At 71.2% G+C, this 112398-nt stretch carries 114 protein-coding genes and 1 riboswitch (2 of these 115 cut by a window edge); of the genes, 41 read left to right on the forward strand and 73 right to left on the reverse strand.

Features of this window, described 5'->3' with window-relative positions:
- Together FB453_RS20570 and FB453_RS20575 are read left to right on the forward strand one after the other, a co-directional pair.
- On the forward strand, positions 1 to 1222 hold the 3' portion of the coding sequence (locus FB453_RS20570) for a beta-N-acetylhexosaminidase (protein WP_486480356.1). The gene continues 434 nt to the left of window position 1, outside the view; the window shows 1222 of its 1656 coding nt (coding positions 435-1656); its start codon lies off the left edge, out of view; it ends in the stop codon at positions 1220 to 1222.
- Positions 1223 to 1836: 614 nt separating this feature from the next.
- The gene (locus FB453_RS20575; protein ID WP_145792474.1) at positions 1837 to 2499 is read left to right on the forward strand and encodes a C39 family peptidase; all 663 of its coding nucleotides are present in this window, start codon (positions 1837 to 1839) and stop codon (positions 2497 to 2499) included.
- A 528-nt stretch (positions 2500 to 3027) separates the two neighbouring features.
- On the opposite strand, the gene dusB is transcribed toward FB453_RS20575, so the two are convergent.
- The 4 genes from dusB to FB453_RS20595 form a co-directional block, all read right to left on the reverse strand.
- A complete protein-coding gene (gene dusB / locus FB453_RS20580) occupies positions 3028 to 4200 on the reverse strand; it encodes a tRNA dihydrouridine synthase DusB (RefSeq protein ID WP_112601757.1) in 1173 nt (390 codons plus the stop codon).
- Between the two features lie 64 nt (positions 4201 to 4264).
- Entirely contained in the window at positions 4265 to 5644 is a 1380-nt protein-coding gene (locus tag FB453_RS20585; RefSeq protein ID WP_091409675.1) for a glycine--tRNA ligase, read from the reverse strand.
- Positions 5645 to 5758: 114 nt separating this feature from the next.
- Positions 5759 to 6238: a hypothetical protein gene (locus FB453_RS20590; RefSeq protein WP_112589144.1), complete on the reverse strand. Its 480-nt coding sequence runs from the start codon at positions 6236 to 6238 to the stop codon at positions 5759 to 5761.
- 24 nt (positions 6239 to 6262) lie between these two features.
- On the reverse strand, positions 6263 to 6604 hold the full coding sequence (locus FB453_RS20595; protein ID WP_145792476.1) for an antibiotic biosynthesis monooxygenase: 342 nt from the start codon (positions 6602 to 6604) through the stop codon (positions 6263 to 6265).
- Between the two features lie 29 nt (positions 6605 to 6633).
- Between FB453_RS20595 and FB453_RS20600 the strand changes: the two genes are divergently transcribed.
- The 9 genes from FB453_RS20600 (at position 6634) to FB453_RS34295 (ending at position 12200) form a co-directional block, all read left to right on the forward strand.
- A complete protein-coding gene (locus FB453_RS20600; protein WP_112589140.1) occupies positions 6634 to 6891 on the forward strand; it encodes a hypothetical protein in 258 nt (85 codons plus the stop codon).
- A gap of 54 nt (positions 6892 to 6945) precedes the next feature.
- Positions 6946 to 7890 (forward strand): metal ABC transporter substrate-binding protein, encoded by a 945-nt coding sequence (locus tag FB453_RS20605; protein WP_145792478.1) that lies wholly within the window; start codon positions 6946 to 6948, stop codon positions 7888 to 7890.
- Positions 7887 to 8648, forward strand: a complete 762-nt coding sequence (locus tag FB453_RS20610; RefSeq protein WP_091409689.1) for a metal ABC transporter ATP-binding protein — start codon at positions 7887 to 7889, stop codon at positions 8646 to 8648. Before FB453_RS20605 ends, FB453_RS20610 begins: the two co-directional genes overlap by 4 nt.
- 3 nt (positions 8649 to 8651) lie before the next feature.
- Positions 8652 to 9518, forward strand: a complete 867-nt coding sequence (locus FB453_RS20615; RefSeq protein ID WP_091409693.1) for a metal ABC transporter permease — start codon at positions 8652 to 8654, stop codon at positions 9516 to 9518.
- Between the two features lie 43 nt (positions 9519 to 9561).
- Entirely contained in the window at positions 9562 to 9861 is a 300-nt protein-coding gene (locus tag FB453_RS20620) for an ArsR/SmtB family transcription factor (RefSeq protein WP_030338189.1), read from the forward strand.
- Complete coding sequence (locus FB453_RS20625) at positions 9858 to 10256, forward strand: Fur family transcriptional regulator (RefSeq protein ID WP_145792480.1); 399 nt, start codon at positions 9858 to 9860, stop codon at positions 10254 to 10256. Before FB453_RS20620 ends, FB453_RS20625 begins: the two co-directional genes overlap by 4 nt.
- A gap of 92 nt (positions 10257 to 10348) precedes the next feature.
- Positions 10349 to 11152: a class I SAM-dependent methyltransferase gene (locus FB453_RS20630; protein ID WP_222431375.1), complete on the forward strand. Its 804-nt coding sequence runs from the start codon at positions 10349 to 10351 to the stop codon at positions 11150 to 11152.
- Positions 11153 to 11267: 115 nt separating this feature from the next.
- Positions 11268 to 11876, forward strand: a complete 609-nt coding sequence (locus FB453_RS20635; protein ID WP_145792482.1) for a hypothetical protein — start codon at positions 11268 to 11270, stop codon at positions 11874 to 11876.
- Between the two features lie 156 nt (positions 11877 to 12032).
- A complete protein-coding gene (locus FB453_RS34295; protein WP_167493739.1) occupies positions 12033 to 12200 on the forward strand; it encodes a hypothetical protein in 168 nt (55 codons plus the stop codon).
- Positions 12201 to 12228: 28 nt separating this feature from the next.
- Here FB453_RS34295 and FB453_RS20640 read toward each other — a convergent pair whose 3' ends face one another.
- The 5 genes from FB453_RS20640 to FB453_RS20660 all read right to left on the reverse strand — a co-directional run bounded on the left by FB453_RS20640 (position 12229) and on the right by FB453_RS20660 (position 17385).
- Positions 12229 to 14226, reverse strand: coding sequence for an acyl-CoA dehydrogenase family protein (locus FB453_RS20640; RefSeq protein WP_145792484.1), 1998 nt, complete (start codon positions 14224 to 14226; stop codon positions 12229 to 12231).
- 103 nt (positions 14227 to 14329) lie between these two features.
- The gene (locus FB453_RS20645; protein WP_091409708.1) at positions 14330 to 14833 is read right to left on the reverse strand and encodes a DUF6328 family protein; all 504 of its coding nucleotides are present in this window, start codon (positions 14831 to 14833) and stop codon (positions 14330 to 14332) included.
- A 139-nt stretch (positions 14834 to 14972) separates the two neighbouring features.
- Positions 14973 to 15722 (reverse strand): sugar isomerase domain-containing protein, encoded by a 750-nt coding sequence (locus FB453_RS20650; protein ID WP_112584644.1) that lies wholly within the window; start codon positions 15720 to 15722, stop codon positions 14973 to 14975.
- A complete protein-coding gene (locus FB453_RS20655; RefSeq protein ID WP_145792486.1) occupies positions 15719 to 16525 on the reverse strand; it encodes an AAC(3) family N-acetyltransferase in 807 nt (268 codons plus the stop codon). The genes FB453_RS20650 and FB453_RS20655 overlap by 4 nt, the downstream gene beginning before the upstream one ends.
- Before the next feature lie 29 nt (positions 16526 to 16554).
- The gene (locus FB453_RS20660) at positions 16555 to 17385 is read right to left on the reverse strand and encodes an alpha/beta fold hydrolase (protein ID WP_145792488.1); all 831 of its coding nucleotides are present in this window, start codon (positions 17383 to 17385) and stop codon (positions 16555 to 16557) included.
- 307 nt (positions 17386 to 17692) lie between these two features.
- Here FB453_RS20660 and FB453_RS20665 point away from each other — a divergent pair, with 307 nt between their 5' ends.
- The 4 genes from FB453_RS20665 (at position 17693) to FB453_RS20680 (ending at position 21408) form a co-directional block, all read left to right on the forward strand.
- On the forward strand, positions 17693 to 18157 hold the full coding sequence (locus tag FB453_RS20665) for a hypothetical protein (RefSeq protein ID WP_145792491.1): 465 nt from the start codon (positions 17693 to 17695) through the stop codon (positions 18155 to 18157).
- 134 nt (positions 18158 to 18291) lie between these two features.
- A riboswitch (TPP riboswitch) is annotated at positions 18292 to 18396 on the forward strand.
- 72 nt (positions 18397 to 18468) lie between these two features.
- Positions 18469 to 19056, forward strand: a complete 588-nt coding sequence (locus FB453_RS20670) for an ECF transporter S component (RefSeq protein WP_145792493.1) — start codon at positions 18469 to 18471, stop codon at positions 19054 to 19056.
- A 124-nt stretch (positions 19057 to 19180) separates the two neighbouring features.
- On the forward strand, positions 19181 to 20611 hold the full coding sequence (locus FB453_RS20675) for an ABC transporter ATP-binding protein (protein ID WP_145792496.1): 1431 nt from the start codon (positions 19181 to 19183) through the stop codon (positions 20609 to 20611).
- Complete coding sequence (locus FB453_RS20680; RefSeq protein ID WP_145792497.1) at positions 20608 to 21408, forward strand: CbiQ family ECF transporter T component; 801 nt, start codon at positions 20608 to 20610, stop codon at positions 21406 to 21408. Before FB453_RS20675 ends, FB453_RS20680 begins: the two co-directional genes overlap by 4 nt.
- Positions 21409 to 21736: 328 nt before the next feature.
- On the opposite strand, the gene FB453_RS20685 is transcribed toward FB453_RS20680, so the two are convergent.
- Complete coding sequence (locus tag FB453_RS20685; RefSeq protein ID WP_145792499.1) at positions 21737 to 22180, reverse strand: hypothetical protein; 444 nt, start codon at positions 22178 to 22180, stop codon at positions 21737 to 21739.
- Positions 22181 to 22470: 290 nt separating this feature from the next.
- Between FB453_RS20685 and FB453_RS20690 the strand changes: the two genes are divergently transcribed.
- Positions 22471 to 22767 carry a thiamine-binding protein gene (locus FB453_RS20690; RefSeq protein WP_030336432.1) on the forward strand — a complete coding sequence of 99 codons (297 nt, stop codon included), beginning with the start codon at positions 22471 to 22473 and terminating at the stop codon, positions 22765 to 22767.
- Between the two features lie 189 nt (positions 22768 to 22956).
- The gene (gene gndA, locus FB453_RS20695; RefSeq protein WP_112588251.1) at positions 22957 to 24399 is read left to right on the forward strand and encodes an NADP-dependent phosphogluconate dehydrogenase; all 1443 of its coding nucleotides are present in this window, start codon (positions 22957 to 22959) and stop codon (positions 24397 to 24399) included.
- A gap of 125 nt (positions 24400 to 24524) precedes the next feature.
- On the opposite strand, the gene FB453_RS20700 is transcribed toward gndA, so the two are convergent.
- The 5 genes from FB453_RS20700 to recO form a co-directional block, all read right to left on the reverse strand.
- Positions 24525 to 25286: a pirin family protein gene (locus FB453_RS20700; RefSeq protein ID WP_112588253.1), complete on the reverse strand. Its 762-nt coding sequence runs from the start codon at positions 25284 to 25286 to the stop codon at positions 24525 to 24527.
- Positions 25283 to 25483 (reverse strand): thioredoxin reductase, encoded by a 201-nt coding sequence (locus FB453_RS20705; protein ID WP_225855276.1) that lies wholly within the window; start codon positions 25481 to 25483, stop codon positions 25283 to 25285. Before FB453_RS20705 ends, FB453_RS20700 begins: the two co-directional genes overlap by 4 nt.
- A 231-nt stretch (positions 25484 to 25714) precedes the next feature.
- Positions 25715 to 25900 (reverse strand): hypothetical protein, encoded by a 186-nt coding sequence (locus FB453_RS20710; protein WP_112588255.1) that lies wholly within the window; start codon positions 25898 to 25900, stop codon positions 25715 to 25717.
- A 71-nt stretch (positions 25901 to 25971) separates the two neighbouring features.
- Positions 25972 to 26784: an isoprenyl transferase gene (locus FB453_RS20715; protein WP_091409745.1), complete on the reverse strand. Its 813-nt coding sequence runs from the start codon at positions 26782 to 26784 to the stop codon at positions 25972 to 25974.
- 4 nt (positions 26785 to 26788) lie between these two features.
- Entirely contained in the window at positions 26789 to 27655 is an 867-nt protein-coding gene (gene recO / locus FB453_RS20720; protein ID WP_145792502.1) for a DNA repair protein RecO, read from the reverse strand.
- Between the two features lie 102 nt (positions 27656 to 27757).
- Here recO and FB453_RS20725 point away from each other — a divergent pair, with 102 nt between their 5' ends.
- Positions 27758 to 28567, forward strand: coding sequence for a DUF4097 family beta strand repeat-containing protein (locus FB453_RS20725; protein WP_145792516.1), 810 nt, complete (start codon positions 27758 to 27760; stop codon positions 28565 to 28567).
- Here the strand turns inward: FB453_RS20725 and FB453_RS20730 are convergent.
- From FB453_RS20730 to FB453_RS20765, 8 genes are all read right to left on the reverse strand, one after another.
- Entirely contained in the window at positions 28554 to 29702 is a 1149-nt protein-coding gene (locus FB453_RS20730; protein WP_145792518.1) for an acyltransferase family protein, read from the reverse strand. The genes FB453_RS20725 and FB453_RS20730 overlap by 14 nt on opposite strands.
- Before the next feature lie 153 nt (positions 29703 to 29855).
- A complete protein-coding gene (gene era / locus FB453_RS20735) occupies positions 29856 to 30752 on the reverse strand; it encodes a GTPase Era (RefSeq protein ID WP_091409997.1) in 897 nt (298 codons plus the stop codon).
- A 5-nt stretch (positions 30753 to 30757) separates the two neighbouring features.
- A complete protein-coding gene (locus FB453_RS20740) occupies positions 30758 to 31144 on the reverse strand; it encodes a cytidine deaminase (protein ID WP_112588259.1) in 387 nt (128 codons plus the stop codon).
- Positions 31137 to 32561 (reverse strand): hemolysin family protein, encoded by a 1425-nt coding sequence (locus FB453_RS20745; RefSeq protein WP_112588261.1) that lies wholly within the window; start codon positions 32559 to 32561, stop codon positions 31137 to 31139. Before FB453_RS20745 ends, FB453_RS20740 begins: the two co-directional genes overlap by 8 nt.
- Positions 32537 to 33010, reverse strand: coding sequence for an rRNA maturation RNase YbeY (gene ybeY, locus FB453_RS20750; RefSeq protein ID WP_030491788.1), 474 nt, complete (start codon positions 33008 to 33010; stop codon positions 32537 to 32539). The genes FB453_RS20745 and ybeY overlap by 25 nt, the downstream gene beginning before the upstream one ends.
- A 15-nt stretch (positions 33011 to 33025) precedes the next feature.
- Positions 33026 to 34084, reverse strand: coding sequence for a PhoH family protein (locus tag FB453_RS20755; RefSeq protein WP_145792520.1), 1059 nt, complete (start codon positions 34082 to 34084; stop codon positions 33026 to 33028).
- Positions 34085 to 34214: 130 nt separating this feature from the next.
- On the reverse strand, positions 34215 to 35609 hold the full coding sequence (locus FB453_RS20760) for a serine hydrolase domain-containing protein (RefSeq protein WP_145792523.1): 1395 nt from the start codon (positions 35607 to 35609) through the stop codon (positions 34215 to 34217).
- A gap of 76 nt (positions 35610 to 35685) precedes the next feature.
- Positions 35686 to 36045, reverse strand: a complete 360-nt coding sequence (locus tag FB453_RS20765) for a histidine triad nucleotide-binding protein (protein WP_145792525.1) — start codon at positions 36043 to 36045, stop codon at positions 35686 to 35688.
- A gap of 96 nt (positions 36046 to 36141) precedes the next feature.
- Between FB453_RS20765 and FB453_RS20770 the strand changes: the two genes are divergently transcribed.
- Both FB453_RS20770 and ppk2 read left to right on the forward strand, forming a co-directional pair.
- The gene (locus tag FB453_RS20770; RefSeq protein WP_145792527.1) at positions 36142 to 36903 is read left to right on the forward strand and encodes an SDR family oxidoreductase; all 762 of its coding nucleotides are present in this window, start codon (positions 36142 to 36144) and stop codon (positions 36901 to 36903) included.
- A gap of 72 nt (positions 36904 to 36975) precedes the next feature.
- Positions 36976 to 37887, forward strand: coding sequence for a polyphosphate kinase 2 (gene ppk2, locus FB453_RS20775; protein WP_145792529.1), 912 nt, complete (start codon positions 36976 to 36978; stop codon positions 37885 to 37887).
- A 21-nt stretch (positions 37888 to 37908) separates the two neighbouring features.
- Here ppk2 and FB453_RS20780 read toward each other — a convergent pair whose 3' ends face one another.
- The 3 genes from FB453_RS20780 to hrcA all read right to left on the reverse strand — a co-directional run bounded on the left by FB453_RS20780 (position 37909) and on the right by hrcA (position 40888).
- Positions 37909 to 38643 carry a 16S rRNA (uracil(1498)-N(3))-methyltransferase gene (locus FB453_RS20780; RefSeq protein ID WP_112604292.1) on the reverse strand — a complete coding sequence of 245 codons (735 nt, stop codon included), beginning with the start codon at positions 38641 to 38643 and terminating at the stop codon, positions 37909 to 37911.
- A gap of 1 nt (position 38644) precedes the next feature.
- Entirely contained in the window at positions 38645 to 39790 is a 1146-nt protein-coding gene (gene dnaJ, locus FB453_RS20785; RefSeq protein WP_181518639.1) for a molecular chaperone DnaJ, read from the reverse strand.
- A 75-nt stretch (positions 39791 to 39865) separates the two neighbouring features.
- Positions 39866 to 40888, reverse strand: a complete 1023-nt coding sequence (hrcA, locus tag FB453_RS20790) for a heat-inducible transcriptional repressor HrcA (RefSeq protein WP_112588271.1) — start codon at positions 40886 to 40888, stop codon at positions 39866 to 39868.
- A 225-nt stretch (positions 40889 to 41113) separates the two neighbouring features.
- On the opposite strand from hrcA, the gene FB453_RS20795 reads away from it, so the two are divergent.
- Entirely contained in the window at positions 41114 to 41740 is a 627-nt protein-coding gene (locus FB453_RS20795) for a DUF4870 domain-containing protein (RefSeq protein WP_145792539.1), read from the forward strand.
- Positions 41741 to 41802: 62 nt separating this feature from the next.
- Here the strand turns inward: FB453_RS20795 and hemW are convergent, their stop codons facing one another.
- The gene (gene hemW / locus FB453_RS20800) at positions 41803 to 43026 is read right to left on the reverse strand and encodes a radical SAM family heme chaperone HemW (RefSeq protein WP_186718414.1); all 1224 of its coding nucleotides are present in this window, start codon (positions 43024 to 43026) and stop codon (positions 41803 to 41805) included.
- A 19-nt stretch (positions 43027 to 43045) separates the two neighbouring features.
- Here hemW and FB453_RS20805 point away from each other — a divergent pair, with 19 nt between their 5' ends.
- Positions 43046 to 43834 carry an enoyl-CoA hydratase-related protein gene (locus FB453_RS20805; RefSeq protein ID WP_145792543.1) on the forward strand — a complete coding sequence of 263 codons (789 nt, stop codon included), beginning with the start codon at positions 43046 to 43048 and terminating at the stop codon, positions 43832 to 43834.
- Positions 43835 to 43876: 42 nt separating this feature from the next.
- Here the strand turns inward: FB453_RS20805 and FB453_RS20810 are convergent, their stop codons facing one another.
- Positions 43877 to 44641, reverse strand: a complete 765-nt coding sequence (locus tag FB453_RS20810; protein ID WP_112604296.1) for an SDR family NAD(P)-dependent oxidoreductase — start codon at positions 44639 to 44641, stop codon at positions 43877 to 43879.
- A gap of 383 nt (positions 44642 to 45024) precedes the next feature.
- On the opposite strand from FB453_RS20810, the gene FB453_RS20815 reads away from it, so the two are divergent.
- The 3 genes from FB453_RS20815 to FB453_RS20825 all read left to right on the forward strand — a co-directional run bounded on the left by FB453_RS20815 (position 45025) and on the right by FB453_RS20825 (position 48316).
- Positions 45025 to 45825, forward strand: a complete 801-nt coding sequence (locus FB453_RS20815; RefSeq protein ID WP_486480357.1) for a hypothetical protein — start codon at positions 45025 to 45027, stop codon at positions 45823 to 45825.
- Positions 45826 to 46046: 221 nt separating this feature from the next.
- The gene (locus FB453_RS20820) at positions 46047 to 46949 is read left to right on the forward strand and encodes a phytanoyl-CoA dioxygenase family protein (protein ID WP_112604298.1); all 903 of its coding nucleotides are present in this window, start codon (positions 46047 to 46049) and stop codon (positions 46947 to 46949) included.
- Between the two features lie 185 nt (positions 46950 to 47134).
- Positions 47135 to 48316 carry a low temperature requirement protein A gene (locus FB453_RS20825; RefSeq protein WP_145792548.1) on the forward strand — a complete coding sequence of 394 codons (1182 nt, stop codon included), beginning with the start codon at positions 47135 to 47137 and terminating at the stop codon, positions 48314 to 48316.
- Between the two features lie 20 nt (positions 48317 to 48336).
- Here FB453_RS20825 and FB453_RS20830 read toward each other — a convergent pair whose 3' ends face one another.
- From FB453_RS20830 to FB453_RS20870, 9 genes are all read right to left on the reverse strand, one after another.
- A complete protein-coding gene (locus tag FB453_RS20830; RefSeq protein WP_145792550.1) occupies positions 48337 to 49530 on the reverse strand; it encodes a low temperature requirement protein A in 1194 nt (397 codons plus the stop codon).
- A gap of 149 nt (positions 49531 to 49679) precedes the next feature.
- The gene (locus FB453_RS20835) at positions 49680 to 50321 is read right to left on the reverse strand and encodes an MOSC domain-containing protein (RefSeq protein WP_112737315.1); all 642 of its coding nucleotides are present in this window, start codon (positions 50319 to 50321) and stop codon (positions 49680 to 49682) included.
- Between the two features lie 84 nt (positions 50322 to 50405).
- Positions 50406 to 51239, reverse strand: a complete 834-nt coding sequence (locus FB453_RS20840; protein WP_112588332.1) for a carbohydrate ABC transporter permease — start codon at positions 51237 to 51239, stop codon at positions 50406 to 50408.
- The gene (locus FB453_RS20845) at positions 51233 to 52219 is read right to left on the reverse strand and encodes a carbohydrate ABC transporter permease (protein ID WP_091409821.1); all 987 of its coding nucleotides are present in this window, start codon (positions 52217 to 52219) and stop codon (positions 51233 to 51235) included. Before FB453_RS20845 ends, FB453_RS20840 begins: the two co-directional genes overlap by 7 nt.
- Positions 52216 to 53499: a sugar ABC transporter substrate-binding protein gene (locus FB453_RS20850; protein WP_145792552.1), complete on the reverse strand. Its 1284-nt coding sequence runs from the start codon at positions 53497 to 53499 to the stop codon at positions 52216 to 52218. Before FB453_RS20850 ends, FB453_RS20845 begins: the two co-directional genes overlap by 4 nt.
- 251 nt (positions 53500 to 53750) lie before the next feature.
- Complete coding sequence (locus FB453_RS20855; protein ID WP_091410004.1) at positions 53751 to 54035, reverse strand: GlsB/YeaQ/YmgE family stress response membrane protein; 285 nt, start codon at positions 54033 to 54035, stop codon at positions 53751 to 53753.
- Positions 54036 to 54457: 422 nt separating this feature from the next.
- On the reverse strand, positions 54458 to 54742 hold the full coding sequence (locus FB453_RS20860; protein ID WP_091409827.1) for a GlsB/YeaQ/YmgE family stress response membrane protein: 285 nt from the start codon (positions 54740 to 54742) through the stop codon (positions 54458 to 54460).
- Positions 54743 to 55062: 320 nt separating this feature from the next.
- Positions 55063 to 56940: a translation elongation factor 4 gene (lepA, locus tag FB453_RS20865; protein WP_145792555.1), complete on the reverse strand. Its 1878-nt coding sequence runs from the start codon at positions 56938 to 56940 to the stop codon at positions 55063 to 55065.
- 116 nt (positions 56941 to 57056) lie between these two features.
- On the reverse strand, positions 57057 to 57593 hold the full coding sequence (locus tag FB453_RS20870) for a DUF4240 domain-containing protein (protein WP_145792557.1): 537 nt from the start codon (positions 57591 to 57593) through the stop codon (positions 57057 to 57059).
- Positions 57594 to 57654: 61 nt separating this feature from the next.
- Here FB453_RS20870 and FB453_RS20875 point away from each other — a divergent pair, with 61 nt between their 5' ends.
- Positions 57655 to 58641: a phosphotransferase gene (locus tag FB453_RS20875; protein WP_145792560.1), complete on the forward strand. Its 987-nt coding sequence runs from the start codon at positions 57655 to 57657 to the stop codon at positions 58639 to 58641.
- A gap of 298 nt (positions 58642 to 58939) precedes the next feature.
- Positions 58940 to 59206: a 30S ribosomal protein S20 gene (gene rpsT, locus FB453_RS20880; RefSeq protein ID WP_030491765.1), complete on the forward strand. Its 267-nt coding sequence runs from the start codon at positions 58940 to 58942 to the stop codon at positions 59204 to 59206.
- 125 nt (positions 59207 to 59331) lie between these two features.
- Here the strand turns inward: rpsT and FB453_RS20885 are convergent, their stop codons facing one another.
- The 5 genes from FB453_RS20885 to FB453_RS20905 form a co-directional block, all read right to left on the reverse strand.
- Complete coding sequence (locus FB453_RS20885; protein WP_112699465.1) at positions 59332 to 59754, reverse strand: hypothetical protein; 423 nt, start codon at positions 59752 to 59754, stop codon at positions 59332 to 59334.
- Positions 59751 to 60731 (reverse strand): DNA polymerase III subunit delta, encoded by a 981-nt coding sequence (holA, locus tag FB453_RS20890; RefSeq protein ID WP_145792563.1) that lies wholly within the window; start codon positions 60729 to 60731, stop codon positions 59751 to 59753. Before holA ends, FB453_RS20885 begins: the two co-directional genes overlap by 4 nt.
- Before the next feature lie 318 nt (positions 60732 to 61049).
- Entirely contained in the window at positions 61050 to 63506 is a 2457-nt protein-coding gene (locus FB453_RS20895) for a ComEC/Rec2 family competence protein (RefSeq protein ID WP_145792566.1), read from the reverse strand.
- Positions 63503 to 64345: a ComEA family DNA-binding protein gene (locus tag FB453_RS20900; RefSeq protein ID WP_145792569.1), complete on the reverse strand. Its 843-nt coding sequence runs from the start codon at positions 64343 to 64345 to the stop codon at positions 63503 to 63505. Before FB453_RS20900 ends, FB453_RS20895 begins: the two co-directional genes overlap by 4 nt.
- A 176-nt stretch (positions 64346 to 64521) precedes the next feature.
- Positions 64522 to 65301 (reverse strand): DUF3592 domain-containing protein, encoded by a 780-nt coding sequence (locus FB453_RS20905; RefSeq protein ID WP_145792571.1) that lies wholly within the window; start codon positions 65299 to 65301, stop codon positions 64522 to 64524.
- 75 nt (positions 65302 to 65376) lie between these two features.
- Between FB453_RS20905 and FB453_RS20910 the strand changes: the two genes are divergently transcribed.
- On the forward strand, positions 65377 to 65772 hold the full coding sequence (locus tag FB453_RS20910; protein ID WP_145792573.1) for an integrase: 396 nt from the start codon (positions 65377 to 65379) through the stop codon (positions 65770 to 65772).
- A 41-nt stretch (positions 65773 to 65813) separates the two neighbouring features.
- Here FB453_RS20910 and FB453_RS20915 read toward each other — a convergent pair whose 3' ends face one another.
- The gene (locus FB453_RS20915) at positions 65814 to 66188 is read right to left on the reverse strand and encodes a VOC family protein (RefSeq protein WP_112642113.1); all 375 of its coding nucleotides are present in this window, start codon (positions 66186 to 66188) and stop codon (positions 65814 to 65816) included.
- A 247-nt stretch (positions 66189 to 66435) separates the two neighbouring features.
- Between FB453_RS20915 and FB453_RS34300 the strand changes: the two genes are divergently transcribed.
- Complete coding sequence (locus tag FB453_RS34300) at positions 66436 to 66570, forward strand: GntR family transcriptional regulator (protein ID WP_486480358.1); 135 nt, start codon at positions 66436 to 66438, stop codon at positions 66568 to 66570.
- A 29-nt stretch (positions 66571 to 66599) separates the two neighbouring features.
- On the opposite strand, the gene FB453_RS20925 is transcribed toward FB453_RS34300, so the two are convergent.
- The 5 genes from FB453_RS20925 to nadD all read right to left on the reverse strand — a co-directional run bounded on the left by FB453_RS20925 (position 66600) and on the right by nadD (position 70020).
- Entirely contained in the window at positions 66600 to 67373 is a 774-nt protein-coding gene (locus tag FB453_RS20925) for an SDR family NAD(P)-dependent oxidoreductase (protein WP_091409864.1), read from the reverse strand.
- A gap of 3 nt (positions 67374 to 67376) precedes the next feature.
- Complete coding sequence (locus tag FB453_RS20930) at positions 67377 to 68231, reverse strand: DegV family protein (RefSeq protein WP_145792578.1); 855 nt, start codon at positions 68229 to 68231, stop codon at positions 67377 to 67379.
- A gap of 48 nt (positions 68232 to 68279) precedes the next feature.
- Complete coding sequence (locus tag FB453_RS20935) at positions 68280 to 68909, reverse strand: histidine phosphatase family protein (RefSeq protein ID WP_112588308.1); 630 nt, start codon at positions 68907 to 68909, stop codon at positions 68280 to 68282.
- Positions 68906 to 69313: a ribosome silencing factor gene (gene rsfS, locus FB453_RS20940; RefSeq protein ID WP_091409872.1), complete on the reverse strand. Its 408-nt coding sequence runs from the start codon at positions 69311 to 69313 to the stop codon at positions 68906 to 68908. Before rsfS ends, FB453_RS20935 begins: the two co-directional genes overlap by 4 nt.
- 110 nt (positions 69314 to 69423) lie before the next feature.
- Positions 69424 to 70020, reverse strand: coding sequence for a nicotinate-nucleotide adenylyltransferase (gene nadD, locus FB453_RS20945; RefSeq protein WP_112588310.1), 597 nt, complete (start codon positions 70018 to 70020; stop codon positions 69424 to 69426).
- A gap of 380 nt (positions 70021 to 70400) precedes the next feature.
- Between nadD and FB453_RS20950 the strand changes: the two genes are divergently transcribed.
- Together FB453_RS20950 and FB453_RS20955 are read left to right on the forward strand one after the other, a co-directional pair.
- Positions 70401 to 71135 carry a PadR family transcriptional regulator gene (locus FB453_RS20950; protein WP_145792580.1) on the forward strand — a complete coding sequence of 245 codons (735 nt, stop codon included), beginning with the start codon at positions 70401 to 70403 and terminating at the stop codon, positions 71133 to 71135.
- 189 nt (positions 71136 to 71324) lie between these two features.
- Positions 71325 to 72530 (forward strand): FAD-dependent oxidoreductase, encoded by a 1206-nt coding sequence (locus FB453_RS20955; RefSeq protein ID WP_145792583.1) that lies wholly within the window; start codon positions 71325 to 71327, stop codon positions 72528 to 72530.
- 103 nt (positions 72531 to 72633) lie between these two features.
- Here FB453_RS20955 and pepN read toward each other — a convergent pair whose 3' ends face one another.
- Positions 72634 to 75150 carry an aminopeptidase N gene (pepN, locus tag FB453_RS20960; RefSeq protein WP_145792585.1) on the reverse strand — a complete coding sequence of 839 codons (2517 nt, stop codon included), beginning with the start codon at positions 75148 to 75150 and terminating at the stop codon, positions 72634 to 72636.
- 69 nt (positions 75151 to 75219) lie between these two features.
- On the opposite strand from pepN, the gene FB453_RS20965 reads away from it, so the two are divergent.
- Entirely contained in the window at positions 75220 to 75438 is a 219-nt protein-coding gene (locus FB453_RS20965; protein ID WP_030336536.1) for a DUF397 domain-containing protein, read from the forward strand.
- Positions 75439 to 75558: 120 nt separating this feature from the next.
- Here the strand turns inward: FB453_RS20965 and FB453_RS20970 are convergent, their stop codons facing one another.
- Positions 75559 to 75960 carry a hypothetical protein gene (locus FB453_RS20970; RefSeq protein ID WP_145792587.1) on the reverse strand — a complete coding sequence of 134 codons (402 nt, stop codon included), beginning with the start codon at positions 75958 to 75960 and terminating at the stop codon, positions 75559 to 75561.
- 147 nt (positions 75961 to 76107) lie between these two features.
- Here FB453_RS20970 and FB453_RS20975 point away from each other — a divergent pair, with 147 nt between their 5' ends.
- The gene (locus FB453_RS20975; RefSeq protein WP_145792590.1) at positions 76108 to 77352 is read left to right on the forward strand and encodes a cytochrome P450; all 1245 of its coding nucleotides are present in this window, start codon (positions 76108 to 76110) and stop codon (positions 77350 to 77352) included.
- A 47-nt stretch (positions 77353 to 77399) separates the two neighbouring features.
- Here FB453_RS20975 and FB453_RS20980 read toward each other — a convergent pair whose 3' ends face one another.
- Together FB453_RS20980 and FB453_RS20985 are read right to left on the reverse strand one after the other, a co-directional pair.
- Positions 77400 to 78569: a zinc-dependent alcohol dehydrogenase gene (locus tag FB453_RS20980; protein WP_145792592.1), complete on the reverse strand. Its 1170-nt coding sequence runs from the start codon at positions 78567 to 78569 to the stop codon at positions 77400 to 77402.
- Positions 78566 to 79204, reverse strand: coding sequence for an SRPBCC family protein (locus FB453_RS20985; RefSeq protein ID WP_145792595.1), 639 nt, complete (start codon positions 79202 to 79204; stop codon positions 78566 to 78568). Before FB453_RS20985 ends, FB453_RS20980 begins: the two co-directional genes overlap by 4 nt.
- Positions 79205 to 79361: 157 nt before the next feature.
- On the opposite strand from FB453_RS20985, the gene FB453_RS20990 reads away from it, so the two are divergent.
- Positions 79362 to 80432, forward strand: coding sequence for a glycosyltransferase family A protein (locus FB453_RS20990; RefSeq protein WP_145792597.1), 1071 nt, complete (start codon positions 79362 to 79364; stop codon positions 80430 to 80432).
- 107 nt (positions 80433 to 80539) lie between these two features.
- On the opposite strand, the gene FB453_RS20995 is transcribed toward FB453_RS20990, so the two are convergent.
- From FB453_RS20995 to FB453_RS21005, 3 genes are read right to left on the reverse strand one after another with little or no spacing between them, the layout of a single operon-like run.
- Positions 80540 to 81157 carry a DUF3618 domain-containing protein gene (locus tag FB453_RS20995; protein ID WP_145792599.1) on the reverse strand — a complete coding sequence of 206 codons (618 nt, stop codon included), beginning with the start codon at positions 81155 to 81157 and terminating at the stop codon, positions 80540 to 80542.
- Positions 81154 to 81621, reverse strand: a complete 468-nt coding sequence (locus FB453_RS21000; protein ID WP_112604330.1) for a phage holin family protein — start codon at positions 81619 to 81621, stop codon at positions 81154 to 81156. Before FB453_RS21000 ends, FB453_RS20995 begins: the two co-directional genes overlap by 4 nt.
- 31 nt (positions 81622 to 81652) lie before the next feature.
- A complete protein-coding gene (locus FB453_RS21005; protein WP_145792602.1) occupies positions 81653 to 82498 on the reverse strand; it encodes a hypothetical protein in 846 nt (281 codons plus the stop codon).
- A 229-nt stretch (positions 82499 to 82727) separates the two neighbouring features.
- Between FB453_RS21005 and FB453_RS21010 the strand changes: the two genes are divergently transcribed.
- Together FB453_RS21010 and FB453_RS21015 are read left to right on the forward strand one after the other, a co-directional pair.
- Complete coding sequence (locus FB453_RS21010) at positions 82728 to 83219, forward strand: DUF4383 domain-containing protein (RefSeq protein ID WP_145792604.1); 492 nt, start codon at positions 82728 to 82730, stop codon at positions 83217 to 83219.
- A 66-nt stretch (positions 83220 to 83285) separates the two neighbouring features.
- Positions 83286 to 83945 (forward strand): DUF6766 family protein, encoded by a 660-nt coding sequence (locus FB453_RS21015; RefSeq protein ID WP_145792607.1) that lies wholly within the window; start codon positions 83286 to 83288, stop codon positions 83943 to 83945.
- 30 nt (positions 83946 to 83975) lie between these two features.
- Here the strand turns inward: FB453_RS21015 and FB453_RS21020 are convergent, their stop codons facing one another.
- The 11 genes from FB453_RS21020 to FB453_RS21070 form a co-directional block, all read right to left on the reverse strand.
- Positions 83976 to 84425 carry a GNAT family N-acetyltransferase gene (locus tag FB453_RS21020; RefSeq protein ID WP_145792609.1) on the reverse strand — a complete coding sequence of 150 codons (450 nt, stop codon included), beginning with the start codon at positions 84423 to 84425 and terminating at the stop codon, positions 83976 to 83978.
- Between the two features lie 70 nt (positions 84426 to 84495).
- Positions 84496 to 85962 (reverse strand): GTPase ObgE, encoded by a 1467-nt coding sequence (gene obgE / locus FB453_RS21025; protein WP_112585995.1) that lies wholly within the window; start codon positions 85960 to 85962, stop codon positions 84496 to 84498.
- Between the two features lie 95 nt (positions 85963 to 86057).
- Positions 86058 to 86312, reverse strand: coding sequence for a 50S ribosomal protein L27 (gene rpmA / locus FB453_RS21030; protein ID WP_030491740.1), 255 nt, complete (start codon positions 86310 to 86312; stop codon positions 86058 to 86060).
- A gap of 11 nt (positions 86313 to 86323) precedes the next feature.
- Positions 86324 to 86638 (reverse strand): 50S ribosomal protein L21, encoded by a 315-nt coding sequence (rplU, locus tag FB453_RS21035; protein WP_007464063.1) that lies wholly within the window; start codon positions 86636 to 86638, stop codon positions 86324 to 86326.
- Between the two features lie 166 nt (positions 86639 to 86804).
- Entirely contained in the window at positions 86805 to 87287 is a 483-nt protein-coding gene (locus FB453_RS21040) for a hypothetical protein (protein ID WP_145792611.1), read from the reverse strand.
- Between the two features lie 116 nt (positions 87288 to 87403).
- Entirely contained in the window at positions 87404 to 90517 is a 3114-nt protein-coding gene (locus tag FB453_RS21045; RefSeq protein WP_145792613.1) for an Rne/Rng family ribonuclease, read from the reverse strand.
- A 131-nt stretch (positions 90518 to 90648) separates the two neighbouring features.
- Positions 90649 to 91461 carry a TIGR03936 family radical SAM-associated protein gene (locus FB453_RS21050; RefSeq protein WP_112586001.1) on the reverse strand — a complete coding sequence of 271 codons (813 nt, stop codon included), beginning with the start codon at positions 91459 to 91461 and terminating at the stop codon, positions 90649 to 90651.
- Between the two features lie 156 nt (positions 91462 to 91617).
- A complete protein-coding gene (mycP, locus tag FB453_RS21055; RefSeq protein ID WP_145792615.1) occupies positions 91618 to 93042 on the reverse strand; it encodes a type VII secretion-associated serine protease mycosin in 1425 nt (474 codons plus the stop codon).
- Between the two features lie 10 nt (positions 93043 to 93052).
- Positions 93053 to 94537, reverse strand: coding sequence for a hypothetical protein (locus FB453_RS21060; protein ID WP_145792617.1), 1485 nt, complete (start codon positions 94535 to 94537; stop codon positions 93053 to 93055).
- Between the two features lie 10 nt (positions 94538 to 94547).
- Positions 94548 to 94988 (reverse strand): hypothetical protein, encoded by a 441-nt coding sequence (locus tag FB453_RS21065; RefSeq protein WP_112586006.1) that lies wholly within the window; start codon positions 94986 to 94988, stop codon positions 94548 to 94550.
- Between the two features lie 263 nt (positions 94989 to 95251).
- Positions 95252 to 97252, reverse strand: coding sequence for a TIGR03960 family B12-binding radical SAM protein (locus FB453_RS21070; RefSeq protein WP_112642074.1), 2001 nt, complete (start codon positions 97250 to 97252; stop codon positions 95252 to 95254).
- Between the two features lie 107 nt (positions 97253 to 97359).
- Here FB453_RS21070 and FB453_RS34970 point away from each other — a divergent pair, with 107 nt between their 5' ends.
- Positions 97360 to 98682 carry a hypothetical protein gene (locus FB453_RS34970; RefSeq protein WP_486480353.1) on the forward strand — a complete coding sequence of 441 codons (1323 nt, stop codon included), beginning with the start codon at positions 97360 to 97362 and terminating at the stop codon, positions 98680 to 98682.
- Between the two features lie 261 nt (positions 98683 to 98943).
- Here FB453_RS34970 and FB453_RS21080 read toward each other — a convergent pair whose 3' ends face one another.
- Both FB453_RS21080 and ileS read right to left on the reverse strand, forming a co-directional pair.
- Complete coding sequence (locus FB453_RS21080; protein WP_091409949.1) at positions 98944 to 99633, reverse strand: lysophospholipid acyltransferase family protein; 690 nt, start codon at positions 99631 to 99633, stop codon at positions 98944 to 98946.
- 105 nt (positions 99634 to 99738) lie between these two features.
- Positions 99739 to 102885, reverse strand: coding sequence for an isoleucine--tRNA ligase (ileS, locus tag FB453_RS21085; RefSeq protein WP_145792620.1), 3147 nt, complete (start codon positions 102883 to 102885; stop codon positions 99739 to 99741).
- Between the two features lie 310 nt (positions 102886 to 103195).
- Between ileS and FB453_RS21095 the strand changes: the two genes are divergently transcribed.
- Positions 103196 to 104215, forward strand: a complete 1020-nt coding sequence (locus FB453_RS21095; RefSeq protein ID WP_112699479.1) for an ArsR family transcriptional regulator — start codon at positions 103196 to 103198, stop codon at positions 104213 to 104215.
- A gap of 322 nt (positions 104216 to 104537) precedes the next feature.
- Here FB453_RS21095 and FB453_RS21105 read toward each other — a convergent pair whose 3' ends face one another.
- On the reverse strand, positions 104538 to 106088 hold the full coding sequence (locus tag FB453_RS21105; protein ID WP_145792622.1) for an alkaline phosphatase D family protein: 1551 nt from the start codon (positions 106086 to 106088) through the stop codon (positions 104538 to 104540).
- A gap of 230 nt (positions 106089 to 106318) precedes the next feature.
- Here FB453_RS21105 and FB453_RS21110 point away from each other — a divergent pair, with 230 nt between their 5' ends.
- Together FB453_RS21110 and sigJ are read left to right on the forward strand one after the other, a co-directional pair.
- On the forward strand, positions 106319 to 106750 hold the full coding sequence (locus tag FB453_RS21110; protein ID WP_208646735.1) for a carboxymuconolactone decarboxylase family protein: 432 nt from the start codon (positions 106319 to 106321) through the stop codon (positions 106748 to 106750).
- Complete coding sequence (gene sigJ, locus FB453_RS21115; protein ID WP_145792624.1) at positions 106747 to 107625, forward strand: RNA polymerase sigma factor SigJ; 879 nt, start codon at positions 106747 to 106749, stop codon at positions 107623 to 107625. The genes FB453_RS21110 and sigJ overlap by 4 nt, the downstream gene beginning before the upstream one ends.
- Positions 107626 to 107662: 37 nt before the next feature.
- Here the strand turns inward: sigJ and ndk are convergent, their stop codons facing one another.
- Positions 107663 to 108088 carry a nucleoside-diphosphate kinase gene (ndk, locus tag FB453_RS21120; protein WP_091409968.1) on the reverse strand — a complete coding sequence of 142 codons (426 nt, stop codon included), beginning with the start codon at positions 108086 to 108088 and terminating at the stop codon, positions 107663 to 107665.
- A gap of 141 nt (positions 108089 to 108229) precedes the next feature.
- On the opposite strand from ndk, the gene FB453_RS21125 reads away from it, so the two are divergent.
- Positions 108230 to 109717, forward strand: a complete 1488-nt coding sequence (locus FB453_RS21125; RefSeq protein ID WP_145792626.1) for a VOC family protein — start codon at positions 108230 to 108232, stop codon at positions 109715 to 109717.
- Positions 109718 to 109755: 38 nt separating this feature from the next.
- Here FB453_RS21125 and FB453_RS21130 read toward each other — a convergent pair whose 3' ends face one another.
- The 3 genes in view from FB453_RS21130 to FB453_RS21140 are tightly spaced (each overlapping or abutting the next) and all read right to left on the reverse strand, a layout consistent with a single transcriptional unit that may run on beyond the window.
- The gene (locus FB453_RS21130; protein WP_145792629.1) at positions 109756 to 110190 is read right to left on the reverse strand and encodes a DUF4233 domain-containing protein; all 435 of its coding nucleotides are present in this window, start codon (positions 110188 to 110190) and stop codon (positions 109756 to 109758) included.
- Positions 110187 to 111521 (reverse strand): bifunctional folylpolyglutamate synthase/dihydrofolate synthase, encoded by a 1335-nt coding sequence (locus FB453_RS21135; protein WP_145792631.1) that lies wholly within the window; start codon positions 111519 to 111521, stop codon positions 110187 to 110189. Before FB453_RS21135 ends, FB453_RS21130 begins: the two co-directional genes overlap by 4 nt.
- On the reverse strand, positions 111518 to 112398 hold the 3' end of the coding sequence (locus tag FB453_RS21140; RefSeq protein ID WP_145792634.1) for a valine--tRNA ligase. It continues 1738 nt past the right edge of the window; the window shows 881 of its 2619 coding nt (coding positions 1739-2619); the start codon falls outside the window, past its right edge; its stop codon occupies positions 111518 to 111520. The genes FB453_RS21135 and FB453_RS21140 overlap by 4 nt, the downstream gene beginning before the upstream one ends.

Below are 112398 nucleotides of genomic sequence, written 5' to 3' on the forward strand. Positions count from 1 at the left end.
CGGCGCACAGACGCTGCGCCAACTGTTGCCGGCGGCGATCGAGAGCCCCAGCCCGGTCACCGAACGTTGGGCGTTGCCCGGCGGGACCATCACCGACGCACCCCGGTTCCCCTACCGGGGCGCGATGCTCGACGTCGCGCGGCACTTCTTCGCCGTCGAGGACGTGCTGCGGGTGGTCGACCACCTGGCCCGCTACAAGCTCAACCACCTGCACCTGCACCTCACCGACGACCAGGGCTGGCGGATCGCCATCGACTCCTGGCCGAAGCTGACCACCGTCGGCGGGACGACCGAGGTCGGCGGCGGCCCCGGCGGGCACTACACGAAGGCTGACTACCAGCGCATCGTCTCCTACGCGGCCGCCCGCCACATCACCGTCGTCCCGGAGATCGACCTCCCGGGGCACACCAACTCGGCGCTGGTCGCGTACCCGGAGCTGGCACCGGACAAGACCGCACCGCTGCCGTACACCGGCACCGAGGTCGGCTTCAGCTACGTCGACCCGGCCGACGAGCGGACGTACGACTTCGTCGCCGACGTGCTGGGCGAGGTGGCCGCGCTCACCCCCGGCCCCTGGCTGCACATCGGCGGCGACGAGGCGTTCAAGGTGAAGGGCGAGGTCTACACCGGTTTCGTCGAGCGGGTCCAGCGCATCGTGGCCGGCCTCGGCAAGACCGTCGTCGGCTGGCACCAGCTCGCACCCGCCGCCCACCTCGACGGACGGGTCCTCCAGTGGTGGGGCACGAACGGCGAAGACCCCACCACGGTCGACGCCGTACGCCGGGGCGCCCGACTCATCGTCTCCCCCGGCAACCACGCCTATCTGGACATGAAGTACGCCCCGGACACCCCGATCGGGCACGACTGGGCCGGCCTCATCGACGTGCGAAAGGCGTACGACTGGGACCCGGGTACGCACGTCGCCGGCGTACCCGCCGAGGCGGTTCTCGGTGTGGAGGCCCCGCTCTGGACCGAATCGGTCACCTCGCTGGCCGACATCGAACTCCTGCTCCTGCCCCGCCTCCCGGCCATCGCCGAGTTGGGCTGGTCCACCCGGGCGACCCACGACTGGGCCGACTTCCGCGACCGCCTGGCCGGCCAGGGCCTGCGCTGGACGACGGCCGGGATCACCTTCCACCGCGCGCCCGAGATCTCCTGGTCCACCGCACCGACCATCCCGACACAGCGCAACATGCCCCAAAACGACACCGCCAGGTCCTGATCCCCCGGCTCAGCCCGGCCCCGCAAGGGCGCTCAGCTCTGGGGACCGGTCCGCACGGCGCCCACCCACGGCCGGCCGATCGCGTCACGTTCTGCCCGCCTCGGACCGGTCCGGGGCGCGCGACGGCGCAGATCGGCATGATCCACTCGGCTTTCATGAAGTCGGGGCATCCCCGCCGCCCGGACACCGCGACTTTCAGGAACCCGAGTCGATCACCCGCCTCGGCCGCCGTGTCCGTATCGCCGACTGGACGCCGTGGGGTGGTTGTCCGGTTCGGGCGTTGCTGTCGGGTGGTCGGGGCCACCCCGGCGGCGGAATCGGCGGCCGGGCCGGGTCGTTATACCTGGCAGACCACCGCAACAGCCCGGGTCATGGTGCGCCGGGAACACCGGCCAGGCCGCCCCGGTTACATCCCCCGCACCGCCGAGCACCACAACAGGCCGACCCCCGCGGGTAGGCGGAATGACCTGCCACCGCGAACGGTTACACCCTGTCCCGACGCCGACCCCCTCGCGGGTCACCGGGCAGAACCCCTTCGAACTTTCCCCGCACGTCGCACTGACCCCCCGTCGAGTGCGGTGCGAGTACCCCCGACGCCAGAGGAGCACGCCATCATGCGTACCGATCTGATCCGTAAGACCGCCCTGACCGCCGCCGGCCTCGCCTTCACCGGCGGAGCCATCGCCGGCCCCGTCACCACCGCCTTCGCCGCACCCACCACCGGCAAGCCCACCACCCAGACCCAGACCGACCGCAAGGGCCACAGCGAGCGGGAACTGGGTGTGCGTTACGAGGCCCAGCCGAACTTCTACTACTGCGGGCCCGCCGCGACCCGTAACGCCCTGTCCGTGCAGGGCAAGAACATCAACGTCGATGACATGGCCAAGGAAATGGGCACCACCGAGGCCGGCACCAACTCCATCAACGACATCACCCCCGTGCTGAACAAGGAAACCGGTAAGAACGACGCCTACCGCTCCGTGGAAATCAGCACCCCCGACGCCGACACCAAGCAGACCGACACCCTGCGCGCCGACATCGTCCACACCGTCGACGACGGCCGGGCCGTGGTCGCCAACATCGCCGGCACCAGCACCGACACCGACGGCAACACCCACTCCTACGAGGGCGGGCACTACATCAGCGTCGTCGGCTACCGCGACAACGGCAACACGGTGAAGATCGCCGACTCCGCCGACCCGAACACCGCCTCCTACTGGATCAGCACCGAGCACCTCGCGGACTGGATCGCCACCCGCGGCTACGCCACCAGCTGACCCACAGACCACCAGCACACACTGAAGGGCCGGACCCCACCACGGGGCCCGGCCCTTCGGCGTGACCGGGTCACTGTCCACGCGGCCCTCGGCAGGCTCGAACGAAGTCGAGGGGTCAACCGAGCTGACCAGGCCACCCATCCCTCGGCAAGCCACCCACCGGGCCAACCACCCGACCACAGCAGGCCACCCCACGGACCGCGTCACGGGTCCTTTGGAGCTGATGTCGTAGACGAATCAGAGGCATGGCTCGACCGAGCCGAACTGGTGATTCGTTCACGACATCAGCTCGATAGGGCGCCACACTTATCTGCCCAGCCTCCGCGCGGAGGTGTCGAGGAAAGACCGAGCGCCACCACCGAGGGGCTCGGGGATGACCGGCGCGCCGGCACCGACTTTGCTTCGGGCCCCCGTTCCGGAGGGACGCTGGCGGACCGCTTCCGCCCGACCGGCCAGGGGCTCAGCCAGCCGCCGCGGCCCAGGGCGCACAGCCAACCCCCAGGACCAGGGAACCCAGCCGACCAGGGCTCAGCCGCCGGAGTCGTCCATCTCGGCACCCTCGGGCACCGTGTCGTCGTCCCGGCTGGCCAGCCAGCCCTCCGGTAGGAAGACCTTGCCGGGTGAGTTGGTACGACCGCGCGGCTGCCCGAGGGCGGCCATCGGGAACGGCTCCGCCGGGTCGAGCTTGCCGAGCAGGTCGTCGAGCTGGGCCAGGCTTTCGATCATCGCCAACGAGCGCCGCAGCTCGCCGCCGACCGGGAAGCCCTTGAGGTACCAGGCGACGTGCTTGCGGAAGTCGGTGCAGCCGTCCCGTTCACCTCGGGCCGGGTTGCGGGCGCCGGCCGTGAACTGGTCGACCAGCAGCTCGGCGTGCCGGCGCATGGTGACCGCCACCTCGCCCAGGGTGGGCAGCCGCCGCTCCGGCCGACCGTTGAAGGCGGCCTCCAGGTCGGCGAAGAGCCACGGTCGGCCCAGGCAACCCCGCCCGATGACCACGCCGTCCACGCCGGTGTGGGCCACCATGCGCAGTGCGTCGTCGGCCTCCCAGATGTCGCCGTTGCCGAGCACCGGCACGTCGAGGGCCTGCTTCAGGGTGGCGATCGCGTCCCAGTCGGCGGTGCCCGAGTAGCGCTGCGACGCCGTGCGCCCGTGCAGGGCCACCGCGGCAACTCCGGCCTCCTGGGCGGCCAGCCCGGCTTCGACGTACGTCAGGTGGTCGTCGTCGATGCCCTTGCGCATCTTGACAGTGACCGGCACGCCGGCCGGTGACGCGGCAGCCACCGCGGCCCGCACGAGTCGCGCGAACAGCCGGCGCCGCCACGGTAGCGCCGCGCCGCCACCACGCCGGGTGACCTTCGGGACCGGACAGCCGAAGTTGAGGTCGATGTGATCGGCCAGGTTGCGCTCGACGACGATCCGCACGGCGGCGGCGGTGATCTCTGGATCGGTGCCGTAGAGCTGGAGACTGCGGGGCTTCTCGTCGTCGCCGAACGCGATCATGCGCAGCGTCTTCGGATTGCGCTCGACCAGCGCCCGAGTGGTGATCATCTCGCAGACGTAGATGCCGCCGCCCTGCTCGCGACAGAGCCGACGGAACCCGATGTTGGTGATCCCGGCCATCGGCGCGAGCACGACCGGCGGCCACACCTGGTGCTGGCCGAGAGTCAGCGGGCGCAGCGCCGGCAGGGTCGAGGCAGTCACCGGACAAGTGTACGGGGCCCCGACCGGCGCTTATCGCGTCGGCCGAGACCCCGTGCGCAGTGTCTCAGCAGCCGGGGAGACGCTCGATCAGGTAGCGCTCGACCTGGTCCAGGGAGACGCGCTCCTGGGCCATGGTGTCCCGGTTGCGCACCGTCACCGCGTTGTCGTCCAGTGTGTCGAAGTCGACAGTCACGCAGAACGGGGTGCCGATCTCGTCCTGCCGGCGATAGCGACGCCCGATCGCCTGCGAGTCGTCGAACTCCACCACCCAGCGCTTGCGCAGCAGGGTCGCAAGGTCCTTGGCCTTGGGCGACAGCGCCTCGTTGCGGGACAGCGGCAGCACCGCCACCTTGACCGGGGCGAGCCTCGGGTCGAACCGCATCACGGTGCGCTTGTCCACGCCGCCCTTGGTGTTCGGCGCCTCGTCCTCGTCGTACGCCTCCAGCAGGAAGGCGAGCACCGCGCGGGTCAGACCCGCGGCCGGCTCGATGACGTACGGCATCCAGCGCTCACTCTTGCTCTGGTCGAAGTACGACAGGTCGACGCCGGAGTGCTTGCTGTGCGTGGAGAGGTCGAAGTCGGTGCGGTTGGCGACACCCTCCAGCTCGGCGAACTCGGTGCCACCGAACTGGAAGCGGTACTCGATGTCCACAGTCCGCTTCGAGTAGTGCGACAGCTTCTCCTTGGGGTGCTCGAACAGGCGCAGATTGTCCGCCGAGAGACCAAGGTCGAGGTACCAGTTCCAGCGCTCCTGGAGCCAGTACTCGTGCCACTGCTCGTCGGTGCCCGGCTCGACGAAGAACTCCATCTCCATCTGCTCGAACTCGCGGGTCCGGAAGATGAAGTTGCCCGGGGTGATCTCGTTGCGGAACGACTTGCCGGTCTGCGCGATGCCGAACGGGGGCTTCTTGCGGGCGACCGTCTCGACGTTCTTGTAGTTGACGAAGATGCCCTGCGCGGTCTCCGGGCGCAGGTAGTGCAGCCCTTCGTCGCTCTCCACCGGGCCCAGGTAGGTCTTCATGAGGCCGTTGAACATCTTCGGCTCGGTGAAGGTGCCCTTGTTGCCGCAGTTGGGGCAGTTCAGCTCGGCCAGTGAGGTCAGCGGCTTGCCGTGCTTCTCGGCGTACGCCTCTTCCAGGTGGTCAGCCCGGAACCGCTTGTGACAGAACTGGCACTCGGTGAGCGGGTCGACGAACTCGGCGATGTGGCCGGACGCCTCCCACACCTTGCGGGACAGGATCACCGCGGAATCCAGGCCGACGACGTCGTCGCGCTGCTGGACCATGGTCTTCCACCACTGCCGGCGAACGTTCTCCTTGAGCTCCACGCCGAGCGGACCGTAGTCCCACGCCGATCGGGTGCCTCCGTAGATTTCACTGGAGGGGAAGACGAAGCCTCGGCGCTTGGCGAGGCTGACGACGGCATCGATACGGTCGGCTGGCATGTTTCCTCCTACGCCGGCTGGCGGTCGGCGGGGGCGAGATGTGGATGGAACGGTCGGTTCGGGACAACGGTACGACCACCGTCGCCCCGAGCCCAGCAGAATACCGGGGACGGGTCAGCTGACCTCGCAGACCTCCACGCCGCCGGTCTGCCCGTCCTGCCCGAGGCTGACCTGTTGCCGCTCCCGGTCGCCGCCGTCGAGGGTCACGTCGACCGGCACGGTCAGGTAGGTGGTGTCCACCTCACCCACCCGGAACGCGGTCACCTGCGGTTCGGCGGCAGCGCGCCGCTCGAACTCCGGCCGGGACTCACGCCGCTGCGCGTCGTCGCAGAGCTGGTCGTACGCCCGCCCGTAGTTCCGCTCGACCAGCGCCTGGTAATAGTCGCCGGTCACGGTGCGGGCCTGTTCCCGGATCGCCTGGACTCCGCTGACGGCCAGGCCGACGACGGCGGTGCCACCCCCGCCGCAGCAGAGCACCACGGCGAGCGCGCCGACGCCGAGGCCGATCCAGAGCCGAGTCCGGCGACCCTCGGTGGGCGGCGCGGCGAACGGCGGAGCCACCCCGGGACCGGGTGGCGGGGCGGGTGCGGTCATAGGAGCAGCGTAGTGTCCGGCGGCTCAGCGGTAAGGACCCGCAGCCCGATCACTCTCGGCGACGACCACGGCCCCGCCCGGGGCGGCGGTGGCCAGCGCCTCGTAGGCGGAGGGCTCGTCGACGGACTCGGCGAGCAGCGGCACGGCGCTGACCTTGACCTCGAAGGCGCCCAGCGCCCGCCGGTACGTGCCGACCGACTCCCATTCGGTGACCAGTGACCAGTGCCGGGGGTCGTCCAGCGCTCGGACCAGTTGGCCGCGCAGGTAGCCGGGCCGGGCGGCCAGCGCGGTGAGGGCGGCGTGCGCCCGTTCGGCGAAGCCGTCGGCGGCATCGACGTCGACCACGAACCGGTTGGTCACCAGCACCGGGGGTTCCTCCTCGTAGAGTCTGTGGGATGCAGCGTACGCAGCGCCCTCTGCTCGCCCGGTTGGCCGGGGCGAACCCGACGTCGGTGTTCCTGCTCACCCTGGTGGTGGTGCTGGTGGCGTTCTTCACGCCCGGGGTGATCGGCGGGCTGCTCACGCTCGCGCTCGCCGGGGTCCTGATCGCCCTGTTGGCGACGACCTGGGCGGTTCAGGCGCCGCAGACCCGGGTGATCCGGCTGGTGATGCTCACCCTGCTGGTGACGGTGGGCCTCGCGAAGCTCCTCTGACATGCAAGCATGCGTTTTTGACAATCATTATCGTTGCCACGGACAGTTGACGACATGACCAACCGCGCCACGTACCGTGTCCTGGCCGCCGCGACCGCCCTCCTCGCCCTGGGCGCCGGGGCCGGCTGCTCCACCGGCGGTGCCGCCGGCGCCGACCCCCAGCGAGTCGACGTGGTGGCCGCGTTCTACCCCCTCCAGTTCCTGGCCGAGCGGATCGGCGGCGACGCGGTCCGGGTCACCAACCTGGCCAAGCCCGGTGCCGAGCCGCACGACCTGGAACTCAACCCGAGCCAGGTCGGTGAGGTCAGCGACGCGGAGCTGATCGTCTACCTCAAGGGGTTCCAGCCGGCGGTGGACGACGCCGTGGCCCAGAACGGCGGCGACCGGGCGTTCGACGTGACCAGCGTGCAGCCGCTGTTGGACGCGTCCGCCGGTGGGCATGACCACGAGGGCGAGGAGGGGCACGCCGAGGAGAGCGGCGGCAAGGACCCGCACGTCTGGCTCGACCCGACCCGGCTGGCCGGCATCGGCGACCAGCTCGCCCAGCGCCTCGGCAAGGCCGACCCGGACCACGCCGCCGAGTACACCGCCCGGGCGGCCGCCCTGCGCGCCGACCTGACGACCCTGGACGGCGAGTTCAAGCACGGTCTGGCGACGTGCCAGCGGCGGGAGATCGTGACCAGCCACGCCGCGTTCGGCTACCTCGCCGACCGCTACCAGCTGGACCAGGTCGGCATCACCGGGCTGAGCCCGGACGTCGAGCCCTCGCCGCAGCGCCTCGCGCACGTGATCGAGGAGGCCAAGGAGCACCAGGCCACCACGATCTTCTTCGAGACCCTGGTCAGCCCGAAGGTGGCCGAGACCATCGCCGGTCAGGTCGGCGCGAAGACCGCCGTGCTCGACCCGATCGAAGGGCTCGCCGCCGGCAGCAACGGGGACTACCTTTCGGTGATGCGCACCAACCTGCGGACCCTGCAGACGGCCTTGAGCTGCTCGTGACCTCACCTGTCATCACCGTCGAGCACGGGGTGGTCGGCTACGACGGCCGCCCCGTGCTCCGGGACATCTCGCTCACCGTGACCGCCGGCGAGGTGGTCGCGATCCTCGGCGCCAACGGCTCGGGCAAGTCCACCCTGATCCGCGCCGTGCTCGGGCTGGTGCCGATCAGCGCCGGCTCGGTCACCCTCTTCGACCGGCCGTTGCGCCGGTTTCGACAGTGGGCACGCATCGGGTACGTCCCGCAACGGCTGGGCGCCGGCGGCGGGGTACCGGCGACCGTCCGCGAGGTGGTGGCCTCCGGCCGGCTGGCCCGTCGGGGGGTGCTGCGTCCGCCGGGTCGAGCCGACCGGTCCGCCGTCGACGCCGCGCTGGGCGCGGTCGGGCTCGCCGACCGGGCCGGTGACCCGGTATCCACGCTCTCCGGCGGCCAGCAGCAGCGCACCCTGATCGCCCGCGCCCTGGCCGGCCAGCCGGAGCTGCTGGTTCTCGACGAGCCCACCGCCGGGGTGGACGCGGCCAGCCAGGAGGCGTTCGCCGGCGCGCTGCGCGACTTCGTCGGCGACGGCGGAACGGTGCTTCTCGTCGCCCACGAGTTGGGCCCGCTGCGACCGGTGATCAGCCGGGCCGTCGTCGTCCACGAGGGTCGCATCGCCCACGACGGCGCGGTGCCGGACCCGGCCGGCCATCACGCGGAGCCCGACCACGACCACGTGCACCCGCACTGCTACGACGAGCCCGCCGGGCTGTGGAGCAACTGACCCATGGAACTCTTCCAGTACCCCTACATGCAGCGCGCCCTGATCGGCGCACTGGTTATCGGCTTGGCCGCGCCGGCGCTCGGCATCTATCTGGTGCAGCGCCGGCTGGCGCTGATCGGCGATGGTGTGGGGCACGTGGCGCTGACCGGCGTCGGGGCGGGGCTGCTGCTCAACCGTTCACCGGTGCTGGTCGCGGTGATCGCCGCCACCATCGGCGCGATCGCCATCGAGATCGTCCGGGCCCGTGGGCGTACCTCCGGTGACCTGGCTCTGGCCCTGCTCTTCTACGGCGGCATCGCGGGCGGCGTACTCCTGGTTGGCCTCTCCGACGCGACCAGCGCGAACCTCAACGCCTACCTGTTCGGGTCGCTGACCACCATCTCGCCCGCCGACCTGACCACCATCGCGCTGCTCGGCGCGGCGATCCTGGTCACCATGATCGCGTTGCGGCCGGCGCTCTTCGCGGTCAGTCACGACGAGGAGTACGCCCGGGTCTCCGGCCTGCCGGTCCGCACGCTGAACCTGCTGATCGCGGTCGCCACCGCGGTCACAGTGACCATCGCCATGCGGGCCGTCGGCGTGCTGCTGATCAGCGCGTTGATGGTGGTGCCGGTCGCCACCGCCCAGCAGGTCACCCGGGGCTTCCGCAGCACGATGGCCGCCGCGATGGCTCTCGGTTTTTTCGCCGCCGGCTCGGGTGTCTGGGTGGCGGCCACGGCGGACACCGCACCGGGCGCCTCGGTGGTGCTGGTGGCGATCGCGTCCTTCCTGGTGGTGGCCGTCGCCGGCGCTGTCTGGCGGGTCGTGCGCCGTCGGACGACGCCGACCGCCGCGCCGACACCGGAACCTCACGAGGTCGTGCTGAGCTGAGCCTGGTCAGCGCAACGTCGGTGGTATTGGTTACCGTTGCAGGATGACCAGCGCGACGGGCTACGACGGGTTCGACGGGGCCAGCGAGCTGCTCCGCGCCCTGTCCGCTCCCATTCGGCTGGCCATCGTCAGTGAGCTGGCCGGCGGCGAGCGGTGCGTGCACGAGTTGGTGGAGAAGCTCGGCGCGGCGCAACCACTGGTCTCCCAGCACCTGCGGGTGTTGCGCGGAGCGGGGGTGGTGCGCGGCTCCCGCCGAGGCCGGGAGATCGCCTACAGCCTCGTCGACGAGCACGTCGCGCACATCGTGGCCGACGCGGTCAGCCACGCCGGGGAGGGATCATGAGCGAGAGCAGCGCCGCGGTGCGCAACACCCGGCAGCGTTCGGCGGTGAGCGCCCTGCTGGGCGAGATGGAGGGCTTCCACAGCGCCCAGGACCTGCACGCGATGCTGCGGCAGCGCGGCGAGCGGGTCGGCCTGACCACCGTCTACCGCACCCTTCAGGGGCTCGCCGACGCCGGTGAGATCGACGTGATGCGTCCGCCCGGCGGCGAGCACCTCTACCGCCGCTGCAGCGAGGGGCACCACCACCACCTGGTCTGCCGGGTGTGCGGGCGCACGGTCGAGGTGGCCGGCCCGGCCGTGGAGAGCTGGGCCGATCGGGTCGCCGCGCAGCACGGCTACGCCGACGTCAGCCACACCCTGGAGATCTTCGGCACCTGCCCGACCTGCGTCCGGTGACGATCGGCAGGCGGGCGAGCTGCAGCGCCCCGGCGAGCCAGGCATTGAGAACTGAGTGCCTGCCGTAGGAGCGGCACTCGTACTCTCGCTGGGTGAGCGAGAGCAATGACTACGTGAGGCTGCGAGGAACTTTCAACGAGGACGCTGAACGGTATGACCGTGCGCGGCCCCGGTACCCGGCACAGATGTTCGATGATCTCGCTGCGGCCGGCGTAGCGCCCGATGCAAAGGTGTTGGAGATCGGCTGTGGCACCGGGCAGGCGACCGTGCCGCTGGCGGAACGGGGCTACCGGATCGTGGCCGTCGAGTTGGGCGCAGACATGGCTGCTGTGGCTCGGCGAAACCTTGCCGGCTCCGACTCGGTGGAGGTGGTGACGGCAGCGTTCGAGGAGTGGCCCTTGCCTGCGGAACCGTTCGACGTGGTCCTCTCCGCGACAGCGTTCCACTGGATCGATCCGGCCGTGCGGGTGTCGAAGTCTGCTGACGCCTTGCGTCTCGGTGGTCTGCTGGCCACCGTGGGAACCCACCACATCGCCGGTGGCACCTGGACCGAGGCGTTCTTCGTTGAGATTCAGGAGCTTTACGAGCGCTTCGATCCGTCGACCCCATTGGGCCTGCGTCTTGAAGGTGCTCCAGACATTCCGGAGGACGATCGGGAGCTGACCTCGTCGGAGCGATTCGGGCCTGCGAGCTTCTACCGATACGAGTGGGAGTTGCCGTACTCGACAGCGGACTACCTGGATCTGCTGTTGACCTACTCCGGCCACCGCGCCTTGCCGGACGCGCAGCAGAGCGCATTGCTGAACTCCATCGCGCGGCTCATCGACGTCAACTACGGGGGCCAGGTCGTCAAGCGCTACCTGACTGAGCTGAGGCTCGCCGAACGTGTCCGGTGAATCGCTTCTATCGGTAGCGGTCGTCGGATTCACCAGAGTGCACGTGCATTCGGCCGAGTCCTGGTTGAACGGCGACGGGTGCCCCGCCGCGTCCGTTCGTGGCACGCTGGCCGACGTGAAAATCTATGCCGATCGGTTCCCGACCGCCGCCCGTCAGTTGCTCACCGACCTGCTCGTCGTCGCCTGGGTGTACGTGGCGGTCCGCGGCGCGCTGTGGCTGCACGACCTGGTGCAGAAGCTCGCCGTGCCGGGGCAGAAGTTGGAGGGCGCCGGCAGCGGGCTCGCCGACAACCTCGCCGACGCGGGCGGCAAGGTTCGCCGGGTCCCGCTGGTCGGCGACGAACTCACCGCACCCTTCCAGCGGGCCGCCGACGCGGCCCGGGGGCTCGCCGACGCCGGGCGCGACCAGCAGCACCTTGTCGACCAACTCGCCCTGGCCCTCACCATCGCGGTGCTGATCTTCCCGCTCGGCATCGTGCTGTTCGGCTGGCTGCCGCTGCGGGTCCGCTGGATGCGCCGGGCCGGATCGGCGACGAAGCTGGCCGCCGGGCCAGCCGGCCGGGACCTGCTCGCCCTGCGCGCGCTGGCCACCCAGCCACTGGGCAAACTGACCAGGATCGGTCCGGACGTCGCCGAGGCGTGGCGGCGCGGCGACGACGCGACAGTCGACGCCCTGGCCGCCTTGGAGCTGCGCCAACTCGGCCTACGAGGCCGGGGCCGCTGAGGCCGCTCCCCGTCGCGCCGATCTTGCAGTTTCGGTTGCCGACATGCGTGGAATGCCCGTTGTGTCGGGACAGCAAGTGCAAGATCGCGGAGCAGGCAGAGGTGAGCCCGGCCGGGCGCAGGCTCAGCTCGACGAGGGTGTCGTTAAGGTCGTCGGGTGTTCTACTTCCTCGTCGTCATCGCCGTCCTGCTGCTCGGCTACGCCGCCGTCCTGGTTTCCTTCCTCCGCCGGGGCAAGAAGATCCCACCCGCGGCGTACCTGGCCCTGGCCGGGCTCAACGGTCTGATCCTGGCGGGAGTGCTGGCCTGGGCGGTCTCCCGCTGACCGACACCGCCGGCCCGCGTGACGCGGTTTACGGCTTCGGCGGGATGCGGCGACGGACGTCCTCCGCGGTGGACGGGCCGGGCGACCAGCGGGCCACCCAGGGCAGCTCCTCGGACGGGGTGAGCACGCCCTCCTCCAGGCCCGCGTAGCGGCCGGCGAGGATGCGCTTGGCGGCGGCGGTGTCGACCGAGTCGGTGTTGTCCCAGAGTGCGGCGAACAGGGCGTCCACCCGCACCCGCGCCTGCCGGCAGAACAGGTCGGCCAGCTCGACGTTCTCCGGGCTGCTGTCCCGTTCGGCGTTGGCCCGGACGCAGACCGCGGACATCGCGAACAACTCGGCGCCGATGTCCACCACCCGGCCGAGGAACGCCTGCTTACGCTCCATCTTTCCCTGCCAGCGGGACATCGCGTAGAACGTCGACCGGGCCAGCTTGCGCGACGAACGCTCCACCTGGCGCAGGTGCGCGGCGAGCGGGCCGAACTCGGCGTACGCCGAAGGGCTCTGCCCCCGGCCGACGGCGAGGGTGGGCAGCCACTTCGCGTAGAAGGCGCCCGCTCGCGCGCCGGCTCGGGCCTTGCGGCCCAGCCCCGCGTCCGGGTCGATGATGTCGCCGGCCACCGACAGGTGGGCGTCGACCGCCTCCCGCGCGATCAGCAGGTGCATGATCTCGGTGGAGCCCTCGAAGATCCGGTTGATCCGCAGGTCGCGCAGCATCTGCTCGACGGCGGCCGGGCGTTCGCCGCGGGCGGCCAGTGAGTCGGCCGTCTCGTAGCCGCGCCCGCCCCGGATCTGGATAAGCTCGTCGGCGATCTTCCAGGCCATCTCGCTGGCGTACAGCTTGACCAGTGCCGCCTCGATCCGGATGTCGTTGCGGTCGTCGTCGGCGAGCAGGCAGCAGAGGTCGAGCATCGTCTCCATGCCGTACGTGGTGGCGGCGATGAAGGAGAGCTTCTGCGCGACCGCCTCGTGCTCGCCCACCGGCCGTCCCCACTGGACCCGGTCGGCGGCCCACCCTCGGGCCACGTTCAACGCCCACTTGCCCGCGCCCACACACATGGCCGGCAGTGAGAGCCGGCCGGTGTTCAGAGTGGTCAGGGCGATCTTCAGCCCCTTGCCCTCGCCACCGATGACGTTCTCGGCGGGGACGATCACGTCGTGGAACCGGGTCAGGCTGTTCTCCAGGCCGCGCAGGCCGATGAACTCGTTGCGTCGCTCGACAGTGATGCCGGGGCTGTCGCCGTCCACCACGAACGCGGTGATCCCGCCCCGACGTCCCTCGGTGGCCGGCACCCGGGCCATCACCACCAGCAGGGTGGCCACGATGCCGTTGGTGGCCCAGAGCTTCACCCCGTTGAGCCGGTAACCGGTGCCGTCCTCGGTCGGCTCCGCGATGGTGGCCAGCCGGGCCGGGTCGGAGCCGACGTCCGGCTCGGTGAGCAGGAACGCGGACACCTCGCCGGCGGCGAGCCGGGGCAGGAAGCGTTGCTTCTGCTCGGCGGTGCCGAACATCTTCAGCGGCTGCGGCACCCCGATCGACTGGTGCGCCGAGAGCAGCGCGCCGATGGCCGGGCTGACCGAGCCGGCCAGCATGAGCGCCCGGCAGTAGTGCAGGTTGCTCAGCCCGAGCCCGCCGTACTTGCGGTCAATCTTCATGCCGAACGCGCCGAGGTCGGCCAGGCCGTGGAACACCGAGTCGGGTATCGACGCGTCCCGCTCGATGGCCTCACCATCCACCTCGGAGGTCAGGAAGGCGCGGAACCGACCAAGGAACTCCTCCGCGCGAGCCACGTCGTCCGGATCGGATCGGGGCCACGGGTCGATCAGGTCGAGCCGGAACCGGCCGAGGAACAGCTCCTTGCCGAAGCTGGGCCGGTCCCAGGTGGACTCGCGGGCGGCCTCGGCGACCTGCCGGGCCTCCTTCTCGGTGACCTGCCCGGCTTCCGCGGGCAGCGGCGCGGCGGCACCGGCGGTGATTTCGGAGTCGGGGCCGTCCGGTGCCGGTCGGCCATCCTGCGTCGTGGTCACGGCTGCCCCCTCGAAGCTCGGTGCGGCTGTTCGACGTGCGCGACTACCGCCACGCTACCCCCGGTTGTTACCCAGGGGTAGCGCTGCGTGAAGATCGGCGCGGTCAGCGACCGTTAATGGTGTCCGGGTCGTCGTCATCGTCGTCGATGTCGTCCTCACCCCAGTTGCGTCGGGCGAACGGCAGGGCCACCCAGAACGTGAGGAACCAGATTCCGGCCAGGGCACTGAGCACGAAGGCGATCGGCCGGTCCAGCACGAAGTCGGTGATCAGCAGCACCGCGCTGACCATTGCGATCAGCATGAAGGCGAGGCCGCCGGTGGCCATCCGGTGCGCGAAGCGGACCAGCTCCGGTTTGCGCCCCTGCCGGAACAGCGCCCGGTGGAACGCCACCGGCGAGATGATCAGTGCGGTGGCGGCGGCCGCCGCGAGCAGCGCCACGATGTAGACGTCGCGCTGGAACTCCGTGGTCTCGGTGAACCCGTTGCTGAACGGCAGGGTGAGCAGGAAGGCGAAGAGGATCTGCACGCCGGTCTGGGCGACCCGCAACTCCTGCAGCAGGTCGGCGAAGTTGCGCTGCCAGCGCTGCTTCTCGGTCTCCTTGGACACGCGCTACCTCCGGTGAGACGCTACTGCCGGCGGTCCCGGCCGCCGGCAGCAACGCCAATGCCCCACCCGGCCGAGCGCGAAACAGGTTCACGACACCGGCCGTTCAATTCGGCGACGCAGGTCGGCCGCCAGCACCGTGTCAGGACCCGCGTCGGATCCGGCCCGCGTACCGCGCTTCCAGCTCGTTGTTGTGCGCGTCGCCGTCCGGGATGTTCGCCGACAGGTAGACCGGGGGTCGCTCCCCCGCCGCCAGCAACCGCGCCACGACCTCCACTGTCACCTGCTGCGCCAGCAGCGCCGCTGTGATCGAGGAGACCGCGCCGACCGCGCCGCCACCGGGCAGGGGCAGCGTCGCGTCGCCGTACGGTGCGCCGTTGTCGAGCACCACGTCGGCGAGGTCGCTCAGCTTGCGTCCGGACGGGTGCCGGGAGGTCATCCGGCCGGAGTGCTGCGCCGAGGTGATCGCCACCAACCCGTGACCGTGCTCCTTCACCAGCGTGGCGAACTCCACCATCGCGCCGTTGACCCCGGAGTTCGAGGCCAGCACGAAGACGTCGGTGGGGCGCACCGGGGCCAGCTCGTAGAGGCGGTGCGCGACGGCCGGGTCCCGTTCCAGCAGCGGGCCCAGCCGGTCGGCCGGTTCGCCGCCCAGCAGCACCAGGTCGCGTAGCGCGATCCGGTTGGTCGGCACCAGACCGCCCGCCCGTCCGGCGATCTCCATGGCGAGGGCCTCCGAGTGCCCGGTGCCGAACGCGTGCACCACGCCGTCGGCTCGGACGGCCTCGGCGATCAGGTCGGCGGCCCGCCCCACCGCCTCCCGCTGACTGGCGGCCACCCGGCCGATCGTCTCGGTCACCACGGCCAGGTAGTCCTCGGCACTCACCGTCATACGTCCTCCGTCGTTCGATTACGGGCCAGCCAGCGAACCGCGAAGTCGACAGCCGCCCGCTGGCGCATCAACCTGCCGGTCCCGGTGCCCACCGGTGCGGTGCGTACCGCCCCGGTGGCCTCCAGGTCCCCGCCCAACGCGGCGAAGTCGTCCGCGTCGAGTCGTACGTCCTGCCACCACACCCACTCCCGACCACCGTCGGCGGTACGCACTGCGGCACCGATCCGCTCCCGGGGCGAGCCGGGGCAGCGGTACTCGGCCAGGTGCAGCGAGGTGCTCACCGAGTGGTCCACGCCGAGCAGCAACACGTCGGCGTCGAGGTCGTAGAGGCGGGCCAGCGGTGAGCCCTCGCCGAGCATGTCCGCCAGGGTGTGCCCGGCCACCACCTGCTCGGCGGCCGGGCCGAGCGCGGCGAACGACACGTGCGGATGGGAGCTGCGCAGCGCGCCGGGCCAGCCGCGGACCGTCTCGGCGAGCGCGCCCATGAACCGGCTCGGGGTGACCGCGGGGTCGAAGCCCGGCATCTCCGAGCGGATCAGCGGCCACCAGCCCGCCGGCACGGGCGGGTTACGCCACTGCGCGGGGTCGCTGTTGTCGGGCGTGTGGGTGGGCACCACGATCGTGCCGTCCGGGCCGAGCGCGTCGCGCAGGGCGAGCACCATCGCGTGCGGGCCGCCGCTGATGAAGCCCAGGGGACGCAGCGCGGCGTGCACCAGCAGCGTCGAGCCGGGGCGTACGCCGAGCACGCGCAGCTGCGCGGCGACCGAGCGACGGCTGCCCGGCCCGCTGGCGTCCGTCGTCACGATGGCTTTTCCTCGCCGGCCCGCACGGCTCAGGCCGTTCCGCCGGCTCGGGCCAGGATCGCCTCGGCGAGCGGGGCCGGCGCAGCGTCCGGGATCCAGTGACTCACCCCGGGCAGCTGCACGAAGCGGTAGTCGCCGGTGACGTTCTCCGCGCACGCCTCGGCGGCGGTCCGGCCGATGGCGACGTCCCGGTCACTCCAGACGTACGTGGTGGGCACCTCGACCGGGCCGACGCCGGCCAGGTCGGCGCGGGACATCGCCCGGTACCAGTTCAGCGCGGCGGTGAGCGCCCCCGGCTCACGCATCGGGTCGGCGTACCGGTTCACCCGGGACGTGTCGCCCACCCCGCCGAGCAGCTTGCGCAACGCGGTGGCGTGCCACGCCAGCAGCACCTTCTCCGCCTTGTCGGGCTTGCGGAACAGCGCGATGTACGACGAGCGGGCCTTCTGTTGGGCGTCGGTGCTCAGGGCGTGCGCCATGGCCGCCGGATGCGGTACGGACACCGCGGTCAGCGTGTGCACCCGTTCGGGATGCCGGGCGGCAACCGCCCAGGCCACGATCGCGCCCCAGTCGTGGCCGACCAGGTGCACGGCGTCCAGCCCGAGCCCATCGAGCACCGCCACCACGTCGGTGACCAGTTCGGGGATCCGGTAGTCGGCCACCGCCGTGGGCCGGGCGCCGGGTGAGTAACCGCGCTGGTCCAGCGCGTACGTGCGCAGCCCACCCGCGTGCAGCGCCGGCACCACGTCGTCCCACTCGCCACTGTGCTGAGGGAAACCGTGCAGCAGCAGGACGGGTACGCCGTCCGTCGGACCGCCGACGGTCACCTCGAACGTGAAGCCTCGCGCGTCAACCCGCATGATCGGAAGCGTACCCACGGATCGGCAGAGCCGTCTGCGGCAGCATTGGGCCCCTCATTAGGCAAGTGGGGTGATATGGACGACTACCACGTCTGTCTGACTCAGACAATAAAGGACCACCTCACGTGTCCACAACTCCGCCTATCTTGTCGCTACGTAGCAACCCATCCCAGCACCACAGCGGATCGAACGCAAGCGTTGCCAAGCCCACAAACCGTATGGCAGCATTCACTCACATCGATGGCCAGAGCGATATTGCTGGCCCCAACTTTACGGGGGATAAATGTCTCGACGTAAGTCCGCAGTCATGGTGCTCGCCGCCCTCGCGGCAGCCGCCATAGCCATTCCAGGTCAAGCATCGGCCGCGCCACTCCCGACCGAACCCGCGATTCCGAACGAAGCAGGATCGGACGTTAGCCCGCTCGGCGTCACCGACGGAGACGTGACCAATCGACTCCCTTCGAGCTACACGGTAAAGATCGCCGATCTCGGTGGCGGGTCTACCAGTTGCCCCACCTGGACCGCAGCGGGCGCGAGCACCACCTACGCATGCACTACTTGGTGGCTGCCGTCAGGACAGTCCGACGACCAGATCCGCGGAGCCAATTTTGACACTGACGCCTTCATGGTCGAGTCGGCCTACACCGTCAAGGAAAACCGGACCGGTGGACGCACCTACAGTGTCCCGGCTTTCAAGTGGGTCAAGTTTAGCGACGGACTCAACGTTAACTGTGCGGTAAGTTCAGGCAAGGCTCTCTGCACGATCGGCTAAGCCTGCCTCCATTTCGGCAGATCGTAAGGGGTCCCGCATTTCAGTGGGACCCCTTACTGCAGTATTCAAAACTGCGCGCCGACGACTACTTGAGTCGCAACCAGTCACGCATGCTATCCTTCGCGAGACAACTTCACATCCGACAGGGGAGCGCACAGCGCTGAGAGTGCGGGCACGCCCGCAGACCCTCGAACCTGATCTGGGTAATGCCAGCGCAGGGAGTTCGGTCGACCTCCAGCCGCGCCGCGTCCGGTGCCACCGGACGCGGCGTGCGTCTTCTCCTGGTTCGTTCACTGAACTGGGAGCAAAGCATGGACAACATCACCAACCGTTGGCGCACCATCGACATCATCATCACGTCGGTGTTGGGGGTCGCCTTCGGCGTCATATTCTGGGCTTGGGGCCTGTTGTGGTCTGCGACGGAGGGGGCCTTCGCCTTCTTCCCGCCGGCTCAGGCTCTCCTATACGGCGTCTGGCTGCTTCCCGGCGTGCTGGGCGGCCTGGTGATCAGAAGGCCGGGCGCGGCCTTCTACTGCGAGTTCCTCGCCGCTCTCGTGTCCGTACTCCTGGGCAGCCAATGGGGGCTGGTCGCCGTCATGCAGGGTGCCTTCCAGGGGGTCGGCGCCGAATTGGGATTTGCTACCTTCCGGTACCGATCGTTCCGCCTTCCCGCGGCTCTCCTCTCTGGCACGCTGGCCGGCCTGGCCGCCGCGATCTTCGACCAGGTCCGGTACTACAGCGAACTGGATCTGCTCAGCTTCCGGCTGCCCATGCTCGTCATCACCATCGTCAGCGCCACCGTGATCGCCGGCCTGGGCGGCTGGCTGCTCACCAACGCCCTGGCCAACACCGGCGTCCTGGACCGCTTCCCCGCAGGCCGAAACCGAGCCCTGATCTAACCCCCACCCACTCGCGTCGATCATGAGGTTGACGGGCGGATGGATCTTCATAACCGCCGTCAACCTCATGATCGACCGTGCAGGGTTAGGCGGGGCGCGCGGTTGGGTGGGAGGGGGTGGGTTGGTGGGCGGGGTACTGCTGCGGGGGTTCGGGTGGCGGCACGCTGGGCGGCGCGCCTGGGCCGTGCGCGGGGTTGATCTGCGGGTTGAGGCTGGAGAGCGGGTTTTGCTGCTTGGGCCCTCCGGGGCTGGTAAGAGCACACTGCTCAGCGCGCTGGCCGGGCTGCTCCCCGAGGATTCCGGCGAGCAGGAGGGCACCGTCGAGATCGACGGGCTCGACCCGCGCAAGGGGCGGGAACGGGTCGGCATCGTCTTCCAGGACCCGGAGACCCAACTGGTGATGGCGCGCTGCGGCGACGACGTCGCGTTCGGGCTGGAGAACCGGGGCGTTCCGGCCGACGAGATCTGGCCCCGGGTGGACGAGGCGCTGCACCGGGTCGGCTTCCCGTACCCCCGGGACCGCCACACCGCGGCGCTCTCCGGCGGCGAGCAGCAACGCCTCGCCCTGGCCGGCGCGCTGGCCCTGCGCCCCGCCCTGCTGCTGCTCGACGAGCCGACAGCCAACCTCGACCCGGCCGGAGCCGAGCTGGTCCGGCACGCGGTGGCCGGCGCGCTGGACGCCGACACCACGCTGATCCTGGTCGAGCACCGGGTCGCCGAGGCACTGCCGCTGGTCGACCGGGTGGTCGTCCTGGAAGCGGGCGGCGGCGTCCGCGCGGACGGCACACCCGAGGCGGTCTTCGCCGCCCACGGCGCAGCCCTGGCCGCCGAGGGGGTCTGGGTGCCCGGTCACCCCATCTCGCCCCGAGCGGCCACCGCCGACCCCGGGGAGGTGTTGCTCACCGCCGACCGGCTCGGCCTGCCGCCCCGGCTGGGCTCCACCGACCTGGCGGTACGCGCCGGTGAGGCACTCGCCGTACGCGGACCCAACGGTGCCGGCAAGTCCACCCTGGCGTTGCTGCTCGGCGGTCTGCTCCGGCCGGGCAGCGGGCGGGTCACCGCGTCCGCCGAGTTGGCCGGCGCGGACCACCGCACTCCCCCGCACCGGTGGCGGGCGCCCGCGCTGGCCCGACGGATCGGGTCGGTCTTCCAGGATCCGGAGCACCAGTTCGTCACCAGCACGGTCTTCGACGAGCTGGCGCTGGGCCCGCGCCGCACCGGTCAACCCGAGGCGGCCGTCAAGGAGACCGTGGCCGGGCTGCTGGACCGGCTACGGCTGGCCCGGCTCGCCGCTGCCAACCCGTACACCCTCTCGGGTGGCGAGGCGCGGCGACTGAGCGTCGCGACCGCCCTGGCCACCGCGCCACGCCTGCTGATCTGCGACGAACCCACCTTCGGCCAGGACCGGCGGACCTGGCGGGAGCTGGTCGACCTCTTCGCCGACCTGCGCGACGCCGGGCACGGCGTGGTCACTGTCACCCACGACGCGGACTTCGTCGCCGCGCTCGCCGACCGCACCGTCACCCTGCACCGCGCCCCGGACGACCACCGATGATCAGCATCGAGCCGGTCGCCGCACCGGACGCGCCGTTGGCCCGCCGCAACCCGGTGGCGAAGGTCGCCGCCGCACTCGTCTTCTCGTTCACCCTGCTGGCGACCCTGGACCCGGTGGCCCCGGCGATCGCCATCGCCCTCGAACTGGCCGTCCTGCCGCTGTTCGGCATCCGCTACCGGGTGCTGGCCCGGCGGGCCTGGCCGCTGCTGCTCAGTGCCGCCGGCATCCTGGTCACCCTGGTGCTGTTCGCGGCCGATCGGTCCGGCCGGGTTCTGCTGGACGTGGGACCGGTGCTGGTGAGCACCGGCGTCCTGCTCACCGCGCTCGGCCTGGTGCTGCGGGTGTTCGCGGTGGCCCTGCCCGGTGTGATCGTCTTCGCGACCACCGACCCCACCGACCTGGCCGACGCGTTGATCCAGAACACGAAGGCGCCGGCCCGGTTCGCCATCGGGGCGCTGGCCGCGTTCCGGCTGGTGCCGCTGCTCGGTCAGGAGTGGCAGATGATCAGCATGGCTCGACGCGCGCGGGGCGTCGACGCGGGACGCAACCCGGTGGCGAAGCTGCGGCTCTTCGCATCCACCGCGTTCGCGTTGCTGGTCGGGGCGATCCGCCGAGGCACCCGGTTGGCGGTGGCGATGGACGCGCGTGGCTTCGACGCCGGCACACCCCGTACCGTTGCCCGTCAGCAGCACTTCACCCGCGCCGACGTCCTCCTCATCGCCGGCGCGGTCGTCCTCGCCGCCGCCGCCCTGACCACGAGCGTCCTCCTGGGCACCTTCCGCCCCCTGATCAGCTGAGTCCCACCCCGCCGGCCGCTCGCCGGCTGCCCGCCGCCGGCTGCTGCCCGCCGCCGGCCGCCCGCCGCTCGCCGCCCGCCGCCGGCCGGCAAGATCCGCACAACATCAGGGATGTAGTGGCCTCGTTGGCGGCGGAGGCCACTACATCCCTGATGTTGCTGTCACCACCCAGCGCCCACGCGCCGCCCTCGCCGATCTTGCGGTTCTGTCGTTGATTCGTCCCGTTATGCCGGTGATGCGGCGACAGGAAGTGCAAGATTGCCGGGCCAGGCCAGCCCGGGCCGGCCCGGGCCGGCCCGGGCTGGCTGGGGTGGCTGGGGCGGCTCGGTCAGCTGCGGCGGAAGGCGTAGCGGCGGGCCTGGCCGGCTTGCTGGCTGCGGCCGCCTCCGGAGCGGCTGCCGCCACCCTGCGGCGGGCCGGCCGTCGGTGCCTTCGGTCGACCGGTCGGCTTCGGCAGATCTCGCATCGTCGGCGCATCAACGACCGCCGGAACGTCAACGACCGCCGGCACATCGAACGCTGTCGGCACGTCGACCGGCGGCGCCACCTCGTCCAGGACGGCCACTGGCAGCGCCGGCTCGGCCAGCACCGCCAACAGCGCAGGCTCGGCCAGTGCCGTCGGTTCCACCAGCACCGCCGGCAGGGCTGGTTCGACCGCGAGGTCGAGGGCGGGGAGGGTGGTTGGGAGCGGGCCGTGGCCGGCCGCCGGGTCGACGCCGAGCGGCATCGCTCTCGGGGTACGGGTCTTCTTCGGGTTACGCCTGGCAGGCATCCGGGCCTCCTTCAATGCCGACCGGCACGGCCGGTCCCGCGCTGCGGCGGTCGGTCGGATCGGCTGGTGACCGTCGTTGCGCGACGGTCGAGTGGGGAAGGGACTGCTCACCGGGGCCAGGCAGGGCCATCGCCGCCGAACGGCGGGGAGGGAATGCGGGACGCCCGGGAGCGCACGGACCGCGACGCGGGACGGCGGGCCGGCTCGGAAGTGGGGCGTCAGTTACGCATGTTCGTACCGTAGCGACCGCCGGACCGACGCGCATCCGTTTTTACTGGCACGATCGGCACATGCTGATCGCGTTCTCGATCACCCCGCTCGGCGGTGACGACTCCGTGGGTGACCTGGTCGCCGAGGCGGTGCGGGTGGTCCGTGCGTCCGGCCTGCCCAACCGGACCGATGCCATGTTCACCACCGTCGAGGGCGAGTGGGACGAGGTAATGGCGGTGGTGAAGCGGGCGGTCGACGTGGTCGCCGCGCGGGCGCCCCGGGTGAGTGTGGTGCTCAAGGCCGACGTCCGGCCCGGGGTCACCGACGCGCTGACCGGGAAGATCGCCCGTATCGAAGCCCGTCTCGCCGAAGGCTGACGCGCGCGGCGCGGGATGACGACAACTTTCCCTGCGCGGGGCATACCGACCACCGAAATGAGGCCGAGCCGCCAGCGGCAACGTCCACATTACGTGCAGTAACGGGACGTCCATCACTGGTCCGTATCGGCTCACATCACGGTAAGTTTCCAAACGCTGATAGTGGTGTGACGAGAGGTGGCGGCACGAATGGCTGATCAGGCGAGGGCACAAATCGGTGTGACCGGGCTGGCGGTGATGGGTCGCAACGTGGCCCGCAACCTGGCCCGCAACGGCTTCACTGTGGCAGTGCACAACCGCTCGCCGGAGCGCACCCGCAGCCTGGTCGCCGAGCACGGCGACGAGGGCACGTTCCTGCCGGGCGAGACGATGGCCGATTTCGTGGCGTCACTGGAACGACCCCGCGCGGTCATCGTCATGGTGAAGGCCGGCGCGCCCACCGACGCGGTGATCGACGAGTTGGTGCCGCTGCTCGACGAGGGCGACATCATCGTCGACTGTGGCAACGCCCACTTCGCCGACACCCGTCGCCGCGAGGAGGCGCTGCGGGCGCAGGGGCTGCACTTCAGCGGCACCGGCGTCTCCGGCGGCGAGGAGGGCGCGCTGCGCGGGCCGAGCATCATGCCGGGCGGCTCCGTCGAGTCGTACGCGAAGCTCGGGCCGATGTTCGAGAAGATCGCCGCCCAGGTGGACGGCGTGCCGTGCTGCATGCACGTCGGGCCGGACGGCGCCGGGCACTTCGTCAAGATGGTGCACAACGGCATCGAGTACGCCGACATGCAGCTCATCGCCGAGGCGTACGACCTGCTCCGGGCCGGCCTGGACGCGACGCCGGCCGAGATCGCGGAGATTTTCCGGGAGTGGAACAACGGCGAGCTGGAGTCGTTCCTCATCGAGATCACCGCCGACGTGCTCGCGCACACCGACGCGGCGACCGGCCGGTCGTTCGTGGACATCGTGCAGGACCGGGCGGAGCAGAAGGGCACCGGCCGGTGGACCGTGCAGAGCGCCCTGGACCTGGGCATCCCGATCACCGGGATCGCCGAGGCGACCTTCGCCCGTTCGCTCTCCGGGCACGTCGACCAGCGCGAGGCGGCCCGCCGGGCGTTCCCCGACGCGGGTGAGAAGTGGCAGGTGACCGACCGGGAGACCTTCGTCGAGGACGTCCGCCGGGCGCTGCTCGCCTCCAAGATCGTCGCGTACGCGCAGGGCTTCGACCACATCCGCGCGGGCAGCCAGGAATACAACTGGGACATCGACCTGGGCGGCACCGCAACGATCTGGCGGGGCGGCTGCATCATCCGGGCCCGCTTCCTCAACCGGATCCGTGAGGCGTACGACGAGCAGCCGGACCTGCCGACGCTGCTGGTGGCGCCGTACTTCGCCGAGGCGGTCAGCGCTGGCGTGCCGAGCTGGCGGCGGGTGGTGGCCGACGCGACCCGGGCCGGTGTGCCGACGCCCGCGTTCTCGTCGTCGCTGGCGTACTTCGACGCGTTGCGCGCGGAGCGGCTGCCCGCCGCGCTGATCCAGGGTCTGCGGGACAACTTCGGCGCGCACACCTACCAGCGGGTGGACCGCGAGGGCTCATTCCACACCACCTGGGCCGCCGACCGCACCGAGTCGCCGGCGTAGCCGGGGTGGCGCCCTGCGCGCCACCGTGATCGTGCTCGATCCCTGATGTAGTGGTCTCCCCCGGTGGGGAGGCCACTACATCCATGTTCGGGCGAGATCATGGGGGTAGGCCGCGCGGGTGACGGTCAGGCGACCGTGGCGTGCATCTCCCAGACCAGGATCTCGGCCGGTTCGTCGGTGGTCACCCGCCGGCCACCGGTCATGGTGAGCCGGGCGGCGTCACCGCTGCCGAGCGGACCGCTGCCCTCCAGGGTCACAGTGCCGTCGGGCACGTAGAGGTGCACGTAGGGCGCGTCCGGGATGGTGACCTCGTCGCCGGGGGCGAGGCGGGCGGCGTGCAGGGTCGCGTACCGGTTGCGGATCCGGATCGCGGACGCGCCGTCGTAGCGGTCCATCCCGGAGGCGATCGGCACGAGGCCCCCGCGGAGCAGCTCGTCCTCGATCTCGAGTTGCTCGTAGCCGGGGTCGACGCCCTGCTCGTCGGGGAGCACCCACATCTGCACGAAGTGCACCGGGTCGGTGTGCGGCTCCTGGTTGTTGAGCCGCCAGGCGTCGTTCTTCTCCGAGTGCAGGATCCCGGTGCCGGCGCTCATCCGCTGGGCCAGACCCGGGTAGATCACCCCGGAGTGCCCGGTGGAGTCCTGGTGCACCAGGGAACCGCGCAGCACCCAGGTCACGATCTCCATGTCCTGGTGCGGGTGGGTCTCGAAGCCGGCCCCCGGTCGGACCACGTCGTCGTTGTTGACCAGCAGCAGGCCGTGGTGGGTGTTGGCCGGGTCGTAGTGCCGGGAGAACGAGAAGGAGTGCTTGGAGTCCAGCCAGGAGATCCGGGTGGCGAAGCGATCATCGGCACGACGGATGTCGACAGCGGGTGCGGGCGCGGTCACCAGGCACGCTGCCCGGCGTCGGGGGTCGACGGCGCCCAGGTCAGGGCCGGCTCGCCGGTGGCCAGTTCGGCGATCTCACCGGTGCGCAGCTGCGGTGTGTGGCCGAATTCGGCGCAGTGCTGCTCGGCGATCTCGGCACAGATCTCGGCCACCTGCTCGCAGATCGGGTCGCCCAGGTCGGCGGCGTTCAACGCCATGATCATCTTAAAGCGGAGATCACGCATCTGCCCCCCAACCGCCGTCGTCCCACCACCTCCGGACCCTACCCGCCGCCCTTGCGCAGGACCCCGAAACGAGCACACCACCCCCGCTCGGTGCCAGGCCTGATGGTCGTCGTGGTGCCTGCCCAGGCCCCTCGGCACTGCGGGGAATGCGACAACGCCGCCCGCACGGGGGGTGCGGGCGGCGCTGGGACAGCTGGGGGTCGGTCAGAAGAAGCGGCGGCGCTTGGCCTTCTGCGGACGGATCAGGTCCGCACCCTTGGTCAGCAACCGGGTCGCCCCGGAGGGACCACGCCGGGCCTCCAGGGTGTGGCTGAGCCGGCGGGCACCGGCAGCGGCCAGCGGCACCGCGATCGCCATCACCGCCCACTGGGCAACGCGCTTCTGGATCATGTGGGTTCACCTCCGTCAGTGGCTTCTGACGTCTCTGATACCCAGAGTGACGTGCGGGTAAGCGCGTCGGCTCAGATAACCGGGGCGACCGGGTTGGGCAGCGCGCCGCCGAACCGTCGGTCCCGCTGGGCGTACAACTCGCACGCGTACCAGAGGTGGCGGCGGTCGAAGTCGGGCCAGAGCGTGTCCAGGAAGACCAACTCGGCGTACGCGGTCTGCCAGAGCAGGAAGTTGGAGATCCGCTCCTCCCCGGAGGGGCGCAGGAACAGGTCCACCTCCGGGATCTCCGGGTGGTAGAGGTACTTCGCCACGGTCTTCTCGGTGACCTTCGCCGGATCCAGCCGGCCGGCCGCCACGTCCCGCGCGATCGCGGCGGCGGCGTCACCGATCTCGGCCTGCCCGCCGTAGTTGACGCAGAACTGCAGGGTCAGCGTCGAGTTGTCGCGGGACATCTCCTCGGCGGTCTGCAACTCGGAGATGACGCTCTTCCACAGCCGACCGGGCCGCCCCGACCACACCACCCGTACGCCCAGGTCGACCAGCTGGTCCCGGCGGCGACGGATCACGTCCCGGTTGAACCCCATCAGGAACCGGACCTCGTCGGGCGAGCGCCGCCAGTTCTCGGTGGAGAACGCGTACGCCGACAGGTACGGGATGCCCATCTCGATGGCGCCCTCGATGGTGTCGAAGAGGCTGTGCTCGCCCGCCTCGTGCCCCTTGGTGCGGGGCAGCCCACGGTCCTTGGCCCAGCGACCGTTGCCGTCCATCACCACCGCCACGTGCTTCGGCACCGCCTCGGTGGGCAGCGCCGGAGGGCGGGCCCCGGACGGGTGTGGCACCGGCGGCGTCGGCTCGCGCCGGCCCGCCTTCTTCGATCGGATCACGTGGTCACTCCCTGTTCGCGCCGTCCGCCCCGGCCTCGACGTCGCCACGTGGCCGGAGCACCACGGCCCCGGTGCCCTCCGGCGGCGGGGCCGTGCCGGCCGCCGAGGAACCCCGGTCGACCAGCGGCAGCGAGCGTAGCGCGCGCTCCAGGTGCCACTGCAGGTGAGCCGCGACCAGCCCACTGCACTCCCGACGTACGGCGGCGTCGGTGGCGTCGGCGATCACCCAGTCGCCGGAGGTCAGCGCGGACATCAGATCGATGGTGGCCGGTGCGGGATGAGCCGCCCCGGGAGGCCGGCAATCCGGACAGACCGCGCCGCCGGCCGGCACCGAGAACGCCCGGTGCCGCCCGGGCGTGCCGCAGACCGCGCAGGCGACCAGCGCCGGCGCCCAGCCGGCCAGGGACATCCCGCGCAGCAGGTACGCGTCGAGCACCAGGGTGGTGGCGTGCTCGCCCCGGGACAGCGCCTTCAGCGCGCCGATGGTGAGCTGGAACAGCCGCAGCGACGGCTCCCGTTCCACCGGGGTCAGCCGCTCGGCGGTCTCGGCGATCGCGCTGGCCGCCGTGTAGCGCGGATAGTCGCCCAGGAACCGTTTGCCGTACAACTCGATGCCCTCGACCTGGCTGACGGTGTGCAGAGAGCTGCCGTGATTGCCCTTCGGGTCACCGGCGAGCTGGAGGTCGACGTGGCCGAACGGCTCCAGCCGGGCACCGAACTTGCTGGTGGTTCGGCGGATCCCTCGAGCCACCGCGCGCAGCCGGCCGTGCCGGCGGGTGAGCAGGGTGATGATCCGGTCGGACTCGCCGAGCTTCTGTACACGCAGCACCACCGCGTCGTCGCGGTAGAGCTGTCGGCGATACCCGGCCATCGGGCCATTCTCCCTCGGGGTGTGAAATCAGGGTTGGTTCGGGGTGCAAGCGCGGATGAACCCCGATGCGGCCACCTCGTGCTCGGTCGTAGCGTGCTGGTCATGGCACTGCACCTGACCACCACCCCCCGCCGTCGTCGCGTCGCCGCTCCCGTCGCGCTAGGGCTCGCCACCACCCTCATCGTGCTCGCCGGGTGCGACAACCTGTCGTTCCGTCGGCTCGACTACGACAACACCGAGGCGGTCCGGATCACCACGGTCCGGGTCTCCGGAGGGTCGGGCGACGTGGTGGTCCGCGGCACCGGCCCGGCGTCCGAGGTACGGATCAAGCGAGTGGTTCGCTACCAGGGCGGTGAACCGGACAACACCCGCTACGAGATCAAGGGCAGCGAGCTGGTGCTGGACACCGACTGTGGCTCGCGGTGCAGCATCTCCTACGAGGTGACGGTGCCGGAGGGTGTGGCGGTGCAGGGCGAGACCAGCTCCGGCAACGTCGAGCTGAGCCGGGTCGGCACCGTGGACCTACAGGTGCGCTCGGGCGACGTGCGGATCTCCGGTGCGTCGGGCGCGGTCGGGGTGGAGGCCCGCTCGGGCAACATCGAGGTGAACGAGGCCGCCGCGGCGGTACGGCTGCGCGCCTCGTCGGGAGACATCAGCGCACGCCGGCTGGGCGGCACTGTCGACGCCGAGGCCAGCTCGGGCAATGTCAACGTGGAGCTGGACAAGCCCGCCTCGGCCCGGGTCCACGCCTCCAGTGGTGACGTCACGCTGGTGGTGCCGCAGGGCAGCTACCGGGTCCGGTCCAACGCCGACTCCGGCGACGAGACCGTCACCGTCGCCGACAACCCGGCGGCGTCCCTGGTGCTCGACGGTTCGGCCAACAGCGGCAACCTCACGATCAGCGAGCGTTGATCTCGACGTTGGCCCCGGCCGTCCGCTGCGCCGGCACCACCGCTCGTTCGACTGTCGCCCCGGCACCGCCCGCCGCTTCGGCACCCGGCCGGACCGCACCCTCGGCGTCCGGCCGGACCGCCGCGTCGGCGGACTGCGCCGGGCCGCCGGGAATCAGCTCCGGGCGGCGGCGGGCGGCGACGTCCTCGACCCAACCGACGGCCAGGGTGACCAGCCCGACCAGAGCGAAGACCAGCAGTACCCGGATGGCCAGGCCCACCGGGTCCTGGTGGGACCAGCCCACCACGTCGACCAGCGGAGTGAGCGCCACCACGAACGGCATGTGCCAGAGGTAGACGGTGAGCGCCCGCCGGTTGAGCACTGTCACCGCCCGGTCGGCCAGTCGGCTCCGGCTCAGCCAGGCCACCCCGACCGGCGCCCGGCCCAGCACGATCAGAATGAACGCGGCTGACCAGAGGGCGTTGCCCAGGGGGTTGTCGTTCAGGTCGTACCCGCGCGGCCCGGGATGCTCGACGATCCAGGCACCGCCGCCAACGGCGAGGGCGAACGCCACCGGGTAGAGCAGCCGGCCGGAGAGTCGGCGCAGCATCCCGGCGTGATGGGCGAAGCCGAGCAGCCACGCGCCGAAGTAGAGCCCGAACTCGCGCAGCACCGGCGGCGCCGGGTAGATCCCCACCTCGATCATCACCAGCAGGAGGTACGGGGCGAGCAGGGTCATCAGCGGTGCACGCCGGAACAGCCAGAACGCGACCGGCGAGGCGAGCACGAACCAGAGATAGTCGCGCAGGTACCAGATGATGCTCAGCGCCAGCGCGCCCCAGTGATTGGCCGGCGGGTCGGCGATCGGGAACAGCCACAGCAGCACCCGAGGGCTCACCGACAACCCGCTGAACAGCATGGCCGGCACGAAGACCACAGCGAGCACCCACAGCGACGGCAGCAGTCGACGCAGCCGACGCCCGACCGCCGCCGGTCCGACCCGGGTCAGCGACGCGGCCATCAGCGAGCCTGCCAGCGCGAACATCACCGACATGGCGGGGAAGACGAGGGTGAGGGTCGCCCATCCGGTGACGTGGTAAACCACCACTCGAACGATGGCCAGGGCACGGAGGAGGTCGAGGTACCTGTTGCGCATCAGCCTGCATCTCGGTCGGGGACGCGGGGTACAACTTTCCTACCCTGCGTGGCGCCCGCACCAAACGACAGCTACCTCAACCGAGCGTGAACATCCCCGGCTGCCCGACCGAAGGCGATCGTGCCGCCGGTCGGGCACCGCCGACGAGGTGGGTCAGAAGCCCAGCTTGCGCAGTTGCCTCGGGTCGCGCTGCCAATCCTTCGCGACCCGCACGTGCAGGTCGAGGTAGACCCGACCGCCGAGCAGCTCCTCGATCTGCTTGCGGGCGTTGGTGCCGACCTCCTTGAGCCGACTCGCCTTGTGCCCGAGCACGATGGCCTTCTGGCTGGGCCGCTCCACGTACAGGTCGGCGTAGATCTTCATGACCTGACCCTCGGGGATCATCTCCTCCACCACCACGGCGATGGAGTGCGGCAGCTCGTCGCGGACCCCCTCCAAGGCGGCCTCGCGGATCAGCTCGGCGACCAGCACCTGCTCGGGGTCGTCGGTGAGCATGTCGTCCGGGTAGAGCTGCGGCGACGGCGGCAGGTACTTGGTCATCACGTCGACGAGGGTGTCCACCTGGTGCCCGGACACCGCGCTCACCGGCACGATCTCGGCGAACTCCCCCATCTTGCTGACCGCCAGCAGTTGCTCCGCCAGGCGACGCTTGTCCACCAGGTCGGTCTTGGTGACCACCGCCAGCACTGTCGCCTTCAACTCGGCCAGCTCGCCGGTGATGAACCGGTCACCGCGCCCGACCGGCTCGTCCGCCGGGATGCACAGGCCGATCACGTCGACCTCGGTCCAGGTGGACCGGACCAGGTCGTTGAGACGCTCGCCGAGCAGCGTACGGGGGCGGTGCAGGCCCGGCGTGTCGACGAGGACCAGCTGCGACTCCGGTCGGTGCAGCACCGCCCGGATAACGTGCCGGGTGGTCTGCGGCTTGTTCGAGGTGATGGCGATCTTGGTGCCGACGATGGCGTTGGTCAGCGTCGACTTGCCGGCGTTGGGGCGACCGACGAAGCAGCCGAACCCGGCCCGGTACGGACGCGCCTCCGGATCCTGCACCGGGCTCACTGGGTCACCGTGCCGAGGACCGTGCCGTCCGGAGCGGCCACGTGGACCGGTGCGTCCGCCGCGAGGTCCCGTACCGCCGCGTGCCCGGCACCATCCAGCGTCGACGCCTCGGTCACCACCACCGCCGCCTCCAGCCGACTCGCCCCGGCCGCCACGGCCGAAGCCACCGCCAACTGCAACGCGGTGAGCGTCAGCGACGGCAGCGCGACACTGGCCGCCGCGTACGTCCGCCCGTCCTGGTCGCGGACCGCGGCGCCCTCCACGGCGCCGACCCTCGCGCGGGCTCCCCGGGCCAGGACGACGAGCTTGCCGTCCTCGGCGCTCAGCGCGCCCGACGCTGTGGGGGTGGGCCGGGCGACAGGCGCGGCGGGTGTGTCAGGCATCGGCGGGTTGCCTCTCATCGTCTCGATAGTTGTCCGTGTCGTCCCCGGGGCCGGCGTGCTCGCCGCGCCCCGCGGTGTCGTGCTCATCGCCCGGCTCCACCCGGCTGACCAGGACGGTGTCGATCCGGTTGCGCCGGCCGGTGGTGCCCTCGGCGACCAGGCGGAGACCGGCGACCTCGGCCTCGGCACCCGGGATCGGCACCCGCCCCAGCGACTGGGCGAGCAGACCGCCGACCGTCTCCACCTCGTCGGTGGGCAGGTCGGTGTCGAACATCTCGCCGAGATTCTCCACCGGCAGGCGAGCGGTCACCCGCACCGAGGAGTCCGCCAGACGTTCGACGGGCGGGCGCTCGACATCGTACTCGTCGGTGATCTCACCGACGATCTCCTCGAGGATGTCCTCGATGGTGACCAGACCGCCGGTGCCGCCGTACTCGTCGACCACGATGACCAGGTGGTTGCGGGCCGCCTGCATCTCGGACAGCAGGTCGTCGACCGGCTTGGACTCCGGCACGAAGGTCGCGGGGCGCATCAGCTCGGCCACCGGCAACTGCTCGGCCCTCGGGTCCCCACCACGGGAGCGCCGGATCAGGTCCTTGAGGTAGAGCACCCCCAGCACGTCGTCGACGCTCTCGCCGATCACCGGGATGCGGGAGAAACCGGAGCGCAGGAAGAGCGCCAGCGCCTGCGCGAGCGTCTTGCCCTCCTCGATCCACACCATCTCGGTACGCGGCACCATCACCTCACGCGCAATGGTGTCGCCGAGCGCGAAGACGGAGTGGATCATCTGGCGTTCGCCGTGCTCGACAACGCCGCGCTGCTCGGCCAGGTCGACCAGCTCCCGCAGCTCCACCTGGGTGGCGAACGGACCTTCCCGGAAGCCGCGCCCCGGGGTGACCGCGTTGCCGATCAGGATCAGCAGCGACGCGAGCGGGTTGAGCGCCCGGCCCAGCCAGCGGACCAGCGGCGCCACCGCACGACCCACGGCGTAGGCGTGCTGCCGGCCGATGGTGCGCGGGGCCACGCCCACCACCACGAAGCTGACCACTGTCATCGCGCCGGCGGTCACCAGCGCGGCCCGCCAGCCGGCGCCGAAGCTGTCCACCGCCACGAGCGCCACGAGTGTGGTGGCCGTCAGCTCGGCGAGCAGCCGCAACAGCAGGAGCAGGTTGAGGTGTCGGACGACGTCGCCGGCCACGACCTGGAGGGTCCGGGCGCCGCGCACGCCGTCGCGGGCCAGCTCGGCGGCTCGGGCCGGTGAGACCGCGGCGAGGGCCGCCTCGGTCATCGCGATCAGGCCGGCCAGCACCACCAGACCGGCCGCGAAGACGATCAGCTGAAAGTCGGGAAGGCCGGCGGTGGCGCCGGCCGCGAGTAACGGAGGAGTGGACATCACTGGGTGCGGGTCGACCGCCAGCTCGCCAGCAGCCGAGCCTGGAGCGCGAACATCTCCCGCTCCTCCTCCGGCTCGGCGTGGTCGTAGCCGAGCAGGTGCAGCACCCCGTGCACGGTGAGCAGGTGCAGCTCGTCGGCCGGCGCGTGCCCGGCGGTAGCGGCCTGCTTGGCCGCCACCTCCGGGCAGAGCACGATGTCGCCGAGCAGGGCGGGCTCGCCGCCGGCCGGTGCGGACTCACCCGGGCCGTGGTCGACACTGCCCTCGTCCATGGGGAAGGCGAGCACGTCGGTCGGGCCGTCGCCACCCATCCAGCGGTGGTTCAGCTCGGTCATGTAGTCGATGTCGACCAGCAGCACGGACAGCTCGGCGAGAGGGTTGACCCCCATCTCGTCGAGGGCGTGCCGGGCGACGGCGAGCACGGCGTCGGTGTCGACGTCGACACCGGACTCGTTGGCGATCTCGATGGACAACTGCTTTCCTCTGCTTTAGCGGCGGCGGGCGGCCCGGCCGCCCTGGGCGGGTCGCCCAGGCACGGCGTGAACGCCCTGCGCCTGCTGGTTCTCCCGCTCGGCGTCCCAGCGGGCGTACGCGTCGACGATCTCCCCGACCAGCTGGTGGCGGACCACGTCAGAGCTGGACAACTGGGAGAAGTGCACGTCATCGACGTTTTCCAGGATCTCCCGAACCACCCGCAGGCCGCTGCTCGTCCCGCCGGGAAGGTCCACCTGGGTGATGTCACCGGTCACGACGATCTTGGAGTTGAAGCCGAGTCGGGTGAGGAACATCTTCATCTGCTCGGGCGTCGTGTTCTGCGCCTCGTCCAGGATGATGAACGCGTCGTTGAGCGTCCGACCCCGCATGTAGGCGAGGGGGGCGACCTCGATCGTGCCGGCGGCCATCAGCTTCGGGATGGTCTCCGGGTCGAGCATGTCGTGCAGCGCGTCGTAGAGCGGGCGCAGGTACGGGTCGATCTTCTCGTTGAGCGTGCCGGGCAGGAAGCCCAGTCGCTCGCCCGCCTCGACCGCCGGCCGGGTGAGGATGATGCGGTTGACCTGCTTGGCCTGCAACGCCTGGACGGCCTTCGCCATCGCCAGGTAGGTCTTTCCGGTGCCGGCCGGGCCGATGCCGAAGACGATGGTGTGGGTGTCGATAGCGTCGACGTACTTCTTCTGCCCCAGCGTCTTGGGGCGGATGGTGCGCCCGCGCCGGGAGAGGATGTTGAGTGTCAGGACCTCGGCGGGCCGCTCGGCGCTGCCCTGCTCGAGCATGCCGACGGTACGCCGGACGGCGTCACTGGTCAGGGTCTCGCCTTTCTCGATGAGTTCGAGGAGCTCGCTGAAGACCCGCTCGGCGAGGGCGTTGTCCGCGGGGTCACCAGTGATGGTGATCTCGTTGCCGCGAACGTGCACGTCACTGGTGACCGAGCGTTCGACGAGTCTGAGGATCTCGTCGCCTGCGCCGAGCAGATTGACCATGATCTTCGGGTCGGGCACGGTGATCCTGGTCTGCACCCGGGGCGGGCCGGGAGGTGGGGTGCCGGTCATAGGTTGGGCCGAAGGGCCCTGCGCACCTGCTCTCGATCTCGGCGCCGGCCTGCTGGCCTGGCGTGCGGACGTTACACCCATCGTATCGGTTCAACGCGGGGCGCATCGCGCCCATTTCCGCTGGCCGCGATCAACTCCCGGCCCGGAAGTCGTACCGGTCGAAGGTCTCCTGGTGGCGGGTGAACCGGTACGTCGCCCAGTGCATCCGGACCACCGCGCCGGCCTCGTCCCGGGTCAGCCGCAGCAGCTCACCGACCTCCCGACCGGAGACCACCCGGAACACGTCCGGCTGGTCCGGCAGCGGGGTGAAGATCGCCGGTGGGCGTCCGGGCGGGTCACCGACCCCGCGCGCCCGCAGGGTGCCGTCGTGCCAGGAGAAGACGTACTCGGAGCCCTCGCCCCACCAGCGGCCGAGCGCCCCCCGCAGGGCCGCCGGCGCGGGTGCGCCGGGTCGCCAGGGCTCGATCTCAGCCGGATCGTGCTCGACCGCCGCGGCGAGCAGCCGGTGCGACAGGTCGAACAGTTCGGTCGCTGTGCCGGACGAGCCGAGCACCGCGGCGCCCATCGCGCCGGGCGTGCCGTCACCGCCGCGGCGGCCGTACGCCCCGGCGAGGAACCCGGGCATCGCCCCGTCGTGCCCCACGTGCATCACCCGCTCCCCCTGCGGAATGAGGATCAGCCCGAGCCCGAAGCCCGCGCCCCACAGCGTCTCGTCGGTGGTGGTCACCGGCCAGCGCATCTCGTCCAGGGTGGCCGGGGCGAGGACCGCGCCGGCCGGGTCCAGCGCCGCCGGGTCGGCCAGGAACGCCGCCCAGCGGGCCATGTCGGTCGCGGTGCTCCAGAGCTGGGCGGCCGGGCCGACCGCGCCGAAGTCGGTCGGTGGCTCCGGGTGCGCCTCGTCGGAGTACGCGTCGACCAGGAACCCGGTGGCCGCCGTCGGCCGTGGGGTCACCGTGGTGTCGGTCAGCCCCAGCGGCGTCAGGATCCGCTCGGTGAGCGCCTGCGCCCAGCTGCCGCCGCGGAGCCGGGCGACGAGTTGGCCGAGTACGGCCACGCCCAGGTTGGAGTAGTGGAACCGCCGGCCGGTCGGCAGCACCCGCTCGGCCCGGTCGAGCTCGACGACCAGTTGGTCGTCGTCCGGTGCGCGCAGGCTGTCCCACACATCGCCGAACGGCTCGCGTTGCAGGCCAGCGGTGTGCGACAGCAACCGGCGCACGGTCAGCTCGCCGTGCGCCGGGAGGTCCAGGTGCCGGCCCACCGGGTCGTCCAGGTCCAGCAGCCCGTCGTCGCGGCACTGCAGGACCAGCACCGCGGTGAACGTCTTGGTGATCGAGCCGATCCGGAACTGGGTGCCCGCGTCCAGGGGGCTGTCGGTGCCGGTCTCGCCGACGGTGCAGCTCCAGAGCGGTCGGTCGGCCCGGTGCAGCGCCGCCGACACCGCCGGCACCCGGGCTTCGGCCTGCACCCGCCGGACCAACCGGTCCAGGTGCTCAGTACCGCGACCGTCGGAACCGCGCTCGCTCACGCCGTCGCTCCGCTTCGCTGCGCGCCGGCGCGAGGCGCCACGCTACTGAGCCTGCTGGTTCGCTCGCTGCGCTCGCTCACGCCAGGTTCCGGGCGAGCATCGGGCCGAGCGGCGCACCGCCGAGCAGATGCGCGTGCACGTGGAAGACCTCCTGCCCGCCGTACGCGCCGGTGTTGAACATCAGCCGGAAACCGTCGCCGAGCAGCCCCTCGTCCTCGGCCACGGCGGCGGACGTCGCCAGCACGTCGGCGGCCAGCGCCGGGTCACCCTGGGCGAGCGTGGCGACGTCGGCGTAGTGCTCCTTCGGAATGACCAGGACGTGCACCGGCGCCTTCGGGTCGATGTCGCGGAAGGCGAGCGTGGTGTCGGTCTCCCGGACCACGGTGCCCGGGATCTCCCCGGCGACGATGCGGCAGAACAGGCAGTCGGATCCCATCGGGGCAGTGTAAGGACTAACGGGCCGGGAGCGCTCCGGCGCAGCAGGCGACGCCGGCCTTCGCAGGCACGGCACGGCTGAGGCAGGATGGCCAGCATGACGGATCGGGCGGTACTCGTGACCGGGGCCTCGCGCGGGATCGGCCGCGCGGTGGCGAAGGCGTTCGCGGCCGGCGGCGACCGGGTGGCCATCCACCACCGCGACTCCGCCGACGCGGCCGAGGAACTACGCGCGCAACTGCCGGGCACCGGGCACGTGGTGGTCCGCGCCGACCTCACCGATCCGGACGCGGTCCGGGTCATGGTCGACCGGGCCGCCGAACTGCTCGGTGGGCTGGACGTGCTGGTCAACAATGCCGGGACGTACGGCGACCGCGACGACCCGCACCCGATTTTCGGCGCCTCGTACGAGGAGTGGCAGCAGCGCTGGCGGCAGGTGCTGGAGACCAACCTGACCGGCGCCGGCAACGTCACCTGGTGCGCCGCCCAGCACATGCGCGAACGCGGCGGGCGGATCGTCAACGTCTCGTCCCGTGGCGCGTTCCGTGGCGAGCCGGAGCAGCCGGCGTACGGCGCCAGCAAGGCGGGGCTGAACGCGCTGGGCCAGTCCCTCGCCGTGGCGCTCGCGCCGTACGGCATCACTGTCGCCACCGTCGCGCCGGGCTTCGTGGCGACCGACATGACCACCGAGCACCTGCGCGGCGAGCGGGGCGCGGCCATCCGGGCGCAGAGCCCGTTCGACCGGGTGGGGCAACCGGAGGAGATCGCCGCCGCCGTGCACTGGCTGGCCTCGCCGCACGCCGAGTGGGCCTCCGGCACGATCGTCGACCTCAACGGCGCCTCCTACCTGCGCAGCTGAGGTCGACGCCGCAGGCAGGTCACCCGGCCGGGGAGGTGGTTGGCGGTTCGCGGGAGGGTAAGTCCCACCGACATGGCCGACTCCGCGCTGCTGGACCTCACCGCCGACTACCGGGTGGCCGATGGCCACGACGACGACCCTGTCCTGCTCCGCCCCGACGGCACCCCCGTCGACACCTGGCGCGAGGACTACCCGTACGACGAGCGACTGGATCGCGAGGAGTACGACCGCGACAAGCGGCTCCTCCAGATCGAGCTGCTGAAACTCCAGGACTGGATCAAGGAGTCCGGCGAGCGTCTGGTGATCCTCTTCGAGGGCCGGGACGCGGCCGGCAAGGGCGGCACCATCAAACGCTTCATGGAGCACCTCAACCCGCGTGGCGCGTCGGTGGTGGCGCTCGCCAAGCCGGACGAGCGGGAAGCCGCCCAGTGGTACTTCCAGCGCTGGCTGGCACACCTGCCGGCGGCCGGCGAGATCGTGCTGTTCGACCGTTCCTGGTACAACCGGGCCGGCGTGGAGCGGGTGATGGGCTTCTGTAGCCGCAAGGAGTACCTGGAGTTCCTGCGGCAGGCCCCGGAACTGGAACGGATGCTGGTGCGCTCAGGCATCCGGCTGGTCAAGTTCTGGTTCTCCGTCTCTCAGAACGAGCAGCGCACCCGGTTCGCGATCCGCCAGGTCGACCCGGTCCGGCAGTGGAAGCTGTCCCCGATGGACATCGCCTCACTCGACCGGTGGGACGAGTACACCGAGGCCAAGGAGGCGATGTTCTTCTGGACCGACACGGCCGACGCGCCGTGGACGGTGGTGAAGAGCAACGACAAGAAGCGGGCCCGGCTCGAGGCGATGCGGCACGTGCTGCACCGCTTCGACTACACCGGCAAGGACGCCGACGTGGTCGGCACACCGGACCCGCAGATCATCGGGCCGGCCGGGCTGGACCTGGGGCCGGAGGAAGAGGTGGTGCCGGTGTTTCCCCGGCCCTGAAACGAGCCGGCCGCCGACGGGTCACCAGCGGCCGAGGCGGGCGGCGAGCACGCTGAGGGCCGCCACGCCGGCGGTGGAGGTGCGCAGCACGGCCGGCCCGAGGCGTACGGGTCGCCCGCCGGCCTCGGCGAAGGCGGTCAACTCGGCCGGAGCGATGCCACCCTCCGGGCCGATCACCAGCACGATCTCGCCGGTGGAGGGCAGCTCGGCGGTGGTGAGCCGCTCTTCGGCCTCCTCGTGCAGCACGAACCCGGCGGCGGCACCGGCGATCCGACGGGCCACCGTGGCGGTGGACTCGTCCGGCGCACCGGCCACCACCGGCAGCCACGGCCGGCGGGCCTGCTTGGCCGCCTCCCGGGCGGTGGCCACCCACTTCTCCCGGGCGCGTACGCCCCGGTCACCGCGCCACTGGGTCACCGAACGCGAGGCCGCCCAGGGCACGATCTCGTCCACCCCGACCTCGGTCATCGCCTGTACGGCCAGCTCACCCCGGTCGCCCTTGGCGATGCCCTGCACTGTCACCAGCCGGGGTACGGGCGCGTCCGCGTACCCCCGGGAGGTGATGGTGACCTCCAGGCTGCCCCGGCCGACGGCAGTGACCACGGCGGCGGCCGTGCCACCGCGGCCGTCGGCGAGCAGCAGCTCCTCGCCGACGCGCAACCGCTGCACGGTGGCGGCGTGATGCCCCTCCGGGCCGTCCAGGGTCAGCGCGTCGCCGGTGGGCAGCGCCTCGACCAGGAACAGCGGTGCGGACACCTCAGGCGTGCCCGTTGAACGCGTCGCGCATCCGGGAGAAGAAGCCGCCCTGCTTGGACAGCTCGGCGACCTCCTCACCACGGGTCTTGGCGAAGTCGCGCAGCATCTTCTCCTGGTCCGGGTCGAGCTTGGTGGGCGTCCGCACGTCGAGGTGGACGTAGAGGTCGCCTCGGCCGGTGCCGCGCAGGTGCGGCACGCCCCGGGCGCGCAGTCGCAGCGTGCTGGCCGGCTGGGTGCCGGCCTTGACGTCGACGGTCTCCTCGCTGTCCAGCGTCTTGATGGTCAGCCGGGTGCCCAGCGCCGCCGCCGTCATCGGCACTGTGACCCGGCAGTGCAGGTCGTCGCCCTTGCGGGAGTACACGTCGTGGGGGCGCTCGTGGATCTCCACGTAGAGGTCACCGGCGGTGCCGCCGCCGGGGCCCACCTCGCCCTGCTGGGCCAGCCGGATCCGCATGCCGTCCTCGACGCCGGCCGGGATCTTGACGGTCAGCGAACGGCGGGTCCGCACCCGGCCGTCGCCGGCGCAGGTGGGGCAGGGGTGCGGGATGGTGGTGCCGTAGCCCTGGCACACGGTGCACGGCCGGGCGGAGACCACCTGGCCGAGGAAGGTGCGCTGCACCGACTGCACCTCGCCCCGACCGCCGCACGCCTCGCAGGTCGCCAGGTGGGTGCCGGCGGCCGTGCCGGCGCCGGAGCAGGTGGTGCAGAGCACCGCCGTGTCGACGGTGATCGGGGCCTCCACGCCGAAGGCCGTCTCGTGCAGGTCGAGTTCGAGCCGCAGAATCGCGTCGGCGCCCGGGCGGGTACGCGGCCGTGGGCCACGGGCCCCACCTCCGGCACCGCCGAAGAACGCGTCCATGATGTCCTGGAAACCGACGAACGGGCCGGCGCCTCCGGGGCCACCCGGGCCGCCGGCACCGCCGCCACCCGGGGCGAGCGGGTCGCCACCCAAGTCGACGATCTGCCGCTTCCGGTCGTCCGAGAGGACCTCGTACGCGGCGTTGATGTCCTTGAACTTCTCCTGAGCCTCCGGGTCCGGATTGACGTCCGGGTGGAACTGGCGTGCCAGCTTGCGGTAGGCGCGCTTGATCTCGTCATCGGAGGCTTCCCGGCTCACACCGAGAATGCCGTAGTAGTCCCTGGCCACTGCGTTCCGTGTCCTCATGTTCGTCTCGCGTTGCGCCGGTCGGCGGCCGCAGCCGGCCGCATCGGCCCTGACCAATCAGTTCTGGGCCAGCAACTCGCCCACGTAGCGTGCCACGGCGCGCACCGTGGCGATGTTGCCGGGGTAGTCCATCCGGGTGGGCCCCAGCACCCCCAGGCCGCCCACGATGGTGGCACCCGGGCCGTACCCGGTGCTGACCACCGAGGCGGCGCGCAGGTTGTCGAACTCGTTCTCGTCGCCGATCAGCACCCGGGTCGTGCTCGGCTCGGTCTCACCGATGAGCTTGAGCAGCACGACCTCCTCCTCCAGAGCTTCGAGGATCGGCCGCAGGGAGCCCTGGAAGTCGAGCAGGCCACCCCGGGTGAGGTTCGCGGTGCCGGCGAGCGCGATCCGCTCCTCGTGCCGCTCGACAAGCGTCTCCAGCAGGACGGTGGCGAGCGTGGTCATGGTCGGACGCAGCCCGGTCGGCGCTTCCTCGACCAGCGCCTGCACCAGCGGCGGCGTCTCGGACAGCCGGGCGTTGGCGAGCTTCTCGTTGATCAGTCGGCGCAGGTCGGTGACGTCGTCGGCGGGCACCGGCCCGGGCAGCTCCACGAGTCGCTGCTCCACCCGCCCGGTGTCGGCGATCATGACGAGCATCAGCCGGGTGGTGGAGATCGGCACCAGCTCCAGGTGACGCACCGAGGAGCGGGCCAGGCTCGGGTACTGCACGACGGCGACCTGCCGGGTCAGCTGCGCGAGCAACCGCACCGTGCGGTGCACCACGTCGTCGAGGTCGACCGCGCCGACCAGGAAGCGCTCGATGGCCCGGCGCTCGGCCGGGCTGAGCGGCTTGACCCGGGACAACCGGTCGACGAAGAGGCGGTAGCCGCGGTCGGTGGGCACCCGGCCGGCACTGGTGTGCGGCTGCCGGATGTAGCCCTCCTCCTCCAGCACGGCCATGTCGTTTCGGACCGTGGCCGGGGAGACCCCGAGCTGGTGCCGCTCGACCAGCGCCTTGCTGCCGACCGGCTCCTGGGTGGAGACGTAGTCTTCGACGATGGCGCGGAGCACGGCGAGTTTCCGGTCGTCGAGACCCATCCTCCGCACCTCCTGTCGCACGTCGGCCGCCGGCGCTCTGGGCCGGCCGGGCCGTCCTGGCACTCGACTGTAACGAGTGCCAGTCTACGTCGGCGGGCCCGCCGACGCGATGATCAACGGCCACCCGTCGGTGCGGTCCACGCCACCCTGTTGGGCCGATCGGCCCGCACTGCCAGGCGGTGTCGCTCTGGTGCGGCGTTGCCACGGGCCCCTACCGTGACATCCATGACTGAACCTCCTCGCCCTCCCGGGTCGGGCGACCCCGGCAACTACCCGCCGGAGCCCACCTCCCCAGGCCCGTCCCCGTCGGCCGAGCCGCCCACCGCACCACTGTCCGGGGCGCCCGGCCCGGCCGGCTATCCCCCGCCCGGTGGCTATCCGCCGCCCACCGGTGACCAACCGCCGTCAGGCGGCTACCCTCCGGCAGGCGGTTATCCCCCGCCCGGGGGCTATCCCCCGCCCGGCGGCTACCCGGCCGGTGGGGCCTACGGCGGCCCCGGCGGCGGCTACGCCAACAACGAGGACAAGACCTGGGCGCTGGTCGCGCACTTCGGCGGCGCTCTCGGCGCGCTGGTCAGCTTCGGTCCGCTGGGCTTCGTCGCCCCGCTCATCGCCTACCTGGCCCGAGGCCAGCAGTCGCCGACCGTCCGGGCACACGCCCTGGCCGCCCTGAACTTCCAGATCCTCTGGTCGATCATCGCGTTCGTGCTGCTCTTCGTGAGCTGGTGCCTGCTCTTCCTGCCCAGCATCGCCGTCGTGGTGATCCAGATCCTGTTCGGGATCATCGCCGGCATCAAGGCCAACGAGGGCACCCCGTACCGCTACCCGATGACTGCCAACTTCATCAAGTGAACCGGGCCGGCCGCTCCCCCGGCCGGTCCGGAGCACCGCAGTCCCGGTCCGGGGTGGGCCACTCAGGGCAGCAGGTCGCGGACGACCGCGTCGGCGAGCAGCCGCCCGCGCAGGGTGAGCACCGCCCGGCCGGCGGCGTACTCGTCGGCGGCCAGCAGGCCGCCGGCCAGCGCCCGCTCGGCGCCGGCCCGACCGGTGGCGTCGAGCACCGCCAGCGGGAGGCCGCTGGCCAGCCGCAGCCGGAGCATCACGTCCTCCATGTGCGCCTCGTCGACAGTGAGCACCTCCCGGGCCAGACCGGGAGACGCACCGGCGGCCAACCGCTGGGCGTACGCCGAGGGGTGTTTCACGTTCCACCAGCGCACCCCGCCGACGTGGCTGTGCGCCCCCGGCCCCAGCCCCCACCAGTCCGCGCCGGTCCAGTAGAGCAGGTTGTGCCGGCAGCGGGCTTCCTCGGTGCGGGCCCAGTTGGAGACCTCGTACCAGGAGAGCCCGGCCGCGTCGAGCGCGGCCTCCGCGGCCAGGTAGCGGTCCGCGGCCACGTCGTCACTGGGGTACGCCAGCTCGCCGCGCCGCATCCGGGCGGCGAGCCGGGTGCCGTCCTCGACGATCAGGGCGTACGCGCTGACGTGGTCCACCCCGGCGGCGACGACCTGTTCCAGCGAGGCGGCGAAGTCCTCGGCCCGCTCCCCCGGGGTGCCGTAGATCAGGTCCAGGTTGACGTGCTCGAACCCGGCGTCGCGCGCCTCCAGGGCGGCGGCGGTGGCCCGGCCGGCGCTGTGTTTGCGGTCCAGGATCGCCAGCACCCCCGGAGAGGCGGACTGCATGCCCAACGAGATCCGGGTGTAGCCGGCGGCCCGCAGCAGCTTCAACGATTCCGGGGTGACCGACTCGGGGTTGGCCTCGGTGGTCACCTCGGCGTCGGCGGCCAGCCCCCAGGTGCGGTCGATGCCGTCGAGGATGCGGGCCAGGTCGTCGGCGGGGAGCAGGGTGGGCGTGCCGCCGCCGACGAAGACGGTGTCGACCCGGGGCGGCGGGGTGTCGCCGAGCACCCGGGCGGCGAGCTTCAGCTCGGCCAGCACAGTGTCCGCGTACCCCTCGCGGCTGGCGCCGCCGCCCAGTTCGGCGGCGGTGTAGGTGTTGAAGTCGCAGTATCCGCAGCGGCTGGCGCAGAACGGCACGTGCACGTACACGCCGAAGCCGCGCGCGCCGACCACCGCGGTGGCGGTGGCGGGCAACGATCCGTCGACGGGGACGGTCTCACCATCTGGAAGGACGCCGGGCATGGCCACTAGTGTGCCCGGCATGACCTCTCCCGACGTCCTCGTGCGGGTCGCCACGGCTCGTGGGGTGACCACCCTCACCCTGGACAGCCCGCACAACCGCAACGCGCTCTCCACCGGCCTGATGACCCAACTGCTGGCCGAGCTGGCGGACGCGGTCGCCGACGAGGCGGTCCGAGTGATCGTGCTCGACCACACCGGCCCGGTCTTCTGCTCCGGCGCGGACCTGAAGGAGACCGCCGCGGCGTACGCCAGCGGGACGGTGCCGGCCGGGATGCTGGGTGACGTGCTCGCGGCACTCTGGGAGTGCCCGAAGCCGGTCCTGGCCCGGGTGGGCGGGCCGGCGCGGGCCGGTGGGCTGGGCCTGATCGCCGCCGCCGACCTTGCGGTTTGCGCCGACGAGGCAACGTTCGCGTTCACCGAGGTACGCATCGGGGTGATCCCGGCGGTGATCTCGGCGACCGTGCTGCCCCGGCTGCACCCCCGCGCCGCCGCCGAGCTGTACCTGACCGGCGACACCTTCGACGGTCGCCGGGCCGCCGAGATCGGCCTGGTGACGGCCTCGGTCCCGGCGGACGGGTTGGACGACGCGGTACGGGGCTACTGCGACTCGTTGGTGCGCGGCGCGCCCGGGGCGTTGGCCGGCGCGAAGGAGTTGCTGCGCCGACCGGGTACCGCCGAGTTGCGCGCCGACCTGGCTCGACTCTCCGCCGTCTCGACCGGCTACTTCCTCTCCGACGAGGGGCGCGAGGGGGTCACCGCGTTCCGCGAAAAACGACCGGCGCGCTGGGTGCCCGCTCTCGACGCCTGACGGTCGGGGCGCCACCGGGAGCGGCGGCGCCCCACTGTCGGGTCACCAGGCGGTCGCGCCGCCGTCGACCGGGTAGTTCGCCCCGGTGATGTACGACGCCCGGTCGGATGCGAGGAAGACCACCAGCTCGACGACCTCCTCGGGGCGCGCGAAGCGCTTGAGGAGCGTCTTGGCGGTGATGGCGTCCCGGGCCTCCTGGTTGTCGCCGAGGTCGCGCTCGCTGGCCGGGGTGAGGGTGGGTCCGGGGCTGACCGCCACCGCGCGGATGCCGTGGGGCGCGCCTTCGAGGGCGAGCTGTCGCGTCATGCCGATGATGCCGGCGTTCGCGGCGGTGTGACCGACCATCGGCGGGACGTGGCCGCCGATCATTCCGGCCATGGAGGCGGCGCTGATGATGACGCCGCCGCCGCGTTGGACCAGGTGCGGCCAGGCGAACTTCGACACGAAGTACGGAATGTCGAGTTCTCCGGTGATGGTGTAGCGCCAGTCCTGCACGGAGAAGTCGGGCATCGGGCCGAAGCGGAGCGCGGCTGCGTTGTTGTAGACCACGTCGAGCCCGCCGTAGGTGGCCGCGGCGTCGTCGACGAGCTTGCGTACCTGCTCGGGGTCGGTGAGGTCGACCGGCGCGATGCCGGTCATCTCGCCGCCGGCGCGACGGACGAGTTCGACAGTCTCGTCGTTACCGGCGACCTGGAGGTCGGCCCCGACGACCTTCGCGCCCTCGCGGGCGAAGGTCAGCGCCGCGACGCGGCCCAGACCACCGCCGGTGCCGGTGATCAGCACGACTTTGCCATCGAGCGTTCCCATGGAACTCCCCCTCGTTCGTCGACCAACGCGCCCGGGTATGGGAGGGTAGGCCGGATTGATATGTCAACTGGCTCAATTCCTTGACCGATCAATCTCTTCCCGTTGTCGGTTACCCGGTGACGCTCATGACAGCCCCGCACCGGGACGAGCGACAGAACGACGTGGCAGGTGAGATCGCCACCGGAGCGGGAACGTCGCCAACCGGTACGCAACAGCGGAGCCGCCCCCGAACCGGTCGGAGTCGGCCAGGCCGGGCCCGAACCACTCGGACGACCCGCGGAGGGCCAGCGGGGACGTACGCTTGTCAGACTGTCGATCTGGGGGTGTGGGTGCGAACTCGGGCAACCGTGGCGGGTGGAGTGGCGCTCATCCTCATCGCCGTGATCGCGATCTGGCTCGTCGTACGGCAGGTCGGCGACAATCTCAAGTTGCCACTGATGGCACGGAAGTGCACGGTGCAGGCCGACGGACGGGTCGCGCTGGACGCCGACCAGATGGCTAACGCGGCGACCATCGCGGCGATCGGCGCGAAGCGCGGAATGCCCGAGCGGGCCGTCGTGGTCGCGCTCGCCACCGCGTACCAGGAGTCCGGGCTGCGCAACCTCGCCGACGGCGACCGCGACTCGGTCGGCCTGTTCCAGCAGCGACCGAGCCAGGGCTGGGGCACCCCGGCACAGATCCGCGACCCGCGTTACGCGGCCAACCGGTTCTACGCGGCCCTCAAGAAGGTGCGCGGCTGGGAGGAGATGCGCGTCACCGACGCCGCCCAGCGGGTGCAGCGCTCGGCGTTCCCCGAGGCGTACCAGAAGTGGGCCGACGACTCCGAGGTGCTCAGCCGGGCCCTGCTCGGTGACGCCAGCGGCGCTGTCGCCTGCACGGTCGGGCGTACCCCGGCGATGCACGGCGCGGCGGCGGCCGCGCAACTGACCCGCAACCTGGTGCTGGACTGGGGGTTGAAGGGCACCGACCCGACCGACCCGACCGGGTTGGCGGTGACTCCGGGCGACCAGCGCGACGGCTGGCGGTACGCGCACTGGCTGGTCTCGCACGCCCAGGACCACGGGGTGAAGCGGGTCCGCTTCGGCGACCTGGAGTGGACCGCCCGCGACGGCTCGTGGGGCCGTGTGGACGCCCAGCAGAACCCCGCTGGCCAGGTGATCGCCGAAGTGTTCAACGAGGGTTGACCGACCTGGATCTCTTAACCGGCAGTCACCGCACAATCGGGCAATACGCATAGAATCGCACTATTGATCACCCGGATCTCACTCTGTGCGTTTCTCTCGCTGCGTGGGGTCCCGCCTTGGCCCAATCCCGCGCCACACCCTCCCCGATGCCTGGGCCGCCGCGTTACGATCGGCGGCCTGTGCCAGAAAAGGTTTCACCTCATGGGGAGGGGTACGACGCGGTGTTCGATTACGGCGACCGGACCGGTTACGAACCGATCAGCGACATTGACCGCAAGGAGTTCCACGAGCAGGGCTTCCTCCTGCTGCGCAACGTCCTGACGGAGGACCACCGGGCGGCGCTGGAGGCGGCGGTCGACCGCGTCTACGCGGAGGAGCAGGCCAAGGGCACCACCAAGAAGGACGGCACCCTGCACCTGCTGGGCTTCCTGGAGCGCGACGAGCTCTTCGGTGAGCTGCTGACCCACCCGATCGCCTTCCCGTACATGTGGGGGCTGGCCGGCTGGAACATCTACACCCACCACAACCACCTGGACGTCACCCCGCCGGCCGCCGAGCCGGAGAAGCCGTACTGGGGTTGGCACCAGGACGGGTACCGGCAGAACTCCGACCCGGAGACGATGGACCCGAACCTGCCTCGGCCGATGTTCTCGCTGAAGGTCGCGTACGTGCTGTCGGACCTCTCCGAGACCGGCCGCGGCGCCACCAAGGTCATCCCGGGCAGCCACCTGAAGAACTCGCTGCCCCGGCCGGCGGACCTCACCGTGCAGAACCCCGATCCGGAGGGCACGGTGGAGATCACCGCGAACCCGGGCGACGCCTTCATCTTCGACCGCCGGCAGTGGCACTCGCGGTCGACGAACCTGTCGACCATCACTCGCAAGATGCTCTTCGTCGGCTACACCTACCGGTGGATCCGTCCGCTGGACGAGCTGCACCCCGACGTGAACGGCGAGTGGTACCGCAACCGCACCCCCGTGCAGCGCCAGCTGATCGGTGAGGGCACCCACACCGCCAACTACTGGGGCATCAACTGGGACGGGTACGTCGACGACGAGATCCCGCTGCGCAAGGAGCTCAAGGAGCGCGGTCTGCTCGACCGCAACATTCCCTGGCTCCGCTGACCCACTGCTCGTAGGACGGCCCCCTGCCGACGCTCAGCGTTGGCAGGGGGCCGTTCCGCGTCTGCGGACCCGACCGCTCCGGCCCAGCCCGTTCCCGACCACCGGAGACCGCACTGTCGGTAGCGTGGCGGGTGCGCAGGTCGGGGCGCGGCGCCAGGGCGTGGGGTGGCACAGGAGGCAGCGCAGTGACATCCGCTCCGCTCCCCCGGATCCTCCGCCGCCGCGGCGAGCCGGAATACCCGACCTTCCTGGAACTCTTCTTCGATCTCGTCTACATCTTCATGTTCTCCCGGCTCGCTGCCAGCCTGGCCGAGAACCTCACCGTCCGGGGCGCGGCGCAGACCGCCGTCCTGCTGCTGGCCGCCTGGTGGGTCTGGGTACTGACCGCGTGGCTCACCGACCTGTTCAACCCCCGACTGCCGATCATCCAGGCGACCACCCTGCTGGTCATGCTCGGCACCCTGCTGATGGCGATCGCGACCCCGTACGCCTTCGGTCGGTACGGGTGGCTCTTCGTCGCGGCCTACTTCGCCATTCACCTGGTCCGCGACGCCGTCCTGATCCCCGGCACCCGGGTGAACCGGCCAATTCAGGCCAGGAGCATCCGGGTGTTCTTCTGGTTCGGCGTCACAGTGACGCCCTGGGTGGCCGGGGTGTTCGCGGACGAGACCGCCCGACTGGTGCTCTGGTCTCTCGCGGTGGCGGTCGACCTCGGCTCGGCCCGGGTCGGCTGGCCGACGCCGAGGCTGGGGCGCACCGAGCTGGCCAGCCAGATCTTTACCGGGGTGCACCTCTCCGAGCGCCACCGGGCGATCTTCATCGTCGCGCTCGGCGAGTTGATCCTGAGCACCGGCACGGGGCTGGCCGGCAGCGGATTCACGGCCGGCGCGGTGGCCACCAGCGCGGTCGCGTTCCTCAGCGCGGTCCTGCTGTTCCAGCTCTACTTCCAGCGGGTCCAGCGGATCCTGGCACCACCGAGCGTCGCAACTGTGGAACGGGTCCGCTCCGGCACCTCCACCTCGTACAGCCATCTGGTCATGGTGGCCGGGGTGGTCCTGGTCTCGACCAGCACCTCGCTGGTCATCGACCGGCCGTTCGGCCGCGCCCCGGTCGAGCTGATGGTCGCCACCCTCGGCGGACCGGTCCTGTTCCTGCTCGGCAGCGTCCTGTTCGATGCCGTGGTGACCGGCCGGACCCTCTGGTCCCGGGTGCTGGCGATCGCGGTGTTGTGTGCCCTGGTGGCACCCGCCACCCTCCTGTTCCCGCCCATGGCGGCCCTGATGCTGGCGAATCTGGTCCTGCTGGTCACCCTGGTCGGGGAAGGGCTGGTCGCGCGCAGACGCCTGGTCGCCGCCGCGCCATCGTGATGAAGGGCCGTCGTAGAGAGTCACCGCAGCATCGGTGGTGCCGGCGTACGCGTGTGTCGCCGGGTGCTCACCAGGTTCGCCACGGCGATGAGGAGCAGCACCGCCATGGCGAGCAGGGCGAGCAGCACCGGCGGCAGCAGGGGCGTGGCCGGTGCCACGCCCGCCAGCAGCACCAGCCCGGCCAACCGGGACCGCGAGATCCGCCCGAACACGGTGAAGTCGAGGACGCCCCGGCCGACCAGGTACAACGCGGGTCCGCCGAGGATCACGGCGGCCCACGAGGGCGGGGTCTCGCCCAAAGGGCGGCTCACCACGAGCCGGCTGGTGACCGCCGCGCCGATGATTCCGGCCACCATGACGAGATGGGTGACCGCGGCGGACTGGGTGAGCAGCGCCGGGTTGGACGATCGGGCGATCGCGTCGGTCAGCAACTCACCGGCGCGGTAGATGTAGATCCGCCACATCAACACGATGGTGGTGAACACCACGAGTAGAGCCGAGGCTCGCTCCAGCGTGTACTCGCTCATGCTGAAGGTCGTTCCGGTCACGAAGATCGAGACACCGAGCGCGACGATGACGAACTGCCGGTAACGCTCAGCTACCCGCGCGCCGACCAGCCGCCAGTCGCGCGGTCGTGAGCGGCCGATCCCGGGTACCGGCCAGCCCAACGCCGCCGAGCCATACTCGACGACGGCGGCGAGCACCCAGATCGCCAACTGCCCCGAACCGCCCAGGAGCGCCCCACCGATCCAGCCGACGCCGGCGACGGCCTCCCAGATCAGGATCCGGATGCTGCGCCGCGGCGGCCTCCTGCGCGAGATGACCAGGATGTAGTAGGCCGCGGTACTGAGGTGGATGACCACGTACGTGGTCGCGAAGAGCAGCCGGCGATCGCCGTACGCGTCGGCCGCGAGCGCGGCCAACAGCAGGCTGGCCGCCGCCACCCAGATGAACTGCCCCTGCCCGGCCGGGCGGGTCAGGTCGACGCTGTCCGCCGTCCACACGGTCAGCGCCCAGATCATCGTGAACCCGAGCAGCAGCACCAGCGTCCCGACGACGCCCGTCCAGGTCAGGTCGTCGGCCAGCACCGTCGCCAAGGTGACAAGCGCGAAGACGTAGACGAGGTCGAAGAAGAGCTCCAGGAACGCCGGACGCTCCAGGCCCGGGTCGGAGGGTGACGCCGCCGCAGCACCGCCGTCCGTCGTCATCGACATCGCGCTCCACCCGGTCCCCGCCGCACGCCCTCCGTGGGGACAATACGGGCAAGTCCGTCGCTGGGCCCGTCATCGGGGTTCTTCCGGGCCGGATCCGCCGAGCCCGCCGGTGCTCGTCGCGGCGTCGCGGCGGATGCCTTCGCGGGCGGTCAGCCCCGGGCGGCGAGGCGTCGACGGGCCTTCTCCCGGATCGGCTCCGGCAGGTCCTCGGCGTCGAGCAGCCGCGGCAACAACTCCGGCTCCAGGCTGTTCGCCCGGAACACCTCGCCGATGGTGACACCGTGCGCCGGCCGGTCCACCACCTCGACCGGGTCGCCCGCGCCGACCTCCCCCTCGCGCAGCACCCGCAGGTAGGCCCCGGGCGATGCGCGGACGGTGAACCGCTTGATCAGATCCGGTACGCCCCAGAACCCGGCGAAGGTGGTGCAGGGGGTGCGCGGCTTGGTGACCTGGAGCAGGGCGGAGCCGACCTGCCACTGCTCGCCAATCACGGCACCCGTCACGTCGACCGCGTAGGTGGTCAGGTTCTCGCCGAAGCCGCCGGGCGGTATGGCGCGGCCCAGGTCGGCCACCCACCAGGCGGCGTCCTCCTCCGCGTAGGCGTAGACCGCCTGGTCCGGGCCACCGTGATGGGCCGGCTCGCCAATGAAGTCACCCGCCAGGCCGCCGGTGAGCACCGAAACCGGGCCGTCGACCGGCCGCTTGTCGATGCCGCTGCGACCGCTCGCGTCGCCGGCCCACCCCGCCTCGGTCACGATGCCGAGGTTCACCGCTGCCACCCTGCCCGTCATGACCGCCAGCCTAGTTGGCGGTCCAACGCCGGCCAGCCCTCCCGGCCGCGGGTCAGGACCGACGTCGGCCCTCGCGGCGCGGGGTCAGCCCTTGACGGCGCCGGCCACCAGGCCGGAGACCATCCGACGCTGCACCAGCAGGAAGAAGATGATGACCGGCAGGGTGAACAGGGTGGACGCGGCCATCACCGGCCCCCAGTTGGTGTCGTCCCGACCGAAGAAGAACGTCATCGCCACCGGCAGCGTGTAGCTGCCCTGGTCGTTGATGAACGTCAACGCGAAGATCAGCTCGTTCCACGCCGTGATGAAGGAGAAGATGCTGGTGGCCACCAGGCCGGGCGCGACCAGCGGGAAAAGCACCCGGCGGAAGATCTGGGCCCGGCTGGCCCCGTCGATCGCCGCCGCCTCCTCCAACTCCTTCGGCACCGCGGCGACGAAGCCGCGCAGCATCCAGACCGCGAACGGCAGCGAGAAACCGAGGTACGTGAGGATCAGGCTGGGCAGGGTGTTGTAGAGCCCGAGCCGCTGGATCATCAGGAACAGCGGGATGACCAACGCCTCCAGCGGGATCATCTGCACCACCAGCAGCATGATCAGGAAGCTGGTCCGCAGCTTGAAGCGGAACCGGGCCACCGCGGTCGCGGCGAGCAACGCCACCAGACCGCTGAGCACCACAGTGGAGACGGCTACCAGCGCGCTGTTGAGGAAGAAGTCGAGGAAGCTGACGCCGGGGATCAGGTTGCCGGTCAGGATCTCCCGGTAGTGCGCCAACGTCGGATGGGTCGGCACCGGCTGCGGGGTGGCCGAGAAGATCTCGCTGCTCGGCTTCAGCGAGGTGGAGATCATCCAGTAGACCGGGAACGCCGCGAAGAGCGCGACCAGCAGCCCGGCGCCGTTGAGGGCGATTTTTTTCACGATTCGTCCTCCTGCCTGAGCACCATCCGTACGTAGAAGCCTGTGACCACGAGCAGGATCAGCGTGAGGATCACCGCGATGGCCGCGCCGAGCCCGTACTTGGGCGGCGGGGAGAAGGCTTCGGCGTACGAGTAGATGGCGAGCATGAACGTCGGCCGGTCCTGGGTGCCGCCGGCCAGTACGAACTGCTGAGTGAAGACCTTGAAGTCCCAGATCGTGGAGAGCACGATCAGGATCCCGAAGACCGGGCGCAGCAACGGGAAGGTGATCTTCCAGAAGACCCGCCACGGGCTGGCGCCGTCCACCCGGGCCGCCTCGTGCAGCTCACTCGGCACGCTCTTGAGACCGGCCAGCACGCTCACCGCGATGAACGGGAACGAGTGCCAGACCACCACCAGGGTGAGGATGGCGAAGAAGAGCAGCGGCGAGTTGAACCAGCCGTAGCCGGTCCAGTCGCTGCGCCCGAACAGGCTGTTCGAGAGCCCGTCCGGCAACGCGTTGAACAGCCAGGTGACCAGGCCACTCGTGTCGTCGAAGATCCACTTCCAGACGATGGTGCCGGTCAGTGCCGGCGTGGCCCAGGCGAGCATCACGCAGCTGGCCACGAACGTCGCCATCTTGCGACCGAGCCGGTTGAGCAGCAGCCCCACGAGCGTGCCGAGCACCATGGTGAGCAGCACGTTGGCCGCGGCGAACAGAACCGTGTTGCGCAGCACGGTCAGGAAGAACGGGTCGGAGAGGATGTCGACGTAGTTGCCGAACCCCACCCACGGCCACTCCCGATCGCCGCGCAGCTGCCGGACGCTGTTCAGCCGGTAGAAGGACATCACCACCACCTGGCCGAGCGGCCAGAGCAGCAGCACCCCGATGATCAGCAGGGCGGGCAGGAGCAGCAGGTAGGGCAGGCGGTCCACCCGGCGACGCCGCCTCGCGGGGTTCTCCCGCGCGGCGGCCGTCTCCGGGCTTTTTGTCTGGGAGCTCACTTGCTGTTCAAAATGCCTTCCATCTCACCGGCCGCATCGGCGGTAGCCTTCTCGACCGTCTTCTGACCCTTCATGACCGAGCTGTTCATCGCCTGGGTCACCGTCTTCGTCCGGCTGACCTCCACCCACTTCGGGGTGAGCGGCGTGAGCTTGGTGTTCTGCATGGTGGTGGCGAACGCCGCCATCACCTTGTCGTTCGCGTACGCGTCACCGGAGACCAGGTCCTTGTAGACCGGGAAGAAGCCGAGGCTGCTCGCAAAGCTCTGCGCGTTCTTCTTGTTGAGCAGCACGGTCAGGTAGTCCCAGGCCAGGTCCTGCCGCTCGCTGTCCTTCCAGATCGCCACGTCCGAGCCGCCCGCGAAACCAGGCGCCGCTTTGCCGTCCGGGCCGGGGATCGGGAACGTACCCCAGACCTTCTCGATCTCGGGGTTGTCCTTCTTGATGGCGCCCTGCTGCCAGCTACCGGCGAAGGCCATCGCGGCCTTGCCGGTGGCGAACTGGGTGCGCGCGTCGATCTCGTTCCAGCCCGCCGCCGCCGGCGGGGCGACCTTGTGCACGGTCACCAGATCGGTCCAGAACTTGACGGCCCGCTGCGCCTCGGGCGTGGTGTAGCCGGACTTCCAGGTGCCGCCCTGGTTGCTGGCGATCTCGCCGCCGGCACCCCAGAGGAAGGAGTAGAAGGGCAGCTCGGAGTTGCCGGGCAGGGCGATGCCGTAGGTGCCCTTCTTCTTCGCCTGCACGGCCTTGGCCACCGTGACCAGGTCGTCCCAGGTCTTCGGGGGCTGCACGCCGGCCTCGGCGAACCAGTCGGTGCGGTAGTAGATCGCTCGCACACCGGCATACCAGGGCACGCCGTACTGCTTGCCGTCGAGCTGCGCGTTGCGCACCAGGTCGGGCAGCAGATCCTTGCCGTCGGTCCAGCCGCCCATCCGACCACTCACGTCGGCGAGCGCCTCCTGGGCGGCCCAACCCTGAGTCTCGGTGTTGCCCAGCTCGGTGATGTCCGGCCCTTCCCCGCCGGCGAGCGCCGCCTGGAACTTCTTGGGCGCCTCCAGCCAGGGGATGTACTGCACGACCACATCGGTGTCGGGGTGCTTCTGGCGGAACTCGGCCTCGACTCCGTCGAGGAAGGAGTTCTGCGCGTCCCCGCCCTCGCCCATCATCCAGACCGTGAGCTTGCTGTCGTCAGCCGCATCGTCGGAGCCTCCACAGCCGGTCAGCACCATCGCGGCCGAGGCCACCATGGCGGTGACCGGGGCCAGCCGCTTCCACCTGTTCACGCCACTTCTCCCCTCGCGCCGCCTGGAACTAACCTTCTCCGCCGCACCCTAGTACGGAGAATTCCTTTACGACAGTGGGCAGGACTGGCCGAAGCGTGGCGACCGTACCGCAGCGGCCCGACGACCGGCACTCCAACATCCGGCCAAAGTTGGGCCTTCCAACACGAAAGAGCGCCCGGCTCTCGGCCGGGCGCTCTTTCCAGTCGTGCTGTCCTACCAGTGGTGCTGTGTCGCCAGATGATGCCGGGTCGTTATCGGGTGACGCTGCGGCGGCGACCCACACCGGCCACCAGCGCGACAGCGATCGCGGCCACCACGACCTGCACCAGCAGCTCGGCCCAGTCGATACCGCTGGTCTCGGTCGCGATGCCGATGGCCCGCGCCAGGACGGTGCCCAGCAGCGCGGCGCCGACACCGATCAGCAGGTGCAGCCAGATCGGCATGTTCTGCCGGCCCGGGACGACCAGGCGGCCGAGCGCGCCGACGATGAGACCAACAACGATCGCAGTGATGATGCCCCACACGGTGAGCTCCACGGCCACCCTCCTTCAAGAATGTCTGACACACGGTGCGTGTGCTTCCTGTCGTGACCGTTAATTGCCCTACCCACCGAAAATCCAAACCGACTTCAATCACCAAACGATCACGACTTGGTCGACCGGAACAGGTTCCACCGCGGTCCCACCAGCCCCTCAGGCCACCCCGGCCACCCCGGCCGCCGGGCCGCCGCCGGGCCGCCGGGCATGATCAACACGAGGTCATTGAATCCGCGGTATTGGAGCCACCGGGACCCGCGACATCACGAAAACCGAGTCGATCACCGCGATCCAGCCCCGCCGGAGACGTCGAGCAGGAGGCGGCGACGTCCGTCGCGACAGGCAGAACGCCGATGGGCGCCCGGCCTGTCGGCCGGGCGCCCATCGGAGGTGTCGCGGTGGTACGAGTTGATGCTGTGGTGTTACCGGGTCACGCGGCGGCGGCCACCCACACCGGCCACCAGCGCGACAGCGATCGCGGCCACCACGACCTGCACCAGCAGCTCGCCCCAGTCGATACCGCTCGTCTCGGTCGCGATGCCGATGGCCCGCGCCAGGACGGTGCCCAGCAGGGCCGCGCCGATACCGATCAGCATGTGCAGCCAGATCGGCATGTTCTGCCGGCCGGGGACGACCAGCCGGCCGAGCGCGCCGACGATGAGACCGACAACGATCGCAGTGATGATGCCCCACACGGTGAACTCCACGGTCGCCCTCCTTCAAAGAATGTCTGACACACGAGTTGTGTGCTTCCTGTCGTGACGGCTAAGTGCCCGACCCACCGAAAGCCCAAACCGACTCACCTCAATCGACAACGTCAGCCGTCAATGTTCCGGCGGTGCGTCGGGTGACACGTGAGTACGTCCACACAGGTAGGAGCCCACTTCGTCGATCCGTCGGCCCCACAACAGCGACAAAAAATTTTCGGCACCCGGTGGGCACAATCCCCGTACCGGGGCACTCGAGGCGTCCGGAAACGCGACGCGCCCGGGTGCGGGTGGCACCCGGGCGCGTACGGCGGCGCGAACTACTTCTTGCCGGCGGCCTTGCCGTCGCCGGAGTCGGAGGAGAGGGCGGCGATGAAGGCCTCCTGCGGCACCTCGACCCGGCCGACCATCTTCATCCGCTTCTTGCCTTCCTTCTGCTTCTCCAGCAGCTTGCGCTTACGGCTGATGTCGCCGCCGTAGCACTTGGCGAGCACGTCCTTGCGGATCGCCCGGATGGTCTCCCGGGCGATGACCCGGCTGCCGATGGCCGCCTGGATCGGTACCTCGAACTGCTGGCGCGGGATCAGGGTGCGCAGCTTGGCGGCGATGGTGACACCGTAGTTGTACGCCTTGTCCTTGTGCACGATGGCGCTGAACGCGTCCACCGGCTCGCCGTGCAGCAGGATGTCCACCTTCACCAGGTCGGACGCCTGCTCGGTGGTGGGCTCGTAGTCGAGTGAGGCGTAGCCCTTGGTACGGCTCTTCAACTGGTCGAAGAAGTCGTAAATGATCTCCGCGAGCGGCAGCGTGTAGCGCAGCTCCACCCGGTCGGCGGACAGGTAGTCCATACCCAGCAGGTTGCCGCGCCGACCCTGACACAGCTCCATGACGGCGCCCACGTAGTCGTTGGGCGTCAACACGGTGGCCCGGACCACCGGCTCGTACACCTCGGCGATCTTGCCGGTGGGGTACTCGCTCGGGTTGGTGACGACGATCTCCTCGCCGTCGTCAGTGATCGCCCGGTAGACGACGTTGGGCGCGGTGGAGATGAGGTCGAGGTTGTACTCGCGCTCCAGCCGCTCCCTGATGATCTCCAGGTGGAGCAGGCCGAGGAAGCCGCAGCGGAAGCCGAACCCGAGCGCGCCGGAGGTCTCCGGCTCGTAGTCCAAGGCGGCGTCGTTGAGCTTGAGCTTGTCCAACGCCTCGCGCAGGTTGGGGTAGTCGGACCCGTCGATCGGGTAGAGGCCGGAGTAGACCATCGGCTTCGGGTCCTTGTAACCACCCAACGCCTCGGCCGCCGGCCGACTGTTGATGGTGACCGTGTCACCGACCCGGGACTGCCGGACGTCCTTCACACCGGTGATCAGGTAGCCGACCTCGCCGACGCCGAGCGCCTCGGCCTTGACCATCTCGGGTGAGATGACACCGATCTCCAGCAGCTCGTGCACCGCGCCGGTGGACATCATCTTGATCCGGTCGCGGGCGCTGATCCGACCGTCGATGACCCGGACGTACGTGACGACGCCCCGGTAGACGTCGTACACCGAATCGAAGATCATCGCCCGGGCGGGCGCCACGGCGTCACCGACCGGTGGGATGAACTGCCGGACGATCTCGTCGAGCAGGTAAGGAACGCCCTCGCCGGTCTTGCCGGAGACCCGGATGCAGTCCGCGGGGTCACCGCCGATCAGGTGGGCCAGCTCCTCGGCGTACTTCTCCGGCTGCGCGGCCGGCAGGTCGATCTTGTTGAGCACCGGGATGATGCGCAGGTCGTTTTCCAGGGCCAGGTAGAGGTTGGCCAGGGTCTGCGCCTCGATGCCCTGCGCGGCGTCGACCAGCAGCACGGCGCCCTCGCAGGCAGCCAACGACCGGGACACCTCGTACGTGAAGTCGACGTGCCCCGGGGTGTCGATCATGTTGAGCACCGCGTGCTCGCCAGCCCGCTCACCCTCACGGATGGTCCACGGCATGCGAACGGCCTGGCTCTTGATCGTGATGCCGCGCTCGCGCTCGATGTCCATCCGGTCCAGGTACTGGGCGCGCATCTGCCGGGGATCGACCACACCGGTGAGCTGCAACATCCGGTCGGCCAGGGTCGACTTCCCGTGGTCGATGTGGGCGATGATGCCGAAGTTCCGGATGCGACCGGGGTCGGTGGAACCAGGGGCGTTCGCGCCGGGATCGAGCTTCGGTGGCACAGCGGTCCGTTCTGGTCGGCTGACGTGAACAGGCCGGCGCGCCGCCGACCCCCTCTATGTTCCCACGCCGCCGGGGTGCGCCCACTGCGCGGGCGATGGATCGGCCCGAGGACCCCTCACTCCATCGGCGGCTCGACGAAGAGCGCTGCCAACCGGGGCAGCCGTCGGCGGGCCTCGTCCTCGTCGTCGAAGTCCCAGAAGTCGTTGAGGTCCGGCGTCCGCACCGGGTCGCGGTCCGCCGGCAGCTCGGTCGCGGTGGCCTTGCGGTACGCGTCCCAGGGAACCGACAGCATCTGCTCGGCGGAGAACTCCTCGCCGCTGAGCGAGGCCGCCCGCACCTGGGGCAGTTCGGCCAGCGAGTCCGGTTCGGCGACCGCGCGGGCGAAGACGGCCCGACCCTGGGCCATCAGCCAGCCCCGGAAGTGTTCGAAGCCGTCGGCCGAGGCGCCACCGTTGATCAGGTACGCCGCACCCCACAGATCCGCCTTGTGCGAGGCGGCCAGCACCCGCGTCTGGTGCCGCGCGTACCCGATGATCTCCTCCGGGTCGCGCTCGGCGAGCAACGCCACGGCCCGTGCGGCGACCGGGCCGGGCTCACCCCCGCCGCCGGCCCGCGCCTCGTCGATCAGCTGCCAGAAGTCCTCGGTCCTCATGGCTTGGCAGTCTGGCAGTGTCGCCGTGCGTCGCGCACGTACCCCAGGGCAGCATGGTGGGATGTCCCCTCCCCTGCTGCCGCCGGTGCCGTACCACGCGAGCGCCCTGCGTCCGTCGTGGCCGGCGTTACCGGCGGCGCTGCGGGCCGCGGTCGCCGAACGGCTCGGCGCGCCGGTGGTCACCGCCCGGATCGCGGGCGCGGGCTTCACCCGCGGCTTCGCCGCCGTGCTCGACACCGCCGACGGAGGTCAGGCCTTCGTCAAGGCCGCACCCGCCGCCGAGCAACCGCATCTGGTCGACTGGTACGCCCGAGAGGCCGCGATCCTCGACCGGCTGCCGGCCGACCTGCCGGCGCCCCGCCCCCGGTGGACCCTCTCCGCGGCCGGCTGGTTCGTGCTCTGCACCGACGCCGTCGACGGGCACACCCCGCGCCTGCCCTGGGTGCCCGCCGAGTTGGACGCCACCCTCGCCGGGTACGCGCGGGTCGCCGCCGCCCTGGCCGACCCGCCGGCCGAGCTGACCGCGCTCGGTCTGCCGCACCTGGCCGACCTGGCCCGGTCGGACATCCTCTGGTGGGAGGAGGTCGCCGCCGGTCGGGAGCCAACCCCACCACTGCCCGCGCCACTGCTGGGCCGGCTGCCCGAGCTGGTGGAGCTGGAGTCCCTCCTCCCCCGGTACGCAGCCGGCGCGACCAGCCTGATCCACGGCGACCTGCGGGTCGACAACGCGCTGATCGACTCGGACGGCCGAGCCTGGTTCTGCGACTGGACCTGGGTCTGCTCCGGGCCCGCCTGGTTCGACCTGGCCGGTCTGCTGCTCACCGCGTACGCCAGCGGGCTGGACGCGGACCGGCTCTTCGCCTCGCACCCCGCCACCGCCGGCGCGCCCCCGGACGCGCTGGACGCGACCCTGGCCGCGTTGGCCGGCTACTACCTCACCGGCGCTGCGGCGGCACCGCCGACGGCCTCGCCGCACCTGCCCGCCCACCAGCAATGGAGCGGCGAGCAGTCGCTCGACTGGCTGGCCCACCGCCAGGGCTGGCGGTGACGCGGGCCGGTCTGGGGCGAGCTGGCGGTAACGCGGGCTGACCTGGGTCGGGCTGGCGGTGACGCGGGCCGGTCTGGCGGTGACGCGGGCCGGCCTGCCGCCGCGCTGGCGGTGAGCCGCCGCCGTGTTCGAGGGCGTAACCTGGTCCCCGACGGGCCGGGTCCGTCCGCGCGAAGGCCGAGCCGTTTTGGCTCGGCCCCGGCGACCTGGTAACCTGGCTCTTCGCGCAGCGATGACGCACGTTCGTCATCACGCGCAATAAGCTGACCAACCCGAGCTATCAAGACGAGGCTGTCGCGTGGCGAACATCAAGTCCCAGATCAAGCGCAACCGGCAGAACGAGAAGGCCCGGCTGCGCAACAAGTCGGTCAAGTCGTCGCTGAAGACCGCCGTCCGGAAGTTCCACGAGGCTGCCGAGGCCGGTGACGTCGAGAAGGCGACCGCGCTCATGCTGGACGCCTCGCGCAAGCTGGACAAGGCCGTCAGCAAGGGCGTGATCCACTCCAACCAGGCCGCGAACCGCAAGTCCGCGATCGCGAAGCGCGTGGTGTCGCTCTCCGCCTGACGACTTCACCGTCAGACTGATTCGGAAAACCCCGGGCCCCAGGCCCGGGGTTTCCGTGTGTCCAGAGGCCGGCCGTGTTCATCCGGACCGGCTGTTCGGTGCGTGGGCCCCGACGGGGTCGGCGCTCAGTCCGACGGGTTGGCCCGCCGGGGCGGTGGCACCTGGTCGGCGGTGATCACCACGCCGGGAACGCTGTGCGAGACCCACTCCACCCGGGCTCGGCCGACCACCGGTTCCATCTGCCGGCGAAACCGGTCCCGTTCCTGCTCGGGCACGAGCGCGGCGGAGCGGACCACGATCGCGGCCACCATGTCGTTGAGCTTCACCATGGCTGCCACCACGACCGGCAGCACCAGCACCGCCCACCAGCTGACCAACTCGGCGAGGGCGAGCAGCACCGCCAGTGCGATGGCACCCTCGAAGAAGAGGAAGCACAGCACGCCACCGGGGTTGACGAACCGCAGGCCGAGGAGCCGGGCGTAGAGCGGCCGGTAACGCTCCTCGTCCACGGGAATGGTGGCCCACGCCGGGCGGCTCGCCCCCGTCACCTGGTGCTGCCCTGCCGGGCCGCCGCGACCGAGAAAACCGCACGCTCCAGGGCGTACGCCCGGTCGTCGGAGCCGCCCTTGACGGCCGCGTTGCACTCGGCGGCGACCTGCATGGCCCGGACCAGGCCCTCCGGCGTCCAGCCCCGCCCCTGCCGCTGCGCCCGCTCGATCTTCCAGGCGGGCATTCCGAGGCTGCTGGCGAGCTGGTACGGACTACCTCGACCGGCCGACGCCACCCGGGCCACAGTGCGCACCCCGTCGGCCAGGGCGTCGGCGATGGGCACCGGGTCGACCCCGACGTGCAGGGCCCAGCGCAGCGCCTCAAGCGCCCCCGGCACGTCGCCGACCATCGTGGCGTCCGCCACCGTGAAGCCGGTCACCTCGACCCGGCCCCGGTAGTAACGGGAGACCGTCTCGGCGCTGATCCGCCCATCGGTGTCGGCGACCAGTTGGGAGCAGGCGGCGGCCAGCTCACGCATGTCGTTGCCGACCGCGGCGATGAGCGCCTCGGCGGCGTCGTCGGTGCACTTTCCGCCGGCCCGGCGGATCTCGTCGCGAACGAAGGCCACCCGGTCGCGGTGCCCCTTGAGCTTGGCGGCCGGGACCACCGTCGCGCCGGCCGCCCGCAGACCGTCGGCGAACGCCTTGCCCTTGGCACCGCCCAGGTGCAGCACCAGCAGCTGGACCTCCGGGTCGGGATTCTTCGCGTACGCCAACAGCGCGGCGACCAGGTCCTTGCGGGCGTCCTGGCCGGAACGCAGGATCAGCAGCCGCCGCCCGCCGAACAACGAGGGGCTGAGCATCTCGGCGATCTCGCCGACGGTGAGCGCACTGGCCTGGTACTCGCGGACGTCCACCTCGGGGTCCACACTGCGAGCCTTCGCGACAGCTTCGGTGACCGCGCGCGTGGCGAGCAGTTCCTCGTCACCGAGGACGAGCAGAATGGGGGCGAGGCTGGCGGGGGTCACGCCGCCCATATTCGCACGGCCTGCGGCGGGATCGTGCCTGCTCATTCGCTACTTGATCGGCGCAGCCCGCACACAGCGCAAATCCAGACATCCAAGTCAATTCCCCGTTTAATCCGCAATTCGCCCAATTAATCGGAAGCCCGTTCTTGATCCACACGGGATCAGGGAAACTGCGGTGTCGGACCGCCGCTGATACCCCGAGGTCAGCGCTCCCGAGTCGATCAGCGACCGGACGGTCAGCGCGGTTCAGGCCGCCGGCCGCGACGCTAGCTGCCGGCCCGCGACGCAAGGCTGCCGGCCCGCGGGTCAGGGCTGCCGGCCCGCGGATCAGGGCTGCCGGCCCGCCGGCACACCTCGCCGGGCTACCGCCAGACCGCCGCCCGTTCGGACCGCCGCCACGTCGCCGTCCGTGTCGGTGCGCAGCACCCGCACGCCGCCCCTGCCCAGGTGGGCGAGCAGCCCCGCACTCGGGTGCCCGTAGGTGTTGCCCGTGCCCACCGGCACGAGCGCCACCGTCGGCCGCACCGCGTCGAGGAAGCCCTGGTCCTGGTACGCCGACCCGTGGTGCGCGACCTTCAACACGTCCGCCCGTAACTGGCCGGGGGCCGCCCGCGCCACCATCGCGTGCTGCTCCTCGGTCTCCGCGTCGCCGGCCAACAGGATCCGTACCCCGGCCACAGTGGCGCGCAGCACCAGCGAGTTGTTGTTCGGGTCGGACCTGGTCCCGGCCAGCGGGTACGGCGGGCCGAGCACCAGCAGATCGACCCCGCCCACTGGGTGGCGAGCGCCGGCCACGGTGGTCAGCAGCGCGGCCTGCCCGCCGGTGGCCGCCGCCCGAACCAGGTCCCTTCCGCTCTCCGGGTCGGTGGACGACGGCGTCAGCACGGCACCCACCCGCCGCCCTCGGAACACCCCGGCCACCCCGCCCACGTGGTCGGCGTGAAAGTGGCTGATCACCAGCAGGGGCACCTCCCGTACGCCGAGTCGACGCAGGCAACCGTCCACCGCACCCGGTTCCGGCCCGGCGTCCACCACCACGGCCCGGCCGGGGTCGACCGGGAGCACCAGGGCGTCGCCCTGCCCCACCGCGCAGGCCACCACCACCCACCCGGCGGGTGGCCAGCCGGCGGCCACCAGCCGAACCGGCAGGGCACCCAGCACGGCGGCGACCCCCACCACCGCGACCAGTCGGCGTACGAGTGGCCGGCGCACCGCGATCAGCAGCGCGACGGTCAGCCCGGTCAGCAGCAGGGCACCGGGTACGCCGCCCGGCCACGGCACTGTGCCACCTGGCAGTCGAGCACCCTGGCGGGCGATGACCACCAGCCACCAGGCCGGCCAACTCGCCAGCCACGCGACGAACTCGGCGCCGGCCGGCCAGATCGGCGACACCATGGCCGCCAGCACACCCAGCACTGTCGCCGGCGCGATGGCCGGCACCGCCAGCAGGTTTGCCGGCACCGCCACCAGGCTCACCGTCCCGGAGATCCCGGCGACGACCGGGCCGCAGGCAAGTTGGGCAGCCGCCGGCACGGCCAGCGCCTCGGCCAGCCCAGGCGGGACGCCTCGCCGACGCAATCCGTCCCGCCAACGCGGCGCGAGCAGCAGCAGGCCACCGGTGGCCAGCACGGAGAGGGCGAACCCGGGATTTCCGGCCAACTCGGGGTCGACGAGCACCAGCACTGTCACGGCGGCGGCCAGCGCGGGAAGCGCCGCCCGAGGTCGACCGGCGGCCAGCGCGGCGAGCCCGATCGCTCCCATTGTGGCGGCCCGTACGACGCTCGGTGACGGACGGACCAGGATGACGAACCCCACCAGCGCCACCCCACACAGCACGGCGGCGAGCCACGGGCCGGCGCGCGACCATCGGGCCAGCAACAACACCGCACCCACCACGATCGCGACGTTGGAGCCGGAGACCGCGTTGAGATGTGTCATCCCGGTGGCCTGGAAGTCCGCCTCGACGGCGGGTGGCAGTCGACTGGTGTCGCCCACCACCAGACCGGGCAGCAGCCCACCGGGGTCGTCGGGCAGCGGCGCGCAGGCCCGTTGCAGGCCGGTACGCAGCGTCCCGGCGGCGCGCTGCGCCCAGGACGGCGCGCCGTGCCGTTCCGGCGGAGCGTTGGTGCTGAGCACCGCCGCGGTGAGGTCGCCGCCGCGCGGAACGCCGAGCCGGCCGTCGACGGTGAGGCGCTGCCCAGGCAGCAGGCCCCGCCACGCCGGATCGGTCGCCAGGACCAGTACCCGCACCGACGCGTGGATCCGTCGACCATCCGGGCCGGTGAGCCGGACCAGCTCGGACGACACCAGCAGCATCCCCGGCCGCCCGGCGCTCCGGAGCGGGCGCGGGTCGTCCCGGACGACCAGGTCGGCGGTGATCGGAGCGCGTTGCTCCGCGAGGGCACGGATCGCCGGCGCGTCGCGAACGGTGAGCCGGGCGGCGGTGGCCGCACCACCGCAGAGCACACCGAGGCCGACCGCCACGGCCACCCACCCGTAGCGCCGCACCATGGCTCGGGGACGGCCGAGGCGGCCGAGCAGATGCGCAGCACCAATTGCCGTCAGACCGGCCCCCGCGCCGGCCACCAGCAGCGTGGCGCGGCTGCCAAGGTGCAGGCCGGCGAGCGCCGTGAGCCAGGCCGCCACGGCGAGCCCAGCCAGTCGCAGATCCGGCGGCTCCGACCGGGCCCCGCCAACCGGTGGCGCGGCCTGCGCCGACCCAGCCGGCGGCCCGGGCTGAGCCCCGCCGGCCGGTGGGTCAGCGGTAACGGAAAACCCGCTCACACCGTCACCAGATCCTTGAGCTGCTCGTAACGGGCATCGCCGATCCCGTCGACCTGGCGTAGGTCGCCAACGGACTTGAACCCGCCGTGCTGATCGCGATGGGCGAGGATCCGTTGGGCGAGCACCGGTCCGACCCCGGGCAGCGCGTCGAGCTGCGCCAGTGTCGCGGTGTTGAGGTTCAGCGGCCCGGCGGCGGGTACCGCACCGCCCGCCGCAGGCCCGGCCGCACCGCCCGGCACCGGCGGTGGCGTCATCCCGACCACGATCAGCTCGCCGTCGGTGACCTTGCGGGCGGGGTTGAGCAGCGCCACGTCGACCCCCGGGAGCGCGCCGCCAGCCGCCTGCACCGCGTCGGCGAGACGGGACCCGGCCGGCAGGCGTACCAAACCGGGTTTTCGGACCTTGCCCGCGACCGCCACCACCAGCTCGGCGGAGCTGGACACGCTCGGATCACCCGCCGGTGCGGCCGACGCGGCGTCGCTGGCCAGCGGGGCGACCGGCTCCGACTCCGGCCGGGCCTGCCAGGCCCAACCTGCCGCACCCGCGACCACCACCACGGCGACCACCGCCAACGCCCGCACGCCCCGCCGCCCAGGGTCGAACGCCGACGGGCCGGGCAACCGCGACTCGGGCGGGACCGCAAGGCCGTCCGGTGCTGGCTCCGCGACCGATGCCGCAAGCTGGGACGGCAACACGCCACCCGGGGTTGCGTCCACGAGCGGCGCACCAAACGGGGGTACGCCCGCGGCCGACGCCTCGGGCCGGGGTAACGGTGCGACAACCGTCTCCGTCAACCGGCGCAGGCGCTGGCGTACCTCTGTCTCCTCGTCGTGCGACACAACGCGACGCTATGACGGCGGCCGAGACGGTGGAGTGCGGCGGCACCGCCCTGTGGATGGCCAACCTCAATGTGGACAACTACCTGATCAAGCATCGATTTGCTAAGGGGTCAGCATGTTGGGCCTGGTCTGGTCAGGGCCGGCCCCGGACGCCAGAGGAGGAACCAAGCTGCGTTTCAGGATTGAGGGCGGGCCTGGCGAGGCGAAGGCTCCGAGCCCGGCGGACCGGATATCCGGCGACCGGTCCTTCCCCGCGTGCGCTTCCGCCGCGGCCGAGTGCCAGTCTTGGCAGCAGCGCGTCCGGCAGGTCGACGCCGCCTTGAGCCTGTCGTTCCGTCACCGTTGATCGCGCGTCGGCCGGCGGCCAGCATGCTGAGCACAGCGGTGACGGCGACGATGCCCAGCCAGAGGGGCCACCCGCTCTCGCTTTCGACGAGTTCTTCCGGCAACCGCGGGTCGACCAGGCCCTGGGGATCACGCACCACCGTGACTCGTTGCCCCACTGCCCCTTCTGGCTTGTCCGACGCTCCAGTGGGATTCCCTGGCCACCGCCCCAATTCCCCGGGAATACGCTGGTTGTGCTGATCGGCGAGGGTGTAGTGAAGGTGACGAACCTTCCCCGTCTCATCGCGCAGGGAAATGACAGTGGCTACGACCCGCTCGCCGCGATGCGTGAGCACAGCCGACCACAATCCCTGGGCAGCAACGAGCATGAGAAAGGCACTGACCAGCGAAGCGAGGACCAGCAGGACCACGTGCGGTGGCATCCCGGGCGAGGTCACCCGCACGGCCACCGCCAGGGAGACGCACCACAATAAGAGGGCTGGGATGATGGTGTCCTCGGCTCGGATCCAGGTTGTCGCTCCCACGGTCCCGACCGCCTCGGTGACGGTGAACACCACCAGGTACACCCCGGCCAACGGGTTGACCCATCGACGAACACCGAGAGCCCTCATGGGCGCAGCGTAGGTCCGGTAGGCAACGACTCAGGTATTGCGCGCCAGGCCGGCCTAGCGCAGAGTACGGCTGAGATGCGGGCTCGACTACGGCGGATACACATCGACGGGCACACCTTCACGTGGCGCGCGGCGCTGCACACCGTGCAGGTCAACGGTTTCTACCGCCGAGCCGTCTACGTTCGCGCCTGGGGACCCGGCGGCAAGACCAGCCAGAAACTCGAAGCGGATCTGTTGTCGGCCCCCGGGCCGTACGTTGTCGACAACGGTTACCCCACACCCGCCGACGTGCGGGCGGTCATCACCTGCGGCCTGAAGAGTGGCTGGCAGCCAGAGCAGCGGGGCGGAACGTTCGTGCTGTCCGACCGCGAGCATGGGGCCAACTTCGCGGCGACGGGGTTCCAACTGACTGATCCCGTACGCCCGGGCGAGAGCGGCCCCACGACCCACGAGGCTCAGCAGCGAGGCTGACGGCCGGTGGGGCAACCGCGCCCGACCGGCCGACGGGCCTGCTACAGGTACGGCCGGGTGATGATCTCGATGGCGTGGCCAGCCGGGTCGAAGAAGTAGAAGCCCCGCCCACCGTGCTCGGTGTTGGTCTCCCCCTCGCGCTTCAACTGCGGGTCCGCCCAGTACGTGATGCCACGCCCCTCGACAAACGCCAGGCACCGCACGAACAACTCGTCGTCGACCAGGAACGCGTAGTGCTGCATCTGGATGTCCACCGGCGGCTCGGCGAACTGGAGCAGCACACCCTCATCCAGTTGGACGTTGGCGAACGGCCCCCACGAAGGCGCCTCCGGCAGCTCGAACAACTCGCGGTAGAACGCGGCCGAGGCGTTCTTGTCCTTGCTGGCGATGATGGTGTGGTTGAACGTGACTGTCATCCGTACCGTCTTCTTCCCGGTCGATCCGAAGACCCGACCAGAGGCCCACAGCGTTCAGCCAGCCAACGCAGATGACGAAGCCCCGAGGGCACCGACGCCCCGGATCCCGCACGAGAGACGCGTACATCGCATCGATCTCGGCGTGGTGGCTGAAGTAGCCAGAACCTCCGGGGGGTAGGCCCATCTGGGGCGCGCACGGAGGCTAACACAGCGGCGCGGGCAGGATCATTCACCGTTTCTGGAGCAACTGCCGTCGGTGTCCGAGATCGGCGAGCTGTACAACGTGGCACGCTCCACGGCCTATCGAGCCGTCAAGGAGCTGCACGAACGGAACCTGATCTACGGTCAGCAGGGCCAGGGCGTATTCGTCGCCGACAGCTAGGCTTCGACCGGCACGAGAGCTACCGACGGTCAGCGGGCCTCTGGGTCGAGGCCGAGTACGGCCCGTCCGCCGTCCACCGGCAGCGTCACCCCGTTGACGAAGCTCGCCGCGGGCGACAGCAGGTACGCGACCGCCTCGGCCACCTCCTCGGCCCGCCCGATGCGGCCCACCGGGTGCAGCCGGGTCAGCTCGGCGTCGATCCACTGGGCCTGGGTGGGCTCCTGCGTGGCGAGGAATTCGGCGTGCCGCTCGGTGGCGATCGAGCCGAGCGCGACCGCGTTGGCGCGGATGCCGTGCCGGCCGTACTCGACGGCCAGCGCCCGGGTGAGCCCTTCCACGGCGGCCTTCGCCGTCGCGTACGGCAGTGCACCGGACACCGGTCGACGGGCCTGGTGCGACGAGACGTTGACGATCGCGCCGCCGGCGGCGCGGGCCAGGAAGCGGCGGACGGCGACCGCGGCGCCCACCACGGCCGGGCGCAGGTTCAACCCGATCAGCTCCAGCACCGTGTCGGCCGACGCGGAGTGCAGCGTGGCGTCGCGGAACACCGCTGCGTTGTTCACCCAGCCGGTCAGCGGCGCGGCGCGGTCTGCCAGCTCGGCGGCGCGCTCGGCCACCTGCTCGTCGGCGGCGTCGCCGACCACCGCGACGAGCCGATCGGCGGCCGGATGGTCGGCCAACCAGTCGACCGCGTCGGCGTCGCGTTCCAGGACGACGATGGTGGCGCCGGTCGCCAGCAGCCGTTCCACCACGGCCCGGCCGACACCGCGACCACCTCCGGTCACCACGCACGACGTGGGCACGGCTCAGCCCTCCGGTCGGCGGTGGACGACCACGCAGGCCAGGCCCGGCCCGGCGTGCGCGGCGACGACGGCACCCGCCTCGGAGACGTACGTGTCGTGCAGCCGGTCACCGAACCGCTCGGTCAACGCGGCGCGCAACGCCTCGGCCCGTTGCGGCGCGGCCAGGTGGTGCACCCCGAGATCCACGTCGTCGCCGTCGGCCGCCTCGACGGCCAGGTCCACGAGACGGGCCACTCCCCGGCTGGCGGTGCGGACCTTCTCCCGCAGCACGATCGCCCCGTCCGGCATATGCATGATCGGCTTGACGGACAGCGCGGTGCCGACCAACGCCTCGGCCGCGTTGATCCGGCCGCCCCGGCGCAGGAACTCCAGCGTGTCGACGTAGAACCAGACAGTGGTGCGGGCGATGGCGGCGAGCGCCGCGTCGCGTACAGCGGCAAGGTCGGCGCCGGCCTCGGCGACGGTGGCGGCGGCGATGGCCGGAAAGCCCAGCCCCATGCCCGCCGAGCGGCTGTCCACGACCTCGACCCGGCCGTCCAGGTCGGCGGCGGCGAGCCGGGCGGCCTCCACCGTGCCGGACAGCGCGGCGGAGATGTGCACCGAGACGATCCCGTCGGCGCCGGCGTCGAGCAGTCGGCGGTACGTGCGGGCGAACTGCTCGGGTGCCGGGCGGGAGGTGGTCGCGGTGACCCGGCGGGCGCTCAGCGCCAGTGTGGCGTCGGCCGGCTGGGTCTCCACCCCCTCCAACCCCTCCGCGCCGTTGAGCACGACGGTCAACGGCACGACGGTCAGCCGGTGCGCCTGCACCAGCTCGGACGGAAGGTAGGCGGTGGAGTCGATGACAACCGCGACGGGCATGCCCGGCACGCTAGCCGATCGAGGCCGGGAACGCCGAGGCGCGAGTGCTCAGACCGCGTCGACGGCGACCGGGGCGGTGATCAGGCCGACGTTGTGCGCCCGCAACTGCCAGCCGCGGACGTCGTCGTGGCGCAGCTCGGTCCAGTGGCAGTTGGCCAGCGAACCGATGGTGCGCAGCACGGCAGTGTCCCAACCAAGCAGGTGACCGATGCCCTGCCGGGAGCCGCCACCGTGAGTGGCGATCACCACGGTGCCGCCCGGGGCCGCATCGGCTGCCTCCTGTAGCGCGGCACCGACCCGCTCACCGAGGTCGTGCAGGGGCTCCAGATCCGCGCCCGGGTCGGGGTCGCCGGCCCGCCAGCGCGCGTACTCCTCGGGGAAACGCTCGGCGACCTCGGTGAGGTGCAGACCCTGCCACTGGCCGAAGTGCCGCTCGCGCAGCCGGGCGTCGGTGCGTACCGGTAGACCCGTCAGCGCGGCGAGCGCGGCGGCGGTGTCGGCGGCGCGGCTCAGGTCGCTGGCCACGATGGCGTCGGGCCGCAGCCCCGCGAGAAGCGGGGCGGCGGCGCGGGCCTGGTCGCGGCCAAGCTCGTTGAGGGGTACGTCGGTCTGCCCCTGGACGCGGTTGGCGGCGTTCCAGTCGGTGTTGCCGTGCCGCCAGACGATCAGTCGGGTCATTCGGCGGTGGCGGACCCGCTGGCGTCGGCCTCGACCAGGTCGCGATCGACGAACGGGATGGTGGGGCAGTCCTTCCAGAGGCGGTCGAGCCCGTAGAACTCGCGCTCCTCGGTGTGCTGGACGTGCACCACGATGTCGACGTAGTCGAGCAGCACCCAGCGGCCACCACGCTCGCCCTCGCGCCGCACCGGCTTCGCCTTCTCCGGCAGCTCCAGCAGGCTCTCCTCGATGGCGTCGACGATGGCCAGCACCTGGCGCTCGTTGGGGGCAGCGGCGAGCACGAACGCGTCGGTGATGGCGAGCTGGTCGCCGACGTCGATGATCGTGATGTCCTGCGCCTTCTTGTCGGCGGCGGCCTGGGCGGCCGCGATAGCCAGCTCGTGAGCGCGTTCGGAAATCGTCACCGTTCTCCTTTGATCAAGCGTGCGATCCTCCAAGCGTCTCATACCCGGCGGCACCCCGATCGTCCAGTTCTGGTCGGTTAGTGCCACGAACCTGGGCATAACGGGTGCGCTCAGTGCTGATAGAGGCTCCGCTTGGCGATGTACTGCACCACACCGTCGGGCACCAGGTACCAGACCGGCTCGCCTCTGGCGACCCGAGCACGACAATCGGTCGACGAGATGGACATCGCGGGCACCTGGATCAGGCTGACAGTATCCGCCGGAAGGTGCTTGTCGCTCAGCGGGAAACCGGGTCGGGTCACGCCGATGAAATGGGCCAGCTCGAAGATCTCGTCCAGGTCCTTCCAGGACAGGATGCGTTGCAGAGCGTCCGCGCCGGTGATGAAGAACAACTGCACCTTCGGGCCGTACTCGGCGTGCAGGTCACGCAGTGTGTCGACGGTGTAGGTCGGCCCGCTGCGGTCGATGTCGACCCGGCTGACCTGGAAGCGAGGGTTGGAGGCGGTGGCGATCACGGTCATCAGGTACCGGTCCTCGGCCGGGCTGACCGGCTCGTCGGCCTTCTGCCAGGGCTGCCCGGTGGGCACGAAGACCACCTCGTCCAGGCCGAACCGGTCCGCTACCTCGCTGGCCGCGACGAGGTGCCCGTGGTGGATCGGGTCGAAGGTGCCACCCATGATCCCGATCCGCCGGATATCTTCCTCCACCCAATGATCGTAGGCCGGGGGTCATGGCCGACCGTTCGGGCCCGGCACCGCCGTACGTCACCCCACTCCGGCCGTGCCCCAGAGCGCCGCGACCACAGCAACGTCCCGCGATGGATCGACCCGGCCCGGCGCGGTGATCAACTCAACTGCCGGGCCCTGATCGACTCGACTTCCTGAAAGTCGGCCCTTCCGGGAGCCCCGGACACCGCGAGTTCATGAAAGCCGAGTCGATCAAGGGAGGGGCGCCGCACGCAGGGCGACGCAGGGGTCGGACGCCGCATGCGCCGCCGCCCGCAGAGCGCCGCACGTAGGGGTCGCAGCATTCCGACCGTCGGCGTATATTCGTTGACGAGTAACCGTCGACGAGCGAGGGGGTCATCGTGCCGAAGCGGCGCAAGGTCGGCAATCTGCTGGCGCTGGCCGTGCTGTCCGCCCTGGTCCAGCGGCCGATGCACCCGTACGAGATCGCCACCGCACTGCGTGCCTGGGGCAAGGACCAGGACATGGAGTTCAAGTGGGGGTCCTTCTACACGGTGATCGGCAACCTGGACAAACACCACCTGATCGAGGCGGTCGAGAGCGTGCGCGAGGGCCGACGCCCGGAACGCACCGTCTACCGGATCACCGACGCGGGGCGGGCGGAGCTGGTCGACTGGGCCCGCGAGTTGGTCTCCACCCCGATGGCGGAGCATCCCCGTTTCCGGGCCGGGTTGTCCGTGCTCGCCGCGCTGCACCCGGACGAGGCCACCGCCCTGCTGCGGCAACGGCTCGATCTGCTGGAGGCCGCGATCCGCCAGGACCGCGAAGCGCTCGACGCGCACCTGCGGGAGATCCCGCGACTGTTCCTGGTCGAGTCGGAGTACGACCTCGCCATACGCGACGCGGAGGCGGCCTGGCTGCGGGCGCTGCTCGCCGAGCTGACCTCGGGCAGCTACCCGGGGTTGGACACCTGGCGGACCTTCCACGAGACCGGCGAGATGCCGGCCGAGCTGACCGAGTTGGCCGAGAAAAGCAGCACCCCGAAGGCCAACCCCGACACCCCAACCACCCACACCACGGAGGCAAGCACCGACAGCTCCGACAGCAGCAGCCGGAGAGCCGACACCACCGGCTGAAGAGCGGCCCCGGCGAGGTGCGCCAACACCTCACCGGGGCCCTGACCCCGAACCGACACCTGGGAAGGCACCCGGCCCGAAGCGGCAACCACGAGGATAACCGGGCTCCCTCTCAGGTCCGCGCGCACGCGCAGAGACCACACCAGGTCCGCGCGCACGCGCGCCAACGACCACACCCAGGGAGAGAGCATGACCACGGTACGAACCGCGATCGTCATCGGCGGTGGCATCGCCGGGCCGGTGACAGCGCTCGCGCTGCGCCGCGCCGGCATCACCGCAACCGTCTACGAGGCGTACCCGACCACGGCCAGCGGCATCGGCGGCACCCTCGCCCTCGCGCCCAACGGCGTGGCGGCTCTGCGTACGGTCGGCGCGCACGAGGCGGTGACGGCGATCGCCACACCGATCGACCGCAGCGCTCTGGCCGTCGGCCGCCGCCGCATCGACATGCCCACGCTGACCGGGGTGCCACCGCTGCACGTGGTGCACCGGGCCGAGCTGTACCAGGTGCTGCACGACCAGGCATTCGCCGAGGGCGTGCCGTTCGCGTACGGCAAGCGGCTGGTCGATGCCGAGCAGACCGGCGACGGCGTGACCGCACGTTTCGAGGACGGCAGCACGGCGACCGCGGACATCCTGGTCGGCGCGGACGGGATCCGCTCCACGGTCCGGGGTCTCATCGACCCGGCCGCGCCCGGTCCCCGGTTCACCGGGCTGCTCGGCGTCGAGGCGGTCGCCCGCCACGAGGTGGACGCCGAGCCGGGCACGATGACGTTCGCGTTCGGTCGGCGCGGCTACTACCTGTACTGGCCGGAGCCCGGCGGCGGCACCCGCTGGGGGGCCAACCTGCCGCAGCAGCGTCCGATGAGCCTCGTCGAGGCCCGGGCGGTGCCGCCGGAGCAGTGGCTGGACACGCTGCGCGCCACCTACGGCGACGACGACCCGGGCCGGGAGTTGGTAGCGACCAGCAACGCCGACGACCTCCAGGTGGTCGGGTCATTGCAGATCATGCCGCCCGTGCCGCACTGGTATCGGGGCCGGATGGTGCTGGTCGGCGACGCGGCGCACGCGCCGTCGAACAGTTCGGGGCAGGGTGCGTCGTTGGCCATCGAGAGCGCTGTGCAACTCGCCCGCTGCCTGCGCGACCTGCCGGACGTCGAGGCGGCGTTCGCCGCGTACGTGCGGCTGCGTCGTACCCGGGTGGAGAAGGTCGCGGCCCGCGCGGCCCGGATCAACCACGCGAAGGCCCCCGGTGCGGTCGCGCGGACGCTGATGCCGTTGCTGATGCCGCTGATGGTGCGCACGGTGCTGGACCCGGAGAAGACCGTCGCCGACGAGCAGCGCTACGTCATCGACTGGGACGCGCCGGTCACGGCGGAGCCCGCCCTGCGCTGAGCTGTGGCTGCGGGGTGGCCGGCCAGCCACCCCGCAGCGGCTCGCCCGCGCCGGGTCAGCCCTCGCCGGCCACCCCACGGCGTCAGCCCGCGCTGCTCAGCGGTCAGGCCGAGGCGGCGGCCACCGCCGTCCGGGCGACCAGCGCGCGACGCAGGTCGTCGTCGGCGTCGGTCACCACCCGGCGCAGGCCGGGGGTCAGGTCGTCGCGGGCCAGCAGGGCCGCGGCCGCCTCCCGGGTGGGCTGCGCCACGGCGTAGCGGGGGAACGCCAGGGCGGCCACCCGGTCGGCCGTCCAGGGGGTACGCCGGTGCGCGGCGGCCGGCATCTCCGCGAAGTACCGATCGACGTACGCGGCGGTCAGATCGGCCTGCTCGGGTTGCCAGAACCCCTCGGCGATCGCCTCCAGCAGCCGACCGGACAGCTCGGTGTCACCCACGATGATCTCCCAGGTCGCCTGCTTCGTCACCGGGTCGGGCAGGGCCGCCCGGCAGTGGGCGGCCCGTTCCGCGCCAGTGGAGCTGTTGTCGGCGGCGGCCTCGATGGCGATCTCCGCCTCGCCCGCGGCGCCCAGCACCACCAGGCGACGCAGCACCGCCCAGCGCAGCTCCGCGTCGACCTTCAGACCGGGCGGCACATCGCGGCCGGCGAGCCAACCGACGAGCAGATCGGCGTCGGTGGTCGCGGCGATCCAGCCGCGTGCGGCGGCGAGCTGCAACGATTCCCCGGCCGGCGCGCCGTCGAGCAGCCGCTGGCATGCGTCCGCGACCCTGGCCAGCGCCGTGGAGCGGGTCAGCGGGTCGAGGTAGCGGTCGACCAGGGACCGGCTGAGTGTCAGCACGTCCTCCGCGATGATCACCTCGGTCTCGGTGGGCAGCGCGACGGCCATCAGGTCGACCAGGCCGGTGACCGGACGCTCGCCGTCGGTCACCGCGTCCAGTGCCTCGCGCCAGAGCACAGCTCGTGCCAGCGGGTCGGTCAGACCGGGCAGCACCTGCGGGACGGCGTCCGCCGACGCCGGGTCGAGGCGTACCTTCGCGAAGGTGAGGTCACCGTCGTTGAGCAGCAACAACCGGGCCGCCGGCTCGCCGGTCAACGCACCGAGCAGGGTGCGGCCTCCGTCGGCGTTCGGGTCGATGTCCACCTCGTCGCGTCGCCCGGTGCCGTCCATCGAGTAGCGGCCCACGCCGATCCGGTGTGGGCGCAGCACCGGGTACGACTCGGGCGCGGTCTGCACCACTGCCACCTCGGTGTAGCGGCCGTCGGCGTCGACGGCGACCTCGGCACGCAGCGTGTTGACCTGCGGGCGGCGCAACCACAGCTCGGCCCAGTCGGACAGGTCCCGCCCGCTGCTGGCGGAGAGGCTGGCCAGCAGGTCGGCGAGGGTGGCGTTGCCGAAGCGGTGTGCGGCGAAGTGCGCGTTCAGGCCGGCGAGGAATGCCTCGTCGCCGAGCCACGCGACCAGCTGCCGCAGCACGCTGGCGCCCTTGGCGTACGAGATGCCGTCGAAGTTGAGCAGGCCCGCCTCGGCGTCGACGACCTCCTGGGGAGCGATCGGGTGGGTGGAGGGCCGCTGGTCGGCGGCGTAACCCCAGGCCTTGCGCCGCATGGCGAAGGTGGTCCAGGCCTGATCGAAGCGGGTCGCCTCGGCGGTGACCCGGGTGCCGAGGTACTCGGCGAAGGACTCGTTCAACCACAGGTCGTCCCACCAGCGCATGGTGACCAGGTCACCAAACCACATGTGGGCCATCTCGTGGGCGATGGTGCCGGCCCGCTGCTCGCGCTGGGTGTCGGTGACCGCCGAACGGAACACGTAGTCGTCGCGGAAGGTGACCAGGCCCGGGTTCTCCATCGCGCCGGCGTTGAACTCGGGCACGAACGCCTGGTCGTACTTGCCGAACGGGTAGCGTTCGGTGAAGAGCTGGTGGAACCGGTCCAGGCACTGCCGGGTGATGGTGAAGATTTCCTCGGCGTCGGCGTCCAGGTGCTCGGCGAGCGACCGACGGCAGTAGATGCCCAGCGGTACGCCGTCGTGCTCGGCCCGCCGGACGTGGTACGGCCCGGCGATCAGCGAGAAGAAGTACGTGGCCAGGGGCTCGCTCGGGGCGAACTCCCAGCGCCCGGGTGCCGGGTTGGCGGCCAGCTCGGCGTTGCCTGCGACGATCCACTGCGGCGGCGCGGTGACCGAGAGCGTGAACGGGGCCTTGAGGTCGGGCTGATCGAAGGCGGCGAAGATGCGCGGCGCGTTGTCGAGGAAGGACTGGGCGTAGAGGTAGGTCTCGCCGTCGGCCGGGTCGACGAAACGGTGCATCCCCTCCCCTGTCCTGGAGTACGCCATCTCGGCCTCGACGACGAGCGTGTTCTCATCGGCCAGGTCGTCGAGCGGCAGCCGGTTGTCGGTGAGCAGGCCGGGGTCCAGGTCGCTGTCGTTGAGGCGTACACCGCGCAGTTTGGCGGGCTTGACCTCGACGAAGGTCGCGGCGCCGGCGGTGGCTCGGAACCGGATCTGGACGCGGGAGCGGAACAGGTCGCCGTCACCGGTCAGGTCCAGGTCCACCTGATAGGACTCGACGGTAATCGCCGCGCCACGCGCGGTCGCCTCTACACGGGTCAGGCTCGGCATCCGCTTATCCTGCCCGATGGGGATCGGCACCCGGTCACCACACGACCCTCGGCACTGGAGGAAAGAACCATGGCGCAGCACCCCAAGGGCGACTTCGACCTCTCTCGGGCGGTCTGGCAGCGGGCCGAGGGGGACACCTCCGACAGCGCCGTCGAGGTCGCCTTCGTCGACGATCTGATCGGGATGCGCAACTCGGCCGAGCCGGACGGGCCGGTGCTGGTCTTCACCCAGGCCGAGTGGGACGCCTTCGTGGCCGGCGCGCAGGACGGCGAGTTCGACCTGGACTGACAGTGCCCGAAGACCCGTCGGTGGTGGATCGCCGTGCCGGTGCCCGTGGTCGGGGCACCGGCACGGCCACGCTGGCGGGTCGGCCGGCGCACCCCCGGATCGGCCACCCGGGGCTGGTGGTCAACCATGGCCGGGGCCGTCGCCGTCGCCCCAGCCGAGGCCACCCGGGCCCGGGGCGTGGTGGAAGCCCGGATGGTCGGCCACGTCGACGCAGCGTTCGCCGTCCGGGCCGACCGCGCCGCAGAACAGCCGCTCGGCCCGCTGCCAGGCATCCGCCGGTGACAGGGCCGCCGCACCGAGTGCCACCTCCGAGCGGAGCAGGCTCAGCGCCTCCGCGTACGCCACGGCCAGCTCGCGGGCCTCGGCCGGGCCGGGCGCGGTGAAGCCCAGGTGCATTGTGAAGAACCGGTGCGGACGGGTGGGCCGCCGCGGCGGCCCGATCAGTGACCGCCCGTCGCGGCCTCCGCCGAGTGCCCCGGCCGCTCGCCGCTGCCGCCAGCGCGGTGATGTGTTGTCGCGCATTCCGCCCTCCCCGTGCTCGTCCCCACCAGCAGCAAACCAGGTTCCGCCGCCCCTGGGAGGGGCCAGCCGGGCGGGGTTCAGCGGCGTGGACGGGGGTAAGCGCACCAGCAAACGGCGACCAGCCGCACCTGCGCGTGAGGAGACCCGATGGCGACCATGCCGGCCGACCGCAGCCCGGACAGCACCCTCGCGCTGCTCCGCGCCGGTTACCGGTTCATCGGCGAGCGCTGCGAGCGGTACGGCAGCGACGTCTTCAAGACCCGGATCCTGCTCGCCCCGACCATCTGCCTGCGCGGCCGGCCGGCGGCGGAGCTGTTCTACGACAATGACCGCTTCCAACGCGCCACCGCGATGCCGCTGCGGGTGCAGCGAACCCTGACCGGGCGGGGCGGGGTGCAGGGGCTGGACGGGCCGGAGCACTCCGACCGCAAGGCCATGTTCATGTCGATCATGACGCCGGCGGCGATCCAGCGGCTCGGCCAGCTCTTCGACGACGAGTGGCGGACCCGGGTCGCGGCCTGGGAGGGCGCCGGACCGGTGTCGCTCTACGACGAGCTGGGCCGAATGCTGACCCGGGTGGTCTGTGCCTGGGCCGGGGTGCCGCTGCCCGCGTCACAGGTCGAGCGCCGCGCCGTCGAGCTGCACGCCATGATCGAGGCTCCGGCCGTGCTGGGACCCCGGCACTGGAGGGGACGGGTGGCCCGGTACCGCGCCGAGCACTGGCTCGCCGACCTCATCGAACGGACCCGGGTCGGTTTCGCCCCGGCGCCGGCCGGCACCGCCCTGGCCGTGATCGCCGAACACCGGGACGGGCGCGGCAACCTCCTCCCCCGGCGGATCGCGGCGGTGGAGCTGCTCAACGTGCTGCGCCCGGTGGTCGCCGTCGACCAGTACATGACCTTCGCCGCGCTCGCCCTGCACGACCATCCGGCCTGGCGGGAACGGGTCCGCGACGACGAGGCCACCGAGCAGTTCGTCCAGGAAGTACGCCGCTACTACCCGTTCTTTCCGATCGCGGCGGCCCGGGTCCGGCGGTCCTTCGACTGGCAGGGCCACCACTTTCCGCGCGGCCGGCGGGTGCTGCTCGACCTCTACGGCACCAACCACCACCCGACGCTCTGGCCGCAACCGGAGCTGTTTCGCCCGGAGCGGTTCGCCGGCCGCCGGGTGGACCCGTTCGAACTGATCCCACAGGGGGGCGGCGACCACTGGGCCGGGCACCGCTGCGCCGGCGAGTGGATCACCATCGACCTGATGAAGCGGGCGGTCACCAACCTCGTCACCACCATGCGCTACGACGTCCCCGTCCAGAACCTGGCCCTGGATCTGCACCGGATGCCCGCGCTGCCGCCCCTCGGGCTGACAATCACCAACGTCCGCCGCGCCGGCTGACCCGCCCCGCCGATCGCAGCGACCGGCGAGGCGGGTACGCCCAGCCGTCAGGGATGCAGAACGCTGCGCAGACAGCCGTCCTCCTTCTTCTCGAACAGCTCGTACCCCTGGGCGCCCTGCTCCAGGGAGAGCGGGTGGGTGGCCAGATAACCAGGGTCGATCTCGCCGGCGGCGAGCCGGTCAAGCAACATCGGAATGTAGCGCTGCGCGTGCATCTGCCCCATCCGCAGCACCAGGGCCTTGTTCATGGCCGCGCCAAGCGGAAACTTGTCGACCAGGCCGGCGTACACACCGACGATGCTCACCGTGCCGCCCTTGCGGCAGGCCATGATCGCCTGGCGGACCGAGGTCGGGCGGTCGGTCTGCAACCGCGCCGCCTGCTTCACCCGGTCGTACGCGTAGGTCGGTCCGACGTCGTGCGACTCCATTCCGACGGCCTCGATGCAGGCGTCCGGCCCGCGCCCGGCGGTCAGCTCACGCAGCGCCTCCAGCACGTCGGTCTCCGCGTAGTTGATCGTCTCGACCCCGATCCGTTCGGTGGCGGTCCTGAGCCGATCCGGGAATCGGTCGATCATGATGACCCGCTCGGCACCCAGGAGTTGCGCCGAACGGGCCGCCATCTGACCGACGCCACCGGCACCCCAGACGGCCACCACCTCGCCACCGGTGAGCCCGCAGAAGTCCGCCGCCATCCACCCGGTGGGCATCGCGTCGGAGGCGAACACCACCGAGTCGTCCGGCACCCCGTCGGGTACGGCGAAGGCGCCGATGTCGCCGAACGGCACCCGGATGTACTCGGCGTGTGATCCCGAGTAGCCGCCGGCAGCGTGCGAGTAGCCCAGGATGCCGGCCGGCGAGTGCCCCCACAGCTTCTCGGTGAACACCGGTTGCGGATTGGAGTTGTCGCAGAGCGAGTACTGCTCGGTCCGGCAGAACCAACAGCCACCGCAGGCGACCACCGACCCCACCACCACCCGGTCGCCGACCCGGTGCCGCCGTACGCCGGGCCCGGTCTCCACCACCTCGCCCATGAACTCGTGGCCGAGGATGTCCCCCTCCCGCATCGCCGGCAGGTACCCGTTGATCAGGTGCAGGTCGGAGCCGCAGACGCTGCTGGCCCGGACGCGGACGATGATGTCCCCCTCGGCGCGGATCTGGGGCTCCGGGACGTCCCGGACGGCCAGCTTGCCGACGCCTTCCCAGCAGAGCGCCCTCACGCCCGTCCTCCCGTCATCAGCTTCTCCCGCACCTTGTCGGTCGCCTTCCCCTGGGCGGGGCTCCGGCCGGAAGGGTCTTCCCGGGTGTCCACCACCTGGCCACACTCGATCAGCGCCTTCACCCGCCGCAGCGCGTCCCGCAGCGCCAGGTCCGGCTCGTCGCCGCTGACCAGGCCAGCCAACCGACGCACCGGACCGGAGCGGTAGCGCAGCTCGGCCCGGATCTCCGTGCCCCGGCCCTGGGGTGCTTCGGTCAGCTCGATCCGTCCCAGCTGCGGCATCTGCCCGTCCTCGACCCGCCACATCAGGGTGCCCGTCCCCTCGACGGTGATCTCGGCCTGCCACTGCGTCTCACCGCCGGCCCGGTCGCGGGCCACGCACCGCCAACGCCGCTCGTCGAGCTGCTGCAACGTGGCCCACCCGGCCAGCGCGCGGTCCAGCCGTTCGCGGTCGGTCCAGAAGCCGATCACCTCGTCCCGGGACCGATCCACTGTCACCCCGCGACGCACCACGTACCAACCGTCCTGTCGCTCCGGCTGATGCCGATGCCGACGGCGGGCCACCGCCCGCCCCACGCCGACCGCCGTCGCCGCGGTGACGCCGAGCAGCGCCCACCTGGTTCCGTTGTTGGTCATCACGTCTCTCTCCTCCACCCGGACAACCGGGCATGGACAGCTCTTAGGGCAGCGCTACCCGGGGTCCGGCAGTCGAAACGACCAGCTGTTTGATCGACGGAAATGCGGGCAGATGCTGCTCAACACCGACCGCGACCCTGTCCGCCACGGAGTTGCCATGTCCTCGTTCAGCCCTACTGAAGACGCCACCCGCCGGTGGGAGGTCGCGCCCGAGGGCGCCGGCACGTCGCCGGTCCGGCTACCGATGACGTACGTGCTGCCGCTGCGCTGGCACAGCGACAGCGGCCTGGCCGAGCTGACCGACTACCTGCGCTGGCTCGGTCACCGGGTGGAGGTGCTTGTGGTCGACGGCTCACCTCCGGACATCTTCGCCCGGCACGCCGAGGCGTGGCGGGGGTTGGTCCGGCACCTCCCACCGGATCCGAGTGAGCGTGGGCTCAACGGCAAGGTGCTGGGCGTACACACCGGCGTCCGCGCCGCCGGCCACGAGCACGTGGTGATCGCCGATGACGACGTCCGGTACGACGGTTCCGCGCTGAGCGCGGTACACCGGCTGCTGGGCCGGGCCGACCTGGTACGACCGCAGAACTACTTCCACCCGCTGCCCTGGCACGCCTGGTGGGACACCGGCCGCACGCTGCTCAACCGGGCGCTCGGGGCGGACTACCCGGGCACCCTTGCCGTGCGGCGCAGCACCTTCCTCGCGATGGGCGGGTACGACCCGGACGTGCTCTTCGAGAACCTGGAGCTGATCCGCACGGTGCGCGGGTACGGCGGCACCGAGGCCGCCCCGGCCTGGCTGTACGTCCGCCGACTGCCTCCGGAAGCCGCGCATTTCCGTGGTCAACGGGTCCGTCAGGCGTACGACGATCTGGCTCAGCCGGCTCGCCTGCTGATCGCGCTCGCGGTGCTGCCGGCGCTGGCGGCGGCGGTCGCGTCGCGCCGCCCCAGGCTGCTGCTCGGCGCGGCGGCCGGGGTCGTCGCCCTGGCCGAGACGGGTCGGCGCCGCGCCGGCGGCACCCGGGTGTTTCCGCCGGCCACGGCACTGGCAGCCCCACTCTGGCTGCTGGAACGCGGTGTGTGCGGCTGGCTGGCGGTCACCCAACGCCTCCTGCTGGGCGGTGTCCGCTACGGCGACACCCGAATCCGCCGAGCAGCCAACCCCGCCCCGCGCAACCCACGCCTCCCCGCGATCTTGCACTTCCGGTTGGGACGAAACCGCCGGTAGACCCGCAGAACTCCAGCCGAGTACCGCAAGATCGGCGCTGACCCCAACGCGACAGCTCGCGGCCACCAGAGGGTGACCGCGAGCTGTCGCGCTGGTTGGGTGTGGGGTCAGGGGGTGGCGTGGTCCTTGACCTGGTGGGCGGCGGACTTCGTGTCGTCCTTGACCGCGTGCACGGCGTCCTGAGCGGTGGACTTCACCGACTCGGCGGCCTGCTGGGCCGGCTCGCGCAGCTCGCTGGCCACCTCGCCCAGCTTCTCCTTCACGGCCCCGCTGTGCTCGCTGACCTTGGCCTTCACCTGGGTGGCGGCCTGCTGCTCGCGGCGGGAGGCCGGGATCAGTGACGAGGCCAACCAGCCGACCCCGAACGCGATCAGGCCGGCGGCGAGAGGGTTGCCCTGGGACTTCTGCCGGATCACCCGCGGCGCGCTCTGCGCGGCGTCGCTGACAGTGGTCGCCGCCGAGTGCGCGGCGTCGCTGACGCTGGAGGCCGCCGACGAGGCGCGGTCACCCACCGAGTGGGCGGCCTGGCCGGTGCCATGGCCGAGGTCAGACGCGGTTCCCATGACCTTGTCCCTCACATTCTGCAGAGCGGAACGGGCCCGCTGCTTACGGTCGTCGACGATGCGGCTCGGGCTGACCTTGTACGCCAGCGCATCCACATCGGAGCTGAGGCTGTTACGGGTGGCTTCGATCTCCCGGCGGATCTGATCGGGATCGGTGCTCATCGGGTGACTCCCTCCGGGTGCGGCTTGAGCGCGTCGGGGATCCGCTGCACGCTGTCGTTGGTCTGCTGGAGGCCGCGTACGTGCTGGGCGTTCTTCTTGGCCTTTGAGTAGAGGACCGCGGCGACCACGGCCCAGATCACAGCCACGATCAGCGCGGCCAGGCCGGAGTCCATGACGTTGTCCAGGAACTGCCAGATGGCGATGGACACGAAGAGGGCCACCATGTAGCCGCCGAAGCCGGCACCGCCGAAGAGGCCGGCGGCCTTACCGGCCTTCTTGCCCTCCTGGCGGATCTCGGCCTTGGCCAGCTCAACCTCCTGACGCATCAGCGTCGACAGGTCCGTGGTGACCTGACGCATCAGGTCACCCAGCGAGCTGCCCTTCACCTCCGACGCGGTGTGCGGGGCACCCGCGTCGGGGTGGTAACCGGAGTCCAGTCCGGACCCCTGCGTCGGCATGCTCATGCCGTCGCCTCCCTTCGGATGACTCGGCGGCTCACGGGCGAGGGCTACCGCTGGACGGCACGCCCGGCAGCGGGTCGGTCTGGGTCACCGGCGGCAGCGGCTGGCCGGTGCCGGAGTGCTCCGGGTACTCGCCCTGGCCCGGCTCGACGGAGCCGCCGGGCGCCTGGTCGGCGTAGGTACCGGGCGTCTGGTCGGTGTAGCCACCGGACGTCGGCGGGGTGTGCGTACCGGGGGTCGGGTCGAGGTAGCCGCCCGGTGGAACGGCGTCCGGCACCGCGCGGGGCGCCGGCGGCTGCGTCGGGATCACGGCGGTCTGCTCCGGGTCGTACGCCCCGGAACCCCGGAAGGTCGAGGAACCGTTGCCCGACTCGTCGCCAGCGGCCGAGATGCCACGGGTCAGTCGGCCGGCCAGCACACCGAGCACCGCCGCGCCGACCAGGAAGGTGCCCGGGTTGCGCCGCGCGTAGTCGCGTACCTCGGTGATCAGGTCGCCGGGCTCGCGCTGCTCAAGCCAACCGGCGACGCCCTGCACCCGGTCGGCGGCCTGGCGGGCCAACTCGGTCACCGGGCCGGCCTGACCACCCTGCTCGGCCATCGAGCGCATCTCGTCGGCCAGCGAACGCAGCCCACCGGCGGCTCGACGCTGCTGCTCACCGGTCTGGCTGGCGAGCTGGCTGCGGGCCTCGCCGTACAGGTTGCGGGCCTGCCGGGCCGCCTCACGGCCGACCTCGGTGCCCTGCTCCTTGGCGGTCTGGGCGACCGCGCCACCAGCCTGCGCGGCCTCCGACCCAACCTGGCGCGCCTGGTCGCGGACACCACCGCCGTTGGTCGACTGCTGCCCGTACGTGGAAGACGTAGGTGAAAGATCGTAAGTCATGATTTCCCTTCCGCTCAGAAAGTCGTAGCGGTTGTGCTGGGGGGATGCGACGCGTTGCCGCCGCCGCTGACCATTCACCTACCCTGCGTTCTGGCTTCCATACCTCTTCGTGCATTTATCTGCGCGGCCCACCGGTTGGTCTTCAAAATGGAGGATCGTCGGGCTGCGTCACGTCGCCGCTGCGGACAGTGAGGTTCGCGAGGCCGGTAGATCCACGGAGGGGGCAGCGATGGCACGAGACGCGCGAGGCGGCCAAGCGGCCGGCCCACGACCCCGGGTCCAGTTGGCCGCGCTGGTAGTGGCCGGGGTCTTCCTGTTGATCGGCGTCCTCGGCTTCATCCCCGGCATCACCACCGAGTACGGCGAGCTGCGGTTCGCCGGGCACCACTCGGACGCCCACCTGCTCGGTCTGTTCCAGGTGTCGATCCTGCACAACGCGGTGCACCTGCTCTTCGGGTTGGTCGGCCTGGTGCTGGCCCGCAGCGTCGCCGGTGCCCGCGTCTTCCTGGCCGCCGGTGGCGCGACCTACCTCGCTCTCTGGCTGTACGGCCTGGCGATCGAGGCGGTCAACCCGGAGGCCGGGGCGAACATCCTGCCGGTCAACGACGCCGACAACTGGCTGCACCTCGCGCTCGGCTTCGGGATGCTCGCGCTCGGGCTGCTGCTGTCGAACCAGGCCGGCACCGGCGGACGCCTGGACAGCCCCGCCGACCGGCAGTGAACTGGACTTTTGTGGTTTCGCGGTCACGCCCGCAGGGGTAAATCGACCGGCGAAGGAGGTGCGACCATGCCTCGTTGGCTACGTGACAACGCCCTGGCCGTCGCCATGCTGGGGGCGTTCCTGGTCTTTCTGGTGTTGCAGAGCGTCTTCGGGTGGCAGACCCACAATGAGGAGCTGACCGAGTTCGGGGCCGCGCCGCTGAGCTGGCCGGCGTACCTGACCAGTGGGCACTTCGCCGAGTCGGTCTTCGAGAACTGGGAGTCCGAGTTCCTCCAGATGGGCGGGTACGTGCTGCTCACCGCGTACCTCGTGCAGCGGGGCTCGGCCGAGTCGAAGCCGATGGACCAGACCGACCGACCAGAGGACGACGAGCGCCGGGCGACCCCGCAGTCACCCTGGCCGGTGCGCGTCGGCGGCCTGCCGCTGGTGATCTACCGGAACAGCCTCTCCCTCGCCCTGCTGCTGATCTTCGCCGGTTCGTTCGTCGGTCACCTGTTCGGTGGCACCGCCGCGTACAACCAGGAGCAGGCGCTCCAGAGCGGGGCGCCGCCGATCGGGGTGTGGGAGTTCCTCGGCACCAGCGACTTCTGGTTCCAGTCCATGCAGAACTGGCAGAGCGAGTTTCTCGCGGTCGGCGCGCTGATCCTGCTGAGCATCGTGCTGCGCCAGCACGCCTCGCCGGAGTCGAAGCCGGTGACCGTCGAGCACGCCAGCACCGGCGCCTGAAACGGGGACGCGGCAGCGGCCACGCGGCCGTCAGGCCGCGACCGGCAACCGCTTGGCGAAACAGACGCTGTACGGGTTGCCCACGTACTCGCCGTAGACCGGGATCCGCTGGTAGCCACACGCGGTGTACAGGGCGACAGCGGCCGGCAGGTAGGTGCCCGTCTCCAGGCAGACGACCGAGTGCCCCTGCCGGAACGCGCACTCCTCCAGCGCGGCGAGCAACTGGCGACCGATCCCCCGCCCCCGGTACGCGGGCCGGACGTACATCCGCTTGACCTCGCCGGTCTCGGCATCGAGCGACTGGAGTCCGCCGCAGCCGACCGCCCGACCGTTCACCACCACCGCCAGGTAGCGGACATCGTCGTGGGGGACGAAGACCTGCCCGTCCAACCCACCATCGGCCTCGCGCAGCTCACGCTGCTGCGCGATGACCAGGGCGGCGATCTCCGGATCGGTGGCAGGCCGGGACTCGATCAGCATCACCCCACGCTAGGACGCGTGGATTTCGGGGAGGTTTCCGGAAATCAACCCCACCACGGACCGCAACGGACTACTCGGCGTCGTCCTCGTCGTCGATGTCGTCGTCGGACGCGTCCGCGCCCAAATCGTCGGCCGAGCGCACCCGGCGAGCCTTCCGGGCGGCGAGCCGATCCGCGGCGGAGGCCCGGTTCGACTTCTCCTCCAGGCGGACGTCGGTGCCCCGGTTGCCGGGTACGAAGTCCACACCGGCGAAGAGTGTCGGCTGCCAGTCGAACTCGCGCGCGCCGATCCGGACCAGGTCACCGGGCTGGGCGCCGGCCTTGGCCAGCTTGTCCTCCACCCCGAGCCGGGCCAGCCGGTCAGCCAGGTAGCCGACCGCCTCGTCGTTGTCGAAGTTGGTCTGCTTGACCCAGCGTTCCGGCCGTACACCGCGCACTGTGAACGAGCCGTCCGCCTCGGCCGTGATGGTGAAGCCGTCGTCGTCCACGGCGATCGGGCGGATCACGATCCGGGTCGGCTCGGCGGGCGGAGCGGCCTTACGCTCTGCGTCGACCAGCTCGGCCATCGCGTAGGTCAGCTCCTTGAGCCCTTCCCGGGTGGCCGCGGAGACCTCGAACACCTGGTAACCGCGCTCCTCCAGGTCGGGGCGCACGATCTCGGCGAGGTCGCGGCCGTCCGGCACGTCGATCTTGTTGATGGCGACCAACCGCGGGCGGTCGGTCAGGCCGCCGTACTGGCTCAGCTCGGCCTCGATGGCGTCGATGTCGGCCACCGGGTCACGGCCGGGCTCCAGGGTCGCCGAGTCGATGACGTGCACCAGCACGGCGCAGCGCTCGATGTGCCGCAGGAACTCCAGGCCCAGGCCCTTACCGGTGGCCGCGCCGGGGATCAGACCCGGCACGTCCGCGACGGTGAAGGTGTGGTTGTCCATCCGGACCACGCCGAGGTTGGGCACCAGGGTGGTGAACGGGTAGTCGGCGATCTTCGGCTTCGCGGCGGAGATCACCGAGATCAGCGACGACTTGCCGGCGGACGGGAAGCCCACCAGGCCCACATCGGCGACGCTCTTCAGCTCCAGCACGATGTCCAGTTGGTCGCCGGGCTCCCCCAGCTCGGCGAAGCCGGGCGCCTTGCGCTTGGCGTTGGCCAGCGAGGCGTTGCCCCGCCCGCCGCGCCCGCCGCGGGCGACCTCGAAGGTCGTGCCGGCGCCGACCATGTCGGCCAGCACGGTGCCGTCGGAGGTCTGCACCACGGTGCCGTTGGGCACCTTGAGCACCAGGTTGTGGCCGTTGGCCCCGTCCCGGTTCGAGCCGGCGCCGCCCTTGCCGTTGTCGGCCTTGACGTGCGGGTGGAAGTGGAAGTCGAGCAGCGTGGTCACCTGCGGGTCGACCACCAGGGACACGCTGCCCCCGTGCCCACCGTTGCCGCCGTCGGGCCCGCCGAAGGGCTTGAACTTCTCGCGGTGGATCGAGGCACAACCGTGCCCGCCATCGCCGGCCTGCAGATGCAGAACGACCCGGTCAACGAACGTTGCCACGGCGTCAATCCTTCCAGCGAGGCTCGACCTCGCACTTCGCGAAAAAGGCTAAGCGGGCCGGGACCCGGAGGTCCGCGGCCCGCTTAGCCCGAGAACTACTGCTGCGGAACGATGCTGACGGTCTTGCGACCGCGCTTGGTGCCGAACAGGACCGAACCGGCGGACAGCGCGAACAGCGTGTCGTCGCCGCCACGGCCGACCAGGTCACCGGGGTGGAACTTGGTGCCACGCTGCCGGATGATGATCTCACCGGCGCTGACGACCTGACCACCGAAGCGCTTCACGCCGAGTCGCTGGGCCGCGGAGTCACGACCGTTACGCGAGCTGGACGCACCCTTTTTGTGAGCCATTGGAGGACGACCTACTTCCCGCTGGAGATGCCGGTCACCTTGACCTGGGTCAACGGCTGGCGGTGACCCTGGCGCTTGTGGTAGCCAGTCTTGTTCTTGAACTTGTGGATCCGGATCTTCGGGCCCTTGGTGTGCGCGGCGATTTCGCCGGACACCGCGACCTCGGCAAGCTTCGCCGCGTCGGTCACCAGGTCGTCACCGTCGACGAGGAGCACCGCGGTGAGCTTCACCGCGTCACCGGGGGCACCGGTGAGCTTCTCGACCTCGATCACGTCGCCCTCGGCGACCTTGTACTGCTTGCCGCCGGTCTTGACGATCGCGTACATCGGAGGCGGACTCCCTGTCGTTGAGGCTGCTGGCGGTCGTTCCCGCAGCGGCTCGCCGGGTAGCAGTGCACGGCGGCGCGGGCACACGGGAACTCGGCACACCAAAGGTGGGCCGCAGGCAAGAGTACGCCATCGCTGGCCCGGACCCCAAACCGGCCCGCCCTGGTCAGCGCGCGCAGAGCTGGTCGAGGCGCTGCTGGAGGCGGTCGAGTTCGGTCTCGTCGATCGACCCGACGTCGGCACCGAGGGCGGAAACCTCGGCGCCGAGGTCGGTGAGCAGCGTCTTGAGCTGCGGATCGTCGGTCCGCTCCGACTGCTCCCGCAGCCCGGTCCGCCAGTTCGCCAGCGCCGCCTCGGCCCGTCCCCGGGCGGCCTCGGCCGTGCGGCTGTCCCCGGCGCCCACCGCCGCGAGCATCTGGCCCAGCTCAGCCACGTACGTCCGGACCGCAGTGGTGCTTGCCTCCTGCGCGGCGGCGCAGACCTGGGTGGCGTTACCGCCCGCCACACCACCGCTGGCCGGCATGCCGGTCGGGCCGGGAGGGGTGCCAGCGGCCGCCGAGCCAGCGCCCTCGGCCGTCCCACCGGTGGAGCAGCCGGTCGCGCCGGAGAGCATGGTGAGCAGCACGGTGACGGCGAGCAGACGGCGCATCTTCTTCTCCTGACCTGGGACGGCCGATCGAGGGCCGGGTGGCCGCAACGGCGAGGTCCCTCCCCCGTCACTTTGCCGGGAGAGGGACCTCGTCAAACACGTGGCCGGTCAGGCGCTCAGGGGCGGGTCCGCCGACGGGCGCCACCGCGACGCGACCGGCGACGGCCGCCACCACCCTCGGTGGTTTCCTCGTCGCCCTCACCGTCAGCGAGCGCGTCCGGGTCGTCCGCCGCGGCCAGCCGCGCCGACTCGCCCTGCTGAGCGTCGGAGATCGCCGGTGCGGCGGCGGTGTCCGACTCGTAGCGGGACAGGTCGTAGCCCATGGTGTCCTGGTAGTCGGCGTCCGGCTCGGCCGTGGTGTCGGTGTCGACGACCTCGACCGCGGTCCGCTCGGCCACGGCCGGGGCGTTCTTGCGCGCCCGGCGACGGGGCGAGGTGGCAGCCTGCTCGGCCGCCGGAGCGGGAGCGACCGCCGAGGCGACCGCCTTGACCTTCTCCCCCGCACCGGCGGGACGCGGCTTCTCCGGCACCGGCTCGGTGTGGATGATGACGCCCCGGCCCTTGCAGCACTCGCAGGTCTCGCTGAACGCCTCCAACAGGCCCGCGCCGATGCGCTTACGGGTCATCTGCACCAGGCCGAGCGACGTGATCTCGGTGACCTGGTGCTTGGTGCGGTCCCGGCCCAGGCACTCGGTGAGCCGGCGCAGCACCAGCTCACGGTTCGACTCCAGCACCATGTCGATGAAGTCGATCACCACGATGCCGCCGATGTCCCGCAGCCGGAGCTGACGGACGATCTCCTCCGCCGCCTCCAGGTTGTTGCGGGTGACGGTCTCCTCCAGGTTGCCCCCGGAGCCGGTGTACTTGCCGGTGTTGACGTCGACGACCGTCATCGCCTCGGTGCGGTCGATCACCAGCGAGCCGCCGGAGGGCAGGAAGACCTTGCGGTCCAGGCCCTTGATGATCTGCTCGTCGATCCGGTACTCGGCGAAGACGTCGCTCGTGCCGACGTGCCGGCGCACCCGGTCGACCAGGTCCGGGGAGACGTGCGACAGGTACGACTCAACCATGTCGTACGACTGCTCACCCTCGATCACCAGCTCGCGGAAGTCCTCGTTGAACAGGTCCCGGACCACCCGGATGACCAGGTCGGGCTCCCCGTAGAGCAGCACCGGAGCGCCACCCTCGGCGGCCTTGGCCTGGATGTCCTCCCACTGCGCCTGGAGCCGCTTGACGTCGCGGGCCAGCTCGTCCTCGGTGGCGCCCTCGGCGGCCGTCCGGACGATCACGCCGGCACCGTCCGGGACGAGCTTCTTGAGCACGTCCCGCAGCCGCTTGCGCTCGTTGTCCGGCAGCTTGCGGCTGATCCCGGAGGCGTTGCCGTTGGGTACGTAGACCAGGTGCCGGCCCGAGAGCGCGATGTGGCTGGTCAGCCGTGCGCCCTTGTGCCCGATCGGGTCCTTGGTGACCTGGACCAGCACCGAGTCGCCGGAGCGCAGCGCCTGCTCGATCGAGCGGGCCCGCCCCTCCAGCCCGGAGGTGTCCCAGTTGACCTCACCGGCGTACAGCACCGCGTTGCGGCCCCGACCGACGTCGACGAAAGCGGCCTCCATGCTCGGCAGCACGTTCTGCACCTTGCCGAGGTACACGTTGCCGGCCATTGTTCCCGAGGAGTTGCGGGTGACGTAGTGCTCGACCAGCACGCCGTCCTCCAGGACGGCGATCTGGGTGCGGTCACCGCGCTGGCGGACCGCCATCACCCGGTCGACGGCCTCCCGGCGCGCCAGGAACTCCGACTCGCTGAGGATCGGCGGGCGGGTACGGCGCTGCTCCCGACCGTCCCGGCGGCGCTGGCGCTTGGCCTCCAGCCGGGTCGAGCCGGACACACCCTGCACCTCGTCGACGGTCCGGCGCGGCTCGCGGATCTTCACCACGGTCGGCACGCCGTCGTCCGCCGCACCCTCGGTGTCACCGGCGCCACGACGGCGACGGCGGCGACGACGACGGGTCAGACCGTCCCCGCCCTCGGACTCCTCGTCCTCGTCGGCCTCCGCCTCTGCCTCGGCGGTCTCTTCCTCGTCGGCCTGCGCCGCTTCCTCGGACTCCTCGTCCTCGGCGTCGTCGGCCCCGCCCTTGCCCCGGCCCCGGCCGCGGCGACCACGCCGGCGGCGGCGGCGCGCGGCGGCGCTGTCCTCGTCGTCCTCATCCGCCTCGGCGGCCTCGTCGGCCTCCTCGGTCGGCTCCTCTTCGGCCTCGATCGCCTCGATCGGCTCCACCGGCTCGACCTCGCGGCGACCACGCCGACGGCGGCGGGACGGCTCGGCGGCCTCCTCGACGGCCGGCTCCTCGGTCGCCGCGGCGGGCTCCACCGGTCGGGTCACCGGAACGGCGTCCGGCTGGGGTGCCATGAACAGCACGGTGGGCGCGGAGAGTGCGGCGCGCCGACGACGGGTACGCGGCTGCTCCGGCTCGATCTCGGCTGGCTCAGCTGTCACACCGGAGACGGCCACACCCGGTGGCACCTCGCCGGAGCGGTCCTGCGCGCCACTGCTCCAGGCCAGATCGGCGGCGGACGTGCCCGGCAGAGCCGGGGAGTCGTTCAACTCGGCCTCGGCCTCGCGCAGGTCGGACTCCGCCGGCTCCTCGGTGAGGTCCGGCTCCTCGACGACCGGCTCCTCGACCGCGGGCGACTCGTCGACGGCGGCCGGCTGCTCGGTGGCGGGCGGCTCCTCGACGGCCGCCGGTGTGGCCTTCTTGCGCCGGGTACGGGTCACCTTGACCGGTGGCACCACCTCGGCCGAGGCCTCCTCCGCAGCGGCGGCGACCAGCGGCTCCTCAGCGGTCTTCTCGACGGGGGTGGCCTTGCGACGACGCCGGGGGGTCTTCGGTGCGACGTCCAGGTCGCCGGAGACCGGGGCGAAGACCTCCGCCTGCGGCGACTCGACGTGGCCGGCGCCACCGGTGGGCGCCTCGATCGGGGCGTCGGTCTGTTCCGGCTGGTTGAGCGGAGCGGCCCGACGACGGGTCGTCCGGGTACGCCGCACCGGCGCGGCCGGTTCGGCGGCCTCAGCGGGAGCGCTCTCCGCGCCGGCCGGTTCCACCGAGGCCGAACCGACGGCCGTGGTGGAGGTCTCGACGGCGGCGCCGTCGGCCGTGGTGCTCTGGTCGGCGGTATCACCGGCCGGCTGTGAACCGGTCCGTTCGCCGCCCTCGGGCTCGTTCTCGAGCATGGACGTTCTCCAGTTCTGGCTAGCCCGGGCGCGGGTGAGCGCTGCCACGCAGGGTCGCCGCAAAAGTGTTTCCGCCGGGCGCGCGTGGTGCGCGACCGCCGAAGTCTGCCTGCCAGAACACCGACCGTCGGTCAGTGCCCAACGATGGCTGCCCCGTCGCGGTCCGCATCCAACGGATCCACGATCGCACCCTGCGCGGTCAACGTGCCCTGAGCCAGCCGTGTCACCCTCGGCGAAACCGGCGGCTCCAGGTCGGCCACCACGCGGAGGCCGGAAAGGACGTCATCGGGCCGTACGGACGGGGTGACCTGCCGCACGACCAGTTCGAGTATCGCACACGGTACGGCCGGCGCCCCGGAAGGCGTCGGCGTAGGCAGCTGGACATCGATCGATATCACGGCGGCTCGGGCGTCGAAAGTGCGTCGACCCTGCTTGGTCATCCGCTCGACCAGCACCTCCTCGGCCGCGACGAACGCGTCCACCGCGGCGCGCAGCACCGCCGTGTCGACCTCAGGCAACTCGATGTGCCAGTGCGACGCCTCGATCCGGTCCGGCAGGTTGCCCCCTTCGGCAATCACGGCGTCCAGGACGTCCAGCCCCGGCGAGAGCGCGGCGTCCAACGCGGCGCGCAACGCCTCCGGGTCGACGGCCGCCTGAAGGGCGATTTCCAGGTACTCCGCCTCGCTCGCCACCCCGGTCGGCGCGGCGCTGGCGTAGGAGATCTTCGGGTGCGGGTGGAAACCCTGGGAGAAGGCGACCGGCACAGCGGCCCGGCGCAGCGCGCGCTCGAACGCCCGGGCGAAGTCCCGGTGCGAGGTGAATCGCAGCGGGCCGCGCTTGGCGTACCGGATGCGGACGCGCTGGACGACCGGTGCCTGGCCGCCCTCGGGTTGAGGCTTTCTGGCGATCGTGGGCTCCTCGGGTGTACCTGCGTGTCCGCCCATCCTGGCGCAGGGCTCGTGACGGTACGCAGCCGGGGCGGCCGAACCTCCCGGCAGACGGGCACAAAACGGTCGACAGGGTCACGGCCACCCGGCGCGGAAAGCCAATGGCCGGCTGGCGACGCGGAGGTCACCAGCCGGCCAGATGATCGGGACCGGTTACCGCTCCCTCGGCGGCGCGGGCGGTGCCCCGGCCGGCGGCGGGCCGTAGCCGGAGGGCGGGGTGTAGTCCGAGGGAGGGGCGTAACCCGATGGAGGGGCGTAGCCGGAGGGAGGGGCATACCCGGCAGGAGGGGCGTGGCCGGGTGGGGGCGGGTAGCCCGGCGGTGGGGCGTAACCCGCGTCAGGCGGCGGGTAGGCGCCCTGGGCCGCCCGGTCGAGCACCTCGTCCGGGATGGCGGCGGCCCGGGCCGCCTCCCGTCGGTACCGACGGCGGTTCCAGATGAGGAAGACCACCAGACCCAGCAGCAGGACCAGCACCACTGCGATGCCGATGCCGACCACCATGACCTGCTGGTCGGTCGGACCACCGCGGTCGCCGTGCTGGGTGACGTCGAACTCCTCGTCCGCGCCTCCGGCACGGGCCGGGCCCGGGTCGGTCGCCGCGGCGGCCGGGTCGAGCAGCGGGTTGGCGGTGACCGGCTGCACGTTCGCGGTCAGCGCCTTGGTCGGGTCGATCACCCCGAAGCCGTACTGCGGATCCCGCCCGGACGCACCGGCGTCCCGTGCGGTCCGGATGATCCGGTTGATCACGTTGGGAGCGCTGAGGTCCGGATATTTCGACCGGATCAGCGCGGCGAGACCGGAGACGATCGCGCTGGAGTCGGAGGTCCCGTCGCCCCAGCCGTAGCCCCCCTCGTTGGCGACGTTGTAGATGCCGTCGCCGGGAGCGGCGACCACCGCCTCCGGCCCCTGGACCGAGCCGGACCAGAACGCGCCGCCCCTGGTCGTCCCGGTCACCGCGATCACGCCCGGGGTGTTGGCGGGGCTGCCCACGGCGGTGCGGCCGCTGGCGGTGTTGCCCGCGGAGGCCACCACGACGACGTCATGGTCCAGGGCGTACTTGATTGCGCTCTCTTCCACGGGGTTGGCGAGGCCCGCGCCACCGATGGAAATGTTGATCACCTTGGCGCCGCCGTCGACGGCCATCCGGATGCCCCGAGCCATCCCGGCGCTCTTGTAGACCCCATCCTCCTTGCGCAACTTGATGGGAAGGATCTTCACACCAGGGGCGATGCCAGTCACACCGTCGCTGCTCCCCTTGGCCGCGATGATGCCGGCCATGTGTGTGCCATGCCCGTCCTCATCGGCTCGACCATCTCCGGAGGCACCGTAGCTGCGGCCACCGGCGAGCACCTGACCGCGCAGGTCCGGATGGCCGGCCTCGACACCAGTGTCGATCACGGCCACGACCACGCCTCGCCCGGTCGAGATCTTGTGCGCCTGATCGATCCGGAGCTCGTCCAGATACCACTGCTCGGCCCGTCGGGGCGCGGCTGCCGCCGGCTGAGCGGCCCCCACCACCAGGAGCCCCGCCAGCAGGCAGGCGGTCACCGGCCGGAGGCTTCCGACGTTCACCCTCATCCGTCCATCCTCATCGAAGGACACCCGGGGACGCCCCGTCACCAGGGCCCCACGGATCGTCATCCTCAGTCAACCACGACGAGTGCTCGGAGCCGGTGCCGCCACCGTGCCCGGCGCCACCCGCGCCGCCCATCATGCCGCCGCCCATCATTCCGGCACCGCCGACGCCCGCACCACGCGCGCCGCCCGCCATCCCGGCGCCGCCGGCGGCCTGGGCCGTGCGCAACGCGTTCGCCGCGCTCGTCATCGGCGGCAGTTTTCCGTTGCCGCCACCCACCATGCCGGGGATGCCGCCCACGCCGATCCCGGCACCGCCGCCGAGGCCACCGCCGGCACCGCCGCCGATCCCGCCGGCCGAGCCGACGCCGGCACCGCCTCCGAAACCACCGCCGGCGCCACCAAGACCGGCGCTGCCGACCCCGCCGCCGCCGATGCCGCCACCCAGGCCGCCGACCCCGCCAGGGGCGGCGCCAGCCAGACCGCTGCTGTAGCCGGCGTCGCCGTCGGTGTAGCCCGGCAAGCTGGAGCCCGTCGACGGTGACGTGAGCTGACCCGTGCCGCCGGTGGGCGAGCCATCGCCGAGCCCACCGGGCTTGGTCGGGGAGAACGGGTCGACGGTGGACGTCGGACCGCCCGTGTCACCGATGCCCGGCGGTCTGCTGCCGATCGTGGGGCCACCACCGATGTCGGGCTTCCCGCCGATTTCGCCACTGCCGATGTCGGGCCGCCCCGACGGGGGGACCCGGGGGTCGCGACGGAGGTCATCCTCGACGATTCCACTTTCCGGCCTGTTCACGGTGAGCTTCGGACGCTCGGTGTAGACCGCCTGGGGCAGCGGCGCCATCGCGGTGTTCGCCGCGTTCTGATTGTCCCGGTACCAGTTGTCCAGGTGGGCTCCGGTGTCCCACCAGCCGCCCCGCTTCTGGTCACCGGCCTGACCGTCGACCTTCATCGTCGCTTCCAGGTCGTCGGCCTTGTCACGAAACGCGCCGTCGGCGTACGAGCCGGGGTTGCTCTGGTAGTCCTTGCGCAGCGCGGCGAGGAACCCCGACGAGCTCTCGCCGTCGCGGGCATCGTCGAGCTCGGTGCCGTTGGGCAGGCTCCACTCGTTGAAGCCGAAGTCGTCCATCAGCGGAATCGGGATCGTGGAGACCGACTTGCGGATGTCGCCCTCGATCCGCGTCAACGCGCCACTGACGTTCGTCGCGTCGGTGATCAGATCCTCGATCTGCTTGCCGATCTTGCCCAGGTGCTCGCGGTACGCGTCACCACCGCCGCCCTTCCAACCGGCGAGCATCCCGGGCAGACCGCCGACGTGCGGGCGTTCCTGGCCCGTCGCGATCGGGCCGACGAACGAGCGACCGACAAGCGCGTCGCGCAGTTGTTGCAGGCCGCTGGAGAGGTTGCTCCAGCCCGCTCCGACCGATCCGACCGTTTCCGGGTCCGCGGAGAGCGTCACCTCACGGACGCACCGCTCCCAGGTTCCTCCAGCCATGACGTCCCCCTCAGGCCGTGTACGGGTAGGTGGGTGCGCCGCTGGCAGTGGGCGGCGGCGCCGCCGACTCCAGCAGCCGCTCGATCTCCTTGCCGTTGGCGCCGTTGCGCGCCTCGGTGTCGCGGAACGCCTTGGCGATCTCCTCGGTGCCCTCCTTGAGCGCGGCGAGCTTCTGGGAGAGCGTGGTGAGGTGCGCTTCCATGTTCACCGTTGACGCCTCCAGGGCCCGCCACTGCATGACGGCGTCCTCGTACGCGCCGAACGGAGTGCCGTTCGGGACGGTCTGGGCGTTGTTGCTGTCGCCCTTCATCCGCGTCTTGATGCGTTCCATCTCGTACTTGATGGTGTCGTCGATGTACTGCCTGAGCCGCTCGACGTACGTGGCGGCGGCGTCCAGGTCCTCGACGCTGACTTGCAGATCGCCGATGCTCGGCGGCGGGATGCTCCCCATGCGATTCCTCCCCCGTCCCCGACCCGCCGGGTCGGTCCATGTCAGACGCAGCGTATCGAGTCTGACCTAGTCGAGGCAGCCCCAGCCACCAGCACGTGGTACAGATGGCGGCCGATCTCGCGGAAGATCCGGTGCGGGGGCCAGCACGCGGGCCGAGCCCGAACAACGCCAACGGGCCCGCGAGACGCGGACCCGTTGGGCGACATGTCGGATGTGGAGGGTGGTGGGTCACCGCCAGCAGGCGCCGCCCGAAGGCAGCGCGGTCAGGGGTGCGAGTGCGAGTGGCCCGACGGGACCTTCATGCCGTTGCCGCCCAGCGGGGTGAGCGGCAGAAGCTTCTTGCCGGTGGGGCCGATCTGGATCTCGGTGTCCATCGATGGGCAGACGCCGCAGTCGAAGCAGGGCGTCCACCGGCAGTCGTCCTGCTCGAACTCGCTGAACGAGTCCTGCCAGTCCTGCCAGAGCCAGTCTTTGTCGAGGCCCGAGTCGAGGTGGTCCCAGGGCAGGACCTCCAGCTCGTCGCGCTGACGGGTGGTGTACCAGTCGAGGTCCACCCCGAAAGCGGGCAGCGTCTCGGCCGCCGCATCCACCCAGCGCTGGTACGAGAAGTGCTCGCTCCACCCGTCGAACCGGCCGCCGTTCTCCCAGACCTTGCGGATGACCGAGCCGACCCGGCGGTCACCCCTGGAGAGCAGCCCTTCGATGAGCGACGGCTCACCGTCGTGGTAGCGGTAGCCGATGGCCCGGCCCAACGAGCGGTCCGCGTTGATGGCCTGCTTGAGAATCTTGAGCCGGTGGTCGATGACCTCCGGACGGTCCATCGCTGCCCACTGGAACGGGGTGTGCGGCTTCGGCACGAACCCGCCGATGGAGACCGTGCAGCGGATGTCCTTGGAGCCGGTCGCGGCCCGGCCGGCCCTGATCACCTCGTGGGCCATCTCGGCGATCTCGAGGACGTCCTCGTCGGTCTCGGTGGGCAGGCCGCACATGAAGTAGAGCTTCACCTGCCGCCACCCGTTGGTGTACGCGGTGACGACCGTACGGATCAGGTCTTCCTTCGACACCATCTTGTTGATGACCTTGCGGATCCGCTCCGACCCGCCCTCCGGGGCGAAGGTCAGGCCGGTACGCCGCCCGTTGCGGGACAGCTCCTGCGCGAGGTCGATGTTGAAGGCGTCCACCCGGGTCGAGGGCAGCGACAGCGAGACGTTCGTGCCCTCGTACTGCTGGGCGAGGCCCGAGCACATGTCGCCGATCTCGGAGTGGTCCGCCGAGGAGAGCGACAGCAGGCCGACCTCGGAGAAGCCGGAGAACTCCAGGCCCTCGCGGACCATCTGCGCGACAGTGGTGATCGACCGTTCGCGCACGGGGCGGGTGATCATCCCGGCCTGGCAGAACCGGCAACCCCTGGTGCAGCCCCGGAAGATCTCCACCGCGTACCGCTCGTGCACCGTCTCGGCCAGCGGAACGAGGGGCTTTTTCGGGTACGGCCAGGCGTCCAGGTCCATCGTCGTGCGCTTGTGCACCCGGAACGGCACGTCCGCCCGGTTCGGTACGACCCGCTGGATCCGGCCGTCCGGCAGGTAGTCGACGTCGTAGAAGCGCGGCACGTAGACGCTCTCGGTGCGGGCCAGCCGCAGCAGCAGCTCGTCGCGGCCGCCCGGGGAGCCCTCGGCCTTCCACTCCCGGACGATCGCAGTGATCTCCAGGACCGCCTCCTCGCCGTCGCCGAGCACCGCGGCGTCGATGAAGTCGGCGATCGGCTCCGGGTTGAACGCGGCGTGCCCGCCAGCCACGATCACCGGGTCGGCGTCGGTGCGGTCGGCGGCCAGCATCGGGATGCCGGCCAGGTCGATCGCGGTGAGCATGTTGGTGTAGCCCAGCTCGGTGGAGAAGGAGATGCCGAACACGTCGAACCCGCGCACCGCCCGGTGCGCGTCGACGGTGAACTGCGGCACGCCGTGCTTGCGCATCAGCGTCTCCAGGTCCGGCCAGACCGCGTACGTCCGCTCGGCGAGGGTGTCGGGCAGCTCGTTGAGCACCTCGTAGAGGATCTGCACGCCCTGGTTGGGCAGGCCCACCTCGTAGGCGTCGGGATACATCAGCGCCCAACGCACGGTGGCCGCGTCCCAGTCCTTCGTCACCGCACCCAACTCGCCCCCGACGTACTGGATGGGCTTGGAGACCTGGGGTAGCAGCGGCTCGAGCTGGGACCACACGGAGTTGGTCGCGGCCGCGCGCGGCGTCGTGGACGGGGCACTCATGATGCCCAAGGGTACGCGTTCGTCCGGCGGCGATCGCGCGCACGCCCGATCGGCGGTGGTGGCGGCGCGGTACTAACCTCGGATCGGCGCGAGAGGAGATTGCCGCGATGCCGGAGCCCCAGCCGGGAGCACGGCCGGCCGACGGGAGCACCCCGGGCGCGGAGCCGGAGCGGGACCGGGCGGTCGCCGACGAGCCGACCTCCCCACCCGTACCCCCGGACCAGCCGGAACCCTCGGACCAGCCAGAACCCTCGGACCACCCGGAACCCTCGGACCACCCGGAACCCTCGGACCACCCGGAACCCTCGGACCAGCCGGAACCCCCGGACCAGCCGGAGCCTGCCGCGACCGCGGAGGTCCCGACGCCCAGGTGGAGCGGTTCGGCCCCGGTACCACCGCCGCTGCCCCGCCGACCCGTCTGGGGCGAGTCGGCCGAACCGACCCCTCCCCCGCCGGTGGCCGTCGGGCCGCCGGAGCACCAGACACCGGTCGACCCGTGGGCCGGCGTGGACACCGGCGGCTGGGACCTGCCCTCCGCCGAACTGCCCCCGCTGCCGCCCACGCTGTCGTATCCGACGCCGCCGGACACCCGGCAGTGGTCCGGGCCGCCCGCTCCTCCGGCCGTATCGCGGGACACCCGGCAGTGGTCCGGGCCGCCCGCTTCCCCGGCCGGGCCCCACCCGGTGCCGCCGCCGGCCGCCCCGGGCGCACCGCGGGCCATCGGACCCATGGTGCCGGCCCGACCGATGTCACCACCCGCACCACCCGCGCCGCCGAAGGTGCCGAAGCAACGCCGGGGTCGGCGATCCACCGCGCCACCGCCATCGCCGCCGCCGGGCTGGCAGGCCCCCAAGGGGTACGTGCCGGTACCGGTCCGCCGTCGACGCCGCTGGCCGTGGCTGCTGCTGCTCAGCCTGGCCTGCTGCTGTGGCTGCCCCGCCTACTACGGGTTCCCGATCTCGGCCCAGTACCCGGCGCGCGCGGCGCTGCCCGTCCAGGTGGACGACCTCAGCCTGCGACAGGACGGCCGCAGCACGGAGACCGCCAAGAAGTTGGAGGGCGAGGTACGCAAGGAGCACTGGCTCGCCGAGGACACGTTCGCCGGCGTCTACGCCACGACGAGCGGCAAGCGGGTGACGGTCTTCGGCGGCACCGGCTTCCGGCTGAGCCCGGAGTCGGATGCGGAGGCCGAGATCAGCCGGCTCACCGAGCGGTACGCCCTGGATGCCCCGGAGACCGTGGACACCGGTGTGCGGGGCAGGCACGAACGGTGCGCGGTGGGTAGCGCCGACGGCAGTGCCGTGGTGGTCTGCACGTCGGTCGACCACGGCAGCATCGCCACCGGCGTGTTCACCCGACTCTCCGTCGCCGACAGTGCCGAACTGCTGGGCACCCTGCGCGCCCAGATCGTCCAACCCGAGCGGGGCTGAGCCGCACCCCGGGCGGCCGGGGTGCGGTGATCCGCACCCCTGGCGTTCGGCCCGCGCGCCCGCACCGGCGGCAACAGTCGTGACGTCGCGTCACGCCATGCCGAGGCCACAAGGCAAAAGGCGGTTTACCTGTGAGTCATATTTATGACTCACAGGTAAACCGCCTTTTGGACCGGGTGCCTCCCGGCCGGGAGGCACCCGGTCGGGACCATGCAGGGCTGTTCGATACTGCTGGCAGATCTGCCAGCAGAGGGCACGCGGTCAGGCGTCGCGGGTCGGGTCCGGGTGGGCGCGCGGCGGGGCGTAGCGGGGCACGTACTCCTGGCCGGTGAGCTTCTGGATCTCACTCATCAACTCGTCGGTCATCTGCCGCAGCGAGGTGCGGTCGTCCGGTCGGCCGGTGAAGTCCAGCGGCTTGCCGAATCGAACCGTGATCTTGGCAGTGCCCGGCCGGGGCACCCGGGCACCGATCGGCTGCGCCTTGTCCGTGCCGATCATGCCGACCGGGATGATCGGCACGCCGGCCGAGATCGCCAGCCGGGCCGCGCCGGTCCGCCCCCGGTAGAGCTTGCCGTCCGGCGAGCGGGTGCCCTCCGGGTAGACCACCACCAGGTCACCGCCCTTGAGCGCCGGGATCGCCGCGTCGAACGCGGACAGCGCCGCCCGGCCACCGGCCCGCTCGACCGGGATCGCACCGAGGCCGGTGAGGACGAACTTGGAGATCGCACCCTTCACGCCGGTGCCCTTGAAATATTCCGACTTGGCCCAGAACGCCAGGTGCCGGGGCACGACCGTGCCGAGGAACAACTCGTCGGCCACCGAGAGGTGGTTGCCGGCGAAGACCGCGCCACCGATTTCCGGCACGTGTTCCAGCCCCTCCACGGTCGGGCGGAACGCCAACCGCAGCGTGGGCGCCACGGTGAGCTTGCCGATGGTGTAGAGCAGGGGCACTGGTCCTCCGGCAGATCAGGTGCGAACAGGCGGTGTCACGGTAGCGGACGCCTCCACACCTCCCGGACGGAGGTGGTGAGGCGCCCGCACCCTGGCGATGGTCCCTTATACCCGGCGGACGACCACCGTTACCCGCTCACCATCGCCGACCTCGCCAGCGAAGCCCTCCAGGCCCTCGGTGAAGTCCACCGAGTCGGCCAGCACCTCCGCGGATACGAAGTCGACGTACGCGGACACCGCCGCGCGTACCTCGTCGGACGCCGACACCGACACCACGATCCGGTCCGAGACGTCCAGGTCGGCGTCCCGGCGGGCCTGCTGCACCACCCGCACCACGTCGCGGGCCAGCCCCTCGGCGGCCAACTCCGGGGTGACATCGGTGTCCAGCACCACCACGCCCTCGCCGCCGGGCAGCGGCGCGGACTGCTCGGCGTCGGCGGCGACCAGGCGCAGCTCGTACTCACCCTCGGCGAGGGTGACGCCGGCGGCCACCGGGGCGCCGTCGACCAGCTCCCACTCGCCCGCCTTGACCGCCTTGATCACCTGCTGCACCTGCTTGCCGACCCGCGGGCCGAGCGCCCGCGGCACCACCGTCAACACCTGCTCGCAGTACGCGGACAGCTCCGCACTGAACTCCACAGTCTTCACGTTGACCTCGTCGGCGACCAGGTCGGCGAACGGCCGCAGCTGCTCCGCGGCCGGCGAGGCCACTGTCAACTTCGACAGCGGCAGTCGCACCCGCAGCCCCTTGGCCTTGCGCAGCGACAGCGCCGCCGAGGCGACCGCCCGCACGTTGTCCATCGCGGCGACCAGGTCGTGGTCGGCCGGGAACTCGCTCGCGTCCGGCCAGTCGGTCAGGTGCACCGAACGTTCCCCGGTCAGGCCACGCCAGATCTCCTCAGCGGTCAGCGGCGCGAGCGGCGCCACCACCCGACAGAGGGTCTCCAGCACCGTCGACAGGGTGTCGAAGGCGTTCGCGTCACCGGACCAGAACCGGTCCCGGGACCGGCGCACGTACCAGTTGGTCAGCGCGTCCAGGTAGGACCGGACGGTGGCGCAGGCACCGGAGATGTCGTACGCGTCCATCTGCGCGCCGACAGTGGACACCAGCTCGTTCGTCTTCGCCAGGACGTACCGGTCGAGCAGGTGGGTGGAGTCGGTGCGCCGCCGCGCCTGGTACCCGTCGGCGTTGGCGTAGAGCGTGAAGAAATACCACACGTTCCACAGCGGCAGCAGCACCTGCCGGACGGCGTCGCGGATGCCCGCCTCGGTGACCGCCATGTCCCCACCGCGCAGCACCGGCGAGGACATCAGCATCCAGCGCATCGCGTCCGAGCCGTACGCGTCGAAGACGTGGTAGACGTCCGGGTAGTTGCGCAGGCTCTTGGACATCTTGCGCCCGTCCGAGCCGAGCAGGATGCCGTGGCTCAGGCAGTTACGGAACGCCGGCCGGTCGAACAGCGCGGTGGCCAGCACGTGCATCGTGTAGAACCAACCGCGGGTCTGCCCGATGTACTCGACGATGAAGTCACCCGGGTAGTGGTGCTCGAACCAGTCGGCGTTCTCGAACGGGTAGTGGACCTGGGCGAACGGCATCGAACCGGACTCGAACCAGCAGTCCAGCACCTCCGGCACCCGGCGCATCATCGACTGCCCGGTCGGGTCGTCCGGGTTGGGGCGGACCAGGTCGTCCACCGCCGGCCGGTGCAGGTCGGTCAGGCGTACGCCGAAGTCCCGCTCGATGTCGGCAAGCGAACCGTAGACGTCCAGGCGCGGGTAGTTCGGGTCGTCGGACTTCCACGCCGGGATCGGCGAGCCCCAGAACCGGTTCCGGCTGATCGACCAGTCCCGGGCGTTGGCCAGCCACTTGCCGAACGAGCCGTCCTTGATGTGGCCGGGCGTCCAGTTGATCTCCTGGTTCAGCTCGACCATCCGGTCCCGGAACTGCGTCACCGCGACGAACCACGACGACACCGCCTTGTAGACCAGCGGGGTGTCGCAACGCCAGCAGTGCGGGTACGAGTGGGTGTAGGTGTCCTGCTTGAGCACCACCCCCCGGTCCTTCAGCTCCCGGATCACCGGCCTGTTGACGTCGAAGACCTGCTCACCCTGGTACGGCGGGACCAGCGCGGTGAACCGGGTGTGGTCGTCCACAGTGACGATGGTGGGGATGCCGGCGGCGTTGCAGACGTTCTGGTCGTCCTCGCCGAAGGCCGGGGCCAGGTGCACGATCCCGGTGCCGTCCTCGGTGGTGACGAACTCCGCGCCGAGCACCTGGTAGGCGTTCTCCCCGGCCTGCTCGACGAGGAAGTCGAACAGCGGCGTGTAGCGGCGTCCGGCCAGGTCCCGGCCGTACACCGTGCCGACCTGCTCGTAGCCTTCCAGCTCCTTGGCGTACGCGGCCAGCCGCGCCGCGCCCACCAGGTAGCGGTCGCCGTCGCGCTCCAGCACCGCGTACTCGATGTCGGGCCCGACGGCGAGCGCCAGGTTCGACGGCAGGGTCCACGGCGTGGTGGTCCAGACGCCCAGCTTGACGGGCCCGCGCACCAGCTCCGGCGCGGACTCGTCGGCGGTCAGCTCGAACCACACCGACAGTGTGGGGTCGTGCCGGTCCCGGTAGACGTCGTCCATCCGGGTCTCGGTGTTCGACAGCGGCGTCTCACAGCGCCAGCAGTACGCCAGCACCCGGAAGCCCTCGTAGATCAGACCCTTGTCGTGCAGGGTCTTGAAGGCCCACATGACGCTTTCCATGTAGTCCAGGTCGAGGGTCTTGTAGTCGTTGGTGAAGTCGACCCAGCGGGCCTGCCGGTTGATGTACCGCTCCCAGTCCTGGGTGAACTCCAGCACCGAGGTGCGGCAGGCCTCGTTGAACCGGTCCACGCCCAGGTCGATGATCTCCGCCTTGCTGGTGATGCCGAGCTGCTTCTCGGCCACCACCTCGGCGGGCAGGCCGTGGCAGTCCCAGCCGAAGCGCCGCTCGACGTGCCGGCCGCGCATTGTCTGGTAGCGCGGCACCACGTCCTTGACGTAGCCGGTGAAGAGGTGACCGTAGTGCGGCAGGCCGTTGGCGAACGGCGGGCCGTCGTAGAAGACGTACTCGTTCTTGCCGTCCGTGCCGGCGGGGCGAGCCTCGATGCTGGCCTCGAAGGTCTTGTCGGCCGTCCAGTGCTCCAGCACCCGGCGCTCGACCGCGGGCAGGTCCGGGCTCGCCGGCACACCGGCGGCGATCGGGTCGTGCAACGGATAGGCCATCGGGGGTCGCTCTCCTCGTGCAGTCACTCAACGTGGGACTGCGAGGACGAACCTTCCCGGGGTACGCCTCAAACGGCGCTCCCGGGTGGCCCGCGGTACCACCCCGCTTGGCGGTCAGGATCGACCGCCCGCTCATTGTCGGCTGTGACGGGCCGCACCCGTCCGGTTCTACTGGGCCGGTTGCCCGGCTGTTCTTCCGGAGGCTCACCGGTGATGGCCGGGTCATCGCCTTACGGTGCCCAACGATACAAGACCCACCCCCCAACCCGCCGCCGAGTAAAGGCAGGCGCCGGCACCCTAGGCTGTCCGGATGATCCGGATCGAGTTGGACGAGCCGACGCTGGCCCGCACCCGGATCGCCACCAGCCCGCTCTGGGAGGTGCTGACCAGCCTGTTCGTGCTGCAACGCCATCCGAAAGAGGCGCCCTGGCCGTACACCGCCTGGGCGCGGCACGCACGGCGGGTGCTCGACGAGGTGCCGGCGACCGGGCCGGCCCGGCTGCTGACCATCGGCCTACCCGCACCGGACTTCCTCAGCCCGCTCCCCACGTCGGCCGCGCCGACCCTGGCCGACCAGCTCGCCGAACTGCGCGCGACGCCAGCTGAGGTGATCGCCGAGCAGATCCCCCGCTACTACGACCCGGACGACCTGCCGGGATGGCTCGGCCCGTTCGTCACGGACCGGCGGGCCGCCCTGGACCGGCTCGCCGACGGCATTGAGGCGTATTGGGACGCGGCCATCGCGCCGTGGTGGCCGGCGATGCGGGCGGCGCTGGACGAGGAGGTGCTGCACCGGGCGCGGGCGCTCGCCGCGCACGGTCCGGACGCGTTGCTGGCCGACCTGCACGAGCGGGTGCGCTGGGAGAAGCCGGTGCTGACGCTGGTGAAGCCGTCGGAGCAGCAGTTCACGGCGGTCGACCAGCGGCTCCTGCTGATACCACTGATCTTCTCGCAGGGAGCACTCATCTGCGCCACCGACCATCCGGAGATCATCGCCGTCTCCTACCAGGCGCGCGGCGCGGTGGTGCTGGCCGAGGGTGGGCCCAGCTCGGCGCCTCGGACGACACCGGCCACGGATCGGCTGGCGGTGCTGGTCGGCCGAGGTCGTGCCCAGGTGCTGCGGGCGCTGACCCGGCCGGCGACCACCGCCGGCCTCGCGGCCACCCTGGGGCTGGCCCCGAGCACCGTCTCGGAGCAGCTCTCCGCGCTGCTCACCGCCGGTGTGGTGCACCGCCGTCGGGTGGGCCGACGGGTGCTGTACGGCCTGGAACCGGCCGGCGTGGCACTGGTGCAGCTCATCGGCGACGAGCCGGCGAGCGCCTCGGCCTGAGCATTCGGCTCGATCCGAATCCGTTTCCCACCCGTCCCGGTCGCTCCTAGCGTGCGGGTCACGAACGAACACGCGATCGAGGCGGTCGGGCTGCGCCGCAGGTACCGCAGCCGCAGGGGATGGTGGCGACCCAGCGTCGGGAGGTTCAGGCAGTCCGCGGCGTCAACCTGACGGTTGGCAACGGGGAGCTGTTCGGCCTGCTCGGGCCGAACGGCGCTGGGCACCCTCCAACCCCGGCCCCGACCCGGTTGACCATGAAGTTGTCGCCTCCCTCGTCGGCGTGTCGTGGCAACAACTTCATGATCAACCGAGGGGGTTGGGGTCAGGGGGCCGGGAGGGTCGTGGACCAGAGGGAGGCGCCGTCTCGGTCGCGCAGGTGGACCGTCAGGGCCTCGGACTCACCGTCGATGGTGACCTCACCGAAGTGCTGGAAGCCTCCCGCCGGGCCCGTGTTGGCCACCGGCGGCGCGTGCACGAAGGCCGCCTGCGGCCCGAACGTGCCGTCCAGCGCGTTCGGGCCGAACGCACCGGCGTGCGCCGGGCCGGAGACGAACTCCCAGAACGGGGTGAAGTCGCCGACCGCCGCGCGGGACGGGTCGTAGTGGTGCGCGGCCGAGTAGTGCACGTCGGCGGTCAGGAAGACCATCCCGGTCACCCCGGCCCGATGGGTGGCCCGCAACACCTCGGCGAACTCCAACTCCCGGCCCGCCGGCGCGCCCGGGTCGCCCTGCGCGACACCCTCCTGCGCGCCCGGGCCGTCCGGCACCACAACGCCGATCGGCAGGTCGTTGGCGATCACCTTCCAGGTCGCCGTGGAGCGCTTCAGCTCCTGGATCAGCCACTCCCGCTGCTGCCGGCCGAGCAGACCACGCTTCGGGTCGGCGTACGTGTTGCCGTCGTTCGGGTCCTTGTGGGTGCGCATGTCGAGCACGAACACGTCCAGCGACGGCCCGTACGACAGCCGCCGGTACATCGGCCCGTCGACCGGCACCGGTAGCCACTCGTTGAACGCCTGGCGGGCCCGGGCGGCGAGCACGTCGACCCGCCGCTCGGTGTAGCGCGGGTCGTCCAGGATCTCGCCCGGGTACCAGTTGTTCAGGACCTCGTGGTCGTCCCACTGGTTGATCTGCGGCACCGCCGCGGCGAACTCCCGCAGATGCTCGTCGAGCAGGTTGTACGCGAACTGCCCGCGGTACTCGGTCAGCGTCTCGGCGACCTTGCTCTTCTCCGGGGTGACCAGGTTGCGCCAGATCCGCCCGTCGGGCAGCTTCACCGACTCGACCAGCGGGCCGTCGGCGTACACCGTGTCGCCGCTGCACAGGAAGAAGTCCGGCCGGGTCTGCCGCATCGCCCGGAAAATCGACATGCCGCCGAAGTTCGGGTCGATCCCCCAGCCCTGCCCGACCACGTCGCCGGTCCAGACGAACTTCACGTCGCGTCGCCGATGCCGCCCCGGCGCGGTGGTCAGCGTCCCGGCCAGTGGCTCGCTGACCACCCCGTGCCGATCCAGGCTCTCCACCCGCACCCGGTAGTGCAGCCGCTCGGCGTCCGGCAGGCCCCGCAGCCGGACCTTTCCGGTGAAGTCGCCGTTCGGACCGAGCACCGGGCCGCGCAACTTGCGCGCCCCCCGGAAGTCCGGCCGACGGCTCACCTCGACCAGCATCCGGCCCGGCCGGTCGGCCCGCGTCCAGACCAGCGCCGACTCCGCGGTCACGTCACCGCTCTGTACGCCGTGGGTGAGCACCGGGCGCGCCGCCGGGCGCCAGGCCGGGGCGGCGTTCGCGCCGGCACCGCCCAGCAGGGCGCCGCCGGCGGCTCCGGCACCGACCACCAGGCCGGTCCGCAGCAGGGTACGTCGATCAAGCTCGGTCATGCTTCCTCCCGATCATGGGTTGACCCCGTGGGTCTATCGGGCGGAGGTGACCGTGAGCGGCGGCCCGGGTGACGCGAACACGAACGCCGGTCGTCGGTCGTTCGGTCGACGTGCCGCCCACCCCGGCCACCTCGGCGGCATGAGCGGGATCACAGCCCCGGTTGTCACAACCCGGCCCGGCCCACACGTCGTACCCGCGTCGGACCGATCAGGAGGTAGTCGTGCAACGGATGAACCCGGCCGAGGTCGCACCGCAGGCGTACAAGGCCGTCATGGGGTTGGAGAAGTACGTCCAGACGAACGTCGACCGCACCGTGCTGGAACTGGTCAAGCTGCGGGCGTCGATGATCAACGGGTGCGCGTACTGCGTGGACATGCACAGCCGGGACGCGCTCGCTGGCGGCGAGTCGAGCCAGCGGCTCTTCGCGGTCGCCACCTGGCGGGAGGCGCCCTTCTTCGACGAGCGGGAGCGGGCCGCGCTGGCCCTCACCGACGCGGTCACCCGCCTCGGCGAGCACGGGGTGCCGGACGAGGTGTGGAATGACGCCGCGAAGGTCTGGTCGGAGAAGGAACTGGCCGACCTCGTCATCGCGATTGCCACAATCAACGTGTGGAATCGGATCGGGGTGACGATGCGGCTGGAGCCTCCGGCTCAGGCGTGACCACCGAGGCGGCAGCAGAGGCGGCCGGTGCGCTCGAGTCGCACCGGCCGATGCTGCTTGGGCTCGCGTACCGCCTGCTCGGCAGCCGGCACGACGCGGAGGACGTGCTCCAGGAGGCGTACCTGCGCTGGCTGGGTGTGGACCGGGCCCGGGTCGAGGAGCCGCGACGGTACCTGTCCAGGGTGGTCACCCGGCTGGCCCTGGACCGGCTGCGTGCCCGACAGGCGGCCCGCGAGACGTACGTCGGGACATGGCTGCCCGAGCCGGTGCCGACCGCGCCCTCGCCGTTCGGGCCGTTGGACCGGGTGGAGCTACGCGACTCGCTCTCCACCGCGTTGCTGCACGTCCTGGAGCGGCTCACCCCGCCGGAACGGGCGGTGTACGTCCTGCACACGGCCTTCGACCTGCCGTACGCGGAGATCGCCGAGATCCTGGACCGGTCCGTCGCCGACTGTCGGCAGCTGTACCACCGGGCGACCGCGCGGGTACGACACGAGCAGCGTCGGTTCACCGCCAGCCGCCCGGAGCGGGAGCGGCTGCTGGACGCGTTCCTCGCCGCCGCCCGCGACGGTGACCTGGCGAGGCTCACCGACCTGGTGGCCGCCGACGCCACCGCGTGGAACGACGGCGGCGGTCGGGCGCGGGCCGCCCTCAACCCGGTCACCGGCGCGGACCGGATAGCCCGGTTCTACGCCGGGGTCTACGGCCCGCGTCACCGGGTGGTGATGGATCCGGTCGAGCTCAACGGGGAGCCGGCGATGTTGATCACCCGCGCGGACGGCAGTCGGTACACGCTGACCATCGCCGCAGCCGACGGCCGGATCACCGGGATCTACGTGGTCGGCAACCCGGCGAAGGTGCCGGTGGCCGGCTGAACCCGGGCGTCGTCGGTCGGCCCCGGACCGGTGGGCGTCAGCCCAGCTCGGGGAACCAGAGCGCGATCTCGCGCTTGGCGCTGTCCGTCGAGTCGGAGGCGTGCACCAGGTTCTCCCGGTTGGACAGCGACAGGTCACCCCGGATGGTGCCGGCCGCGGCCTTGCGTCCGTCGGTGGCGCCGACCAGCCCGCGGACCACGTCGATGACCTGGTCGCCGGAGAGCACCAGGGCGACCAGCGGGCCGCCGGTCATGAAGTCCTTCAGCGGCGGGTAGAACGCCTTGTCGACGTGCTCGGCGTAGTGCTCGTCGGCGAGCGCGGCATCCATCGTCCGGTGCACCATCGCGTCGATCCGCAGCCCCTTGCGCTCGAAGCGGGAGAGGACCTCGCCGACCAGGCCGCGGCGAACCGCGTCGGGCTTGATCAGAACGAGGCTGCGCTCATCCGGGCTGTTGCTGGACACGCTGGGTTCCTCCTGTACGCGCAGAACGCTTGGGATCGGTACGGTCAGCCTAGCGACCCGGTCCCGGTGCCGGCGCGGCGGCCGGTCTTTCCCCCGGTGGCCGATCCGGCCTAGCCTGGTCCTGACCCCGGGAGGTCCACTGTGGCGAATGGCGGGAACCGACCCATCGCGCCGGTACGCAAGCTGATCGGCGCGGTGCTGGGCACCGTGGCCACGTTCGTCGTCCTGTTCGGGCTCGGCATGACGAGTTGGGCCATCGTGGCTCTCGGGGTCGCCCTGCTGGTGCTGGCGATCGCGCTGGCGACCGTACGCGGCGGCGGTCGCACGTGGGTCGTCGGCGTCGGGCACGTGCACAGCGCCTCCGAACCACCCACTCAGTACGCGTTCGGCCGCTGCGAACTGCAACTGGTGATTGACGCCCCTGGTCTGCCGCCGCGCTCCAAGAAGATCATTGAGCCGAGGGTGCCGGTCTCCAAGTGGCCGTCGCTGGGCCAGACCCTGCCGATCCGGGTCGCGTTGGACGACCAGCGGCACGTCAAGGTCCTCTGGGACGAGGTGCCGACCCATGCCGAGACCGCCGCTGCCGTCGCCGATCTTCCGCCGGAGTTCGCCGACGCGGAGGCGATGGACGAGCTGTTGATCCAGCAGGACGCGCCGCCGTGGGCCGACCGCGCACCCGACGACGACTTCCGCGACGACTTCCGGGACCCGGTCGGTGACCCGTTCCGGGACCCGGTCCGCGACCCGCTCGGTGACCCGCTGCGCACCGACCCTTCGCGGGACGACCTCCGGCGCGACGATCCGGGCGTCATGCCCGAGGAGCGCGAGCCCGTGGTGATGCACCAGAGCCCGGGTGGCCCGGTGGTGTTGGAGGGCGTCGTCGTCGAGCCGCAGTCCGGTGGGCTGCCCCGACGGGCGACCACTCCGGCACCGCGCCCGCCCGCCGAGGAACGCTTCGACGAGCCCGCCGCCGACCGGTTCGACACTGCGGAGGAGGGCGGCAGTACCGCCCCACCCGCCGAGGACCCCGTCGAGCAGCCCGGCGCGCAGCGCTTCGAGCAGGCCGGCGCACAGCGCTTCGACCCGCCGCCCGCGCAGCGGTCCGGCCCGGGCGCGGCCGACCCGCTGGACCCACTCGATCTTCCGCTGGACGAGCCCTCCCCGGCCGGGGCCGCACGCACGACCGTGACCGACGAGCAACTGGACCAGGCGATCTTCGGGTTCGACGCCGGCTCGGGCGCGGACCCAGCCGGGCCGATCAGCGGGGTGGGCCTCACCCTGCTGGTCACCGACCTGCCCCGGTCGCTCAATTTCTACCGCGACGTGCTCGGCTTCAGCGAGGTCGACCAGGGTGCCCACAACGCCGTCCTGGCCTCCGGGTCGACCCGGATCGTCCTGCGCGAGGTGACCGGGGCGGCACCCATCAGCCGCCGACTCGTGCACGTCAACCTTGAGGTGAGCGACATCGAGGCGGCGTACGAACGGTTGCGCGAGTCGGGCGTCCGCTTCACGTACGCGCCCCGGGTGGTCAACCGGGGCACCAAGCTGGAGGGGTGGGCTGCGGCCTTCCGCGACCCGGATGGCCACGGCGTCGCCCTCACCCAGTGGCGCGAACGCGCCGACGCCTGACCCGGCCCGCCTTCGGACGGCGCCGGCCGGGCCGGGCGTCAGCCGAGAATGACGCGGCGAACGTGCAACGCGTACGCCCAGACCAGGGCGAAGATGATGCCCAGCCCGAGCAGCGACCAGTGCAGCAGACCGCCCAGCAACAGCAGGCCCTGAAGCACGGTGCCGGCGTTCCAGGCCCACTGCCGACGCATCATGCCGGCGAGCACCACGGCGGCCACCGCCAGTGCCACCACCGCACCGATCGCGGCGCCGCCGAGGTCACCGCCGACCACCCGGATCGGCTGGATCGCCAGCAACAGCACCAGCGCCTCCAGGCTGAGCGTGCCAGCGCCGAGACCGCGTACCGCCCGCTCCGGGTTGCGCAACCCGGAGCGTCGCGGCTGCCCGGCCGTGGGCTCCTCCCCCACCGGTTGGTCGACCGGCGGGCCGGTCGGGTCCTCGGTGGGGTGCGGGTCCCGCTCCGGGCTGGTCATCGCTTCAGCAGCCGGCGCGCGTCGGCGACCGTCACCACGGACCCGGTGACCAGCACCCCGACGCCGCTCAGCTCACCGGGGACGTCCTCCTCGGCCATCGCCACCGCCAACTCGATGGCGTCCGGCATCTCCTCGGCCGAGGCCACCCGCTCCTCGCCGAAGATCTCGGCGGCCAGCGCGCCGAGTTCCTCCGTCGGCATCGCCCGTGGCGAGCTGTTGCGGGTGACCACCACCTGGTCGACCACCGGCTCCAGCAACTCCAGCAGCGCTTCGGCGTCCTTGTCGGCCAGTACGCCGATCACGGCCACCAGCTTGCTGAACGCGAACTCCTCCTGGAGCGCGGTGACGGTGGCCTTCATGCCGTGCGGGTTGTGCGCGCCGTCCAACAGGATGGTCGGGGCGTTACGGACCCGCTCCAGCCGACCCGGGGAGCTGGTCGAGGCGAAGCCCTCCCGGACCGCCTCGATGTCCAGCTGACGTCGAGCCCCCGCACCCAGGAACGCCTCCACGGCGGCGAGCGCCATTGCCGCGTTCTGCGCCTGGTGGGCACCGTGCAGCGGAATGAACACGTCGTCGTACACGCCACCCAGCCCCTGGAGGGTGAGCACCTGGCCCCCGACCGCCACCGCCCGACCCAGCACGCCGAACTCGCCGCCCTCCCGGGCGAGCGTGGCCCCGACCTCGGCGCAGCGTTCGAGGAGGGGACCAGCGGCCTCCTCCTCCTGGGCCGCCGAGATCACGGTGGCCCCCGGGTGGATGATGCCGGCCTTGGCCAGCGCGATGTCCTGCAGCGTGTCACCGAGCCACTCGGTGTGGTCCAGGCCGATCGGGGTGATCACGCAGACCCCCGCCTGGAGAACGTTCGTGGCGTCCTCGGCACCACCGAGGCCGACCTCGACCAGCGCGATGTCGACCGGCGCGTCGGCGAACGTGGCGAACGCCAGCGCGGTGGTCATGTCGAAGTACGTCAGCGGCTCGTCCGACCGCGCGTCGACCAGCTCGGCCAGTGGCTTGATCTCCCGGTACACCGACGCGAACCGTTCCTCGCTGACCGGCTCCCCGTCCAGGCTGATCCGCTCCCGGACGGTCTCCAGGTGCGGGCTGGTGTACCGCCCGGTGTGCAGCCCGTGCGCCCGCAGCAGTGAGTCGATCATCCGCGCGGTGGAGGTCTTGCCGTTGGTGCCGGTCAGGTGGATCGCCGGGTACGCCCGCTGCGGGCTGCCGAGCAGGTCGAGCAGTGACTCGATCCGGTCCAGCTCGAAGACCATGCGGGTGAAACCGCGGGCGTTCAGCTCCGCTTCGACGGCGGCGAATTCGTTACGGTCGGTCACGAGGGCAGTGTCTCCAGGGCAGCGTCGATCCGGACCAGGTCGGCCTCGGCGGTGGCGAGCCGGTCGCGGATCTTCGCGACCACCGGCTCGGGGGCCTTGCCGATGAAGGCAGGGTTGTCGAGCTTCGCCCGGGCCTGCGCGACCTCCTTCTCGGCTGCCGCGCGGTCCTTCGTCAGCCGGGCCCGCTCGGCGGCCACGTCGATCGACCCCCGGGTGTCCAACGCGACACCGACCGCGCCGGGCATGGCCAACGTGGCGCTGGCCTGGAAGTCGTCACCGGCCGGGTCCAACCGGACCAGCGAACGGATCAGCGGCTCGTGGGCAGCGATACCCGCACCGGACAGCCCGTCCAGACGGGCAGCCACCCGCTGCGTGGGGCGCAGCCCCTGGTCGGAACGGAACCGGCGGATCTCGGTGACCACCCGCTGCACGCCGACCAACTCGGCCTCGGCGGCGTCGTCGACCAGCGACCGGTCGGCCACCGGCCAGGCCGCGGCCTGCACCGTCTCGCCGCCGGTCAGCGCGAGCCACAGCTCCTCGGTGACGAACGGGATGACCGGGTGCAGCAGCCGCAGCAGCTGGTCGAGCACGTGCCCGAGCACCCGGCGGCTGGCCTCCGCGCGCTCACCGCCCTCGGCGAGCACCGGCTTGCTCAGCTCGACGTACCAGTCACAGACGTCGTCCCAGGCGAAGTGGTACAGCAGGTCACACACCTTGGCGAACTCGTACGCCTCGAACTGCTCGTCGACCTCGGCGGTGACGTGCGCCAACCGGGACAGGATCCACCGGTCGACGGTGGAGAGCTGCTCGGTGGGAGGCAGGTCACCAGTGGTGTGCGCACCGTTCATCAGGGCGAACCGGGTGGCGTTCCAGAGCT

The sequence above is a fragment of the Micromonospora sp. CNZ322 genome (genome assembly GCF_007827755.1).

Excerpts from the sequence above, each read along its gene's own strand:
- FB453_RS21000 (WP_112604330.1), bottom strand. The coding sequence starts at position 81,621 with ATGAGCATGCCGACGCAGGGGTCCGGACTGGACTCCGGTTACCACCCC.
- FB453_RS20935 (WP_112588308.1), bottom strand. The coding sequence starts at position 68,909 with ATGACCCGACTGATCGTCTGGCGGCACGGCAACACCGACTGGAACGCC.
- FB453_RS20990 (WP_145792597.1), top strand. The coding sequence starts at position 79,362 with ATGTCCTCGTTCAGCCCTACTGAAGACGCCACCCGCCGGTGGGAGGTC.
- FB453_RS20755 (WP_145792520.1), bottom strand. The coding sequence starts at position 34,084 with ATGACCGGCACCCCACCTCCCGGCCCGCCCCGGGTGCAGACCAGGATC.
- FB453_RS20650 (WP_112584644.1), bottom strand. The coding sequence starts at position 15,722 with ATGACGGTGAGTGCCGAGGACTACCTGGCCGTGGTGACCGAGACGATC.
- gndA (WP_112588251.1), top strand. The coding sequence starts at position 22,957 with ATGGCTGATCAGGCGAGGGCACAAATCGGTGTGACCGGGCTGGCGGTG.
- FB453_RS20600 (WP_112589140.1), top strand. The coding sequence starts at position 6,634 with ATGCAGCGTACGCAGCGCCCTCTGCTCGCCCGGTTGGCCGGGGCGAAC.
- FB453_RS20985 (WP_145792595.1), bottom strand. The coding sequence starts at position 79,204 with ATGACCAACAACGGAACCAGGTGGGCGCTGCTCGGCGTCACCGCGGCG.
- FB453_RS20805 (WP_145792543.1), top strand. The coding sequence starts at position 43,046 with ATGACCTCTCCCGACGTCCTCGTGCGGGTCGCCACGGCTCGTGGGGTG.
- FB453_RS21045 (WP_145792613.1), bottom strand. The coding sequence starts at position 90,517 with ATGCTCGAGAACGAGCCCGAGGGCGGCGAACGGACCGGTTCACAGCCG.
- FB453_RS20875 (WP_145792560.1), top strand. The coding sequence starts at position 57,655 with ATGTCCCCTCCCCTGCTGCCGCCGGTGCCGTACCACGCGAGCGCCCTG.
- FB453_RS20765 (WP_145792525.1), bottom strand. The coding sequence starts at position 36,045 with ATGGGATCCGACTGCCTGTTCTGCCGCATCGTCGCCGGGGAGATCCCG.
- FB453_RS20665 (WP_145792491.1), top strand. The coding sequence starts at position 17,693 with ATGGTGCTCGCCGCCCTCGCGGCAGCCGCCATAGCCATTCCAGGTCAA.
- pepN (WP_145792585.1), bottom strand. The coding sequence starts at position 75,150 with ATGCCGAGCCTGACCCGTGTAGAGGCGACCGCGCGTGGCGCGGCGATT.
- FB453_RS20660 (WP_145792488.1), bottom strand. The coding sequence starts at position 17,385 with ATGCGGGTTGACGCGCGAGGCTTCACGTTCGAGGTGACCGTCGGCGGT.
- FB453_RS20930 (WP_145792578.1), bottom strand. The coding sequence starts at position 68,231 with ATGCCCGTCGCGGTTGTCATCGACTCCACCGCCTACCTTCCGTCCGAG.
- FB453_RS20770 (WP_145792527.1), top strand. The coding sequence starts at position 36,142 with ATGACGGATCGGGCGGTACTCGTGACCGGGGCCTCGCGCGGGATCGGC.
- FB453_RS20605 (WP_145792478.1), top strand. The coding sequence starts at position 6,946 with ATGACCAACCGCGCCACGTACCGTGTCCTGGCCGCCGCGACCGCCCTC.
- FB453_RS20905 (WP_145792571.1), bottom strand. The coding sequence starts at position 65,301 with ATGAGGGCTCTCGGTGTTCGTCGATGGGTCAACCCGTTGGCCGGGGTG.
- FB453_RS21105 (WP_145792622.1), bottom strand. The coding sequence starts at position 106,088 with ATGACCGAGCTTGATCGACGTACCCTGCTGCGGACCGGCCTGGTGGTC.
- FB453_RS20955 (WP_145792583.1), top strand. The coding sequence starts at position 71,325 with ATGACCACGGTACGAACCGCGATCGTCATCGGCGGTGGCATCGCCGGG.
- holA (WP_145792563.1), bottom strand. The coding sequence starts at position 60,731 with ATGGGCGGCGTGACCCCCGCCAGCCTCGCCCCCATTCTGCTCGTCCTC.
- FB453_RS20810 (WP_112604296.1), bottom strand. The coding sequence starts at position 44,641 with ATGGGAACGCTCGATGGCAAAGTCGTGCTGATCACCGGCACCGGCGGT.
- FB453_RS20710 (WP_112588255.1), bottom strand. The coding sequence starts at position 25,900 with ATGATCCAGAAGCGCGTTGCCCAGTGGGCGGTGATGGCGATCGCGGTG.
- FB453_RS20830 (WP_145792550.1), bottom strand. The coding sequence starts at position 49,530 with ATGTCGATGACGACGGACGGCGGTGCTGCGGCGGCGTCACCCTCCGAC.
- FB453_RS21070 (WP_112642074.1), bottom strand. The coding sequence starts at position 97,252 with ATGAGTGCCCCGTCCACGACGCCGCGCGCGGCCGCGACCAACTCCGTG.
- FB453_RS20975 (WP_145792590.1), top strand. The coding sequence starts at position 76,108 with ATGGCGACCATGCCGGCCGACCGCAGCCCGGACAGCACCCTCGCGCTG.
- FB453_RS21050 (WP_112586001.1), bottom strand. The coding sequence starts at position 91,461 with ATGGGCGGACACGCAGGTACACCCGAGGAGCCCACGATCGCCAGAAAG.
- FB453_RS20670 (WP_145792493.1), top strand. The coding sequence starts at position 18,469 with ATGGACAACATCACCAACCGTTGGCGCACCATCGACATCATCATCACG.
- FB453_RS20740 (WP_112588259.1), bottom strand. The coding sequence starts at position 31,144 with ATGCCTGACACACCCGCCGCGCCTGTCGCCCGGCCCACCCCCACAGCG.
- FB453_RS21005 (WP_145792602.1), bottom strand. The coding sequence starts at position 82,498 with ATGACTTACGATCTTTCACCTACGTCTTCCACGTACGGGCAGCAGTCG.
- FB453_RS20685 (WP_145792499.1), bottom strand. The coding sequence starts at position 22,180 with ATGCCTGCCAGGCGTAACCCGAAGAAGACCCGTACCCCGAGAGCGATG.
- rpmA (WP_030491740.1), bottom strand. The coding sequence starts at position 86,312 with ATGGCTCACAAAAAGGGTGCGTCCAGCTCGCGTAACGGTCGTGACTCC.
- FB453_RS20705 (WP_225855276.1), bottom strand. The coding sequence starts at position 25,483 with ATGGCGTTGAACGCCGCCGACCTGGGCGACCCGATCTGCGAGCAGGTG.
- FB453_RS34970 (WP_486480353.1), top strand. The coding sequence starts at position 97,360 with ATGCCGGAGCCCCAGCCGGGAGCACGGCCGGCCGACGGGAGCACCCCG.
- FB453_RS20870 (WP_145792557.1), bottom strand. The coding sequence starts at position 57,593 with ATGAGGACCGAGGACTTCTGGCAGCTGATCGACGAGGCGCGGGCCGGC.
- FB453_RS20730 (WP_145792518.1), bottom strand. The coding sequence starts at position 29,702 with ATGCGCAACAGGTACCTCGACCTCCTCCGTGCCCTGGCCATCGTTCGA.
- FB453_RS20910 (WP_145792573.1), top strand. The coding sequence starts at position 65,377 with ATGCGGGCTCGACTACGGCGGATACACATCGACGGGCACACCTTCACG.
- FB453_RS21060 (WP_145792617.1), bottom strand. The coding sequence starts at position 94,537 with ATGGCTGGAGGAACCTGGGAGCGGTGCGTCCGTGAGGTGACGCTCTCC.
- FB453_RS21010 (WP_145792604.1), top strand. The coding sequence starts at position 82,728 with ATGGCACGAGACGCGCGAGGCGGCCAAGCGGCCGGCCCACGACCCCGG.
- FB453_RS21040 (WP_145792611.1), bottom strand. The coding sequence starts at position 87,287 with ATGCGCCGTCTGCTCGCCGTCACCGTGCTGCTCACCATGCTCTCCGGC.
- ppk2 (WP_145792529.1), top strand. The coding sequence starts at position 36,976 with ATGGCCGACTCCGCGCTGCTGGACCTCACCGCCGACTACCGGGTGGCC.
- FB453_RS20725 (WP_145792516.1), top strand. The coding sequence starts at position 27,758 with ATGGCACTGCACCTGACCACCACCCCCCGCCGTCGTCGCGTCGCCGCT.
- FB453_RS20795 (WP_145792539.1), top strand. The coding sequence starts at position 41,114 with ATGACTGAACCTCCTCGCCCTCCCGGGTCGGGCGACCCCGGCAACTAC.
- rplU (WP_007464063.1), bottom strand. The coding sequence starts at position 86,638 with ATGTACGCGATCGTCAAGACCGGCGGCAAGCAGTACAAGGTCGCCGAG.
- FB453_RS21110 (WP_208646735.1), top strand. The coding sequence starts at position 106,319 with ATGAACCCGGCCGAGGTCGCACCGCAGGCGTACAAGGCCGTCATGGGG.
- hemW (WP_186718414.1), bottom strand. The coding sequence starts at position 43,026 with ATGCCCGGCGTCCTTCCAGATGGTGAGACCGTCCCCGTCGACGGATCG.
- FB453_RS20965 (WP_030336536.1), top strand. The coding sequence starts at position 75,220 with ATGGCGCAGCACCCCAAGGGCGACTTCGACCTCTCTCGGGCGGTCTGG.
- FB453_RS20680 (WP_145792497.1), top strand. The coding sequence starts at position 20,608 with ATGATCAGCATCGAGCCGGTCGCCGCACCGGACGCGCCGTTGGCCCGC.
- FB453_RS20995 (WP_145792599.1), bottom strand. The coding sequence starts at position 81,157 with ATGAGCACCGATCCCGATCAGATCCGCCGGGAGATCGAAGCCACCCGT.
- FB453_RS21015 (WP_145792607.1), top strand. The coding sequence starts at position 83,286 with ATGCCTCGTTGGCTACGTGACAACGCCCTGGCCGTCGCCATGCTGGGG.
- FB453_RS20590 (WP_112589144.1), bottom strand. The coding sequence starts at position 6,238 with ATGACCGCACCCGCCCCGCCACCCGGTCCCGGGGTGGCTCCGCCGTTC.
- FB453_RS20575 (WP_145792474.1), top strand. The coding sequence starts at position 1,837 with ATGCGTACCGATCTGATCCGTAAGACCGCCCTGACCGCCGCCGGCCTC.
- hrcA (WP_112588271.1), bottom strand. The coding sequence starts at position 40,888 with ATGGGTCTCGACGACCGGAAACTCGCCGTGCTCCGCGCCATCGTCGAA.
- FB453_RS21095 (WP_112699479.1), top strand. The coding sequence starts at position 103,196 with ATGATCCGGATCGAGTTGGACGAGCCGACGCTGGCCCGCACCCGGATC.
- recO (WP_145792502.1), bottom strand. The coding sequence starts at position 27,655 with ATGGCCGGGTATCGCCGACAGCTCTACCGCGACGACGCGGTGGTGCTG.
- FB453_RS20915 (WP_112642113.1), bottom strand. The coding sequence starts at position 66,188 with ATGACAGTCACGTTCAACCACACCATCATCGCCAGCAAGGACAAGAAC.
- FB453_RS20970 (WP_145792587.1), bottom strand. The coding sequence starts at position 75,960 with ATGCGCGACAACACATCACCGCGCTGGCGGCAGCGGCGAGCGGCCGGG.
- FB453_RS20620 (WP_030338189.1), top strand. The coding sequence starts at position 9,562 with ATGACCAGCGCGACGGGCTACGACGGGTTCGACGGGGCCAGCGAGCTG.
- FB453_RS20625 (WP_145792480.1), top strand. The coding sequence starts at position 9,858 with ATGAGCGAGAGCAGCGCCGCGGTGCGCAACACCCGGCAGCGTTCGGCG.
- FB453_RS20835 (WP_112737315.1), bottom strand. The coding sequence starts at position 50,321 with ATGACGGGCAGGGTGGCAGCGGTGAACCTCGGCATCGTGACCGAGGCG.
- FB453_RS21130 (WP_145792629.1), bottom strand. The coding sequence starts at position 110,190 with ATGACCAGCCCGGAGCGGGACCCGCACCCCACCGAGGACCCGACCGGC.
- FB453_RS20690 (WP_030336432.1), top strand. The coding sequence starts at position 22,471 with ATGCTGATCGCGTTCTCGATCACCCCGCTCGGCGGTGACGACTCCGTG.
- FB453_RS20585 (WP_091409675.1), bottom strand. The coding sequence starts at position 5,644 with ATGCCAGCCGACCGTATCGATGCCGTCGTCAGCCTCGCCAAGCGCCGA.
- mycP (WP_145792615.1), bottom strand. The coding sequence starts at position 93,042 with ATGAGGGTGAACGTCGGAAGCCTCCGGCCGGTGACCGCCTGCCTGCTG.
- FB453_RS21020 (WP_145792609.1), bottom strand. The coding sequence starts at position 84,425 with ATGCTGATCGAGTCCCGGCCTGCCACCGATCCGGAGATCGCCGCCCTG.
- FB453_RS20615 (WP_091409693.1), top strand. The coding sequence starts at position 8,652 with ATGGAACTCTTCCAGTACCCCTACATGCAGCGCGCCCTGATCGGCGCA.
- ileS (WP_145792620.1), bottom strand. The coding sequence starts at position 102,885 with ATGGCCTATCCGTTGCACGACCCGATCGCCGCCGGTGTGCCGGCGAGC.
- FB453_RS21065 (WP_112586006.1), bottom strand. The coding sequence starts at position 94,988 with ATGGGGAGCATCCCGCCGCCGAGCATCGGCGATCTGCAAGTCAGCGTC.